96 protein-coding genes, 1 tRNA gene and 4 pseudogenes (2 of these 101 cut by a window edge) are annotated in these 115,343 nt (G+C 55.0%); 45 read left to right on the top strand and 56 right to left on the bottom strand.

All coding sequences use genetic code 11. The features are described 5' to 3' along the window. A pseudogene (thiL, locus tag G7064_RS05415) lies at positions 1-880 on the top strand (thiamine-phosphate kinase); it begins 148 nt to the left of the window's first position. A gap of 81 nt (positions 881-961) precedes the next feature. Here thiL and G7064_RS05410 read toward each other — a convergent pair. The 3 genes and pseudogenes from G7064_RS05410 to rlmD all read right to left on the bottom strand — a co-directional run bounded on the left by G7064_RS05410 (position 962) and on the right by rlmD (position 3,195). Then, positions 962-1,335, bottom strand: a pseudogene (locus tag G7064_RS05410) (hypothetical protein). Positions 1,336-1,337: 2 nt separating this feature from the next. Next, positions 1,338-1,835 (bottom strand): hypothetical protein, encoded by a 498-nt coding sequence (locus tag G7064_RS05405; RefSeq protein ID WP_166072784.1) that lies wholly within the window; start codon positions 1,833-1,835, stop codon positions 1,338-1,340. Positions 1,836-1,845: 10 nt separating this feature from the next. Continuing rightward, entirely contained in the window at positions 1,846-3,195 is a 1,350-nt protein-coding gene (gene rlmD / locus G7064_RS05400) for a 23S rRNA (uracil(1939)-C(5))-methyltransferase RlmD (RefSeq protein WP_166075051.1), read from the bottom strand. 220 nt (positions 3,196-3,415) lie between these two features. On the opposite strand from rlmD, the gene G7064_RS05395 reads away from it, so the two are divergent. Next, complete coding sequence (locus G7064_RS05395; protein ID WP_205711215.1) at positions 3,416-4,222, top strand: SDR family oxidoreductase; 807 nt, start codon at positions 3,416-3,418, stop codon at positions 4,220-4,222. Between the two features lie 63 nt (positions 4,223-4,285). Here G7064_RS05395 and G7064_RS05390 read toward each other — a convergent pair whose 3' ends face one another. Continuing rightward, positions 4,286-4,969 (bottom strand): hypothetical protein, encoded by a 684-nt coding sequence (locus tag G7064_RS05390; RefSeq protein WP_166072783.1) that lies wholly within the window; start codon positions 4,967-4,969, stop codon positions 4,286-4,288. A 110-nt stretch (positions 4,970-5,079) separates the two neighbouring features. On the opposite strand from G7064_RS05390, the gene G7064_RS05385 reads away from it, so the two are divergent. Further along, positions 5,080-5,152, top strand: a tRNA-Lys gene (locus G7064_RS05385). Between the two features lie 338 nt (positions 5,153-5,490). On the opposite strand, the gene G7064_RS05380 is transcribed toward G7064_RS05385, so the two are convergent. Next, positions 5,491-5,751, bottom strand: coding sequence for a hypothetical protein (locus G7064_RS05380; RefSeq protein WP_166072782.1), 261 nt, complete (start codon positions 5,749-5,751; stop codon positions 5,491-5,493). 537 nt (positions 5,752-6,288) lie between these two features. Here G7064_RS05380 and G7064_RS05375 point away from each other — a divergent pair. The 16 genes from G7064_RS05375 (at position 6,289) to G7064_RS05305 (ending at position 23,300) form a co-directional block, all read left to right on the top strand. Continuing rightward, complete coding sequence (locus tag G7064_RS05375; RefSeq protein ID WP_166072781.1) at positions 6,289-7,077, top strand: polysaccharide biosynthesis/export family protein; 789 nt, start codon at positions 6,289-6,291, stop codon at positions 7,075-7,077. 58 nt (positions 7,078-7,135) lie between these two features. Continuing rightward, positions 7,136-9,493, top strand: coding sequence for a GumC family protein (locus tag G7064_RS05370; RefSeq protein WP_166072780.1), 2,358 nt, complete (start codon positions 7,136-7,138; stop codon positions 9,491-9,493). Between the two features lie 110 nt (positions 9,494-9,603). After that, positions 9,604-10,896, top strand: a complete 1,293-nt coding sequence (locus G7064_RS05365; protein WP_166072779.1) for a lipopolysaccharide biosynthesis protein — start codon at positions 9,604-9,606, stop codon at positions 10,894-10,896. 40 nt (positions 10,897-10,936) lie between these two features. Further along, entirely contained in the window at positions 10,937-11,836 is a 900-nt protein-coding gene (locus tag G7064_RS05360) for a glycosyltransferase family 2 protein (protein ID WP_166072778.1), read from the top strand. Positions 11,837-11,933: 97 nt separating this feature from the next. Then, positions 11,934-12,374, top strand: coding sequence for a glycosyltransferase family 4 protein (locus tag G7064_RS05355; protein WP_166072777.1), 441 nt, complete (start codon positions 11,934-11,936; stop codon positions 12,372-12,374). Next, positions 12,302-13,042: a hypothetical protein gene (locus tag G7064_RS05350; protein ID WP_166072776.1), complete on the top strand. Its 741-nt coding sequence runs from the start codon at positions 12,302-12,304 to the stop codon at positions 13,040-13,042. The genes G7064_RS05355 and G7064_RS05350 overlap by 73 nt, the downstream gene beginning before the upstream one ends. A gap of 49 nt (positions 13,043-13,091) precedes the next feature. Beyond that, complete coding sequence (locus G7064_RS05345) at positions 13,092-14,117, top strand: glycosyltransferase family 4 protein (protein WP_205711182.1); 1,026 nt, start codon at positions 13,092-13,094, stop codon at positions 14,115-14,117. A gap of 3 nt (positions 14,118-14,120) precedes the next feature. Further along, a complete protein-coding gene (locus G7064_RS05340; protein ID WP_166072774.1) occupies positions 14,121-15,392 on the top strand; it encodes a glycosyltransferase family 4 protein in 1,272 nt (423 codons plus the stop codon). Positions 15,393-15,804: 412 nt separating this feature from the next. After that, positions 15,805-17,211: a hypothetical protein gene (locus tag G7064_RS05335; RefSeq protein ID WP_205711181.1), complete on the top strand. Its 1,407-nt coding sequence runs from the start codon at positions 15,805-15,807 to the stop codon at positions 17,209-17,211. Between the two features lie 165 nt (positions 17,212-17,376). Then, positions 17,377-18,501 carry a glycosyltransferase gene (locus G7064_RS05330; protein WP_240935765.1) on the top strand — a complete coding sequence of 375 codons (1,125 nt, stop codon included), beginning with the start codon at positions 17,377-17,379 and terminating at the stop codon, positions 18,499-18,501. After that, positions 18,498-19,541: a glycosyltransferase gene (locus tag G7064_RS05325; RefSeq protein ID WP_240935763.1), complete on the top strand. Its 1,044-nt coding sequence runs from the start codon at positions 18,498-18,500 to the stop codon at positions 19,539-19,541. The genes G7064_RS05330 and G7064_RS05325 overlap by 4 nt, the downstream gene beginning before the upstream one ends. Further along, on the top strand, positions 19,424-19,759 hold the full coding sequence (locus G7064_RS22265; protein ID WP_317172829.1) for a glycosyltransferase: 336 nt from the start codon (positions 19,424-19,426) through the stop codon (positions 19,757-19,759). Before G7064_RS05325 ends, G7064_RS22265 begins: the two co-directional genes overlap by 118 nt. A gap of 143 nt (positions 19,760-19,902) precedes the next feature. Beyond that, a complete protein-coding gene (locus tag G7064_RS05320) occupies positions 19,903-20,448 on the top strand; it encodes a DapH/DapD/GlmU-related protein (RefSeq protein WP_166072771.1) in 546 nt (181 codons plus the stop codon). Between the two features lie 66 nt (positions 20,449-20,514). After that, a complete protein-coding gene (locus tag G7064_RS05315; RefSeq protein ID WP_166072770.1) occupies positions 20,515-21,399 on the top strand; it encodes a glycosyltransferase family 2 protein in 885 nt (294 codons plus the stop codon). A gap of 98 nt (positions 21,400-21,497) precedes the next feature. Next, positions 21,498-21,923 carry a VanZ family protein gene (locus tag G7064_RS05310; RefSeq protein ID WP_166072769.1) on the top strand — a complete coding sequence of 142 codons (426 nt, stop codon included), beginning with the start codon at positions 21,498-21,500 and terminating at the stop codon, positions 21,921-21,923. A 66-nt stretch (positions 21,924-21,989) separates the two neighbouring features. After that, the gene (locus tag G7064_RS05305; protein WP_166072768.1) at positions 21,990-23,300 is read left to right on the top strand and encodes a WcaI family glycosyltransferase; all 1,311 of its coding nucleotides are present in this window, start codon (positions 21,990-21,992) and stop codon (positions 23,298-23,300) included. A gap of 92 nt (positions 23,301-23,392) precedes the next feature. Here G7064_RS05305 and G7064_RS05300 read toward each other — a convergent pair whose 3' ends face one another. From G7064_RS05300 to G7064_RS05260, 10 genes and pseudogenes are all read right to left on the bottom strand, one after another. Continuing rightward, positions 23,393-24,277 (bottom strand): class I SAM-dependent methyltransferase, encoded by an 885-nt coding sequence (locus G7064_RS05300; RefSeq protein WP_166072767.1) that lies wholly within the window; start codon positions 24,275-24,277, stop codon positions 23,393-23,395. Between the two features lie 383 nt (positions 24,278-24,660). After that, the gene (locus tag G7064_RS05295; protein ID WP_166072766.1) at positions 24,661-26,466 is read right to left on the bottom strand and encodes an InlB B-repeat-containing protein; all 1,806 of its coding nucleotides are present in this window, start codon (positions 26,464-26,466) and stop codon (positions 24,661-24,663) included. Between the two features lie 31 nt (positions 26,467-26,497). Then, positions 26,498-27,217 carry an InlB B-repeat-containing protein gene (locus G7064_RS05290; protein ID WP_205711180.1) on the bottom strand — a complete coding sequence of 240 codons (720 nt, stop codon included), beginning with the start codon at positions 27,215-27,217 and terminating at the stop codon, positions 26,498-26,500. Next, complete coding sequence (locus G7064_RS23200) at positions 27,112-27,591, bottom strand: malectin domain-containing carbohydrate-binding protein (RefSeq protein ID WP_410505547.1); 480 nt, start codon at positions 27,589-27,591, stop codon at positions 27,112-27,114. The genes G7064_RS05290 and G7064_RS23200 overlap by 106 nt, the downstream gene beginning before the upstream one ends. A 212-nt stretch (positions 27,592-27,803) precedes the next feature. Then, positions 27,804-28,775: pseudogene (locus tag G7064_RS23195) on the bottom strand (kelch repeat-containing protein); the annotation flags it as partial. 3,084 nt (positions 28,776-31,859) lie between these two features. Further along, positions 31,860-32,537: a sugar transferase gene (locus G7064_RS05280; protein WP_166072764.1), complete on the bottom strand. Its 678-nt coding sequence runs from the start codon at positions 32,535-32,537 to the stop codon at positions 31,860-31,862. Positions 32,538-32,902: 365 nt separating this feature from the next. Beyond that, positions 32,903-33,154 (bottom strand): hypothetical protein, encoded by a 252-nt coding sequence (locus G7064_RS05275; protein WP_166072763.1) that lies wholly within the window; start codon positions 33,152-33,154, stop codon positions 32,903-32,905. Between the two features lie 2 nt (positions 33,155-33,156). Next, complete coding sequence (locus tag G7064_RS05270) at positions 33,157-33,396, bottom strand: hypothetical protein (RefSeq protein WP_166072762.1); 240 nt, start codon at positions 33,394-33,396, stop codon at positions 33,157-33,159. Next, positions 33,359-33,892: an exosortase X gene (gene xrtX, locus G7064_RS05265; RefSeq protein ID WP_166072761.1), complete on the bottom strand. Its 534-nt coding sequence runs from the start codon at positions 33,890-33,892 to the stop codon at positions 33,359-33,361. The genes G7064_RS05270 and xrtX overlap by 38 nt, the downstream gene beginning before the upstream one ends. Positions 33,893-34,049: 157 nt before the next feature. Next, on the bottom strand, positions 34,050-34,376 hold the full coding sequence (locus G7064_RS05260) for a PID-CTERM protein-sorting domain-containing protein (RefSeq protein ID WP_166072760.1): 327 nt from the start codon (positions 34,374-34,376) through the stop codon (positions 34,050-34,052). 580 nt (positions 34,377-34,956) lie between these two features. Here G7064_RS05260 and G7064_RS05255 point away from each other — a divergent pair. The 4 genes from G7064_RS05255 to G7064_RS05240 all read left to right on the top strand — a co-directional run bounded on the left by G7064_RS05255 (position 34,957) and on the right by G7064_RS05240 (position 41,364). Further along, positions 34,957-35,898, top strand: a complete 942-nt coding sequence (locus tag G7064_RS05255; RefSeq protein ID WP_166072759.1) for a glycosyltransferase family 2 protein — start codon at positions 34,957-34,959, stop codon at positions 35,896-35,898. 515 nt (positions 35,899-36,413) lie between these two features. Then, on the top strand, positions 36,414-39,323 hold the full coding sequence (locus G7064_RS05250) for a chitobiase/beta-hexosaminidase C-terminal domain-containing protein (RefSeq protein WP_166072758.1): 2,910 nt from the start codon (positions 36,414-36,416) through the stop codon (positions 39,321-39,323). Beyond that, positions 39,206-41,026, top strand: a complete 1,821-nt coding sequence (locus G7064_RS05245) for an InlB B-repeat-containing protein (protein ID WP_205711179.1) — start codon at positions 39,206-39,208, stop codon at positions 41,024-41,026. The genes G7064_RS05250 and G7064_RS05245 overlap by 118 nt, the downstream gene beginning before the upstream one ends. A gap of 2 nt (positions 41,027-41,028) precedes the next feature. Next, a complete protein-coding gene (locus G7064_RS05240) occupies positions 41,029-41,364 on the top strand; it encodes a T9SS type A sorting domain-containing protein (protein ID WP_166072757.1) in 336 nt (111 codons plus the stop codon). Between the two features lie 118 nt (positions 41,365-41,482). Here the strand turns inward: G7064_RS05240 and G7064_RS22260 are convergent, their stop codons facing one another. The 3 genes from G7064_RS22260 to G7064_RS05230 are packed head-to-tail and all read right to left on the bottom strand — an operon-like array spanning position 41,483 to position 43,228. Next, positions 41,483-42,250, bottom strand: a complete 768-nt coding sequence (locus G7064_RS22260) for a DUF4113 domain-containing protein (protein ID WP_240935760.1) — start codon at positions 42,248-42,250, stop codon at positions 41,483-41,485. Then, on the bottom strand, positions 42,238-42,774 hold the full coding sequence (locus tag G7064_RS22255; protein ID WP_240935757.1) for a hypothetical protein: 537 nt from the start codon (positions 42,772-42,774) through the stop codon (positions 42,238-42,240). Before G7064_RS22255 ends, G7064_RS22260 begins: the two co-directional genes overlap by 13 nt. Continuing rightward, on the bottom strand, positions 42,758-43,228 hold the full coding sequence (locus G7064_RS05230; protein ID WP_166072756.1) for a S24 family peptidase: 471 nt from the start codon (positions 43,226-43,228) through the stop codon (positions 42,758-42,760). Before G7064_RS05230 ends, G7064_RS22255 begins: the two co-directional genes overlap by 17 nt. 236 nt (positions 43,229-43,464) lie before the next feature. Here G7064_RS05230 and G7064_RS05225 point away from each other — a divergent pair, with 236 nt between their 5' ends. Further along, positions 43,465-43,755, top strand: coding sequence for a hypothetical protein (locus G7064_RS05225; RefSeq protein ID WP_133272263.1), 291 nt, complete (start codon positions 43,465-43,467; stop codon positions 43,753-43,755). A gap of 90 nt (positions 43,756-43,845) precedes the next feature. Here G7064_RS05225 and G7064_RS05220 read toward each other — a convergent pair whose 3' ends face one another. The 4 genes from G7064_RS05220 to G7064_RS05205 all read right to left on the bottom strand — a co-directional run bounded on the left by G7064_RS05220 (position 43,846) and on the right by G7064_RS05205 (position 51,032). Next, positions 43,846-45,174 carry a gluconate:H+ symporter gene (locus tag G7064_RS05220; RefSeq protein WP_166072755.1) on the bottom strand — a complete coding sequence of 443 codons (1,329 nt, stop codon included), beginning with the start codon at positions 45,172-45,174 and terminating at the stop codon, positions 43,846-43,848. Between the two features lie 71 nt (positions 45,175-45,245). Then, positions 45,246-47,021, bottom strand: coding sequence for a cellulase family glycosylhydrolase (locus G7064_RS05215; protein ID WP_166072754.1), 1,776 nt, complete (start codon positions 47,019-47,021; stop codon positions 45,246-45,248). Between the two features lie 590 nt (positions 47,022-47,611). Further along, the gene (locus tag G7064_RS05210) at positions 47,612-50,155 is read right to left on the bottom strand and encodes an ABC transporter permease (protein ID WP_240935755.1); all 2,544 of its coding nucleotides are present in this window, start codon (positions 50,153-50,155) and stop codon (positions 47,612-47,614) included. A 181-nt stretch (positions 50,156-50,336) separates the two neighbouring features. Next, positions 50,337-51,032, bottom strand: a complete 696-nt coding sequence (locus G7064_RS05205; protein ID WP_240935754.1) for an ABC transporter ATP-binding protein — start codon at positions 51,030-51,032, stop codon at positions 50,337-50,339. 129 nt (positions 51,033-51,161) lie between these two features. Between G7064_RS05205 and G7064_RS05200 the strand changes: the two genes are divergently transcribed. Beyond that, the gene (locus G7064_RS05200; RefSeq protein ID WP_166072753.1) at positions 51,162-51,872 is read left to right on the top strand and encodes an arylesterase; all 711 of its coding nucleotides are present in this window, start codon (positions 51,162-51,164) and stop codon (positions 51,870-51,872) included. Between the two features lie 25 nt (positions 51,873-51,897). Here G7064_RS05200 and G7064_RS05195 read toward each other — a convergent pair whose 3' ends face one another. The 3 genes from G7064_RS05195 to G7064_RS05185 form a co-directional block, all read right to left on the bottom strand. Further along, the gene (locus tag G7064_RS05195) at positions 51,898-52,401 is read right to left on the bottom strand and encodes a hypothetical protein (protein WP_166072752.1); all 504 of its coding nucleotides are present in this window, start codon (positions 52,399-52,401) and stop codon (positions 51,898-51,900) included. A 95-nt stretch (positions 52,402-52,496) separates the two neighbouring features. Continuing rightward, a complete protein-coding gene (locus G7064_RS05190) occupies positions 52,497-52,772 on the bottom strand; it encodes a hypothetical protein (RefSeq protein ID WP_166072751.1) in 276 nt (91 codons plus the stop codon). A gap of 220 nt (positions 52,773-52,992) precedes the next feature. Beyond that, positions 52,993-53,697 (bottom strand): PA2169 family four-helix-bundle protein, encoded by a 705-nt coding sequence (locus G7064_RS05185; protein ID WP_166072750.1) that lies wholly within the window; start codon positions 53,695-53,697, stop codon positions 52,993-52,995. Positions 53,698-53,965: 268 nt separating this feature from the next. Between G7064_RS05185 and pxpB the strand changes: the two genes are divergently transcribed. The 4 genes and pseudogenes from pxpB to G7064_RS05165 all read left to right on the top strand — a co-directional run bounded on the left by pxpB (position 53,966) and on the right by G7064_RS05165 (position 57,833). Continuing rightward, entirely contained in the window at positions 53,966-54,709 is a 744-nt protein-coding gene (pxpB, locus tag G7064_RS05180) for a 5-oxoprolinase subunit PxpB (protein ID WP_166072749.1), read from the top strand. Continuing rightward, a pseudogene (locus tag G7064_RS05175) lies at positions 54,699-55,714 on the top strand (biotin-dependent carboxyltransferase family protein). The gene pxpB and the pseudogene G7064_RS05175 overlap by 11 nt, the downstream one beginning before the upstream one ends. Before the next feature lie 152 nt (positions 55,715-55,866). After that, positions 55,867-56,646, top strand: a complete 780-nt coding sequence (locus tag G7064_RS05170) for a LamB/YcsF family protein (RefSeq protein ID WP_166072748.1) — start codon at positions 55,867-55,869, stop codon at positions 56,644-56,646. Further along, complete coding sequence (locus G7064_RS05165) at positions 56,643-57,833, top strand: NRAMP family divalent metal transporter (RefSeq protein ID WP_166072747.1); 1,191 nt, start codon at positions 56,643-56,645, stop codon at positions 57,831-57,833. Before G7064_RS05170 ends, G7064_RS05165 begins: the two co-directional genes overlap by 4 nt. 67 nt (positions 57,834-57,900) lie before the next feature. Here G7064_RS05165 and G7064_RS05160 read toward each other — a convergent pair whose 3' ends face one another. After that, on the bottom strand, positions 57,901-58,629 hold the full coding sequence (locus tag G7064_RS05160; RefSeq protein ID WP_166072746.1) for a LytR/AlgR family response regulator transcription factor: 729 nt from the start codon (positions 58,627-58,629) through the stop codon (positions 57,901-57,903). After that, the gene (locus G7064_RS05155; protein ID WP_166072745.1) at positions 58,598-59,623 is read right to left on the bottom strand and encodes a sensor histidine kinase; all 1,026 of its coding nucleotides are present in this window, start codon (positions 59,621-59,623) and stop codon (positions 58,598-58,600) included. The genes G7064_RS05160 and G7064_RS05155 overlap by 32 nt, the downstream gene beginning before the upstream one ends. Before the next feature lie 221 nt (positions 59,624-59,844). Here G7064_RS05155 and G7064_RS05150 point away from each other — a divergent pair, with 221 nt between their 5' ends. Together G7064_RS05150 and G7064_RS05145 are read left to right on the top strand one after the other, a co-directional pair. Then, the gene (locus G7064_RS05150) at positions 59,845-60,774 is read left to right on the top strand and encodes an ABC transporter ATP-binding protein (RefSeq protein WP_166072744.1); all 930 of its coding nucleotides are present in this window, start codon (positions 59,845-59,847) and stop codon (positions 60,772-60,774) included. After that, on the top strand, positions 60,771-64,391 hold the full coding sequence (locus tag G7064_RS05145) for an ABC transporter permease/M1 family aminopeptidase (protein WP_166072743.1): 3,621 nt from the start codon (positions 60,771-60,773) through the stop codon (positions 64,389-64,391). The genes G7064_RS05150 and G7064_RS05145 overlap by 4 nt, the downstream gene beginning before the upstream one ends. A gap of 335 nt (positions 64,392-64,726) precedes the next feature. Here G7064_RS05145 and G7064_RS05140 read toward each other — a convergent pair whose 3' ends face one another. Further along, positions 64,727-65,362: a chloramphenicol acetyltransferase gene (locus G7064_RS05140; RefSeq protein ID WP_166072742.1), complete on the bottom strand. Its 636-nt coding sequence runs from the start codon at positions 65,360-65,362 to the stop codon at positions 64,727-64,729. Between the two features lie 52 nt (positions 65,363-65,414). On the opposite strand from G7064_RS05140, the gene G7064_RS05135 reads away from it, so the two are divergent. The 4 genes from G7064_RS05135 to G7064_RS22240 all read left to right on the top strand — a co-directional run bounded on the left by G7064_RS05135 (position 65,415) and on the right by G7064_RS22240 (position 69,419). Beyond that, complete coding sequence (locus G7064_RS05135; RefSeq protein ID WP_166072740.1) at positions 65,415-65,909, top strand: NUDIX hydrolase; 495 nt, start codon at positions 65,415-65,417, stop codon at positions 65,907-65,909. 13 nt (positions 65,910-65,922) lie between these two features. Then, a complete protein-coding gene (locus tag G7064_RS05130; RefSeq protein ID WP_166072739.1) occupies positions 65,923-66,618 on the top strand; it encodes an HAD family hydrolase in 696 nt (231 codons plus the stop codon). Positions 66,619-66,693: 75 nt separating this feature from the next. Beyond that, complete coding sequence (locus G7064_RS22245; protein WP_240935750.1) at positions 66,694-67,875, top strand: hypothetical protein; 1,182 nt, start codon at positions 66,694-66,696, stop codon at positions 67,873-67,875. Beyond that, positions 67,845-69,419, top strand: a complete 1,575-nt coding sequence (locus tag G7064_RS22240; protein WP_240935747.1) for a cyclic nucleotide-binding domain-containing protein — start codon at positions 67,845-67,847, stop codon at positions 69,417-69,419. The genes G7064_RS22245 and G7064_RS22240 overlap by 31 nt, the downstream gene beginning before the upstream one ends. A 60-nt stretch (positions 69,420-69,479) precedes the next feature. Here the strand turns inward: G7064_RS22240 and bglX are convergent, their stop codons facing one another. The 17 genes from bglX to G7064_RS05055 all read right to left on the bottom strand — a co-directional run bounded on the left by bglX (position 69,480) and on the right by G7064_RS05055 (position 92,388). Then, the gene (gene bglX, locus G7064_RS05120; RefSeq protein WP_166072737.1) at positions 69,480-71,795 is read right to left on the bottom strand and encodes a beta-glucosidase BglX; all 2,316 of its coding nucleotides are present in this window, start codon (positions 71,793-71,795) and stop codon (positions 69,480-69,482) included. A 227-nt stretch (positions 71,796-72,022) separates the two neighbouring features. Then, positions 72,023-72,643, bottom strand: a complete 621-nt coding sequence (locus G7064_RS22235) for a discoidin domain-containing protein (RefSeq protein ID WP_240935861.1) — start codon at positions 72,641-72,643, stop codon at positions 72,023-72,025. Beyond that, positions 72,550-73,779, bottom strand: coding sequence for a family 43 glycosylhydrolase (locus G7064_RS05115; protein ID WP_240935746.1), 1,230 nt, complete (start codon positions 73,777-73,779; stop codon positions 72,550-72,552). Before G7064_RS05115 ends, G7064_RS22235 begins: the two co-directional genes overlap by 94 nt. Before the next feature lie 121 nt (positions 73,780-73,900). After that, complete coding sequence (locus G7064_RS05110; protein ID WP_166072736.1) at positions 73,901-75,262, bottom strand: glucoamylase family protein; 1,362 nt, start codon at positions 75,260-75,262, stop codon at positions 73,901-73,903. A 217-nt stretch (positions 75,263-75,479) separates the two neighbouring features. Further along, positions 75,480-75,941 (bottom strand): RagB/SusD family nutrient uptake outer membrane protein, encoded by a 462-nt coding sequence (locus tag G7064_RS22230; protein ID WP_410505546.1) that lies wholly within the window; start codon positions 75,939-75,941, stop codon positions 75,480-75,482. Next, positions 75,920-77,038, bottom strand: a complete 1,119-nt coding sequence (locus G7064_RS05105; protein ID WP_240935744.1) for a RagB/SusD family nutrient uptake outer membrane protein — start codon at positions 77,036-77,038, stop codon at positions 75,920-75,922. Before G7064_RS05105 ends, G7064_RS22230 begins: the two co-directional genes overlap by 22 nt. Before the next feature lie 65 nt (positions 77,039-77,103). Continuing rightward, positions 77,104-80,106, bottom strand: a complete 3,003-nt coding sequence (locus tag G7064_RS05100; protein WP_166072735.1) for a SusC/RagA family TonB-linked outer membrane protein — start codon at positions 80,104-80,106, stop codon at positions 77,104-77,106. Between the two features lie 627 nt (positions 80,107-80,733). Further along, positions 80,734-82,230 (bottom strand): M28 family peptidase, encoded by a 1,497-nt coding sequence (locus G7064_RS05095; RefSeq protein ID WP_166072734.1) that lies wholly within the window; start codon positions 82,228-82,230, stop codon positions 80,734-80,736. Between the two features lie 99 nt (positions 82,231-82,329). Beyond that, positions 82,330-83,376 carry an adenylate/guanylate cyclase domain-containing protein gene (locus G7064_RS05090; RefSeq protein ID WP_166072733.1) on the bottom strand — a complete coding sequence of 349 codons (1,047 nt, stop codon included), beginning with the start codon at positions 83,374-83,376 and terminating at the stop codon, positions 82,330-82,332. After that, on the bottom strand, positions 83,373-83,756 hold the full coding sequence (locus G7064_RS05085; RefSeq protein ID WP_205711214.1) for a response regulator: 384 nt from the start codon (positions 83,754-83,756) through the stop codon (positions 83,373-83,375). Before G7064_RS05085 ends, G7064_RS05090 begins: the two co-directional genes overlap by 4 nt. Before the next feature lie 272 nt (positions 83,757-84,028). Then, positions 84,029-86,749, bottom strand: coding sequence for an efflux RND transporter permease subunit (locus G7064_RS05080; protein ID WP_262888643.1), 2,721 nt, complete (start codon positions 86,747-86,749; stop codon positions 84,029-84,031). After that, positions 86,716-87,201: an efflux RND transporter permease subunit gene (locus G7064_RS22715; protein ID WP_262888642.1), complete on the bottom strand. Its 486-nt coding sequence runs from the start codon at positions 87,199-87,201 to the stop codon at positions 86,716-86,718. Before G7064_RS22715 ends, G7064_RS05080 begins: the two co-directional genes overlap by 34 nt. 269 nt (positions 87,202-87,470) lie before the next feature. Beyond that, the gene (locus G7064_RS05075) at positions 87,471-88,631 is read right to left on the bottom strand and encodes an efflux RND transporter periplasmic adaptor subunit (protein ID WP_166072731.1); all 1,161 of its coding nucleotides are present in this window, start codon (positions 88,629-88,631) and stop codon (positions 87,471-87,473) included. Beyond that, on the bottom strand, positions 88,628-89,227 hold the full coding sequence (locus G7064_RS05070; RefSeq protein WP_166072730.1) for a hypothetical protein: 600 nt from the start codon (positions 89,225-89,227) through the stop codon (positions 88,628-88,630). The genes G7064_RS05075 and G7064_RS05070 overlap by 4 nt, the downstream gene beginning before the upstream one ends. Next, on the bottom strand, positions 89,224-90,387 hold the full coding sequence (locus tag G7064_RS05065; protein ID WP_166072729.1) for a TolC family protein: 1,164 nt from the start codon (positions 90,385-90,387) through the stop codon (positions 89,224-89,226). Before G7064_RS05065 ends, G7064_RS05070 begins: the two co-directional genes overlap by 4 nt. A gap of 242 nt (positions 90,388-90,629) precedes the next feature. After that, positions 90,630-91,697, bottom strand: coding sequence for a heavy metal-binding domain-containing protein (locus G7064_RS05060; protein WP_166072728.1), 1,068 nt, complete (start codon positions 91,695-91,697; stop codon positions 90,630-90,632). 190 nt (positions 91,698-91,887) lie between these two features. Beyond that, a complete protein-coding gene (locus G7064_RS05055; RefSeq protein ID WP_166072727.1) occupies positions 91,888-92,388 on the bottom strand; it encodes a hypothetical protein in 501 nt (166 codons plus the stop codon). A gap of 571 nt (positions 92,389-92,959) precedes the next feature. Between G7064_RS05055 and G7064_RS05050 the strand changes: the two genes are divergently transcribed. From G7064_RS05050 to G7064_RS05040, 3 genes are all read left to right on the top strand, one after another. After that, positions 92,960-95,302: a heavy metal translocating P-type ATPase gene (locus G7064_RS05050; RefSeq protein WP_166072726.1), complete on the top strand. Its 2,343-nt coding sequence runs from the start codon at positions 92,960-92,962 to the stop codon at positions 95,300-95,302. 151 nt (positions 95,303-95,453) lie between these two features. Then, entirely contained in the window at positions 95,454-95,831 is a 378-nt protein-coding gene (locus tag G7064_RS05045) for a cupredoxin domain-containing protein (RefSeq protein ID WP_166072725.1), read from the top strand. A 150-nt stretch (positions 95,832-95,981) separates the two neighbouring features. Further along, positions 95,982-96,686 (top strand): PD-(D/E)XK nuclease-like domain-containing protein, encoded by a 705-nt coding sequence (locus G7064_RS05040; RefSeq protein ID WP_166072724.1) that lies wholly within the window; start codon positions 95,982-95,984, stop codon positions 96,684-96,686. A gap of 24 nt (positions 96,687-96,710) precedes the next feature. On the opposite strand, the gene G7064_RS05035 is transcribed toward G7064_RS05040, so the two are convergent. From G7064_RS05035 to G7064_RS05020, 4 genes are all read right to left on the bottom strand, one after another. Continuing rightward, the gene (locus G7064_RS05035; protein ID WP_166072723.1) at positions 96,711-97,802 is read right to left on the bottom strand and encodes an AI-2E family transporter; all 1,092 of its coding nucleotides are present in this window, start codon (positions 97,800-97,802) and stop codon (positions 96,711-96,713) included. A 127-nt stretch (positions 97,803-97,929) separates the two neighbouring features. After that, complete coding sequence (locus G7064_RS05030) at positions 97,930-98,187, bottom strand: hypothetical protein (RefSeq protein ID WP_133272294.1); 258 nt, start codon at positions 98,185-98,187, stop codon at positions 97,930-97,932. Positions 98,188-98,276: 89 nt separating this feature from the next. Next, positions 98,277-98,798: a GreA/GreB family elongation factor gene (locus G7064_RS05025; RefSeq protein WP_166072722.1), complete on the bottom strand. Its 522-nt coding sequence runs from the start codon at positions 98,796-98,798 to the stop codon at positions 98,277-98,279. Positions 98,799-98,880: 82 nt separating this feature from the next. Then, positions 98,881-99,837 (bottom strand): helix-turn-helix transcriptional regulator, encoded by a 957-nt coding sequence (locus G7064_RS05020; RefSeq protein ID WP_166072721.1) that lies wholly within the window; start codon positions 99,835-99,837, stop codon positions 98,881-98,883. Between the two features lie 241 nt (positions 99,838-100,078). On the opposite strand from G7064_RS05020, the gene G7064_RS05015 reads away from it, so the two are divergent. Together G7064_RS05015 and G7064_RS05010 are read left to right on the top strand one after the other, a co-directional pair. Continuing rightward, positions 100,079-100,360 carry a hypothetical protein gene (locus tag G7064_RS05015; RefSeq protein ID WP_166072720.1) on the top strand — a complete coding sequence of 94 codons (282 nt, stop codon included), beginning with the start codon at positions 100,079-100,081 and terminating at the stop codon, positions 100,358-100,360. Positions 100,361-100,521: 161 nt separating this feature from the next. Beyond that, positions 100,522-101,334 carry a GNAT family N-acetyltransferase gene (locus tag G7064_RS05010; RefSeq protein ID WP_166072719.1) on the top strand — a complete coding sequence of 271 codons (813 nt, stop codon included), beginning with the start codon at positions 100,522-100,524 and terminating at the stop codon, positions 101,332-101,334. A gap of 20 nt (positions 101,335-101,354) precedes the next feature. On the opposite strand, the gene G7064_RS05005 is transcribed toward G7064_RS05010, so the two are convergent. The 3 genes from G7064_RS05005 to G7064_RS04995 all read right to left on the bottom strand — a co-directional run bounded on the left by G7064_RS05005 (position 101,355) and on the right by G7064_RS04995 (position 103,590). After that, positions 101,355-102,365 carry an SDR family oxidoreductase gene (locus G7064_RS05005; protein WP_166072718.1) on the bottom strand — a complete coding sequence of 337 codons (1,011 nt, stop codon included), beginning with the start codon at positions 102,363-102,365 and terminating at the stop codon, positions 101,355-101,357. An 83-nt stretch (positions 102,366-102,448) separates the two neighbouring features. Further along, positions 102,449-103,198: a ThuA domain-containing protein gene (locus G7064_RS05000; RefSeq protein ID WP_133272300.1), complete on the bottom strand. Its 750-nt coding sequence runs from the start codon at positions 103,196-103,198 to the stop codon at positions 102,449-102,451. Positions 103,199-103,269: 71 nt separating this feature from the next. After that, positions 103,270-103,590 (bottom strand): hypothetical protein, encoded by a 321-nt coding sequence (locus G7064_RS04995; protein WP_166072716.1) that lies wholly within the window; start codon positions 103,588-103,590, stop codon positions 103,270-103,272. Positions 103,591-103,967: 377 nt separating this feature from the next. Here G7064_RS04995 and G7064_RS04990 point away from each other — a divergent pair, with 377 nt between their 5' ends. The 4 genes from G7064_RS04990 to G7064_RS04980 all read left to right on the top strand — a co-directional run bounded on the left by G7064_RS04990 (position 103,968) and on the right by G7064_RS04980 (position 111,098). Then, positions 103,968-105,782: a peptidase gene (locus tag G7064_RS04990; RefSeq protein ID WP_166072715.1), complete on the top strand. Its 1,815-nt coding sequence runs from the start codon at positions 103,968-103,970 to the stop codon at positions 105,780-105,782. 239 nt (positions 105,783-106,021) lie between these two features. Continuing rightward, entirely contained in the window at positions 106,022-106,210 is a 189-nt protein-coding gene (locus tag G7064_RS22225) for a hypothetical protein (RefSeq protein ID WP_240935743.1), read from the top strand. Between the two features lie 41 nt (positions 106,211-106,251). After that, entirely contained in the window at positions 106,252-107,619 is a 1,368-nt protein-coding gene (locus G7064_RS04985) for a protein adenylyltransferase SelO (RefSeq protein ID WP_240935742.1), read from the top strand. An 83-nt stretch (positions 107,620-107,702) separates the two neighbouring features. Beyond that, positions 107,703-111,098 carry a DEAD/DEAH box helicase gene (locus G7064_RS04980; RefSeq protein WP_166072714.1) on the top strand — a complete coding sequence of 1,132 codons (3,396 nt, stop codon included), beginning with the start codon at positions 107,703-107,705 and terminating at the stop codon, positions 111,096-111,098. Between the two features lie 327 nt (positions 111,099-111,425). Here G7064_RS04980 and G7064_RS04975 read toward each other — a convergent pair whose 3' ends face one another. Together G7064_RS04975 and G7064_RS04970 are read right to left on the bottom strand one after the other, a co-directional pair. Continuing rightward, positions 111,426-112,700 carry a cellulase family glycosylhydrolase gene (locus G7064_RS04975; protein ID WP_166072713.1) on the bottom strand — a complete coding sequence of 425 codons (1,275 nt, stop codon included), beginning with the start codon at positions 112,698-112,700 and terminating at the stop codon, positions 111,426-111,428. A gap of 74 nt (positions 112,701-112,774) precedes the next feature. Beyond that, positions 112,775-113,071 (bottom strand): hypothetical protein, encoded by a 297-nt coding sequence (locus G7064_RS04970; protein ID WP_133272305.1) that lies wholly within the window; start codon positions 113,069-113,071, stop codon positions 112,775-112,777. Positions 113,072-113,203: 132 nt separating this feature from the next. On the opposite strand from G7064_RS04970, the gene G7064_RS04965 reads away from it, so the two are divergent. Then, positions 113,204-113,458 carry a hypothetical protein gene (locus G7064_RS04965; RefSeq protein WP_166072712.1) on the top strand — a complete coding sequence of 85 codons (255 nt, stop codon included), beginning with the start codon at positions 113,204-113,206 and terminating at the stop codon, positions 113,456-113,458. A 364-nt stretch (positions 113,459-113,822) separates the two neighbouring features. Here the strand turns inward: G7064_RS04965 and G7064_RS04960 are convergent, their stop codons facing one another. Both G7064_RS04960 and G7064_RS04955 read right to left on the bottom strand, forming a co-directional pair. Further along, positions 113,823-114,311, bottom strand: coding sequence for a hypothetical protein (locus tag G7064_RS04960; protein WP_166072711.1), 489 nt, complete (start codon positions 114,309-114,311; stop codon positions 113,823-113,825). Between the two features lie 34 nt (positions 114,312-114,345). After that, positions 114,346-115,343, bottom strand: partial view of a GH92 family glycosyl hydrolase gene (locus G7064_RS04955; RefSeq protein ID WP_166072710.1) — the 3' portion only. Its footprint extends 1,297 nt past the window's final position; only the last 998 of its 2,295 coding nucleotides appear in the window; the start codon falls outside the window, past its right edge; its stop codon occupies positions 114,346-114,348.

Raw genomic sequence — 115,343 nt, 5'->3', positions numbered from 1 at the left:
TGGTGAGCACCGACCTGCTTGTGGAAGGCGTGCACTTCGACCTTACATTTTGCCCCCTGAAGCACGTGGGCTACAAAGCCGTGGCCGTCAATGTGTCGGATATTGCCGCTATGAATGCCCTGCCCACGCAAATCGTGGTGGGCCTCGCCATCGGCAGCCGCTATTCCGTGGAGGCCATTGAGGAGCTATACGAAGGAATGCGCCTGGCCTGCGAAGCCTACAACGTGGACCTAGTAGGCGGCGACACCACTGCCAGCCGCGGCGGCCTCACCATCAGCATCACGGCCATGGGCCAGGTAGAAACCGGCCGCGCCGTGCGCCGCAGCGGGGCCCAGCCCAACGACCTCATCTGCGTGACCGGCGACCTCGGGGGGCTTTTTTGGGCCTGCAAGTGCTCGAACGCGAAAAAGCCGCCTTCCTCGCCGACCCCGAAATGCAGCCCGAGCTAGCTAACTACACCTACGTGCTCCAGCGTCAGCTTCGTCCCGAAGCCCGCCTGGACATCATCCACGAGCTGCGCGACCTGGGCCTCACACCCACCAGCATGATCGATATTTCCGACGGTCTGGCCTCCGAAATCCTGCACATCTGCACGGCCTCGGGTACGGGAGCCCGCATTTTCTCTGAGAATCTGCCCGCCGCCAACCCTATGCTGGAAGTCGCCAACGAGTTCAACCTCGACCCCATCATGTGCATGCTCAACGGTGGCGAAGATTACGAACTACTCTTCACGCTGCCCCTAGCCGACCACGCTAAAATCAAAAACCATCCCGACATCACCATCCTCGGCCACATCACCGAGAAAAGCGACGGTGTAAACCTTATCACCAAAGCCGGCCAGCCCGTCCCCATCACCGCGCAAGGGTTTCAGCATTTCTAGATCGTAGTGCCTTGTAGATTACCAAGAAAAAGCCCCCAGACTAGTCTGGGGGGCTTTTTCTTGGTGAAACTCATCTTAAACCTAATCCTCAGGATAAGGCACGTACACGAAATTCGTAAACTCCTCATCCAGCACGAATAAGCAGCAGTACTCTTCCGGATCTTTATACGTCTGCTCAAAAGCTTCAATGCCTTCCGGGCTGATAACGCGCTGCTGCACAAATACATCCAGATAGGAGGCAAACACGTGCCACTCCAGGTTTAGCTCATCGGCATTCACCAAAAGGCCCCCAGCGGCACCTCCTGCCGGGCAAACACGAAGATGGGATACTTCGAAATCTCCCGCTTCCGAATTTGGTAAGAAGCTTCTTTCAGCGTATCCGATACCGTAGCGAAGTCCTTGGTGATGGTGCCAAGATATTTACCGTTCAGTTCGGGGTCGTTAGAGTAGTCCATATTTACAACTCATTGTTTTTTAAGCGTACCAAGATCATGAGAGGATAACTGGTTTTACGTGAGGCGTCATACTCTAGCAAGCGAGAAACAGTAAACCAGCGTACTTGGTGTTTATAGTTAATGAGCTTTAATAGAAGGTTATTACCGGACTGTTTGAACTTGAAACGGTAATTCCCACTACCGTTTATTGCAGTGACAAAGTATCCATGCCCAATACATGGGAAATAAGCAGACTGACTTATGCTTGATTTTGAGGTGAATGACCAACTCAAGAATTTACAAACTTCTGCTTCTTCTAAATAATAAATTGGGTTGTTATGAAAGAATATAGAATCCCGAGAAAAGACATTACTGGTGTCACTGGTCCACCAATTCTGATGTGTGGAGTAAGGTTTCTTTCTGCTTTCTGCAAAATCTTTTTGCAACGTCTCTCTCAGTGAGCTTTGCCCAAAACTTTGATGGAAGGTTATTATGAGCCCAAATAAGATAAGTAAACGCATAGGTTAAGTTTTACCGTAACTCTAGCGCTACCACATTCTCCACATGATGCGTGTGCGGAAACATATCCACCGGCTGCACGCGCGTCACGCGATACGCGGGGTCCAGTAGCTCCAAATCCCGCGCTTGGGTGGCAGGGTTGCAGCTGACGTACACGATGCGGGGGGCGCGGATTTCGAGCAGGCGCTGAACTACGTCGGGGTGCATGCCGGCGCGGGGCGGGTCGGTGATGATGACGTCGGGGCGGCCGTGCTGGGCGGTGAAGTTGGCGGTGAGCACGTCCTTCATGTCGCCAGCGAAAAAGGCCGTGTTCGTAATATTGTTGATTTCCGAGTTCACGTAGGCATCCTGCACGGCCTGCTCCACATACTCCACCCCGATTACCTTGCTAGCCTGACGGGCCACAAAATTGGCAATGGTGCCGGCGCCTGTGTATAGGTCGTATACCAACTCATTGCCGGTTAGCTGGGCGAAATCGCGGGCTATTTTGTAGAGATTGTATGCACCCTCGGAGTTGGTCTGGTAGAAGGATTTCGGCCCCACGCGGAAGCGCAGCCCCTCCATCTCCTCATGAATGTGGGGCTCACCTTTGTAGCACACCACCTCCAGGTCGTGGAAAGTCTCGTTGCCCTTGTTGTTGAGCACGTAGTTGAGCGAGGTGATTTGGGGAAACTTCGCGTGCAGATACTCCAGTAGGGGCACCAAGGCATCGTGGTGGTAGTAGCACTGCAAAATCACCATCAGGTCGCCAGTATTGGCGGTGCGGATGATGAGGTTGCGCAAGAAGCCCTCCTGCGTCACCAGGTTATTAAAAGGCAAATCGTGCTCGTGAGCGTAGTTGCGCACAGCCAGCCGAATTTCATTCGAGGGCTCAGGCTGCAACCAGCAGTGCTGCACGTCGATGATCTTGTCGAAGCGGGCCGGGGTGTGGAAACCCAACACCCGGCGCTCAATCTCCGCGCCCGACTGAATCTGCTCGTTAGTAAGCCAGCCGTTGTGGCTGAAGGTGTATTCGAGCTTGTTGCGGTAGTACGTGCGGGCAGGCGAATGCTGAATCGGGGCCACGGGGGGCATTTCTACCTTGCCAATACGCTGCAAGGTGTCTTCTACCTGCTGCTGCTTGTAATGGAGCTGTGTATCGTAGCCTAAGTGCTGCCACTTGCAGCCGCCGCAGGTGCCAAAGTGCTGGCAAAACGGCTCCACGCGCAGGTCAGAATACTTGTGGAAACGCGTGGGTACAGCTTCTAGGAAGCTTTTCTTGGCTTTGGTAATGCGCAGATCCACCACGTCGCCGGGCGCTACGCCGGTCACGAAGATAACCAGGTTATCATGGCGTACGAGGCATTTGCCCTCGGCTACCATGGTGGTAATTTCAATTTCGCGGAGTCCTTCCGTCTTGAGTTTTTTAGCTGTCGTAGTCACGGGTGCAAAGGTAGGGCAAAGTAGCGGCCTCGCCAGCCGATGAGGCGTATTAGCAAAGCGCAAGGCTTCCGAAAAAGCCCCCCGCGGCGCTGCAAAAACCGTAGTTTTGCTTCCGGTGGGCTGCAAAGTCATGAGCCTGCTTCTGCTTGAACAACTGCATATGAAAGATAAAGTAGTGCTCATCACCGGCGGAACCTCGGGCATCGGCCGGGCCTGCGCCGTAGTATTCGGGCAAGCCGGCGCCCGCGTCGTCGTAACCGGCCGCGACGAAGCCAAACTCGCCGAAACCGCCCAGCAACTCACCCAACTCGGCATTCAGCACCGCACCGTGCGCGCCGACGTGGGCGTAGAAGCCAACTCAGCCCGCGCCGTCGAAGAAACCGTAGCCGCTTTCGGCCGCCTAGATGTGCTGATTAATAATGCCGGTATTTCTATGCGGGCTTTATTTCAGGACGCTGATCTGGAGGTTATTAAGCGCCTGATGCAAACTAACTTCTTCGGTACCGTCTTCACTACCAAGTTCGCCTTGCCGCATATTCTGGCCGCCAAAGGCTCTATCGTGGGCATCTCCAGCATCGCCGGTTACCGCGGGCTTCCCGGCCGCACGGGCTATTCCGCCTCCAAATTCGCCATGCAAGGCTTCCTGGAAGCCCTCCGCACCGAATTGCTGCCCCAAGGCGTGCACGTGCTGGTTGCCTGCCCCGGCTTTACCGCTTCCAACATCCGCCAAACAGCCCTAGCCGCCGATGGCTCCGCCCAAGGTGAGTCGCCCCGCGACGAAGGCCAGATGATGAGCAGCGAAGAAGTAGCCGGCCACCTGCTACGCGCCGTGCAGCAGCGCCGCCGCGACCTAGTGCTCACTGGCCAAGGCAAACTGACCGTTTTCCTGAATAAATGGCTACCCGCTCTCACGGATAAACTAGTGCTCAATCACTTTCGCAAAGAAGAAGGGTCTCCTATCAAGTAGGACTGCCTAGTAATCAGAAAAGCCTCCTAGCAAGGTATAATGCCTTGCTAGGGGGCTTTTTTCTTATTGCACAAGCATCAAATCGTGCCGCCGAATGTAGGCTGATTGTCCGCGCCACTGCACTTCGTACCAGATATCGCGCTGGCCTGTCACCACCAATCGGTCGCCAGCCGCGGCAGTTGTGAGCCAAGTAGCCCCAGGACTGGGAGCCCCCATTAGCGCCGCAGCAGACTTTGATACGATGCCTACCTTTTCCGGCCCAAATACATTTAGGTAAACAGCTGTCAATCCTATATACACAGCGTAAACTGCCCACCAGCCGGCTCCTATCTGGCGGTGCCGCACCAAAAGCATCGTGCCACCTATCACCGCGCCCACCAACAATGCCTGTAGAACGCGGTAATAGTAGCGCCGAATAGTGATCAGGAGTTGTTGTTGCCAGGTGTTCGTATAGCCAGTAAGGCGATAATTTTGCGCCAGTTCTGTCATTTTACGCCAAGTCGCTGCCCGAGGCTGACGCGCCTGGGCAAGGCTCAGATAGTAAAGCGCGGCTGGATAATGTTCCAGACCTTCCTGGATATAAGCCATGCGCAGCAGCAAACGTGTCGAGACCAACTGCTCTTGCCGCAATACCTGTCGATATAAAGGATAGGCCTGCTCGTACGCCTTGGCTTCAAACAGAGAATCTGCTTTAGTAAGAACTGAGCTATTCTTTTGGCCCAGAACAGGTTGACTGAAAAATGCCAAAAAAAGAAAAAAAAGATACAGCTTTTTCAACAAAACGTTTGGTGGTTAAAGGGCGGCCCTCTACTTTTGTACCCGCAATCAAGGAAGGCAATTTCTAGTTGCAAATAAACGATTCTGTAGCTCAGCTGGTAGAGCAATACACTTTTAATGTATGGGTCCTGGGTTCGAATCCCAGCGGGATCACGAAAGCCACTCTTAACGGGGTGGCTTTTTTCATGCCTGCTATTTTCAATATTAGCACGTTAAGCATGGTTTTACTCGAACCTTTCCCAAACACGATACCCAAACAAGCGGCCATAATTCGGGCTTCTCGGGTGCTTTGTTTGGCAGGGTTCGGGTAAAACGATGATCTGAGTCATTAGTAGACAATTCCTTATTATCTACCTTGAAGCACAGTATGGGTGATAGGGAAAAAACTAGATATACCGTGGTCAGCGTAGCTGTCGGCTGAGTTTAGGGCAGAGGAAGAAAATGCAGACTCGCCAACCCAGTCTGTTTGCTGCCTAATACTAGAGAAAGCCTTAACGTTTCTTATAGGCTTGATCTAATTGCTGCAGATCGTGTGCGATACTTTCCAACTGCTGAATCAGCTTTTTAGCTTGTGGACCATAAGGGGTGCGTTCCTCTGTCCAGACCAAGAACTGCTTCAGTTCTTGATTTGTGTATTTAAGCAGCAAAGCCGCATTCTTTAAGAACTCTTCTTCTGGGCTCATCTTAACGCAAAACGCAACCCGGTTATCTACAGGGTACAGGCAAAATATATAGTCAGCAAAAGCACTCATGTGCTTCATACGATCTGCTATGCTAAAAGTGTGCTAGTTCAATGAACTGAAAAATTTTTAAAAAGTTGGGAAGGCACTAGGGTTTTAGCATCTTGATTTCTAGAATTATAATGACTACCCAGGACCCAAATAGTGGCCTTTGGGCATCGGCTGCATATATACCACACACAGGTATGAGCAACAGATTTAGGGCTTCAATTAGCTGGATAATGTATCCCGGCTTAGAGGCAAAGGCAGTCAATTCGGCGCGAACAGTTCTTGTAAGTAACCGCTGTGTCTAAATACTTACATGTTTTACCTGCTTTTACTCTTCTCTATATGGGCCAAAAATTAACTCAGCTTGCTTATGGACAAGCTGTTATGGAAATCTGAGAAAAATTGTGGAATAGGAATAAAAGATGATATATTAGTAGAAATTTACCAGGTAGCACAATTAATCCTTATTGTTGTACTGAAGCTTATGGCACTACTAAGCTTATCCTAACTTCTCAGGTTCTTACACTATTGCTACACATGGTAAAAAGTATACTCGCCCCTATGATATTCAGAATTTTCTTTCGGCTTAATCTTCTTTGTCTGCTTTTATTACTGAACTCATGCAATGCCACTAGAAACCTTGTCTATTTAAGCGACCTAAAGGAGAACAAGGAGTACCGCGAAGAAATAACCAACAAAAACGACCCTCAAATTCAACCTGATGACTTGTTGAGCATTACAATCACCAGTCTCAGCCCTGAATCGAATATCCTCTTCAATAACGGGGTGATGCAGCCTGCAGGAAGTAACAGCAGTATTGTATCAACCAATAGAACTCCGGATGGCTACTTGGTGGACAAGGCTGGAAACATAAATTTTCCGGTCTTAGGCCGTGTAAAGCTGGCTGGCTTAACTAAGGAGCAGGCTACTGAGAAAATGACATCTGAAATCAAAAACCATGTAAAAAATCCCATCATCAATATCCGGTTTTTGAATTTTAAGATCACAGTTGTGGGGGAAGTGAATCGCCCAGCTACGTTCACGATTCCCACGGAGCGAATAAGCATTATTGAAGCCCTAGGTATGGCAGGCGACATGACTAGCTACGGCAAGCGGGAGAACGTTTTGATTATTAGGGAGAAGAATGGGGAGCGCCGGGCAACCCGCGTCAACTTAGCTAGCAAAGACATCCTCAACTCGCCAGACTTTTATCTCCAGCAGAACGATATCGTCTATGTAGAGCCCATTAAAGCAAAAGCGCTGCAGGGTGGGGCCAGTAGTTTTTACACGCCACTGATAACTTCAGCCATCTCTATTATTCTGAGCGTCATCATCATCCTGACGAGGTAGGGGCAATCGATATTTAGTAGTTATTTATAGAAGGTCATACTGATACCAGCTAAATACCATGGAAAATAAAGAGCTGTTTCCGTTAAGTTCTGAGCAAACTGAAGCAAAAGATATCAGAGGCCTAATTCAGCAATATGTTCGTTACTGGCCCTTGCTGTTGCTTGGTACTACCTTAGGTCTGGCCACGGCTTTCCTGTATTTACGGTACTACGCGGTGCCACAATACTGGACCGAAAGCACCTTGCTGATTAAGGATGATAAAAGCGGGCAAGGATTGGCTAATGCAGATGCATTTAGTGATTTGCCCGCGTTCAAATCGACTAGGAATATCGACAATGAAATAGAAGTTCTGAGGTCCAAAACCTTGATGGAAAGAGTGGTAAATGAGCTAGGCTTATTTACCAGCTATTATGTGGAAGGCAAAGTAAAAGACCGCGAAATATATGGTCGTGCGCTACCTATAAAGGTGCTGCTCAACGGCCTGGATTCCACTGCAGCAGGTCAATCTTTCGCCGTGTACCTGAAAGGCGGCAATTCATTCACCCTTGATGACTATAGTGGAAAGGTAACTACTCACAGCTTTGGGCAACAAATCACGAAGCCCTATGGAAAATTTACTGTAGTAGCGGCCACGGTGAAGGATCTGGGAGAGAATAAAATTATCGTCCACTTTCAGGATATAAAGCAGGTAGCGGCTCATTATAATAAAGCAATCGTAGTACAACCCGTCAGCGACGGAGCCAGCGTACTTAGCTTAAGCATTGTTGATCCTATTCCTGAAAAGGCTAGAAATATTATCAACAAGCTTATCGAAGTGTATAATAAGGAAGCCATTGAGGACAAGAATCTGATGGCTACGAATACGCTCAAATTCTTAGATGATAGGTTGAAATATATTACAGCCGAGTTATCTGGCGTAGAGAAAGGGGTGGAAAAATATAAGAGCATACATGGCCTCACGGACATCTCTACGCAGGCCTCTAACTATACGAACCAAGCCAGCGACTACAATAAGCAGCTATCGGAATGGGCTATTCAAATAGACGTGCTTGAATCTATCGAAACGTATTTGCGCAAAACCTCAGGCCAATACTCTATGGTGCCCAGCTCGCTGGGCATTCAGGATCCAACGTTGATGAGCCTGATTACCAAATTCAATGAGCTGCAGCTCGAGCGCGAACGCATACTGCGTACTACGCAGCCGAACAACCCGCTTGTTCTGAATCTTAATGAGCAGCTTGATAATCTGCGAACAAACATCCTGGAGAACCTGCGCAACATCAAGAAAGGGCTACAGATAACCAGCAATAATTTACGGGCTTCGTCCGGGCAATTTCAGTCCCAGATTAGGAAGGTGCCAGCTATGGAGCGGGAGTTGTTGGAAATAAATCGCCAACAGGCCATTAAGCAAAACATCTACGTGTACTTGCTGCAAAAGCGGGAAGAAACGGCGTTGTCTTTGGCGGCTACGGCTTCGGTCGCGCGCGTTATCGATCCTGCAATTGGGGGCGACTATCCGATCAGCCCCAATTCCCAAATAATCTATTTGATGGCGCTGATGCTGGGTTTAGGGTTGCCGATAGCAGGTATTTATGTGCGCAACCTGCTTAATAACAAGGTGCAAACGCAGCAAGACGTGACAAGTGTGGTTGGGGGAATTTCGATTGTCGGCGAAATCGCGCACAACGTCTACAATAAAAATGAAACGGTAGTAGTGTCCGCAGGCAACCGGACTCCTATCGCAGAAATGTTTCGGCTTATTCGCGCTAACCTGAACTTTGAGGCCCAGGGAAGACACCATCTAGCCATGCTCGTGACGTCGAGTATGAGTGGGGAGGGCAAGACGTTTTTCAGCATCAATTTAGGGGCGAGTTTGGCTCTCACAGGCAAACGGGTGGTGCTGCTTGATCTCGACCTCAGAGCGCCCAAGGTAGCGGCAGAACTGGAACTGACGGCCGGACTCGGCATTACGGATTATCTCGTGGCTGATGACGTGGCAATTCATGACATTATTCAGCCGTCTAAAAAGGTCCCCTACTTAGATGTGATTAGCTCCGGGCCTATTCCTCCAAACCCGACTGAGCTATTGATGAGCTCAAAATTTGCTCACCTGATGCATGAGCTTAAGGAAAGCTTTGATTATGTCATCATCGACACGCCACCCGTCGGGCAGGTGGCAGACGCACTTACGCTAAGCCCTTTTATTGATTTTACAGTTTATGTGGTGCGGTACAACTACACTTATAAAGCTCAGCTGAACATTATCAAAAATATCTATCAGAATAAGACGCTCAATCGGCCGCTGCTCGTGCTTAATGATGCTAAAGAAACGAACGGCGCAAACTATGGCTATGGCTACGGGTATGGCTACGGTAACGGCCAGAATGGTCATCAGAAGAAGAAAGCAGTCCATTAAATTCTGGTGTATTGGTACGCATCAATCGTTATTCATGATGGCCTGAATAAACAAGTCAGTGATAGGGGTGGGGGGCTTTTTTGGCCGGACTTGAGCAAACGCAGCATTTTATGAAAGTCCTCACGCAGCGACTGGCTGCTCATCCTCATTACACCAAAGCGCTGGAGTGGGGTAAACTGGTCACCATTACGGGTGGTACTCAAACGCTGGTGCAAGCCGTGAGCCTGCTCTGTGGTATTCTGGTTATTCGGCTACTGCCTACACAGGAGTATGCACTCTATACACTGGCCAATACCATGCTCGGCACCATGATTCTGTTGGCCGACGGTGGAATTACGGCTGGAGTAATGGCGCAGGGCGGCAAGGTGTGGCAGGACAAGCAAAAGCTGGGAACGGTGCTGCGTACGGGGCTGCAGCTCAGAAAACAGTTTGCCCTAGGTTGCTTGCTGCTTGGTTCGCCGGTTCTATGGTTTTTACTGAGGCACCACGGGGCCAGCTGGCTGATGTCAGCCCTCATTATTGGGTCGCTTATCCCAGCCTTTTTAACGGCGCTCTCCAGCCAACTATTAGAAATAACCCCGAAGCTGCATCAGGCTATTGCTCCCCTGCAAAAGATACAGGTTGAAGTAAGCATCGGACGATTGGTATTTCTGGGACTGACTATCTTCTTTTTCCCCATGGCATTCGTCGCGACGCTGGCTGCCGGCTTACCGCAGATTTGGGGGAACAGGCGGTTAGCTCACCTCGCCGACAACTTTACCGCGCCCAGCCCCTCAGGCACTGACCCGGTGGTACGGAAGGAGATTCTGGCTTTCGTGAAGCGCTTACTGCCGGGGGTGATGTATTACTGTGCCTCGAGCCAAATCACCCTTTGGCTGATCTCCATTTTTGGCACAACTGCCGCCGTTGCGGAGGTGGGCGCGCTGGGTCGGCTGGCCATTATTACCAGCGTATTTAGGGGGCTGCTTGCCACGCTCGTGTCGCCGCGGTTTGCCAGAATGCCCCCCAAACCGGCGCTATTGCTTAATCGTTACCTGAAAATTCAGCTGGGCCTGCTACTACTGAGTGTTGCTATCATTGGGGCGGCGGGGCTGTTTGCCAAGGAAATCCTGTGGGTGCTAGGGCCACAGTATGCTCACCTGCAAAATGAGGTGTTGCTGAGTGCCATCGGGAGCTGTTTGGCCTTGGTGGCAGGCTCGTCGTTCACGCTTTACATTCATAGAGGCTGGGCTATCAATCCGGTTATTTCCATCACTCTGGAGATAACAGCGGTGATTCTGGGTGTCTTGCTGATTGATATTTCGACGCTGAAGGGTGTATTGCTGTTGAATATATTCATCGCGAGCGTGCAGGCCCTGATGCACGTTTCCTTTAGTCTGCTCAAGATTACCGGGACGAAATAAGCCCCCCAGTTCAAGGTATTTACGGCTAACTACGCATAGAATGGAGATTTCATTGTCCGTGGCCCTTGTAACACGTAACCGACCTGACAGCCTGGACCGGACCTTGGCCAGCTTGGCCCGGCAAAGCGTGCAACCCTTCGAAACCCTTGTATCCGACGATTCGGACTCGGAAGCGATGCGCCGCGTCAACCAGGAAATAGCGCAAAGCTACGGTTGTGGTTACCTCCAAGGGCCCCAAAAAGGCCTGTATGCCAACCGTAATTTCGTGGCCAAACACTGCGCCGGCACGCACTTCCGAACTATGGATGATGACCACGAATTTCCCGATCATCATATCGCGGCCTGTCTAAGAGCAATAAAAAGGGACGAGCAGGCCATCTGGACAATTGGCGAATATTATCCGACCGAAAAAGAAAGGCCCCTGCCTCCGCCCATCCCGGGGCAGCTGCATCCGCGGGGCTTCTCCTACGTTCCCCACGATATGAGCCAGTATTGTGGCATTTCCTGTGGCGCTTCCATTTATCCTAGGGCCGTAGTCAAACGGAATATTCTCAACCTTGAGCTATACAAATTCGGCATCCTGTACTTGGAATACGGCGCGCGGCTGTTGAAAGCAGGATTCCGCGTGAAGCACTTGCCCGACACGTACGTCATACATCATTATGACGAAAACAATCGGTCGGTTTCTTCCATAGAAATCACAGACAGCGCCCGAATTTTCTCTATGCTCATGCTCTCGTTTGTGCATCAGCCTTCTGCCCGAAATAAGCTGTTGACCCTGCGCCAGATTGCGTCGGAAATATTCCGGCGCCATTATTCCATAGCGTTGGTAGTCAGGGTATCTGAGCAATTCAAAAACGAAGTAAAGAAACTTCGGACACCGGTAGACGAACACGTCCAGGCTTCTACTAAAGGCAATTTTGCCAAAGAGCCAAGCTAAGAAGCAGCTTGGCAACACAGACCCCGCTGGGGGGCTTTTTCAATCTCTGGAATGGGCAAAAATTGTCCATACTTATATCAGGCGAAGGCTACAACCAATGAACATTGTTTTCCTCTGTGGCGCACTGGAGCCTGGCCGCGATGGGGTGGGGGACTATAGCCGTAAACTAGCAGGGGCTTTGGTGGAGAAAGGCCATCAGGTGGCGCTTGCCGCCCTCAAAGACGGCCATGTACCTGCCGTCACGGAAGGTATACAGTTGAGCGATGAGGTGGAAGTGCCGGTGCTGCGGGTGCCAGCTAGCTGGCCGGCTGCCCAGCGCTTTAGTCGGGCGAAAGAATGGATTGGTAGAATCAATCCGGAGTGGGTGAGTGTGCAGTTTGTGCCCTATGCGTTCCAGGCGAAGGGTCTGCCTTATGCATTTGCGCAGGATTTGAAGTCGCTTGGGGGCTTTTTCGGTGGCATTTCATGTTTCACGAACTCTGGCTCGATGCTCCCGAGCAGCTCACTCAACACGTTGTGGCGTGGGGGCAACGGTTGATTATCTCCCGGATGCTCACTGCTATCAAGCCGGACGCAGTTTCTGTTTCGATTCCTTTCAATCAGAAGCGACTGAAAGCATTAGGAGTTCAATCGGAAGTGCTGCCGCTGTTTGGCAATATTATGCCCGGCAAGCAGGAAGCGCTTTTCTCAGCCAAACCGCCCAAGCCTTCCTCGCCGAGCATCCTGTATTTTGGATGCGCCCCCCGAGGCGCATATCTGCGTCAATTGCTACAGGGGCTGAGTGCTTACTGCCGGGCCGCGCCGGATGCGCTGAGTATCATTGTAGTGAGTGGGCAGAGCCTGAATAAAGACATCTTCATCCAAGCTCTGCAAACGGAGCTGGCTGCTCACAAGGTCGATATTGTGGACTGCGACTTTATGGAGTCGGATGCCTTAAGCGATTTGATGCGTCGGTGTACGGTTGGGGTTGCGCGCTCGGCCCCATATCTGCTTGGGAAGAGCGGCTCCGCGATTGCCATGTTAGAGCATGGATTGCCCGTATGGCTGCCCAAATGGCGAAATAACGAACCCCTGGACTACGATTTCAGACCTCACCTGATTCACCCCGACTTGAGGGCCGCTTTTCACCCCGGCCCTCGTCCTGACTACGCCTCCCGGCTGCCCGAGGTGGCCACAGAATTTATCCATCAACTCAGCGGAAAGTAGCCAGGATGCCACAGCCTGTGAAATTTGCCCCCCGCCTTACCCGTTGGCCGTGAACATACTTTTTATTACCCACCGGTTCTACCCCGATGTTGGCGGAATTGAAGTGAATTCCGAAATTCTGGCGCTGGCTTTCCATCAGGCCGGGCATGCGGTACACGTTGTTACCTGGACCCAACGCCCCGGCGACAAATCCTTTCCATATGTGGTGTTGCGAAACCCAAGCCTGCCTGCGCTCTTAAAGCAACATCAATGGGCCGATGTGGTGTACGAGAATAATCCCAGCCTCCGGTTATCGTGGCCAGCTTTACTGTTTCATAAACCATCCGTCGTGGCCATACGAACCTGGATCACGCGAACTGATAATGAGATAGCGTGGCAGGATAAGCTAAAGCAGCGGTGGCTGCAGCGCGCAGCGGCCGTCATTGCCGTGAGCGAAGCCGTGCGTAAGAAATCCTGGCCCGCGGCTACCGTTATTGGTAATCCCTACCGGGTGGCTCTTTTTCGCATCATGCCCGAGGTAGCCCGCACCCGGAGCTTTGTGTTTTTAGGTCGGCTGGTGTCAGATAAGGGAGCCGATTTGGCCATACAAGCCATTGCTCAGCTTAAAACCACGATGACACAATCATCAACGCCGCTTTTAACCATCGTCGGCGACGGCCCCGACCGCGCATTGCTGGAAGCACTCGCATTGAGCCTAGAGGTAAAAGACCAGGTCGTTTTCATGGGCGCGCTAGAGGGCGAGAAGCTAGTTGTTTGCCTGAACCAGCACCAATTTCTGTTGGTGCCCTCGCGTTGGGAAGAGCCATTCGGCAACGTCGCATTGGAGGGCATGGCCTGTGGCTGCATCCCGATAGTGTCGGATGGCGGGGGCTTGCCAGACGCAGTAGGAGAGGCCGGATTATGCTTTCCGCGGGGGAGCGTGGAGGGCCTGCTTGACTGTATGCGCTCGGTAGTGCAGAACCCCGCGCGCGCCCAGCAGCTCCGGGCGGCGGCGGCGGCTCATCTCGCAGCGCATCACCCCGCACTGGTGGGGGGCAAATATCTGCAGGTAATTGAGCAGGCCTTAAAGAAGTAATTCATGGGAATAGTTGTAGCGCATCCTACCGGCAATGCTAACGTAAGGGCCGCCGCCAGCGGGCTGAATGAAGCTGGCCTTCTCGCGGAGTTCCGAACGTGCATTGCCACCTTTCCCGATACTTGGCTGGATGCCTGCGGGGCGTGGGGGCCCTTGGCTGAGCTGCGCCGCCGCCAGTTCGATGCTGGCCTGCGCCCCAAGACTCATACCTGGCCCTGGCGGGAAGCCGGGCGTGCCTTGGCTACCAAGGCCGGTTTCACCTCCCTGACCACGCACGAAGTAGGCTGCCTTTCGGTAGATGCTGTATATCAAAGCTTTGACCGCTATGTGGCGGCTAACCTAGCCGAGGCTGCCCAACGGGGGGCAAAAGCGGTGTACGCGTATGAGGACGGTGCTCAATTCTCCTTCCAGGCCGCTAAGCAAGCTAATTTGGCGTGCCTGTATGATTTGCCTATTGGCTACTGGCGGGCGGCGCGGCAACTGCTGGAGAGTGAGCGACTCCTGAAACCCGAATGGGCCGCTACCCTCACCGGGTTTCAGGATTCAGACGCAAAGCTGGCCCGCAAGGATGATGAGCTGCACTTGGCCGATTACATATTCGTAGCCAGCCAGTTTACTGCCTCTACTCTGAAGGCTTACCCTGGCGCGCTGGCGCCCGTGCAGGTTATTCCGTACGGTTTTCCTTCGGTGCCCGCTAACCGTGAATACGCGGCTTTTGCGGGCCGTCGCCCCTTGCGCCTACTGTTTGTGGGTGGCCTTTCGCAGCGCAAAGGCATTGCTGAGCTTTTCGCCGCGGTGGCCGCGCTCGGCTCGGCTGTAGAACTCACTGTAGTGGGGCAGAAAGCCAGCCGCAATTGCCCAGCCCTAGACGCTGCTCTAAGCAAACACCGCTGGATACCTACCCTTCCGCATGCCGATATATTACGAATCATGCAGGCCCACGACGTACTCCTATTCCCCTCCCTGTTCGAAGGATTTGGGCTTGTGATTACGGAAGCCATGTCGCAGGGCACGCCGGTGATAACAACCGAACGAACCGCTGGCCCCGACCTGATAGAGCAGGACAACAACGGCTGGTTGATAGAAGCTGGCTCCGCTAACGCCTTACAAAACGCAATTGAAGCGCTGATTCGTCGCCCCACGATGATAGTGCAGGTCGGCAGAGCAGCTATGGAAACTGCCCGCGAGCGGCCCTGGGCAGTGTATGGGCAGGAGTTGGCGCAGGCAATTCAAGCGTTGCCGACCGTGACAGCTCCCAAATTTGCCCCCCGCTAATGGAGTGGCAGAGGCCGCTTTATTTTAGGAAAAATATGGGTAATAGCTTCTTGTTTTTAGCTTGAAATCCAGTGAAATAAGCCTCCCGTTGGAATTATTTATTCTCCACTATTATCGGTAAATTTAGCCTGCATCCATCGTTAGAATGCGCTATAATTCGTGACAACAATATATATTTTTCCCTTAAGGTTAATTTAAACGAATAGCGTATTCAGGGCCTCGCATTTTTTGCCATTGGGGGGCTTTTCTAGCAACTGAAAAGGCAGCTGAACAATAGCCACTTGGTTGATTCTTACTCATTATAGTGCAGGGATTTTTAGCCCGAACCAACATGAATTAGTGTAAGTGTATGGGTGTGCGGCGCACACCACTTTGCAATTTAATAGCAGCTAAAATAGAAGCCCGTAATACTATGGTAAGCGTACTTAATCCGCAGTTATCTTCTGTTTCTAACTTGGCAGCAGCAAGCGTAGATACGAAGCTGAAGCGCGGAATATGGCTGTATTTTATTCTGATAATTTTTGAGGGAGCCCTACGCAAATGGGTACTGCCTGAACTGGCTACGCCCTTGCTTATTATCCGCGACCCGGTTGCCTTGTGGTTGGTAGCAAAAGCGTGGCAACGTGGTCTGCTACCGCCGCATCCTTACCTGATTGGGATTGTTCTGATTGGGGTGGTGGGCATCTTTACCGCCATGTTGCTGGGTCATGGCAATCTGACGGTTGCCCTGTACGGTGCCCGGATTCTGCTGCTTCACTTCCCGCTTATGTTCGTCATCGGGCGCCTTTTCACGCGCGATGACGTCATCAAGCTCGGCGAAGTGACGTTATGGATTGCCATTGGCATGACGATCCTGATAACGCTTCAGTTTTATAGTCCACAATCAGCCTGGGTTAACCGGGGCGTAGGTGGCGACCTAGCTGGGGCTGGCTTCAATGGGGCGCTGGGCTACTCGCGCCCACCTGGCACGTTCTCTTTCACTACCGGAAATACCTTGTTTTTCAGCTTTGTCGCGCCCTTTGTTGTTTATTTCTGGCTTAATCCCGGCGCCATCAGCAAGTGGATACTTATTGCGGCTACGATGGGCCTCATTGCGGCTATTCCGTTGTCTATCAGTCGAAAGCTGTTTTTTTCTGTAGGCGTCACGCTCATATTTACCCTGATTGCAATTTCCCGCAAACCGAAGTACACGGGCCGTATCATTGGTGCAGCTTTCGGGCTCCTGGTGGCATTTGCAGTACTAAGTCAAACCGATTTCTTTCAGACAGCAATGGGGGCGTTCTTGTCTCGCTTGGAAGCAGCTAACGCCATTGAAGGAGGTATTGAAGGGGTAATATTAGACCGGTACGTAGGCAATAAAGTCGGCGCCATTACGGATGCCGCTGCGGGGCAGCTGCCTTTCTGGGGCTACGGCTTAGGACTAGGGACGAATGTTGGCAGTAAGCTCATGACCGGTGGTAGCGGCTTTATGATTGCGGAGGGAGAATGGGCTCGGCTTCTTGGCGAAATGGGTCCGTTACTGGGCATCATCATAATTTTTATTCGCCTGAGTTTCAGCGCAAAAATTGCCTTAGCGTGCTACCGAAAACTGGGTCAGGGGGACTTGTTGCCCTGGCTGCTCCTTAGCTTTGGATTGCTCATTCTGCCCCAGGGGCAGTGGGCGCAGCCTACTAGCTTGGGCTTCTCAACCCTAATTGGAGGAGTTATTCTGGCCTCTATGCGCGTGCCGCCATCAATGGGAAAAGACACGCGGCAAGCACGAGGCGCACATCCGGGTAGCTCTCCGTCGCTACGAGGTGAGCCCATAACGGTGGTTTAGGTTAGGGTCGCCTAGCCTCACTTATCCCGTCGTGAACTACCGCAAGCGCTAACTGGGGGCAATTTAGTCCGCAGGATACTCTGTTTTACGCCTTGCCCAGTCGCGTTCTGACCTCGTATGACTATAATTTTCTTCACTCATCCCGCTTTCCTAAGTCATCAGAGTATGCCTCGTTTTGCGCATATGCTAGCGGAAGGAATGCGGGCCCGGGGTCACCGAGTTGATATGTGGATGCCACCTGCTCGCCTGGTCGGGTTATCTGGTTTTAAGCCCCTGCGTAAGTGGCTGGGCTACCTGGATCAGTATGTGTTGTTTCCCCGCCAGGTACACCAGCAGATAAAAAAAAGCCCCCCGGATACCCTTTTTGTCTTTACAGATCAGGCCTTAGGACCCTGGGTGCCGCTGGTAGCCAATCGGCCCCACGCTATTCACTGTCATGATTTCCTGGCCCAGCGGGCGGCCCTCGGCGAAATACCCGAAAACCCCACCAGCTGGACCGGCCGGCAGTACCAGGCATATATTCGTCGGGGGTACAGCCAGGGCAAGCATTTTATTTCGGTTTCGCGCAATACCCGCGATGATCTGCACCGCTTCCTGCCGCATCGGCCTGCCATTTCTGAGGTTGTTTATAATGGTCTCAACCAGGAATTTGCCCCCCAGGATGCCTCGCGGGCCCGCTGCCTACTGAGTCAGAAAACGGGCGTTGACCTGACCGCGGGCTATCTGCTGCATGTAGGTGGCAATCAGTGGTATAAGAACCGGACTGGGGTTGTGGAAGTGTATAACGCCTGGCGGGCCACGAATAGCGCTCCACTGCCCTTATTACTAATTGGAGAAGCCCCTACAGCTACCCTAAGAGAACTCTGGCACCAGTCTCCTTTTCAAGCTGATATACATATGATTAGCGGCCTGGAAGATGAGTTTGTACGGCTGGCTTATGCTGGCGCCACAGTCTTCTTTTTTCCTTCGCTGGACGAGGGCTTTGGCTGGCCCATTGCTGAGGCCATGGCGGCGGGCTGTCCGGTTATCACCACCGGCCACGCGCCCATGACGGAAGTGGGCGCCACCGCTGCCTGGTATACACCCCGGCGACCAGCGCCGATAGACGTGCCCGAGTGGACTGCCGACAGCGCCCGGATGGTGGATCACGTGGTGAATCTTTCCTCCGAGCAGCGCCAGACGGCCATCGAAGCAGGGAAGGCCAATGCCCGGCGGTTTGACCCCGCTGCTGCGCTGGATAGAATAGAAGCCATTTATAAAGTCATCCTGCAAGCTTACCCCAGCGCATGAAGTTGCTTCATCTAGTAGCCAGCATGGACCCCCGGTTGGGTGGCGTGAGTCAGGCGGTACGAACCCTGATTGAGAGTTTAGCCGAGCGAGGTGTTGCCAATGAAGTAGCTACCCTAGACGCCCCCCAGGCTACTTGGATCCAAAAAGATTCGTTTCTACTGCACGCTCTGGGGCCAGGGCAAGGGCCCTGGAGCTATGGCCCGAGGCTTATGCCCTGGCTTCTGGCCAACCTTGCGCGTTTCGATGCTGTTCTGCTGCACGGCTTATGGCTGTATCCTGGGTATGCGGTGCGGCGGGCGCGGCGGCTCCAAGCGCATGGTTCGAAGCAATCAAAGGTGCCAAAGCTTTTCGTAATGCCTCACGGCATGCTAGACCCTTATTTTCAACGAGCATCGGGGCGGCGCCTCAAGGCCTGGCGAAACTGGCTCTACTGGAAATTGATTGAAGGCGCTGTCATTCATGATGCTCATGCGCTGCTCTTCACCTGCGAGACCGAGCGTCGCCTTGCGCACCAACCCTTTAGCCCCTACCACCCACGGCGCGAGCGGGTAGTAGGCCTGGGCGTAGCTGAGCCACCCGCTTATACACCAGCCATGCAGGCGGCCTTCCTCGCTGCCTGCCCGGCGCTGCAAAACCGCTCTTACATACTCTTTCTAGGCCGAATTGATCATAAAAAGGGCGTCGATTTGCTGGTGCAGGCGTATGCGAGCGTATTAGCCGCAGCAGTAGTGCACCCTGAGCGCGCGCACCTGAGTCTGCCCGTGAAAGGCACAACCCAAACGGAGGTAGCCCCCAATCCGGCCCTGGTCATTGTTGGTCCTGGGCTTGATACCCCATTCGGCCGACACGTACAGCAGCTCGCGGGTGAACATATGGTGGCCGGCGACATCCATTTTTCGGGTATGCTTACCGGCGATGCCAAGTGGGGGCTTTTTATGGTTGCGAGGCCTTCGTGCTGCCCAGTCACCAGGAAAACTTTGGGATTGCGGTGGTCGAGGCTCTGGCCTGCGGGAAGCCCGTGCTCATTTCCGAGCAGGTGAACATTTGGCGCGAGATCGTGGAAGCGGGTGCCGGCTTGGTAGCGCCTGATACGCAGGCCAGTACTCAGCAGCTTCTACGAAACTGGTTCCAGCTCACCGAATTAAAGAAACGCGCGATGACCGAGCGAAGCCGTCCCGCTTTTCACCACTACTTTGGCTTAGGCCCCGCCGCCGAGAGAGTAATAGAAGCGTTGCAGGAACCGGACTTGCCTTCTTAATGCGCTTATAGCAATGTGGTCTCAACTCCGGGCTTATACCTAGTAGATATACGGATGACTAGTCTGAAAAAATAAGCAGATTTAGCGGCTATGATTAGAACAAATTCTATATTTAATTGAGATATTTCCATTAAATTGGCTCTATGAGCGTGAACGTTGATACTCATCAGGGCCCTTCTTTTTCTCTGCGCAATCGGGTGGGCAGGGTAGTGTGGGATGTATGCTCCGCGCTTTTGTTTCGGTTTTCTCCTAAGCCGTTGCATAGCTGGCGATCCTTCCTGCTCCGGTGTTTCGGGGCCAAGGTGGGTCAGGGTGTGCACGTGTATCCCGGCGTAAAAATTTGGGCACCCTGGAACCTCGAGCTGGCGGACGAATGTGGGGTGGCCAGCGGCGCCAACCTTTACTGCTTAGGTAAAATTACAATTGGCCGCCGGGCGGTCATATCGCAGGGTGCTCACTTAGTGGCCGGCACCCACGACTATACAGAGCCGGGGTTTCCACTTATTACAAAACCTATCCATATTGGCAACCACGCCTGGGTGGCGGCCGACGCCTTTATTCATCCGGGAATTACCATTGGCGATGGCTGCGTGGTAGGTGCCCGGGCAGTAGTGACCCAGAATATGCCCGAGTGGATGGTTTGCGCAGGCCACCCGTGCATACCCGTCAAAATCAGAGACAGGTTCTAATCATGGTGTTGATACGTCTTAAAGTGTTAACGCACATCTACATTTCTTTATCAGGAAGGAGTATTCATGATCTCAGTAATTATTCTAACTAAAAACGAGGAGTCTGATCTACCGGCGTGCCTGACTTCGGTCAGGTGGTCGGATGATGTACATATTCTTGATTCTGGCAGCACGGATAATACCTTAGAAATTGCCAACAGCTACGGCGCAAAGGTGTGGTCCAATACTTTTGAGAGCTTCGGCAAGCAGCGCAATTTTGCCCTAGACCATATACAGACGCAGCACGACTGGATATTATTTCTGGATGCGGATGAAGTTGTAACAGAGGAATTTCAGCAGTCTTTACTTTTAGCGGTTAATACAGCTTCTGATAACATAGCTGGATTTTATTGCTGCTGGAAATTAATGTTGGAAGGCAGGTGGCTTAAATACTGCGATAATTTTCCAAAATGGCAGTTTCGGGTATTACGCAAGAAAAAAGCGCGCTTTACTGATTTTGGCCATGGGCAGAAGGAAACCCAGGTGGAGGGAGATATTGGCTACATTTCAGAGCCCTATCTGCACTACGGATTCTCTAAAGGCTGGGCCCAGTGGATAGATCGACACAATAAATACTCTGGTAAGGAAGCCGTTGCGCGACTGTATCAATGCCCTCCTTTTAAAGATGTCATTGCCCGTCATGCCAGTATCCGTAATCTGGCGCTAAAATCATGGCTCAGTAGAATTCCCGGATGGCCCCTGCTTCGATTCATGCAGGCTTATATCCTGAATCTGGGTTTTCTGGAAGGAGTTCCCGGTCTAATATACTGTATTAATAATGCTTATTATGAATTTATGATTCAAATAAAAATGCGGGAAATTAGAGCGAAAAGTCGGGTAAGTCGCCGACATGAATCTCAGAGTGAGGTGCTTACGCCAAGCTTACTGCAAAATCAGCAAGAGCGAGTATAAGTATTCTTCCCTATCCCTAGATTATTTATCATTCTTTAAAAAGAAAAAAAACATATTGTCGTAGTCTGTATTTTCCAATGATGTAATACATCTTAAAAATGAAATGGCTGAAAATACTCTCTGCCGTGAGTTATGTAGGCTTGCTTATTTACGTGGTTTTATTTGCTGGGAAAAGAAGTCTGGAGACGCGATTAATAAATTATATTCCCTTTCAATCTACCTATAATTATTATTTTACACTTGGTTTGAATAGCCGTAGAGAGGTGTATTATTTTATTGCTAATGTTCTCGGTAATGTTATTCTCTTCTTGCCTCTACCAGCTATAATCTCTCTGGTTATTACGCATAAAATAAAATATAATATTCTACTCGTTTCCCTCTGCCTGAGTGTTTTTATTGAGATAACTCAATACATATTCAAAGTAGGAGTAGCTGACATTGATGATGTTTTGCTGAACATGGTTGGGGCAGTGTTAGGGCTTCTGTTCAACAGGCGCTCGGCCGATCACCGACAGATGGGGTAGCAGGCCGAAACGCATCAGTACAAATGGCTTAGCGAATGGGGTAGAGGATAAAAATGCCGCCTTGCTATGAAAAAAAGAGTCCTGTTAATCGGATATAACTTCTCGCCCGAACCAACTGGTATCGGGAAGTACAGTGGTGAAATGATGCATTGGCTGGCCAAAAATGGCTGCGATTGCTCGGTTATTACCACCTATCCATACTACCCTTACTGGCAGGTGCAGGCACCTTATACCAATCGTAAGTTGTGGTATACCAAAGAGGTAGAGCATTTCGACTCTGGGGGGCAAATTTCAGTCTTTCGCTGCCCCATGTACGTGCCGGCCCAGCCATCTTGCCTGAAGCGGATATTGCTGGACTTGTCATTTCTGGCTTCGGCTATGGGGAAGCTATTGCATCTGTTGCCCGGCAAAAAGTTTGATATCGTGCTGGTGGTAGCTCCTTCTTTCCAGTTTGGGTTGCTTGGAGTTCTATACAAGCTGCTACGCAATGCAACTTTTGTGTATCACATTCAGGATCTGCAAATTGAAGCGGCCCGCGATTTAGGAATGATTAAATCTGCTAAAGCAATTAATCTTCTACTTAGGATTGAGAAATTCATCCTCAGCAAAGCCGACGTAGTAAGCAGCGTTTCGGAAAGCATGGTGCGGAAAATACAGGGCAAGGCCAACAAGGACGTGTTACTGCTTCCTAATTGGTCTGATCTTCAGCAGTTTTTCCCTATCTCCGATAAAGCGGCCCTAAAAGCCGAATTTGGGTTCGCGCCCACCGATAAAATAGTTTTGTACTCGGGCGCTATTGGCGCAAAACAAGGATTGGAGGCCATCCTGTATGCGGCGCAAGAGTTTGGGCACCAGCCTGACATTAAGTTTGTTATCTGCGGCTCCGGGCCTTACAAAAAGACCCTGCAGCAATTAGCTGACGCCTTGCAGCTGGCAAACGTTATTTTCTTTCCGCTGCAACCAGTTTCCAAGTTTAATGCGTTTTTGAATGTAGCTGATGTACACCTCGTCATTCAGAAAGCCAATGCCAGCGATCTGGTAATGCCCTCCAAACTTACCACCATTCTAGCTATAGGAGGCCTGGCGCTGATAACTGCGAACGAAAACTCCGGGCTACATGCTCTAGTGCAAAAGCATGAGATGGGGTTGCTGATTCCAGCTGAGAATCAAGCAGCGCTTAACCAGGGAATCCAACAGGCTTTAGAAGCTGAACACCACCGCATTACGGCTAATGCTCGCGCTTACGCCGAGAAGTATTTATCGCTGGAGAAAATTATGACAACCATTGAAGCTGCGTGGACAGTATCGCCGGCCCTGCAGCCCGTGGACGCTCCCACGATGGGGCTAGGTGAAAAGCAGATGGAGCCTTCTGTCTAGTAGTGCCATTTGTTCCATACCCTGAATACGGAGCAGTGGGGGGCTTTTTACGACTGATAAAAAGCCCCCCACTGCTCCGTCCAGATGTAGAGCTAGGCCACAGCAATCAGCTGCTTCTTGGCAACGCACATCAGCGACAGCGCGCTGGTATCGGCATCGGGGTTGCGGCCGGACAGCAGGTTGCCAATGCGGTATTTCATTTCGGCTTTCCCGGTTTTGGCCTCCAATACCTCAGCTCCCAAATCGTGGTTGTGCGGAAAAACCTGCACATCGAAACCCAACGGCTTCAGCGTGTCAGTAAATAATTGCCGGGTAACGCCGTGCCCTGGCTTGTGGTGAATTTCGCACGCCAGTCCCCACTCTTGCTGGCTATCTGTTTTGTGAAAGCCATGACCTGTGATCTTATACACGAACAGGCGACCATTCCAAAGCAATTTGGCCAGGCCTTTATACTCCCAGGCACTGAGCTGCGGGTCGTGATCGGTGATGAGTAAGCCGCCTGGCTTTACCAACCGGGCTGCTTCCTTAAGAATGGCCTCCATGTCTTCACAGTGGTGCAGCGTTGCATTCAACGTCACGATGTCGGCAAACTGTGATTGAAAAGGCAGATTTGTTGCATCGGCCAATAGGGGAAGATACCCTTGCGCCTTAGCGAATTCGAGGGATTTGGGCGCTACATCAATGCCTATTAGGAGTTTAGGGTTGCCCTTAAGCGTGGCAAAGATATTACCGGGGCCACAGCCGATATCAACCACCACTTTATCTTCCCAGCTACCAATAGCGGCCTGCCAGCGACTACGGAAGGACTCACTGCGGTGGCAGTAAATCAGATATTCCTCGGCCCACTCCGGATGATTAAAATAATACGCATTCGCCTTAATAGCTTCCGATGGCTGCATGATGGGCACCTCCAAGTACTCATCGCGCTCTTCTACACTGGCATCGGCCCGCAAGAAGGGTTTAATTGCTGATAACATACGACACTAGAGTTAAGGGTATAAATTCTCAGCTCGGCCATGTTAAAAACATGAACAAGAGCAAGTACAGAGGAGGAGGTGGGAGTGGGAAGTATAGTAACTACTAAATTAGAATAATTTCTGTAAAATCTATGCTTTAATCAATAATTATATATTTTTAATCCTATTTTAATGCTATCTCGTCAATAACCCACTATTTCATGAACAGACGACCTGTTGCATCTTACTTTGTAGAGTCTTTTTACCCTTAGTACGAACGCGTGCATCGCCAGCAACGCTGTGCCAGTGCGCTCCCCAACCATGCGTCAGGCCATTGACAGGCTCTCTATCGGTGTTAGATAAGAGAGCCTGCCAATGGCCCGACGCATGGTTGGGGACGCTATTTACTTCCGCATAAGCTTGAGTTTAGCCTGAGATTTTGCCCCCCGCAGATGTAATTGGTATTCGCCCACTGTATTCATCTGATTGGAGAAGTCAAGAGTAAGCACAGTGGTTGCCGTGGGTATATAGATTGTACCGGAGCTAACCTTGGCACCTGTTGAGGACACGAGTGTATAAGAAACGTCACCTTGGAACGGCTCGGATAACTCAACATTGAAACGTCCATCGGGTGAAGGATTCGGATATACTTTATTCAACGTAGAGGAGAAGCTTAACCCGGAATCCTTCTGGGCCGACGATACACTGGCCGTTCGCAGGGCCGACTGATTGACAACGGAGAAGGGGAGGGTGAGGGGCGTGCCAGCCGTGCCGCCGGCATTGCTGCCGGTGTAAGGGGTGGCCGTGAGCGAGTAGCTGCCCACCGGTGGCGTCCAGGAAGCGTAGTTGCCGTTGGTATCGCCAAATAGGGCGTACGGTTGGCCCGTTTCCGTCTGGGTGCGGGCCTGCGCGCCACTGAGCACAAAGCGTACGCTACCGACAGTACTCGGGCTGGTCACGGCCAATATGTTCAGGCTCGTGGTGGGCAGCGTAGCCAGGTTGAGCACCTCGCCCGCGACGAGCTCGCGGATGGGTTGATCCGTCACGGCATTGATGAGTATAAAGCTGACCACTTGCTGGCCCCCACTGGTGGCGGTAAAGGTGGCGGTGATGCTCTTGTTGGCCGACATGGTCACGGACAACGGATTCGTGGTCCCTGTGGCATCCCCACTCCAGCCACTAAATACGTAGCCGGCAGCGGGCGTGGCCGTCAACGACACGACCGTGCCGCTGGCGTAACTCCCGGCATTAGGCACACGTCCAATAGTGCCCCCAGCTGTAGGACTGGCGGTAGTCGTGAGTGTGTAGGTAGTGGGGGGCGTTTGGGTGAAGGTGGCCGTGATGTTTTTATTGGCACTCATCGTCACCGACAAGGGATTCGTGCTTCCACTCGCGTCGCCACTCCAGCCGCTGAAGGTATAGCCAGCCTCGGGCGTGGCGGTCAAACTCACGACCGTGCCACTGGCATAGCTCGCAGCGTTGGGAGTACGACTAATAGTACCACCACCCGTGGGGCTTGTAGTGGTTGTAAGCGTATAGCTCACAGGAGGGGCAACAGTGAAGGTGGCGGTGATGCTCTTGTTGGCACTCATCGTTACCGACAAGGGATTCACAGTGCCCGTCGCGTCCCCACTCCAACCACTAAACACATAGCCGGCGGCCGGGGTCGCTGTCAACGACACGACGGTGCCGCTGGCGTAACTCCCGGCATTGGGGCTGCGTCCTACTGTTCCCCCGGCCGCCGGGCTTGCCGTGGTTGTAAGTGTGTAAGTAGTGGCGGGCGCATCGACGGCGTAGACTTCGAGGGCGGCGATCTTGGCGTTGTTGAGGCCCCCGTCGGCGGTCAGGGAGCTGAAGTCGAGGTTCAGGGCATCGTCCGCTACGGTCACGGTGAAGGTCTCGGTGGTGGCCGTGTTGGCCCCCACTTTGGCGAAGATGTCGTAGTTGTCGAGCACACGCGTGCCCTCGAGCTTGACGTCAAACACGCGCTTATTGGCCTGGGTGAAGTAGATCTCGGCCAGGTGCAGCACCACCCGGTACTGCTTGCCGCTGCTGACGGGGAAGCTGTAGCCGAAGTTCTTGCCGCTGCGCTCGGTCTGGTAGATGGCCCCCCCGGCGATGGCCGCGCTGGTGCTGAAGGTGCTGGTGGTGGTGCCCGCGGCGGGGGCAAAGAAGTTGTCGGCGGCAAACGTGCCCAGCGCGTGCACCACCTGCGGGCCCCCGAGTTGATCCGATACAATACTACATCTGTGCCCCCCCGCCGGTGGCGGTAAAGGTGGCGGTGATGCTCTTGTTCGCGGACATCGTGACGGACAAGGGATTCACAGTGCCCGTCGCATCCCCGCTCCAGCCCGTGAAGGTGTAGCCGGCGGCCGGCGTGGCCGTCAACGAGACCACCGTACCGCTAGCATAGCTTGTGGCATTGGGAGTACGACTAATGCTACCGCCGACCGTGGGGCTCGCCGTGGTCGTTAAGGTAAAGGTAGTGGGGGGCATTTGGGTGAAGGTGGCCGTGATGCTCTTGTTGGCCGACATCGTCACCGAGAGTGGATTCGTGGTGCCTGTGGCATCCCCGCTCCAGCCACTAAATACGTAGCCGGCAGCGGGCGTGGCCGTCAACGACACGACCGAGCCGCTAGCATAGCTTGTGGCATTGGGGCTGCGCCCCACTGTTCCCCCGGCCCCCGGACTGGCCGTGGTTGTAAGTGTGTAGGTAACAGCAGGCGCTGGATTGACAGTCACGGTGACTTGATCCGGAGTACTAACTGCGTCTTGGTTGTCGGTGACCGTGAGGGCAAATACATAGCTGCCTTCTGCTAAGCTGCTGGCAGTAAGTGCGCTGGTGCTGGCTCCGCTCAAGACGGCCGTACCCGGTCCACTAACCTGGCTCCAGGCATAACTCTTAATCGTACCATCGACATCCGCGCCTGACCCTTGCAAAACCACGCTGTTAGTAGGCAAGGTGATGGTCTTGTCATCCCCGGCATTAGCCGTAGGAAGAGAATTGCCCCCGCATCGACGGCATAGACTTCGAGGGCGGCGATCTTGGCGTTGTTGAGGCCCCCGTCGGCGGTCAGGGAGCTGAAGTCGAGGTTCAGGGCATCGTCCGCTACGGTCACGGTGAAGGTCTCGGTGGTGGCCGTGTTGGCCCCCACTTTGGCGAAGATGTCGTAGTTGTCGAGCACACGCGTGCCCTCGAGCTTGACGTCAAACACGCGCTTATTGGCCTGGGTGAAGTAGATCTCGGCCAGGTGCAGCACCACCCGGTACTGCTTGCCGCTGCTGACGGGGAAGCTGTAGCCGAAGTTCTTGCCGCTGCGCTCGGTCTGGTAGATGGCCCCCCGGCGATGGCCGCGCTGGTGCTGAAGGTGCTGGTGGTGGTGCCCGCGGCGGGGGCAAAGAAGTTGTCGGCGGCAAACGTGCCCAGCGCGTGCACCACCTGCGGGCCCCCCGAGTTGATCCGGTAAACAGCCGTCAGCACTTCGGTGCCGCCGCCACCTTGCAGTGCCGTGGTGCTGGTGCCATTCGGGCCGGAATGCGTCACAACCAAATTGGCGGATTGAGTGCCACTGGCCGTCGGTTTGAACTTCACGGTCAGGTCTATGCTCTTGCCAGCCGGCAGAACGAAGGGTAAAGTATAGGGAGCAGTGAAAGAGAAAGTGGTTGCCCCGCTTATTGTCACCGACGAAATCAGAATGGCTTGGTTTCCGCCACTATTCGTGAGGGTAATAGTTTTAGTGCTCTCCTGATTTGCTTCTACCAGTCCAAAGTTCAGGGTGGCTGGGGCTGTAAACTGGCTTGGCGTCAGGGCAGTACCGTTAGGCGTGGTAGGGCTGCCATAGTAGAAGGCCTCTTGTGTCAAAACCAACGGTCCGCCACCTTGGTTGCCCGCACCGGCGGCAATGTAGATGCCATTGTTGCTCACGATGGCCTGGGTACCGTGCCGGCTGTTCTGCAGGTCGGCTACCCGACGCCACGTATTGGTCGTGACATTCAGAGCATGAGTTTCTTTGTGGCCAGCGGTCTGGTTGCTCTCTCCGCCAATTACAAATAACTCGTCCCCGATGAGGCCATTTCCGGCTCCGGCCCGGGGAATAGGTAGGTTGCTGGCGCTTGGAAGCGTGGACCAGGTGCCGGTCGTGAAGTTGTACACGTCGACTTCCGGAACCGTCAGGGCAAATGTCTGATCAGTGGAGGTTGATGAGCGGCGACCACCGGCGAGGTAGAGCTTGTCGCCGATGACCGTAGCTGCAAAGTGGTCACGCGAACGCGGCGCATCCGGCAGCGTCTTCCAGGTATTGGTTACGGGGTCAAACTCATCGAACCACGGCACCCAGCCGGCCCAGTGCCCGTCGGTGATGCCGGATATCAGGTAAATCTTGCCCTTGTACACTACGGCTCCCGCCGAGCCGCGCCGCCGCGCTTCCGGAATAGAGGAGCCGATGGTCCAGGTGTTCGCGGTTGGATTAAAGACGTAGACATTCGGGATGGGAACCTCATGAGGGAAGGGTTTATTCATAGCGCCCGCCACGTAGATGAGCCCATCCAGCGCGACGGCCTGGAAGTGGTTCATCTCGATGGGCGGCGCGGCTTTGTTTGTCCAGGTCTTCGTAGCTGGGTTATACTCCTGCACCGGGTTTATGCCCCTGCCTCCCAGTAGGTAAAATTTGTCGCCAACGGCCTCGAAGGCATTCTCTTCGCGGCCAGTAAACGCTCCGGAAGTAGGCGTCTGGATTTGCCAGGCCCCAGCGGTAGTTACTGCATCGGCCTTGATATGGATGAAATCATAGGTAGCCGTGAAGGGCGTGGCACCACGGGAAGTAGCCGTGACACCCACCGCAAACGCATTGCCATCCTGCAAGGCAGTGAAAAGGAGTCCGGTCGTTTGCAGTGGCGAACCCAGATTAGTTACCGCGCCTCCGTTGGCTGCATACTTGGGCTGCACTAGCCCAGTGGTAGGGTTGACAGCAAAATAGAAGTCGAGGGTTGAGCTGGGAATGCCGTTTGGCAATGGGAAATTGGTGGTAGTAGCTACGCCTGCCTTTTCGTGGACTACCTCCAGCCCGCCCGCGCCGCCATTGGCAGTCAGGGCTATTTTTATGTAGTTATCCTGGTCGCCATTCCCCAGATAAATCCCCTGCGACTGGAAGTTCTGAGGGGTTTGGTTGTCAAAAAAAGGACCTAGAATCCGGCCTTGGATTAGGAAGGGAACCGTCGGTGCTTTCACCCCGAACTGGAAAGCATTTTCCTGGGTATTCAGTGCGCCTAGCGCGTCGCCTATGCTTACTTCCACAACCGAGAATGCCCCGACAGCGCCGCCCGCAATTAAGTTCTCCTCAAAGAACAACTCGCTATAGTCGGTGACGCCGTTGCTTTGCAGACCCGTAAAGCCCACGCCGAACAGGCCGGTGCCAGGTGAATTGTTGAACAGGTCGTACTGAATGGGCAGTAAGGTGGTAAGGCCATTGTCGGCATCCAGCGAGAAGAAGTCGTGCGTGTCAGCCACGCTATCATTATCGTCGTCTAGGTCGTTCAGGTCCGAAACGAAGTCATGATCCACATCGGGGGGCAAACTGGAGGCTGAGCAGGGCTGGCTGCCGTTGTCAATCTCATCAGAGTTGGTGTAGCCGTCCTGGTCGTCGTCGTTGCTATCGTACTTGCCCGTACAAACGAGGAAGTCCTGGGGCTCAAAGATGGTGATAGCATCTGCTCCATAGGTTGCCGTCCAGACTGAGCCCGGAAACACATCATTATCGCCCTGGGCGATAATATCCAGAGGCGTAGATCCGAAACCAGAGGCAAACGGCAGGTCCTCATTTAGTTTGTTCGTCGAATTGCGCGGATTAGTAACGTCCGTACCGTCGGGCGTTAGCGTCATCTTGTAGATGTTGCCGTCGAAACTGGCCGCGAGAAGCGTGCCTTGCAGAGAACCCCCAAAGTTGGAGGCAGTATATTCTATGATGCCGTTGGTGGAGGTGGAAAAGGTGAGCAGATCACTGCCGTAAATACTGCCGGGCTTCTGCCAGTCACTTTCTACAGGATGGGCCGTGGTGACGGGAGGCCAGTCGGCGGGCAGCGGTTTTGGGCCCGTTTTGGTGGTGCGAAAAGTGCCCGTGGTGCCATCGTGCGTGTACAGCCCTGCTCCTTGGGGGTTGGCCCTGGTAGGAGCGGGATGTCCGCCGTAGTAGCTGTTGGGAACATAGGTATCGACGTTGCCGATATAATTCAGATTATCCAGGTTATTTACCCGGCCGTCGATGCCCGAAGAGGTAGATGAGCCAGGTTCGCCGGGTACGTAGTTATTCGTGACGTTCGGAGTGTTTTCATTCTCGGGGTAGCCGCCCCAGCCTTGGTTGGCGCCGTTGTCGATCGTGTACATTCTCCTGGCCTTGGTGATGACCAGGTCGTAGGGGTTACGGAACCCCGGAGAGTAGATCTGTACGGGACCGCCGGGCACAATCTTCGCCTGATTCAGACCGTCGTTGCCGCCAAATGGATCGAAAGGGTCCGAACCGTCGGCGTTATTCACCCGATCCGGATCATCCAGCGTTGGCAAGTCGTATTTATAGGCCGTGTTGCCACTGCCTTTGGTAGTCATCAAATTGATGACATCCAGATCAATAGATAGAATGGCCGCCGATAGCGCATACTCGGGCGTGTAGGCAAAGTTGGTGGATGGCGAGCCGGCATTGGTGTGGCCTCCCACAGCCAAATACATCATGTTCGTCACGTCATCGATGACCATACCATTGACGGAGTGATTCTCCTCCGAGCGCGGTAGTCCACGCACCAGGTCTACCTTTGTCCAGGTCGATCCGTTTCGCGTGAGCTGAGAGATAACACCGGAATTGGTGTCCAGATTTTTGTCCCCATCGGGCCCGCCAATGCGGCTGTCGCTCGATGATACGTACAGGATGGGCTGAGCAGCGGTACCTTTAACCAGAATACCAGTTACCTGCCGAGTCGTTACGGTTGGGCTTAATGAGCCATTATCATTGTGATTCGGAATCTGATTAATCAGGCTAATGGTTTCTGTAGCAGTAACTGTATAATTATTCGCCGCGGTGCGGGTAATAGTTAACGCTAGAATAACCCCATTCTGCTGCGATACATATAAGCGCCGGTCGGGGCCGAACTGCAGGGAGGTCGGGTTGTTGATAGAAACCCCTTTTAAACCACTGGGCGAGAAATTATACTGCGCATTCGCCAGCATAGCCCCCGTTATATCTACCGGCGGCAGCTTCGCCTTCTTCTTCTTTTCTTTCTGCGGTCCTTTCTCCGTCTGGGCCAGCACTGTAGCAGGGGTTGCCAGCACCAGAAACATATTTAATAAACTCAACCATGCAAGGCATCTCATCCCGAGATACCGCTTTCTACTGTAGAATTGCTGATTCATTGCGGATAATGATGGGTAAGTAATTCGTAGCTCACTGCAGGCCAAGCGCCTGGAAGAATATGCGTTAGCCGATGAATTGCTTATTCATCGGAGCCGGGTACTTTCAGCAAAGTATTCGCGGCGGCGCGCTGCGAAATGGGCAGATGAGGGAAGCCAAGCGTGGTCTGCCCATTATAGAAAAAGCCCCCAGCGGGCATTGAGATATAGTTAGTAAGCGTTGGGCTGAGGACCCAGCCACATGCCGAGCGTACGGCACACAATGCGCACATCAAGCTCCAGCGACCAATTGTGCAGATACCACATATCGGCCTCCACGCGCTTTTCCATGGCCGAGAGCTCAGTAGTTTCGCCCCGATAGCCATTTATCTGCGCCCAGCCCGTAATGCCGGGGCACACGCAATGACGTGCCATGAAGTGGTCGATGGCTTGCGCGTAAACTTCCGTATGAAGTAGCATATGAGGCCTAGGGCCCACCACCGACATCTCTCCGCGCAATACATTAATAAACTGAGGCAGCTCATCGAGGTTATTGCGGCGCATGAAGGCCCCTATTCGGGTAACGCGCGGGTCGCCGGCGGTAGCCTGCCGCGTATCCGAGTCGTTGTTGAGGCGCATGCTGCGGAACTTCAGGCAATAGAACGGACGGCCATTACAGCCCGTGCGCAACTGTTTGAAGAACACAGGTCCACGGGACTCCAGCCGGATGAGCAGCGCCAATAGCGGGGTCAGCCAGCTGAGCACAAAGATGACCGCCATAAGTGCCACGCCGAAATCGAACACGCGCTTTAGGTTTACATCAACGCGTACAGAGGTGTGTGGTGCAGGAAGGGAGGTGAGGGGGGACTCAACAACACTATGCTGCTGTGAGGTAAAGAGGTGTATCATCTGTTACTCTTTTTTTAAGTATCCCATAACTAGCCTAATTAATGCGACTCAGTTCAGCTTTGTAGTGCAGCTAGTCGCTTTGACCTATAATCTGTATTAATCTACTATTCGCTATGAATTTAACTATAAATCCTGGGCGTGTAGCTTTTTTTAATTAAAATTTTTCTTAAAATATGAATAGTGCAACTAACTCCGAAAAGTTGTTTTTAAGGTAAGTAGCGGCGTTATCGCTAACAACTCTGAAAGTCTAATTCGGGTACTGAGGGACTTTTTAGGAGAATCTTACCTGACTAATTGTTGAGTTCGGCTTTGTTGGTGCTACAATGCAAAGTCAGATAAGGCAGAGAATCGAGGACAGAGTAGGGCTAATTGCTTTCTGACACAGGATTATCTTGCTGGTGCGGTGCCGCGAAGTGCAGTGCGCAAAACAGCAGGATCAGTAGCATCGGGGAGTTAATCAGGGTCATGATGCGGTAGGCAGTTACTCGGAACGGGCTGAAATCGAAAGTTTTACCTGCTTCGTTGATGACCACCGTAACCAGCAGCAAGCCCGCATAAACGCCCAAGGCAAGTGCGGTGGTCTTGAGGCTACGGAAGTACACTTGAATAATGAGCACACTTAGCCCACAATAGAGCAGCCCGTAAAGGAGCAGTGGAACGCGGCCGGTAGCAGGGTCGTAAGCGCTGGTCTGGGGGCTTTTTGCAGCGAAGGCACCAGCCGCTGTTGCCAATAGGCTAGCTGCTCCCGGAAAAAGTCTTCCTTATAGCCCACTGCCAACCAGCAGCCCAGCAGCACTAGCAACAGTACCCACCGCCACAGACTAGGCGTTGGTCGGGCCAAGGATAGGCTTAGAGACATAATTGGCCGAAGTAGGAGCGTAGCGTTTCACCCAAAGCATCCACATACCGAAGATGGCGGCATACACGATGATGGTGAAGGTGTATTTATGATTGAAGTCGACTGAGCTGGCATTGTAGAGTACATTCAGCGCCAAGCCTGCCACCCGCAGCACGTTGAGCAGGTAAATGAGCACGATTCCACCGCTAATGAAGAACGCTTTTTTAGCCGCTGGCCCCGGGAAAGCCAGAATAAAGCCCGCAAATAAGGCCATGAGTACCATGCCATTACAAGCGGGCATCATATACACTAACACCTCATCTTGGAGCATCAGCTGACCGTTTTGCGTATGCACCGCGTAGCCAGCTGAGTGGAGTAGTGCCGTGCTGGTTTCTACCGTTCGTAACGACAGCCACGTGTCTACGGCATTCAGCCAGATATCATATAAGACAAACCATCCCAGGCAAAGACCCAACGCCTTGAGAAGGAACCCAATTACCTTTTTATGTTCCTGCATGGTGTGACTGCGGTTTGTGATCTAAGGACCGGATTTAGCGTTGGTTGCGGCAACTGCCCGTTTGATTCGTGGTGGACCCCCCTGATGCAAGCCAAGGAAATGCTAGTAAAAAAGCCCCCCGAATGTGCTTGCAGGTGGTATGCGAGGGCCTAGATACTTAAGCCTTGACGTGGCGGCTGTCATTCAGCCTTTTTAAGCCATAAGCCGCGCCAGCCGCTAGCAAAAGCGTGGTTCCTCCATCCAACGGAACACCGCGGCCCTCCTTCTCCTTTTTGTCGTTTTTGCCACTATTACCACGGCCTGGGTTGCCATTATTGCCACTATTACCACGGCCGGAGTTACCATTGTCTTTATTGTTGCCGCGACCCTGGGCAAATCCGTCTGAAGCGCTGAGTAAAAGCGCCAAACCAAAGAGGAGCATAGCTTTTAATCCTAACTGTTTCATAATGCATTGTTTAAACTGATGAACTGTGGTTAAAGCCAAAGAATATGTAGGACAAGGGTTCTTTTTTTCCCTGTAGCTCAGACTCGTAGAATCCTGCAGAGCACTTAGATAGCAAAGTAGGTAGCTTAATTGAAGTTTTCACTTTTTTATATAATTATATTTATATAAAATTAAACTAAGATGATGAATAACAAAAAATAAGAATGAATACATGCAAAAAAAAGATTTTCCTTCGTATTAGCAAGTCCTCCTCTTTATTTGTACTTATATTATTAGAAATATAAAAATATATTGGTAATATTCAATAAAAACACGGATATCAGGCTTCTTAGAATGATTGATACATAAGGAGTTGTTGTAAAAAAAGTCTACGGATCAGCTTATGGAGCAAAACCAGAGCAATTGTATCTTCTACAAAAAAATGAGTGTGCTCAAATTATGTGGCCCCACAACGGCAGCCATATTAGCTAATCAAGTTATCGTTGTAATATAATTGAGATTAATTATCAGTATATTGCGATTATAGGGCGCTGAACTTGTCCTGACTGCTAGAGACCGGTGAGAGTATGCTAACTACCGACCAGTTTGTGTATTGAGTTATTATCGCATAACGCTTCCCATGACTGTGCTTCTGTCCGTTATTCTACCGGTTTACAACCAGGAAAAATATGTAGCTCAGACAATTGAGAGCATACTTGCCCAAACCTATTCGGAGTTTGAGCTTCTGATTCATGATGATGGCTCAACCGATGACTCAGCCAGCATTATCCGTCGCTATGCAGCCCAGGATACGCGGATACGGGCCAGCTACGGGGCCAACGCTGGTAAATGCGATTCCACTAACTTATTAGTTAAACAGGCGCAGGGCCATTGGTGTGCTTTTCTGGACGCCGACGACGAGATGCTGCCGGAGCGGCTAGCACAGCAGCTGGCTTATCATCAGGCGCACCCCGAGGTGGACGCCACCAGCTGCCAGTGCTACTATATCAATAAGCAAGGCCAGCACCTGGGTACCCAGCACTTTGGCGGTTTACGGACCGTAGAAGAGGGCCGCGAGGTGGTAGCAGCCGGCCGGTTTGCGCGCTGCTCCTTCACGGGGCTGATGACCAGTCGCCGTGCATTCGAGCAAAGTGGGGGCCTACGCAGCCAGTTCTGGCCCTGTGAGGATTTAGAATTCTGTAACCGTTTGCTAGAGCAAGGATTTGCGCTCATCATTTTGCCGCAGGTACTTATGCGCTACCGTCTGCACGACACGGCTATTACAATGAGCAAGCCCCTGCATACGTATGACAAGATCGGCTACGTGATGGAATGCATAACCCGGCGGCGCGCCGGACAACCTGAACGCTCCTTCCCTGATTTTCTGGCTGCCCGTCAGAGCAACCCGTGGTGGGTGAAAGCTGATCGGAAACGCTACAACTACGCCCAGATCTTCTTCCGCAACGCTGGCTTTGCGCTGATGTCCAAGGAATACCTGCGCTTTAGCTGGCAAATCGTCGTTTCTTCTTTACTCTCTCCCAACCATTTGTTCGCCAAGGCCAAGTCTGTGCTTCGCCGATAAAGTGCAGCCTTAGTCAGGCACCAAAGAGCCTGCACTTGTCACCAATCTCCACTGGGTGGCAAAATTATTGGCCGCTCTAGCCCCTTGGCTTGTGAGCCACGGTAGCACACTCGGGCATATCTGACCAATAATCCGGCAGTAATAGGGGTATCCGCGCACCAAATCCTCTCTGCCCTCTTGCGCCTTAGCCAAACGCCATTCTGAGCGTGCCGGTAGATGAGCAGAACACAGGCTACGTATTTAGGCAATGACCTATCATTAATTTCTCCTTACGAGTAGTAAGAAGATCGTAAGGTATTGTTATATAGTATGTTAAAAACACAAGAGCTATACTTTATTTTTTAGGTTTAATAATCTTTATACTTCAATTTTATAAAAATATTGAAAGTTTTTATTGAAATTATGTTATTACATTCGGTGCTTACTACGCCCCCCTTGCAATCACTCGCACATATCCCTGAATAAGCCCAGCCGATGCTGGGTAGTGCTTATTATTCACTAAACAGCCGACTGTGATGAAAAGAAATCTTTACGTCTTACTGCTTTTCCTATTGGCCTTATTTCCCTTCGCCGGGTTAGGTCAAAGCGTTACTTTCTCCGCTACTAGGGGCTTTTATGAAAGCCCATTTCAGCTAATGCTAAGTACGAGTTTGCAGGGAGGTGCTATTCGCTATACCACCGATGGCTCTGCACCCACGGCCACTTCCGGCTTGGTGTATTCGGGAGCAATTCCTATCAATACCACTAGTGTAATCCGGGCAATCGGGTATAGTGGGGCCAGCACGACACCCGTAACAACCCATTCGTATCTGTTTTTGAACGACGTCATCCGTCAGCCCGCTACCATTTCGGGGTGGCCAAACAATGACTACGCACTGGGCGCAGGGGGAACGGCCACTCACGATTACGAAATGGACCCTGATGTGGTAAACAATGCGGCGTATAGTTCCATCATCAAAACAGGACTTACTTCCATTCCCACCATGTCGGTGGTGCTAAACAGGGCTAACTTTTGGGACCTCTACGATGGGGAAACCAAGTACCCCGCCTCCGTAGAGATTCTGTATCCGGATGGGACCAAGGAGCAATTCGACTGCGATTTTGAGGGCCATAGCCATATTCGTCTGAAACGCTCTCTAAAGCTTGCTATCAAAGCAACAATCAATACGAATTTATTGAAGAGCGCACCCTTTAATGGTGGAGTGGCTCCCACCACGTTTACGGATACAAAAATCGTTTTGCGGGCCGGTAACAACCGCTCGTGGGCCCGAAACTGGAATGCGAATCGTACCTGCTACACCCGCGACGAGTGGTATCGGGTTTCGCAGCAGGTAATCTCCGGCGTGGGTGGCCGGGGCACGTTCGTACATCTGTACATCAACGGCCTATACTGGGGGCTTTACAACCCCGTGGAGCGGACCGATGCGGGTATGCTGGCCAAAACCTATGGCGGTGACCCAACCGACTGGATGGCGCTGGACCCTGATGGCATCCGAAGCGGTGATGCTACCCGCTTTAACAACCTGAAGGATAATCTGATTAATCAGGATATGACTGTCGCGGCGAATTATGCGCAGCTGAAGGAACACCTGGATGTCACCAAGTTTTGCGATTACCTGATTCTGACCTGGATGACGGGCATGACCGATTGGCCCGGAAATAACTACCAAGGCGGCAACCGCAACACGCCCACACCGGGTCCGTTCTGGTACAATGCCTGGGATTGTGAATGGTCCTGGGATTCGTCGAATGGCTCTAACCAAGGGGCATGGGTGCACCCAGAGTTCAGAAATAACACAACCGGCTCGGCCACCATTGCCAAGATCTGGCACTCGGCGCGCCGAAACAACGAGTTTATGCAGCTCTTCGCCGACCGGGTTTATCGGCACTGCTACAATAATGGTGGACTGACCGATGCCGCCTCGCGCGCCCGCTGGGCCCAGATCAATGACTTCGTCAAAACGGCTATCATTGGCGAATCGGCCCGCTGGGGTGATGCTTTAGAAGATGGCGTAACCCGCACCCGCGATAATCACTGGACTCCGGAAATCAACCGGCTGGATGGCCTGATGAACGGCAACGTCGCACGCTTTATCAACGCCTTGGTGGCCCAGGGCTACTTTCCAGCCATTACGGCTCCTTCCTTCAGCCAGGAAGGGGGCAGCGTTGCCGCGGGCTATCAGCTCACGATTACCAATCCCAATGCGGCCGGCATCATCTATTATACCACCAACGGCGCCGATCCAAAGACGGCCGGAACAGCTTACACGGGCCCTATAGCGATAAACGGTAGCACTACAGTGAAGGCAATCGTGCAGAATGGCAGCACCTGGAGCCCTGTGCACGAAGCGTCTTTCACGGTTTCGGGGCTTATTACTGGGCTCTATATAAACGAGTTCCTAGCCAGCAATACCAAGAAGACCGACGAAAACGGCGAGTTTGATGACTGGATCGAAATTTATAACTCCACTTCCCAGCCAATTAACATTGGTGGGCTGTACGTGACCGATGTCTTAACCAATCTTACGCAGTGGCAGATTCCGGCCACGAATGCCGCACAGACGACTATTCCACCCAAGGGCTTCCTGGTGTTGTGGGCCGATGGACAACCCGACCAGGGCCCCCTGCACGTCATGCCAAAACTCAGTAAAGGGGGAGAGGCAATTGCGTTATCCCAGATGATCGGCTCAACAGCTACCGCTCTGGATTCGTATACGTTTGGCGCGCAGGCTGATGATGTGTCTACGGGCCGGCTGCCAGATGGTACTAGCACCTTTAAGCAGTTCTTCACCCCCACACCGGGCAGCACCAATGTCATTGCGTTCAAATCCAACCTCTATATCAATGAGTTTCTGGTTTCCAACCAAGGCTCCATCACGGATGAGAACGGCGAGCACGACAGCTGGATTGAGATTTATAACAACAATACCGAGCCCGTTGACATAGGTGGTTTGTATCTGACAAATAACCTCGCCAACAACGCTTTATACCGAATACCGACTACCAACGCTGCTCAAACAACTATCCCGGCCAAAGGCTTCCTGGTGTTGTGGGCAGACAACCAACCCGCTCAGGGAATACTACATCTTGGCTTCACGCTGAATGCGGCGGGGGGCGAAATTGGCTTGTCCGACATCATCGGGCCCGATGCTTCCCTGATAGATTCTGCCCCTACGGCAGCCAGACGACAGATGTATCACGAGGGAGATATCCGGATGGCAGTGCGCAGTTCAAATCGTATAGCGCCCCCACGCCGGGAGCGACGAACACCGTGCCGGCCATTGCCAATCTCTTCATTAATGAATTTATGGCCAGCAACACCAAGCTGCCCGATGAGAATGGGGAGTTTGACGACTGGATCGAGATTTACAACGCCGGTACTCAAGCGGTTGACATTGGGGGGCTTTTTATCACCGATGATCTGAACAACAAGACCAAGTATCAGATTCCGACCACGAATGCTGCGCAGACAACTATTCCGGCCAAAGGCTTTCTGTTGCTGTGGGCCGATGAACAGCCTGTGCAAGGGGCATTGCACGTAGGCATCAAATTAGGGGCCGGTGGAGAGCAAATCGGCTTACACCAAGTCAATGGCACTGCTATCAACGCTCTGGACTTTCTGACTTTCGAGGCACAAACTGCCGACATATCCAGTGGCAGAGAGCAAGATGGCGCAGCAACGTTTGTAAGCTTTACCACACCAACTCCGAAAGCCAGCAACAATAGCACCGCACCTACCACCTACACGCTCACAACCACGGCCAGTCCGGGGGCCGGGGGAACAGTGGGGCGCAGCCCGAACGCCACAAGCTATGCCAGCGGCACAGTCGTGAGCTTGACGGCCACGCCCGCTGCGGGCTACACCTTCACGGGCTGGAGTGGGGATGCGACGGGCACTGTGAATCCCTTGTCCGTCACGATGTCGGCCAACAAAAGCATCACGGCCACCTTCACGCCTACCGGCGGGGGCCAGCAAGTGGTCAGCTTTATGCTCATCAATGCCGCCACCGATCAGCCCATCCGCGAGCTCGTCGCGGGCGAGGTGCTCAACCTGGCTACACTAGGCACGAGTCTGAATGTGCAGGCTATCACCAGTCCCGGCACGGTGGGGAGCGTACGCTTCGTGCTCAGTGGTGCCCAAAGTGCTACGAAAACCGAGACCGGACAGCCTTATGCGTTGTTTGGGGACAACAACGGCAACTACGCTTCCTGGACGCCACCGGTGGGCAGCTACTCGCTCACGGCCACCCCTTACACCGGCAGCAATGCCGGCGGCACGGCCGGCACGCCCCTCACCCTGGCCTTCTCCGTCGTCAATCAGAGTACTCCGCCTACTACCTACACGCTCACGACCACGGCCAGTCCGGGGGCTGGGGGAACAGTGGGGCGCAGCCCCAATGCCACAAGCTATGCCAGCGGCTCGGTCGTGAGCTTGACGGCCACGCCCGCTGCGGGCTACACCTTCACGGGCTGGAGCGGGGATGCCACAGGGACCACGAATCCCTTGTCCGTCACGATGTCCGCCAACAAGAGCATCACGGCTACCTTCACCCAAACGCCCCCCACTACCTACACGCTCACGACCACGGCGAGCCCCACGGTCGGCGGCAGTATTGGGCGCAGCCCCAATGCCACAAGCTATGCCAGTGGTACGGTGGTCTCGTTAACGGCGACCCCGGCCGCCGGCTACACCTTCACGGGCTGGAGCGGGGACGCGACGGGCACGACCAACCCGCTCGCCGTGACCATGTCGGCCAACAAAAGCATCACCGCCACCTTTACCGCCACCGGCGGGGGCCAGCAAGTGGTCAGCTTTATACTCATCAATGCCGCCACCGATCAGCCTATTCGCCAACTTGTGAACGGTGAGACGCTTAACCTGGCTACGCTGGGCACGAGCCTGAACGTGCAGGCTCTGACCAACCCAGCCACCGTGGGCAGCGTGCGCTTCGTACTCACAGGGCCCCAAACGCAGAGCGTGACCAAGACCGAAACAGGTGCTCCCTATGCCTTGTTCGGCGATACCAACGGCAACTATGCCTCCTGGAACCCGCCACTGGGCAACTACTCGCTTACAGGCACGCCCTATACCAAGGGAAACGCGGGGGGACAGCGGGCACACCCTTGACCTTGGCTTTCTCCGTCGTCAATCAATCGGCCCTGCGGACGGCCAGCATGCCGGCGGCTCAGAAAGACTCCGGACTCAATAGTAGGATGAGTCTCTATCCTAACCCATTCGCCGAGACAGCCACCGTGGAATTTGCCCTGCCGCAAAAGCAGTCCTACACGCTACAGGTAGTTGATGTGAATGGTCGGGTAGTGGCGCGCGTCGCAGCCGGGGTTGCAGAGGCCGGTAAGAAGTATCGCTACGAAGTGACCGGCAACCTGCCTGATGGTCTGTACGTGGTGCGCCTGACTACTGATAAAGCCACGCAAACCCAACGCCTGCTTAAAATCAAGCAATAGCCAGACGGTGTAGGTAGTAGCAAAAAGGCGGGCAACCATAGTTGCCCGCCTTTTTGCTACCCACTTCTGCACAGAAGTCCAGAGGTGATTTGGGTCTGCCAAGCCCTGATTCAGCGTCTTACAAAGCCCACAACTCTTCCCAGCTGGTAGTGTAGGCTCCACTTTTAAAATCAGCATTGCCAAGCCAAGGCACTGACTGCTTGCCTCTGGGAATGGAGGCCGTAGCAAACCGTACCGTACCAGTGCCGAAGCGCTGGTTGAGCTGGTCAAGATCCTGTAGGAGCCGGGTGCGGGCCTCGCCTTTATTGGTTGTCGAGAACAAGCTGAGCTGCTGCTGACCTGCTCCCTCCAGGCCATCGAGGATCACGCCGGCTTTGATATAAGTAGTATGGGGCTGCCAAATACGCTTCAGCGCAATACGGGCATGGCGCAGCAGGTCGCTGGTATCATTGGTGGCTACGGGTAAGGATATAACAGTAGAAAAGGTGTAGGGTGGAGGCTCGTTGCTATACTTGTTTTTGCTAATAAATACCGTCATCGTGTTGACGGCAGAGCCTTGCTGCCGTAGCTTCTCAGCAGCCCGCGACGCGAAGGCGCCAACTGCGCCCAGTAAATCAGCGAAGGTGGAGAGGGGCTTCCCAAACGTGCGGGTGCAGGCGATGCTTTGCCGGACGGTTGTGCTACCATCTGACGGCTGGAAGGCATGACAGGAGATGCCCTGTAGCTCGCGCACCAGCCGGGCGCCAACCACGCCACCTAGGTACTTGCGCACCCACGACTCGGAGCACTGAGCCAGGGCAGCAGCAGTCCGGATGCCGGCATCATGCAGCTTCTGGGCGTACTGCCGCCCAATGCCCCACACGTCTTCTACGGCTACTTGCTCCAAGGCCCACTGCCGTTTCGCTTCGGTATCAAGGTAAAAAATGCCCCCAGCGCCGGTTTTTTCTTCGTTATGCGGTTGGCGAGCTTAGCCAACGTTTTGGTGGGTCCGATGCCAACGCAAGTCGGAATGTGGGTGCGGCGGTATACTTCCTGTCTGATGTCGGCGGCATACGTAGTGAGGCAGCCGTGGTAGCGCTCCATGCCGCGCAGATCCAGAAAGGCCTCGTCGATGGAGTAAATCTCAACGTCGGGCACTACGGAGCTGAGGTAGTGCATCACGCGGCGGCTCATGTCGCCATAGAGGACGTAGTTGCTGGAAAATACCCGCACCCCGTGTTGTGCCAGCAGGGGCTTCACTTTAAAATACGGCTCGCCCATCTTGATTCCCAAGTCTTTGGCTTCTTGGGAGCGCGAAATAATGCAGCCGTCATTATTGCTAAGCACCACCACGGGAACGCCCTTGAGCCTATTTTGAAAAGCCCGTTCACAGCTCACGTAAAAGTTGTTGCAATCAACGAGCGCGAACATGCTGGCCAAGTTTGCCGGGACGGGTTTCGTTCACAATATGCGTGACCACGCCCCAGACGGTGAACACGTCCGGCGACTCAATGGGAACGGCTGTATAGGTGGGGTTGTCCGGCACAAGCCACCACGACTGGTCGGGGCGCTGAATGAGGCGCTTCAGCGTGTAATCCATGCCGTCGAGGGAGGCAATAACGACGTCATTTGATTGGGGCTTGAGCGTGCAGTCAACGGCCAGCAGTGAGCCGCTGCGGATGCCGTCCTCGCCACCCATCATACTGTCGCCGAAACAGCGGATGAGGTAGGTGGCATCGGGGTGGGGCAGCAGCAAGGCGTTTAGGTCGAGCGCAGCAGACTCATGGTCGAGGGCCGGGGAGGGAAAGCCCGCTGGCACTAGGCTTTCGATGAAAGGCAGCCACACGGGCTGATGTAGAACAGAGACAACAACAAATTCACGCATAGTAGGGCAGCAACAGGTTTGTTGCAAGTATACGTTATGCTAATTAAATTAGTATATGTTTTGACAATATTTTTAGTAAAATGGATGTAAAGTGCCACACGGAATACTACGTGAACTGAATTTTGCCTTGGAAAGCAAAAAAGATGCGGCGGGCTAACTGTTCAGCTTAAAGCCTACTCTCGCTAAAATAAAGCTGCTACCTTACAAACATTATCCACCCTTACTGCAATACACCTATGATGTTCAAACCCTTACGAAATGGCGCAGATTTGCCCATTACCATAAACTTGGATCAGGTCGTTGCATTTCGCCAGACAGAGACTGCCCCCGGCCTCATCGATGTATCCATCATTATGACGCGCCCTGAGGCCGACATTACGATGAAAGCAATTCCCCAGGAAAAGGTGGAAGATCTAATCCGAGATATTCTGACCCGAGACGGGGAAATTAAGCCCAAACCCAAGCACATAAACTCCACCTTCTACAAAGCTGATGAGCGATGGGAGCCAGGTGAGCAGTATAATTAGGAGCCAACCTGATGGCCTCCTGAACCTAAATAAAAGCCCCCAGATTAATTCTGGGGGGCTTTTTTGCGGGAGTATTCTACAGCTGTGCAGTCAGTGGGAAGCCAGAAGCAGGACCCAATCGAGTAGCAGTACGCCCAGCAATCCCACCACCGAAACGATGGTTTCCATCGCCGACCAAGAGCGAAATGTATCGCGCACCGATAGGTTAAAATATTCCTTAAACAGCCAGAAGCCGCTGTCGTTGACGTGCGAAAGCAGCAGGCTGCCCGCGCCGATGGCCAGCACCATCAGGTTTGGATTCACGGCGACCTGATTCATAGTAGGTAACATAACTCCGGCTGCCGTCAGGCCCGCTACCGTAGCCGAACCCAGGCAGACCCGGATAAAACCCGCAATCAGCCAGCCCAGCAGCAAGGGCGGCAAACCGGTGCCCTGCAAGCCAGCAGCAATTGCGGAACTAGCACCGCTGGCAATTAATACTTCCTTTAATGCCCCTGCGCCGCCAATAATAAGCAGCAGCAAGGCCACGTCGCGAATAGCAGAGCCGTAAGTTTCCATTATCTCAGGCATGCTTTTGCTCTGCCCACGACCTAGGCTAAACGTGGCTACCAGCACCGAAAGCAGCATTACCACGCCCGGATCGGCGACAAATGCCAGGATTGGAGCCAGTGGTCCGTTGGGGGGCAAAATTGCCTGCAAACTGAACACGAGCGAGAGCACCAGCACCGGCAGCAACGAAGACAGAAAGCTGTTCAGTCGGCCGGGTAATTGGTTGGTGGGGAGGGGCTCGCTCACAAACCCGGTCAGGGGCTGCGAGATGATGCCGCGCAGCGTGCGACTGTAAAAGATACCGGCAACTAGCACAGCCGGCACTGCCACCAGCAGCCCATACCCAAACGTCAGGCCTACATCAGCCTTGAATAGCACAACCAGCGCCGTGGGGGCGGGGTGAGGCGGCAAAAAGCCGTGCAGCACGGAAAGCGAAGCAAGTAGAGGCAGCCCCACGAACAGTGTCGGGAGGCGGTATTGGTAGGCTACCGAGAAGATAAGCGGGATGACCAGCAGAAAACCCACATTATAAAACAGCGGAATACCGATGATAAAGCCCGTAGCCATCATGGTCCACTGAATGTTTTTGTACCCCAACTGACCGACCAGCACAGCGGCAATTTGCTGGGCGGCGCCACTTTCGGCCACTAGTTTGCCCAGCATGGCGCCCAGCACCACCACCAGCACCACCGAGCCCAGCGTGTCGCCCAGGCCTTTTTGAACCGCAGCCAGCACCTGCTCCGGCGCTAGACCTAGCGCTAGTCCCGCGGGAATGGTAACCAGCAAAAAGGCCAGAAAGGCATTCACCTTACCCCAGTTGATGAGGGCGATGAGAGCCAGCACCGTCAGCAGGATGATGAGTAAAGTCATGGGGGGCAAAATGAGGTATCTAGTGTAGGTGCAGTAGGGCACCTATCACCGTAAAAGCCAGCGGGCAATGGCTACTGGCTGTTGGCTTTTTTTCCTTTGGCAACGGGCGCAAAGCGCAGCTCGCTTACTTGACCAACGGGCGCTTCTACCAGCAGGCGCAAGATATGGGAGCCCGGCCGTAAGATGGGGGTAGTAAGCGAAACATTGGTCCAATTGGTGCCGGCCGGGACGGTAACCGTGCCTAGTGGCTGCGTGTCTAGCTCCAGCCGGAGGCGGCCAGGCGTAGTGCCCGGTTGTAGGCGTACCTCGGCGGTATAAGGTCCGCCCGCGGCTACCGTCACGGTATAGGCGAGCCACTCGCCTGCGGCCAAGTGGCTCACGGCAAAGCCATTGGCAGCGTCGGGGCTGGCACTGATATCTACGCCGTCGTTGCGGTAGGCCTTGCCTTGGTTGTGCGGCGTATGGTCGCGGTAATCAATGCGGGCGGAGAAGCTGTCGTGGTAGGCTACGCCGTCGCGGCCCAGGTCGTAATCGGTGGCGGGAATAGTGCCGGGAATCGTGTGGGGGGCAAAAGGTGCGCGCGTGCCGGCTGGCTGAGTGAGGGCCGCCAGCACATCCCGGTTTACCTGACAATTGGCAAACTGCACGTTGCGCAGCAGCGCCGTCCGGCCTTGGGGCGTGAGCAGGCTCCCGTAGGGCGCTACGCGCAGCAAGCCCGCCCTAGAATCTACGCGCTTGATATTCCAGTGACACCAGCCAATATTCTGAGCGTTAAGCCCCTGCACGGCGGCGGCAAACCACTCATTGGAGTTCTCGCCGGTTTCGCCCACCCACACCGGTACCTGCCACCGCTCGCGGAACGCCACTAGGTTACGGATCAGGTTAACTTGGTTCGGGTTCGGGTCGGTGGCCTCGGGTGCGTTGGAGCACCAGTAGCGGTGGGCGTTATACACGAGGTTGGTACGGTCGCTGACGCCCAGCTTATCAGGTGTGAGGTTAGTATACTCGTTGCCGTAGCCGTTGCCTTCCAGCATGATTAGGTGCTGGTCGCCCTGGGCGCGCACGGCCGTAATCAGGCGAGCGTATAGAGCCCGTAGCTCCTGGTTATCGGCTGATAAGCCATTGGCAGCGTTCAGGTTGTGCGGCTCGTTGATGAGGTCGTACATGGCAATGCGCGCGTCCTGCTTATACCGAGCCGCCAGCTTCTCCCATAGGCGCACGGTCACATCCTGGTACACGAGCCGACCCTTTTTGTCGCGCCGCTTCCACAGGTCGAGCGGCCGGAAATTATCGTTGATATTGCTATCGGTGCCCTGGCCGCCGGGGGCCGCGTGCAAGTCCAGAATGACGTACATCTTGTTGGCCGCGCACCAATTCACGACGTCATCAATGAAGCGAAACCCTTCCAAATTCTCATCGGTGAAGAGCTGATTCTGGTCGTGCCAGGTGCTGAGCTGCTCCACGTAGGCGGATAACTGCGCCTCGCTACGTGGGTTGCGGATAACGGCTGTGCGAGCGCGGCGCTGGGTCGGCGTCAGGAACAAATCGTAGTGAAAAGGCAGCCGGACGGCGTTGAACCCCTGCTTACCCAGAAAATCAATGTCGGCCTTGGTGATGAAGTTCTTCCGGTACTGCCGATAGAACTCCTCGACTTCCGCCTCGGGCATGGTGCGCAGCAACCCTTGCTGAATACGCCACTGACTATTGAGCGTATCGGTGCCGAGAATATAGCTTTCCTGGAGCAGCCAGCCGCCTACATTGTAGCCCCGCAGCACCACTTCGCGGCCGGCCGCATCGACCACGCGCGGCCCCGATGCGTGGAGGGGCTCAGCGTTTGGGACAAGCAAAAAAGCCCCCCACCAAACAAGTAACAGATAAGTAGGCCCAGGTAACGGCCAAAAAGGAGAAGCAGGCGGGGAGTTTGGGGTAAGCGAGTCGTCATGCTGCGGGACTTAAGACGCTTCCCTACTTCGGCCAAACCACCGCCTGCGGCAGACGCTGATCAAACCGTTTTAGGAAGGAAGTGGAGAGGAAAAGCAGCGCTTTTGTGAGCCGCCGCTTCTGGATCGGCCCAATAAGGTAGAAGGCTTTTGCGAAAGAAAAGCGCGCTCGTTTCAACCAAAAAAGCCCCCCAGTCGCTTGCCTGACGCTTAAGGCACACGTTCACTCAGCTCGCCGTATGCTCATCTGTAGCGCTTGGGCGCGCTTATTGGTTAGTGCACTCCATCATCTTTGGCGCTTAAAAAACAATTGCGTTCCGGAAAAAATGTGCCCTTGTATAGGTCTGGATTCGTGGGCGCGCCCTTGCCTTTGAGGAAATTTATGGGCTTAGTCGTCGCTATATAGGTATGGCCTACATAGCAAAAGCCCCCCGTGAGGAGAGCTTTTGCTATTTCATGAAAAAGGCACGTAGCTGCAACGGGGATATCCGCACGGTCTAACTGACTTCGCCGCGCAGCACCTCCAGCGGCGGGCGCGTCAGTACGTCGCGGCTATTGAGCAAACCGATAAGCGCGGTGAGAGCCGTGGTGAGCAAGGCCAGCAGGAGCAGCGGACTGATCTGGGGGGCAAAAGGCACCTCAAAAACGAACACGCCCAAAGCCCAAGCTGCCATTACGGCTAATCCGAGTCCGGCCACTGCTGAGAGCAAGCCCAGCAGCGCGTATTCGACCAATGTAATGCGCAGAATCTGGGCCCGGCTGGCGCCGAGAGTGCGCAATAGCACGCTTTCCCGCACCCGCTGGTAGCGGCTTACCACTACCGAACTCACCAGTACCAGCAAGCCCGTAGCCATACTAAACAAGGCCATAAAGCGAATGACGAAGGAGATTTTGGTAAGAATCTCGTCCAGCGTTTGCAGAATCAAGCCCAAGTCAATGGCCGATACATTAGGGTAAGTGGCGACTAGCTCGCGCTGCACCGCGGCTAGGGTAGCATTGTCGGGCACGCGGGTGAGCAGTACGTGAAACTGCGGGGCCGGCTCCAATACACCCTTCGGAAAGACCACTAAAAAGTTGGTTTGCACCCGGCTCCAATCGACGGTGCGGGTGCCGCCCACGATGGTCACGAGCGGAGCACCTTGCACATTGAAGGTCAGCGTATCGCCAATTTTAATCTTTAGTCGATCCGTAAATCCGTCATCGAAGGAAACGCGCGGAATGCCGTCAGGGCCGACGAAAGGGGCCTTGCCAGCAGCCAGTGTTTCAGAACTAATCAGAGAATCGCGGTAAGTGACGCGATACTCCCGCCCCAAAGCCCCTTTGGAAACACCGCTGGTAGTGTCTTTTTTCAGCTCCGCCGCCGAGCGCCCATTAATGGCCGACAAACGCATTGTCACGACGGGCACCTGCTGTAATACGGGCAACTTATTGCGCTTTACGAGCTGGGTGACGCCTTCTCGTTGGGCCGATTGAATATCGAACAGCACCAAATTGGGCTGCCCGTTGGTGGACGATATTTCAACTTGGCTCAGGAGCAAGCCCTGTAACAAATACAGCGTCGCTAATAGAAAAACGCCTAAGCCAATAGAAACGGTAAGCAGTAGTGTCTGATTGTTAGGTCGATACAAGTTGGCTAAGCCCTGCCGCCACACGTAGCTCCAGGAACTAGGAAAGTACCTTCTGACCGCGCGACGCAGGCCTTCACCTAGCCCAGCCAATACCGCAAACGTGAGCAATAAGCCCCCCGCGAAGCCTAGCGCCAGCTTCCAGTCGCGGGTTTGGAGGTAGGCGAAGCCGGTAATAAACAGGATAATCAGTCCGTACACCAAGCCCCGTAGCGGGTCGGGGCTCGCCGTGTCTTCTTCCAGCGAAGCCCGCAACGTGCGCAGCGGCGACACGCGCCGAATGCTCAGCAAGGGCAGAAGCGCAAACAACACCGCCACAAATACGCCCGTGAGAATACCTTCGGCCACTGCCGACCACGAAATGCCCACGCTCACCGTGACGGGCAGAAAACCTTCTACCACCTTCGGCAGCAGCAACTGCACGCCGGTGCCCAAGGCTGCGCCCAAAATGGCCCCCAGCAGACCCATTAGCGCCGTTTGGAGCAAATAAATCAACACGGCCTGCCAGCCGCTGGCGCCCAAGCAGCGTAACACCGCCACGGCGGCCACTTTCTCGCGCACATACAAACTCACGGCGCTAGCCACGCCCACGCAGCCCAGCAACAGCGCCACGAAAGCCACCAGATTCAGAAAGCGAGTGACATTGGTAAAAGAACGACCCGTCTGGCGCTTGCGCTCAGCCACAGTGTCGCTGGCGATGTTAGCTTGGTCGAGGCGGGCCTCTAGGGGCTTGATGGTTTGGTCGACGTTGGTACCGGGCGCGAACTGGTAATAAGTGCGGTACTGCACCCGACTGCCGCGCTGCAAGAGGCCAGTTTGCTCCACAAACTCACGGGGAATGAATACCGTGGGTGCAACGGAGGCGCTAAAACCTGATTGGCCCGGCGTCTTGCGTACTCGGCCCGCAATGCGAAAAGTCAGCTCCCCAACCTTAATAGAATCACCAGGACGAGCGGCAAATTGCGCAAGCAACGCGTCATCTACCAAGGCCACGCGCTGATTGGTGGTGCCTGCTTCCCGAAACGCAGCTACAGCTGTGGTTGGCTCCGTGAGCCACTCGCCATAATATGGAAAGCCCCCCGTGAGCGCGCGCACCTGAGCCAAGCGCACGCCCTGGCCTTTGGGAAACTGGACCAAAGAGGCAAAAGCGACTTCGTCGCTGCGGCGTTGGCCGAGCTGGCGCAGGGTTGTTTGGAGGGTGGAGTCAAACGGTTGGTTGGCGGAGAGCACCAAATCGGCCCCCACTAGCTCACGCGCCTGCTCATCGATGCTGCGGGCCAGGTTGTCGCCGAAGCCGTTGATGCCCACCAGCGCCGCAATGCCCAGCACAATAGCCGAGGTAAATAGCAGCAAGCGGGAACGACTGCGGCGGCTGTCGCGCCACGCCATGCGCCAAAGCCAGGGAAGATTAGACATGAGATAAAAAGCTCAGATTAGCGTTAAGAATGAAATAGGCAGCGAAATACAAGGCCGGTCAGACCGAGTACCGCGAAGCATCTTGCTCGCAGTAGTGGGGTTAGTAACCAGCCATCAGCACGCGAGATGCTTCGGCTCCGCCTCTGCATGACCGGCTGTAGGGATTGGTGATTGTGGGGGCCTATATTCCCACCTGTACTCTTTCCTGATTAACCGTATCCGAAACTACGGCGCCGCCTTTGATGCGCACAATGCGCTGGGTGCGGGCGGCTAACTCTAAGTCGTGGGTGACGAGCACCAGCGTGGTGCCGGCTTCCCGGTTAAGCTCAAAGAGTAGTTCCACTACGGTAGCGCTGGTGTCGGCGTCGAGGTTGCCGGTGGGCTCGTCGGCAAAGAGGATTTTGGGCCGATTAGCAAAGGCACGCGCCAAGGACACGCGCTGCTGCTCGCCACCCGAAAGCTGAGTAGGGTAGTGGTGGCCGCGCCCACCCAGACCTACGCGTTCCAGCAGCTCCAGAGCCGTTTTTGTGCCTCCGCGCACGCCGCGCAATTCCAACGGAACCAACACGTTTTCGAGGGCGGTAAGGGAAGGCAAGAGCTGGAAATTCTGGAAAACGAAGCCTACATGCTCGTTGCGCACGGCGGCGCGCTGGTCTTCGCTGAGGTTGTCGAGCTGAATACCATTGAGCCAGACGCTGCCTGCGCTGGCCCGGTCGAGGCCGGCGCACAACCCTAGCAACGTGGTTTTGCCGCTGCCCGAGGGCCCTACAATAGCAAACGTGTCTTGAGGCTGTAATTCAAAGCTGACGGCCTCTAGTACGGTGAGCTCTCGGCCGCCACTGGCGTATGATTTGGTGAGATTTTCTACTTTAAGCACGAACGATGGGCGTATGGATTGTTAAGAGAAAGAGGCGATAAGCAGGAGGTTAGCTGCATTCTAAACGACGTTTTAATCTTTATAATACTTTCTATCGTTAGGCATATACCTCAAAAAGGCCCCCCACGCATGAAAACCCTATTGTCTGTATTTAGTTGCTGCTTGCTGCTCACGCTGGCTAGCTGCGGCTCCGATTCACAAACCGCTACGTCGGTCGCTACCCCGCCGACGGCTGATAAAAAGCCCCCCACAGCGGGCTCACGCACTATTCTGTTCTTTGGAAATAGCCTGACGGCGGGCCTCGGCGTAGAGCCGGAAGAAGCTTTTCCGGCGTTGGTAGGCCAAAAGATTGATTCGGCTGGCCTGGGCTACACGGTGATAAATGCTGGTTTGAGCGGCGAGACAACCGCTGGCGGCCGCAGCCGCGTGGGTTGGGTGCTGCGTCAGCCCGTGGATGTATTTGTGCTGGAACTGGGGGGCAATGATGGCCTGCGCGGCCTGCCGCTTACCGACACGCGCCGCAACTTGCAAGCCATCATTGACACTGTGCGCCGCATCAGCCCACAAACCCAAATTGTGCTGGCCGGCATGCAGATTCCGCCCAACCTAGGCGCCGATTATGCCACCCAGTTCAAGCAGACGTACATCGATCTGGCCCGCGAAAACAAGCTGGTGCTCATTCCTTTCCTGCTCGAAGGCGTAGGCGGCGTAGCCAAGCTCAACCAGCCCGACGGGATTCATCCCACGCCCGCTGGCCACCGCCTCATTGCCCGTACCGTGTGGGATATTTTGCAGCCACTACTTAAGCAGCCCGTAGCGGCCGATGCAGCGGTGAGGTAACTATCATAAGTTAGGTTGCGCTCTATTAAGACTTCTTGCCTAAAACAGCTTGCTGTTGCACTAATTTCTCGGCGCGAAATAAGTCGTCGCTGGCTTGCAGAATCTTCGCCCGCAGTTTCGGATTATACGTGGGATTTTTGGTGATAAATGCGCGAACAGTGCGAGCTGCGGTTGGGGATTGATAAGCGCCAAATGTGGCCTGTAGCCAGGAATAAGGGAAGAAAATATCACCCGTCTGCTGAATTTCGGCCAACAGATTCAAACTCTCTGGCAAATACTTTCCAGATGATTCGGCGCGCAATGGATGATGTAAGTAGGCCAGCGCAGCTACTACCCAAGCTTCTTTGCTGCGGTTCTTTTCTTCTTTTAACGAAGTAAAAAAAGCGTCCCGGATTTTCACGTCTGCCGACAAGGCTGGAATCAAAAATTCCATGCGCTTTTTGCGGTCTTCGTTCTTAATTCGGACTAATTGCTTCCGCAGAATTTCGCTATCGGAGCCATAGTCGCGCACGGCTAGCGCTAGGGCCAACGTGGTGTATTCATCTTCCGTTAATTTGACGCCATCCAGAGCCTTTTCCGTCGCCCAAACATCGTATAATTTGGCTTGCGCGGCGGGAGTTAATGCTACCGATTGGTAGGCTTTGGGTGGTCAATAATAACAGGCTTTTTATTGACAATAAGGCGCTTGAGATGGTCCGTATTTTCTTTAAAATCGAGTTGTAGGGGGCTTTTATTTTCACTTAGAACAAATGAGACAGATTCAGTTGCCAGAATAGGCTGTTCTTTGACCGCTGGAATAGTGAAATGTAAGGTGTAGGCCAATTCGGACACGACTTGGCTTCTGTAGGCAGCTAACTCTTGCGAAACGCCCTTCTCTATTGCTATAGTTGTTGTTTTCACTGCTTTGCTACAACAGATTAGGACCGCTGCCGCAAAGAGTAATACACCAAACTGTAGGTACTTATTGAACCTGATTTTTATAGGAAAGCAACGAGTGAATGACTAAGATACTTCTATCATTCTTCGCTGGTCAAACTTTCGTTTGAAGCAAAACGAAAGGTCCTGTTGGGATGACAATCTTTGTCATCCCAACAGGACCTAAACTAACTTAATCGTGCGATTAGCTTTGCTTTTCGGCCAAGCGCTTCAACTTGTCATACGTTGCCTGCGACTGCGTATGCTGACGCTCTACTTCCTGGCGCAACTGACCGGTTAGGCTACTGTCGCTGAGGGCTTCTTTGTAAGCTTTCAGCGCCCACATTTCACCGTGAATGTTGGTAGCCAGAATCGTTTTTTCGCTGTGACCGGTCACGGCAGACGTGGCTTCCATGAAGCGACGGTAGATTTTGCCTTTCACCGTAGTGCCGTCTTCCCGCTCGCCGCCCTGCTGGCGTAGGTGGTTGTTGAGCTCGTTGGCGAAGCGCTGACTCTGACTTACCAGCTGCTTGTAGTAGCCGGTAAGCTCCGTGTCTTGACTTTCATCAGCGGCCTTTTTGTAGCCCTCAATCCGGTCGTTTACGAAGAGCAGTAGCTCCTGCAGTGTATTGGCTTTTTTGTTGCCCTTACTCTTTTTGCGATTGGTGAACAACAAGCCCACGCCCAATGCTATGGCAGCGCCACCAACTACTTTTTGAGTAGTGCTGAGCTTGTTGTAGCCGGTAGTTGCTTTCGTGCCCAAGTCCTTTACTGAATTGGGTAACTGGCCAAGCAGGTCGGATACGTTACCTTGGTTGACCCATTTTTTGGCCTGGTCGAGCAGCTGGCCTGCGCCTTGCGACTGCGTCGATGTGCTATTTTGCGGAGATGATTGCTGTGATTGGTCCATGATGCAATAAGTTATTATAGTACTGGTATGGCTTACGGCAGTGTGGGGCAAGTAGTTAAGTTGAACTTGCTTAACCCATGAGCTACTTCAGGGCTAAGCCCGATATTTTTGTCGATTTTCACCTGCACTTTCAAGCCTCCTCCAATTCCATATATGCTTGTTAGCTAGCACAGTCGGCCGCCCTGCGGTTGAAAACGGGCGAGTTAAGCACAAGCTCTGGTGGGACGCTCTGCCAGTGAAAAGAGAACAGAATTTATTTAATCAGCCGATGCAAAACCGACGTGGGGGGCAAATTCAATGGTCACAACCCCAAATTTATCCTTTGGGCGATTCGGGTATCGTGCTGCAGTTCAGCCGCGTCTACAATACGGAAGTCCAGCAGCGTATTCAGGCCTGCTGCGCCTATCTCGACCAGCTACAAGTGCCGGGGCTGCTAGAATATGTGCCGGCCTACACGACGCTCACCCTGTACTATAACCCGTGGCTGATGAGCGAACAAGGCCGCCTCGACCCCTACGTTCGCATGACCGAAATAGCGCAGGCAATGCTGGCGCAGGCGCAAACTCCCCAACCGAAAATCGCCCCTACGCTGGTAGAAATACCGGTGTGCTACGGCGGAAAGCTGGGCCCCGATCTGGAAGAAGTGGCTCGCTACGCCGGCTTGTCGGAGGCCGAAGTAATACAGATCCATTGCGAGCCAGAGTATGTGGTGGCTATGGTTGGATTCGCTCCCGGATTTCCCTATTTAGCCGGTCTGAATGAGCAAATAGCCACTCCCCGCAAGTCCCAGCCCCGAACTTTGGTGCCGGCCGGGTCGGTGGGAATTGCGGGTCAGCAAACAGGCGTATATTCCATCCCCACGCCGGGCGGCTGGCAATTAATTGGCCGCACGCCCCGGCGACTTTTTCGCCCGCGTCAGGAGAACCCAAGCTTGCTGCGGGCAGGTAATCAGGTGCGTTTTGTGCCCATTACAGCCGCCGAGTTTGAGCAGCAAAACAAGCATGAGTCTTAGCATCCTCAGCCCCGGCCTCCTGACCACGATTCAGGATTTAGGTAGAATCGGCTACCAGAAAGAAGGCATTATCGTGAGTGGGGCGATGGACGCGCTGGCGCTGCGCGTGGCCAATCTGCTGGTAGGAAATCAGGAAAATGAAGCGGGCCTGGAAGTCACGTTGCTCGGGCCCAAAATCCGGTTCGACGAAGATCAACTTATGGCACTTACCGGCGCCAATCTGGCTCCTGCAATCAATGGGCAGCCCATAAAAATGAACCGGCCCATCTTTGTGCGCCAGGGCAGCGTGCTGCAATTTGCCCCCAAGGCTCTGGTTGCCGCACCTACATGGCCCTTGCCGGCGGCCTCACGGTGCCCACGGTGCTAGGGTCTCGTTCCACGTATCTGCAGGCGGGCATCGGCGGCCGGCAGGGGCGGGCCTTAAAAACCGGCGACGTAATACCCTGCCCCGGACCATCAGCATTAGCGAAGCAATTCTGGCTAAAAAGGTTTGTTACCAGTCCGGCCAAAGCTTGGGTGCAAGCTGCCTGGACGCCCAGCCCCGAGCTGTATCAGGGGCCGCAGCCCGACCCCCGTATTCGGGCGGTGGCGGGGCCGGAGTATAGCTTGTTCTCCACTGCTGGTCAGCAGGATTTCTGGGCACAGGAGTACACCGTGACGCTGGCTTCCAACCGCATGGGCTACCGCCTACGCGGCGATGGCGCAGCTCTGACCCTAATGCAGCCCGAAGAAATGCTCTCAAGTGCCGTTACCTTCGGCACGGTGCAAGTACCTCCCGAAGGCAACCCCATCGTCTTGCTGGCCGACCACCAAACCACAGGCGGCTATCCGCGCATCGCGCAGGTAGTTACGGCCGACTACTCGCTGCTGGCGCAAGTACCACCGGGGGGCAAAATTCGCTTTCAGGAGGTGTCGCTGGCCGAAGCTCAGCGCTTGTATTGCCAGCAGGAACTTAATATCCGGCAGCTGCAGCAGTCTTTACAGCATAAGCTAACTACTAACTAATTGAAGCAGAGTTGTACGATTCATAAGAACGTCATGCAGAGCACAGCGAAGCATCTCGCGTGTTTGCTTGCAATGGTAATTCAACGAAGCGAGCGAGATGCTTCGCTGTGCTCTGCATGACGTTTTGGAGTTAGTATCATAAAAATGAATACATGAACCAACCGTTTACTGTTGACTTGAATTGTGACATGGGGGAAAGCTTCGGCGCTTATAATCTGGGCAACGACGCGGCTATTCTTCCTTATATCACCTCCGCCAATATTGCCTGCGGCTTTCATGCCGGCGACCCAGCCGTGATGCGCAAAACCGTGCGCCTCGCCCTCCAGCACCAAGTCGCCATCGGTGCCCACCCCGGCCTGCCGGATTTGGTCGGGTTCGGTCGCCGCGAAATGGCAGTTTCCCCCGAAGAAGCCTTCGATATGGTGGTGTACCAAATAGGGGCACTGGGGGGCTTTTTGGCGGCCGAAGGAGGCAAGCTCCACCACGTAAAGCCCCACGGCGCCTTATACAATATGGCGGCCGCTAGTGCGCCGCTGGCCGAAGCTATTGCCGAAGCCGTGTACCGCATCAATCCGGAAATGGTGCTCTATGGCCTGGCCGGCAGCGAGCTTACTAAAGCCGGCACCAAGCTGGGTTTGCAGGTGGCCCATGAGGTTTTCGCCGACCGCACCTACCAGCCCGACGGTACCCTGACCTCCCGCCGCTTGCCCAACGCCCTGCTCACCACGCCCGAAGAAGCCGCCCAGCAAGTAGTGCGCATGGTAAAAGAAGGCACAGTGCGCGCCCAGCAGGGCCTCGACGTAGCCATTCAGGCTGATACCATCTGCATCCACGGCGACGGTGCCCACGCCCTCGAATTTGCCCGCCACATCCGGCAAGCCCTGCAAAACGAAGGAGTAAGCTTGCAAGCGTTTAGAAAAGCTGCCCGATGAAGCAAGCCCGAAACTGGAGCGTATTGTTAGGAGCGGGTTTTCTGATGGCGACGTCGGCGGTTGGGCCCGGTTTTCTTACCCAAACAACTGTTTTTACCCAAGCCTTGGGAGCCAGCTTTGGCTTCGTTATCCTGGCTTCTATCCTCATTGATCTGGGCGTACAGCTCACCATTTGGCGCGTCATTGCGGTGTCCGAAATGCGTGCCCAAGATATAGCCAATGCAGTGTTGCCGGGTCTGGGGGGCTTTATTTCCTTCCTGATTGTGCTGGGTGGCTTAGCCTTCAACATTGGCAACGTGGGCGGCGCCGGGCTTGGTTTGCAAGTGCTGTTTGGGATTCCGGTAGAGGTTGGGGCTGCCATATCTGCGGCTCTCACCATAGCTATTTTCCTGGTGAAGGAGGCCGGCAAGGCCATGGACCGGTTTGCTCAATTCATGGGCCTGCTCATGATTCTGATTATCGTGTACGTGGTCTTTACATCGGAGCCGCCGGTGGGGGAGGCGTTGGTTAGAACTTTCGCCCCCACGAAACTGGATGTCATGGCCATCGTGACGCTGGTGGGCGGCACGGTGGGCGGCTACATCACTTTTGCCGGCGGCCACCGCCTGCTTGATGCCGGCGTGAAAAGCCCCGCCGCCCTGCCTCAGGTAATGACCAGCGCAGTTTCTGGAATCACGGTGGCTTCCATTATTCGGGTGCTGTTGTTTCTGGCGTCATTGGGCGTTGTTAGCCAGGGCCTGACCATCGCCGCCGACAATCCGCCGGCTTCCGTATTTCAGTTGGCGGCCGGCAATTTTGGCTACAAGCTATTCGGCGTGGTGATGTTTGCAGCAGCCGTCACCTCGGTGATAGGGTCGGCCTACACTTCTGTTTCCTTTATGAAATCGTTTCATCCCAGCATCAGCCGGCACGAAAACCGCCTCATCATTGCTTTCATCTCAATCTCAACGCTCATCTTTATTACCATCGGCAAACCAGTTAGCCTGCTCATCTTGGCCGGGGCCCTGAATGGGTTTATTCTGCCTATCACGCTGGCTACTATGCTGGTAGCCGCCTACCGCAAAAAGGTAGTGGGCGAGTATCGGCACCCGCTGTGGCTGGCCGTTGTGGGCGTGCTGGTGGTGCTGGTAATGACGTGGATGAGCGCGCAGGTATTTGTGCAGCAACTGAGTAGCTTGTTTAGTTAACTCTGAAACCAGCAGAGCTTATCGACGCATTGCTCCTGCTTCAGGACCGCCGTAGTACTAACCCATCCTATTGAAACCCCTTTAGCATTTTATAAAAAGCCTCGGCATAGGTATCACTGATGGGAATGAGTTGGTCGGCAATGCGAATCCGGTTTTTCTCGATATGGTCAATTTTGTCAAGTGCGACCAGAAAGGATCGGTGCACGCGGGCAAAATCCTGGGCGGGCAGCAGTTCTTCTAGTTTGGCAAAGTTCAACAGGGTCATAATCTTCTCCTCCGTGGTATGAATCCGTAAATAGTCTTTCATACCCTCCACAAAGAGAATATTGCGGGTAGCCACTTTCTGAATGCGGTGGCCCACCTTGAGAAAAATATACTCCTGCTCCGGCTTTGCCTCCGCTTTTTCTTCCTTCTTCGCCAAGGAGCTTGGGGGGCTTTTTTCCTGATACAGACGCAACACGCCTTTGTAAAACCGTTCAAACGTGAAGGGTTTCAACAGGTAGTCCTTCACCTCTAAGTCATAAGCCTTCAGCGCATACTGATCGTAGGCGGTAGTCAGGATAATCATGGGTTTGGGGTTCAGCATCGGGATGAAGCTGAGCCCATCCAGGTCCGGCATGTTGATGTCTAGAAACAGCAGGTCGGGTTTGTCTTCCGCCAAATGACCGGCGGCCTCCAGGGGGCTCACGAATGACCCTTTCAGCTCCAGAAACGGGACTTTCCGGATGTATTCTTCCAGTATTTCCTGGGCCAGGTACTCATCCTCAATGATGTAGCAGGTGAGCTTTTCTTTCATGCGCCGGTAAATGAAGGCCTTGAATGGTAAGGGCGACCGTGAAGGTTTCGCCGGTGTTCTGAATAGTCAGTGTATGCTGATCAGGATACAACAAAGCCAGCCTTTTTCGAACATTGGGTAAGCCGATGCCGCCCGGTTCTTCGAGCGCGTTGGTCGATTTTTTCCCTATTGTGTTCTGCACGCTGAAGGCAAGGATATCGTCCTGTATTTCCACCCTTACCTTCAGGTCGCCGGGCTCCAGCCGGGCGGGGCTGTGCTTGTAGGCATTTTCCAGCAGGTGAATGAACAGCAACGGGGCAATGTAGCAGGATTCGGTTTCCCCCTCTATCTGTAGGTCTACTACTGGGCTGTGCTTGTAGCGGAGCTGCTGCAAACTCACGTAGTCTCGCAAATAATCCATCTCCCTGGTCAGCGGAACCGTGGCCGCATTGGACTCATAAATCATGTAGCGCATCAACGAGGCCAGGTGCATGACCGCCTCCGGAGCGGCCGGCGCCTGTTTATACACCAGCGTGTGGATGTTGTTGAGGGTGTTGAACAGGAAATGCGGGTTAATCTGTGATTTCAAATTAACCAATTCGGCCTCCACGGCTTGCTTCTCCAGCTGTTCTTTCCGGATGGTGTTAAGCACCAAGTTCTCGGTGACCCGGGCCAGCCAGCTCAGGAAGAGAAAGATGGGGACTGTGGTGATTAAGTGCATTGAATAATACCCAAAATCAAACGGCTGCTGGTGGAAAAGCAAAAAGCACAAAGGCGCGGTCAGCGCGATGCCTGCCAGTCGGAGCCAATAGTCTCTTCCCTTTCTCTTGCCGGTAGTAAGGGTTAATAGGTAAAAATGACCGTAAAAAACATACAGACAGGTGGTTATAAAACCTGCCGTGGTGCTACGCCAGTGGGCGTCGGTATCACTCTTAAGTTGTAAGACTATCGCCAAGGTGAATAAGACCCAGACAGATAGGTGAATTAGCCGGAAGATTCTTTTGACGCGCTCCATAGCACAAAGGTGGGTTTTTCGGCGCTGGTCCGGGCCAGCGTTTCGACCAGCTACGAAGGCTAATCTACGGGAGAGGCAAAGGAGCCTGCCAGTGCGTTGGCAGAAGCAAAGTCCAACTTGGTCGAGTACTTCACCGCATCAGCATATCACATTTCGCTATTCGATTCGGTAACGATTGCTTCGTTCTGAAATAGAAAGGTAACTGAAGCAAATCCGATAAAATGGGAACTCACCCCTTAGGCCTGATCATCCGCAATGTCTCGAAAAGGTATGCGAATGGCGTGCAGGCATTGCATAATATATCGCTGGATATTCCGCTGGGCATGTATGGGCTGCTGGGCCCCAACGGCGCCGGTAAATCAACCCTGATGCGTACCATCGCCACGTTGCAGGAGCCGGATGGGGGGCAAATATTTTTAGGCGACATCGACGTGGTGAACCAAAAGGAAGCGGTGCGCCAAACCTTGGGCTACTTACCCCAGGAATTCGGCGTGTACCCCAAAGCCAGCGCGGAAGAGCTGCTCGACTACTTCGCCGTACTGAAAGGCATTACCAACCGGGCGGTGCGCCGTGAAACCACCGAGGCCCTGCTCAAGCAAACCAATCTGTGGGATAAGCGCAAGCAGAAGCTGGGGGGCTTTTCTGGCGGCATGAAGCAGCGCTTTGGCGTGGCGGTGGCCTTGCTGGGCAACCCGCGGCTGCTCATCGTCGACGAGCCCACGGCGGGCCTCGACCCGGCCGAGCGGGTCCGCTTTCTAAATCTATTGAGTGAGCTGGGCGAGAACAGCGTCGTGATTCTCTCCACCCACATCGTGGAAGACGTGTCGGAGCTGTGCACCAACATGGCCATCATCAACCAAGGCCAAATCCTGCTGGAGGCCGAGCCTTTGGAAGCTGTGGCCTCGCTCAGGGGCCGCATCTGGCGCAAGCTGACTGATAAACGGGCCCTGCCGGTGCTAAACCAGGAACACCAGGTTATTTCCGCCAAGCTACTCAGCGGGCGCACCATGGTACACGTGTACAGCCCGGATCGGCCCGACAACGGGTTTGAGCCAGTAGAGCCGGACCTGGAAGATGTCTACTTCAGTGCCATGACGGGCTGCTTCGGTACGGTTAATCAGCAACCGAAAGCAGAGGGGGTAGCACTATGAAATTCCAACGGATTTTTGCGCTGGAGTTCACCTACCAGCTGCGCAGGGCCGCTACCTGGCTCTACTTCGGGGTCATCTTGGTCATCACGTTTCTGGTGGTCATTGCCAACTATGCCTCTGATGCGCGGGACGGGTACATTTTGCTGAATGCGCCCATCGTCATGGCCGCCGTCACGGTTATCTGCTGCGTGTTTTGGCTGGTGATAGGCGCTTCCGTGGCGGGCGAAGCGGCGGCCCGCGACGTGCAGACCCGCATGCATTTGCTCACCTATGCGGCCCCCGCCAGCAAAGCCGCCTACCTGGGCGGGCGGTACCTGGCCGCGTTGGCCCTCAGTGCCTTCCAGCTGCTCGCCATCCCGGTGGGCATGCTGCTGGCCATGCACTTTGCTGGGGTAGAAGCTGAGATTCTGGGCCCGTTCCGGGTGGCGCCCTACCTGACTACTTTTTTCTTTATCGCGCTGCCCAACGCCTTTTTCGCGACGGCCATGCAGTTTTCGGCGGCGGCGCTCAGCCGCAAGGCCCTGGCTAGTTATCTGGTCGGCGGGGCCCTGTTCGCGGCCTCCTACACCATATGGCCGCTGCTTGAAAAAGGGGGCGCATGGGGCAATCTGGCCGACCCGATGAGTTTTGGCCCGGTGCTGAGCCATCTGTCCATTGACTGGAGCCCGCAGGAGAAAAACACGCGTTTTTTGCTACTGGAGGGCTCCTTTCTCGCCAACCGCCTCCTATGGTTCGGCGTTTCGCTGGGCCTGCTCGCATTTACCTACTTCCGGTTTCAATTTGTGCTGCCCGGAACCGGCCAAAAACCGCCGTCGGGCAAACCGCTACCCGCCGCGGTGCCGGACTGGGAGAAGCTGAACTGGGGCACCGGGCAGGCGCTGCCACAGGCCAGGGGAACGTATGGCTGGGTCACTCAACTGCACCAGTTGCGCCTCATCACCTGGGAATCTTTTCTGCAACTGGCCAAAAGCAAAGCCGGGCTGCCGCTGCTGGCCGTCTTCGCCCTGCTGGTGGGGGCCACCATATCCGGCAACCTGAAGGGCCGCGGCGTGCCCTTGCTGCCCCGCACCGATTTTGTCCTGGAGTACCTGACCGCACCTTTGGCAGGCCCGGCAGCCTTCTGGGTCCTTGTTGTGTTACTCATCATTTTCTATGCCGGCGAGCTGGTGTGGCGGGAACGGGAAACCGGGCTGAGTGAGGTGGCCAACGCGGCGCCAGTGCCCGAATGGGTGCTGTTCCTAAGCCGGTTTCTGGCGCTAAGCCTGGTGCTGGTGGTGTGGCTGGCCTTCTTAATGACGGCCGGAATGGCAGCGCAGGTGGCCATCGGTGGTGCTACTCCTGAAATCGGACTGTACGTGCGGGCACTATTCGGGCTGCAGCTACTTGACTGCCTGCTTTTCGCTCTGCTGGCCCTCACCGTGCATGTACTGGTGAATCAGAAGTTTGTGGCGCATCTGGTGGCGCTGCTGATCTACGGGTTCATGTCCTTTGCGCCTACGCTGGGCATCGAGCACAAGCTGCTCATTTTTGGCGCCAGTCCGCAATGGACCTATACCAACATGGCCGGCTTTGGCACGTCGTTGGCGCCCTGGCTGTGGTTCAAAGGCTACTGGGTGGCCTGGACGCTGTTGCTGGCAGTGGTGGGGCGGCTATTCTGGGTGCGGGGCCGGGAGGGCGGTGTTGCGGCGCGACTGCAGCTTGCCCGCCGGCGCTTCACGCGTTCCAGCATGCTGGTTTCAACAGTGGCTGTGGGGGGCATTTTTACTCTGGGTGGGTTCATCTTTTACAATACCAACGTGTTGAATGGTTATCTGAGCTCGTCAGCAGCCACCGCGCAGCGTGCCGCCTACGAGCAGCGCTACCGCCGGTACCATAACGCCCCCCAACCCCTGCTAACCGGCGTGAACCTGCAGGTGGAAATCTACCCGCAGCAGCGGGCGGTGACGATACAGGGAACGTACCTGCTCGTGAACAACAGCCCGGCACCCATTGACTCCATTCATCTGGCAACTGGGGCCGGTGTGGAAACCGTTGCGGTAAACTTCGACCAGCCCTTCAAACAGGTTCACCGAGACGAGGAGCACGGCTACCGCATGTACGCCCTGGCCCGGCCCCTGCAACCCGGCGACTCGCTGCGCCTGCGCTTTCAGGTGAAGCACCAAGCGCAGGCCTTCTCCAACAACGGCGCCGACGCGCAGGTGCTGGCCAACGGCACCAGCTTTCGGAATCTGGAGTGGCTGCCGGTGCTAGGCTACCAGCCCTACCGCGAGCTGGACGAGGCCGGCGACCGCAAAGCCTATGGCCTGGCCCCCCGGCCCGCCACCTACTCGCTCTACGACGTGGCAGCCCGCCGGTACGCCCCGTTCCCCGAGCAAATCCGCTTCGAGGCCGTCGTGGGCACAGATGCCGGCCAGACCGTAGTGGCCCCGGGCACCTTACGCCGAACATGGACCAAAGCGGGCCGCCGCTACTTTCATTACGCCACCGATGCGCCCATTCGCAATGAGTACGCCTTTTTCTCGGCCAACTACGCCGTGCAGGAAGGCAAATGGCGCAACCCCTTGGCCAGCCCGGAGCAAGATGTTGCCATCCAGGTTTACTATCCTCCGGGAATGACCGAGAACCCGGCGCGCATGGTCCGCAGCGCCCAGGCGTCGCTAGATTATTATACCAAGCAGTTTGGGCCCTACCCGCACCGGCAGCTCCGTTTCGTGGCCCATCCCAGCTACGCCTTCGGCAACCACGCTTCGCCCATCGACATTACGGCGGAGGAAGGCTTTTTCCTCATGAACCCAAAGGAGGACGAGCGGGACTTTGACTTGGTGACGGCCGTGGTGGCCCATGAGGTGGCGCACCAATGGTGGGGCAACCAGCTCAAGCAGGCCTACGTGGAGGGCGCCGGCCTGATTACCGAAAGCCTCGCGTGGTACTCGGCTATGGGCGTACTGGAAGACAAATACGGCTCGGAGCACCTGCAGGCGCTGCTGCGCTTCCTGCGGGAAGAAAACGAAACCCCGCGCACCCGCGCCGCCAAACCCCTGCTGCAGGCCGATGACTTCTACCAGAACTACCGCAAAGGGCCCTTCGCGCTGTACGCCCTAAGCCAGTACATCGGTCAGGACCGGGTAAACGGCGCGCTCCGGCAGCTGCTGGCGAAGCACCGACCTGGGACCATTCCCCGGCCCACGTCGCTGGACCTCTACCAGGAGCTGCAAACGGCCACGCCGGACTCGCTCCAACCGCTGCTGCACGACCTGTTCGAAGTCAACACCTTCTGGGAGCTGGCGACGGAAACCGCTACCGCTAAACAACTCAAAGCAGGCGGCTGGCAGGTGACGCTCACCCTACAAGCGAATAAGCTGGTAGTGGATAGCGCCGGTACAGAGACGAAATTACCAATGAAGGATTGGGTAGAAATCGGAGTTTTTGCGCCCGCTGAATCGGGAAAGGGGATAGGCAAGCAGCTCTACCTGCAAAAACATCTTATAAAATCCGGCAAGCAGACGATTGTGTTAATGATACCAGACAAACCCGCTAAAGTGAGTTTTGATCCTAGCCATTTGTTAATTGATTGGGAGCTGGTAGATAATGACAAAGTGGTAGAGCCAAAAAAATAAGGGTGCTGCACGAGGAGCATCCGGACGGCATTGTCCTGCACGAAAGGAGGAACAACCCGGCTGCCGAGATGGCCTGATGTAATTTCTCGGCGCATTGTAACTAGAAGCCCATAAGTAACGAATGCGACTAGGTGCGAACAACTATCTCTCCAGCGCGGAGCGAAGCGGCTGAGATGCTGCGGCAAGCTTAGGATGACCATTTGATAACAAGCAAAGAACATCATTCTCGATTGCCAACCACCCCTAACCCACGCCGCTTGATGCGCGGAATTCAGCTGAGGAGGGGCTAGGGTCTTCTAGCTCTCTAGTGATCTAGTGTTTTAGTAACTGAATGGCTAGCTACCAGAATTCAGCCGGCGCTGGAAAGCTTCTAGAAACTGCCCTACGTGGTATCCATCGGCTAAGCCGTGGTGCACATGCACCGATACAGGCAGCAGGCGGGTGGCACCTTCCAGATACACCTGCCCATACGAAAGCTTGGGGCAGCTATCTGCGTGGCGAAAGCTGCGGGCGTGCGACAACGCGGTGAAGCGTACCCACGGCACGGCCGAGCAGTGCAGCACGTCGGGGCGGCCAGTGGCGTCGGAGAGGCGCAGGCCGGTGCTTTGCTGGACGGCTTCTATTTCGCGGTTGGCAGCAGCCACGAAATCGGGTAGCGAGTCGTGTAGCTCGATGAAGGAAAAGCCGAACGTATGATCAGGGCGGCCGATGGTAGCTGAGGCGTGCACCCGGTCGTAACAAACTACCTGCTCGCCCTCAATGCGGTAACGGAATTCCTCCACTTCCTGCGCTGCCTGCAACGAATGAAACAGGTAATACAGAAAGAAAGGTACTCCTTGTAGCTTGGCTTCGGTGTAGGCCTGGGTGCAGTCCACGGTAGCCGTCAGTCCGAAGAAAGGCTCATCAAAAGTTGAGAAAAACGCGAAATGCTCCCGGCGGGGCCACTGAACGAGGTCAATCAGCTGTTTCATGAGCCGCAAGTTCGGTAACTTTGCTTAACTCAGTGCCACAAATTCCGCCCGCATGACCGTAGCTCCCGGATTGAAGAAAGCAGCTGTACTCTGTGTGTTGTGCCACGCCGACGCCTTCTTGTTGCTTCAGCGGCTGAAGCCACCCCACCAGGGATTGTTTACGCCCGTGGGGGGCAAATTAGACCCATACGAAAGCCCCCAACAAGCAGCTTTCCGGGAAGTACAAGAGGAAACCGGCTTGCAGGCGCTGGAAATGGTCTGGCGGGGGATGCTGGTCGAAACCGCACCTGTCGACTACAACTGGATCAGCTTCGTATTTGAAGCCCACATCGAGCGGGTGCCCCCACCGGCCTGTTCGGAAGGCACGCTGGTTTGGGTGGAAAAGGCTGAGATGGCCGTGGTGCCCACCCCGCTCACCGATCATTTTATTTACGAGTACTTACTGGCCAATCGGCCATTTCACTTCGACGTGACCTACGACGCAGCGCTGCGCCCCTTGGTCATGCGCGAGGAACTGCAAGGCCTTAGCTTGCCCCTTATTTCCTAGCCAACTCAAGATAATGCCCGTCTCTCAACTTATTGCTTTCGACGCTGACGACACGCTATGGGCCAATCAGCCTCATTTCGACCACGTGGAGGCGCAATTATTCGCCATCCTTACCCGCTGCGGCGACCCGGTCGTCATCGGCCCGCACCTGTACGAGGTACAACGGCGTAATATGCAGTTGTTTGGCTACGGAGCCAAGTCGTTTATGCTGTCGATGATTGAAACGGCCATTCAACTCACCGAAGGAAACGTTGCCGGCCACGAAATCCAGCAAATCATTGATTTGGGTAAGCGCCTCCTCGACTATCCCATTGAGCCGCTGCCGGGGGTAGAGCAAGTGCTGTGCACGCTTAAAGAGCGCGGTCAGCCCCTGATGGTGCTTACCAAAGGCGACTTGTTTGACCAGGAAAGCAAGTTGGCCCGCTCCGGTCTAGGCGACTTCTTCGACCACGTGGAAATAGTAAGCGAGAAAAACGAGGCCACGTATCGGCGCATTTTAGCTCACTACGGAGTGCCCATCTCTGAATTCACCATGATTGGCAACTCGCTGAAATCAGATGTGTTACCGGTGGCGCAGCTCGGTGCAAGGGCCGTGCACGTGCCCTATCACACTAACTGGATACACGAAGAGGTGCCCGCCGAGCAGTTAGAAGGTGTGGCATTCTACGAGGCCGCCTCCATGACTGATGTGCTGAGCTACCTGAATTAAGAGCAGCCAACGTTTACTTTCGGTTCAACTTCTCACCGAACGCCTACCTTGCTACTTCTTTCTTAACGCTTATCCATGCTTGCTTCCAAGTGGTACGATTTGATCGGCGTGCGCACGACCGAGGTCAAAACGGTAGGGCTCTTCTTTCTCCATAACTTCTTGCTGGGCATCGGCACCGTTCTGGTGTACGTGTCGGCCAACGTTATCCTGCTCGAAAATAACCCCGAGCGCAACCTGCCGCTGGCCTACGGCTTGGCCGCGCTGGCCATGATGGCAGCGGGCAAGGCCTATACCTATTTTGAGCACCATTTGCCCCTACAGCGCCTCGCCGTACGGGTGCTGTTGGCCGTGGTGGCGTTTACGGGTGTTATAAGTGTGCTGGTGGCCGTAGGGCACTCGGTGGCAGCGGCCGTGACCATTATGGCAGGTTATCGGGTGATTTATCTGCTGACCAATCTGGAGTTTTGGGGCGTATCGGCGGTAGTGTTCGATGTGCGCCAGAGCAAGCGCCTCTTCGGCCTGATCGGGTCGGGCGATATGCCTGCCAAGGCGCTGGGGGCCATTTTAGCGCTGCTGGTGCACGCCCACACCGATTTGCTATTTCTACTGTTGCTGGCCTTGGGCGCCTATTTGGGGGCATTGTACACCTTACGTGCTACCCTTAGCTCGCACTCAGTAGAAGCGCGGCCTACATCCCGCCCGCAGCGCCTGACCAGTCTGGCGCCGGGCCTGCAACGCTGGTTCGGCGACAGCCAACTTGTCCTATCTACGTGCCTGAGTATCACGGCCATTGCGGCAGTTACGGCGGGCGTGGAGTACTCTTTCTTTGTTAATGTTAAGCACAAGTTCCACGACCAAGCCACGGTGATGCGCTACGTGAGTAGCGTGCTGGTAGTCACGTATTTGCTGGCGATGGTTTTCAAAATGCTACTCACCCAGAAAGCCCTGGAGCAGGTTGGTATTCGTCGGATGCTGGTGACCTTGCCCGTGGCTTTGTTAATTGGACTGCTGGTATTCAGCGGTTTATGGCAGGTTGGCGCCAATGATTCGGTGCTGCTGCTTTACTTCTGTGGCTTATATCTGGGGCTGGAAGTACTGCGCCGCGCCGTGTTCGACCCAGTGTTTCTGGTGCTGTTTCAGCCGCTTTCCCCGCCCGAGCGGCTGCGGGCACATACACGGGCCAAAGGCTTTTACGAGCCGCTGGGAATGGCACTGGGGGCTTTTTATTGTTCGCCCTGCACGATTTGCCCGGCCTGAATGAGTGGGCGCCGTTTGTCTGGATGAGCCTGTTTGCTGCGGGCGCGTTGTTCTTTCTGCACCGCACCTATGGCCATTATATGGCTGAGCTTCAACATGCCTTAGGTCGCCGTTTTGGCGGTTCGGCAGACGCGTTAGTTCTAACGAGCGAATTCTTGGCCGAAGAGCAGCTGCCAGCTAGCCCAGCCGAAGTACAAGCTCTGATTGACGCGTTGGAGGACAAAACCCAGCGCCGGGCAGCTACAGCCCAACTCTTACAACTGGATTCCAGCGTCTTACCTGAGCTGATTCAAACGCTGGAATCACCCACGGCGAGTGATGCTCTGGTACGGCGGGTGGCGCAACTGTGCGCCCGTCAGCCAGTGCCAGCCAGCCGTCAAGCATTGGTCGCACTGGCTCGTCGCGCCAACCTGCACCAGCGCGAAACAGCCCTGCGCGCCCTGCGCCCTATGGAGCAAGTGGAAACCGATGCGCCAATCTTTCAGGCATTGGTGCAGGAGGAAATGCGGCTGGCGCATCAGCTGTTGCAGGGCATTGCTGCCTTTAGCCACGACGAGCTGCGCCGCTGCCTCTATTATGAATTGGCTAAAGTGCAGCAGCGCATTTTTGGTCTGCTTTTCCAGCTTTATCCCCCGCATATCATTGCTGATGCCCAGCGCGGCGTCGATCACGCGGCCCGCGAACGCCAAGCCAACGCCCTCGAAATTCTGGATAATATTATTCCGCGTTCCCTCTATCAGGGTCTGCAAGCCTTGCTCGATGTAGCGCCGGTAGCGGAGAAAGTGCGTGTATTTGATCGGCTGCTCGGGCCGCTCAGCCAGCCTGCGCGCGTAGTCCCGTTTATTGTTGAGCAGGGGGAAGTGGCCTTTTCCGACTGGACCATCAGTGTAGCCCTGCGCCATTGGCACGCCGAACCCCCCACAATCCGACTGTTATTACCGTATATACATAGTTCCAACTACCTTATTCGGGAAAGTGCCTTCTTTGTGCTGAAAAAGCTGTCGGAGCGTCAACCTGAACTCTATGAACAGCTTACGGATGCCGAGCCAGCCTTACCTGCCCTGCTTATGAGCCACACCCACGCTACCACTGCTACCATCTCGGCCCGCGACCGGGTGCATATACTTCAGCAAACCGCTTTGTTTGCCGAGACGCCCGAAAACGTGCTGAGCAGCATCGTGCCCATCATGCGGGAAGTAAGCTTCCGCGATGGGCAACAGATTTTTGCCAAAGGCGACCTAGGCACCTCGCTCTTTATCGTGTACGGAGGCGAAGTAGGTATTTTCAACGGAACCCAACACCTCACAACTTTCCGCAAAGGTGACTTTTTTGGCGAGCTGGCATTGCTCGATGCCGAGCCTCGCTCAGCCTCCGCCGTTGCCCAAGGTGAGGTTGTTGCTTTCCGCCTCGATCAGGAGGACTTCTATGACGTGATGGAGGAGCGCAGCGAGGTATTGCGTAACATCATGAAGGTGCTCTGCCAACGCCTGCGCCGGCAGAATGAGAAGATGCAAACCCAAGCCCCACTCAGCAATCCAGCCTGATGCTGGGGGGTAAATTTGCCCCCAGCATCAGGCTGGCTGTATTCATTCAGTCTAAAACGGTTATTGCAGCTTAAACGCGGCTTCTTGTACATCGCGGGAATTGCCACCAACAAACACCTGAAAATCGCCGGGCTCCGACAAGAATTTCAGGTCGTTGTTATAGAACTTTAGATCGTCAGGGGTGAGGCGGAAGGTGAGGATTTTGCTTTCGCCTTTTTTCAAGGTCACCTTCTGGAATCCTTTTAATTCTTTTACCGGTCGGGTAATAGAGCCAACCATGTCGCGGATGTAGAGCTGGGCGGTTTCTTCACCGTCGTAGTTGCCGGTGTTGCGCACGGTTACGCGCACTTCCAGCGGCTCGTTTTGCTTGATAGAGGTTTTGCTGAGTTCCGGCTTGCTGTAGCTGAATGTGGTGTAGCTCAGCCCATAGCCGAAAGGATACAGCGGGTCATTGCTCACGTCCAAGTAGCGCGACTTGTACTTGTCGAGCTTGTCGGTGCCGTTGAAGGGGCGGCCGGTGCTTTTGTGGTTGTAGTAGAGCGGCACCTGACCCACAACCTGCGGAAACGTAGCCGTAATTTTGCCCGATGGATTGTAGTCGCCGAACAGTATATCGGCAATAGCGTTGCCGCCCTGCGTGCCCGAAAACCAGGTTTCCAGAATTGCATCGGCGTTCTGGTTTTCCCAGCTCAGCGCCATGGGCCGGCCGTTCATCAGCACCAATACCAGCGGCTTACCTGTCTTTTTCAGGGCTTTCAACAATTCCATCTGCGGAGCCGGAATGCTGATATCGGCGCGGCTGGCTGCCTCGCCCGTCATGCCCTGCGATTCGCCTACAGCGGCTACTATCACATCGGCACTCTGGGCCGCTTGCACCGCCTCCTGAATCATGGCTTCGGGCGTGCGCTTGTCAATGTTCAGGTCGCCACCGTGGGCATTGAGGCGCTCAATCATCTGCGCATCATCGGTGATGTTGGCACCTTGGGCGTACACTATCTTCACGCTGCTAGCTACGTTTTTGATGCCTTGCTCCAAGGAAACGGCTTGTTTCCAGTCGCCGGCGCCGCTCCAAGAGCCAATCATATCGCGTTGGCGGTTGGCCAGCGGACCTATCAGCGCAATTGTACCAGTCTTTTTGAGCGGCAGCGTGTTCTTGTCGTTTTTGAGCAACACCATACTCTTGCGACTGATGCTGCGCGCATCGGCGATGAACTCTTTCTTCATCATAGTTGCCTTGGCGCGCTTTTCCGTCACGCCGCGGTAGGGGTCTTGGAATAGACCGAGCTTGTATTTGGCCTCCAACACCCGACGGCAGGCTAGGTCAATCTGCTCTTGCTTGACGGTGCCGTCTTTCAAGTTTTTCGCCAGGTTTTTCAGGAAAATCTCACCCACCATGTCCTGATCCGTACCTGCGCTCAGCGCCAGGGCCGACACTTGCGCGTCGTTGCCCATGCCGTGGGCCACCATCTCGTTGATGGCGGTATAGTCGGTAGCCACGAAGCCATTGAAGCCCCACTGCGTGCGCAGCAAGTCGGTCATTAGCCATTTATTGCCCGTGGCGGGAACACCGTTGATATCGTTGAATGACGTCATTACCGAACCCACTCCGGCTTCGATAGCAGCTTTGTAGGGGGGCAGATATTCGTTGTACATGCGCACTAGGCTCATGTCGGTGGTATTGTAATCGCGGCCAGCTTCGGCGGCACCGTAGAGGGCAAAGTGCTTGAGGCAAGCCATCACGTTGGTGGGCTTGCTCATATCGTTGTCGGTGCCTTGGTAACCGCGCACCATCGCGCGGGCGATCTGGGCGCCGAGGTAGGGGTCTTCGCCGGCCCCTTCGGCAATGCGGCCCCAGCGCGGGTCGCGGGCAATATCCACCATGGGCGAGTACACCCAGTTAATACCATCAGCAGCGGCTTCTTCAGCCGCAATTCGGGCGCTGCGCTCCATGGCGGCTAGGTCCCAACTGGCAGCCATACCCAGTGGAATGGGGAAGATGGTGCGGTGACCATGAATAACGTCGTAGCCCAGAATCAGTGGAATCTTGAGACGCGACTCTTTCACGGCTAGCTCTTGCAGCTTGCGCGCCGCCACCGGCGTGTACGTATTGAGTACCGCGCCCACATTTCCTTTCCGGATGTTGGCGTCTACGTCTTTGCTGACCACCGGCCCCGTTACGTCAAATCCCACCGACACCAGATTCAGCTGGCCGATTTTCTCGTCCAGCGTCATCTTTTTCATCAGCGCCTCCACAAACTGATTCATCTTCTGGGTATTGACACTGGAAGGCGGAGCAACAGCGGTCTGGGCTTGCAGCGTCGGGCTCAGCAAAAGCCCCAAAGACAGAAGCAAAGCGGTGCGGAACGTTCTTTTCATGTGAGAAAGGATAGGATGGGTTTGGAGCGCAAAAGGGAGGTGAAAAAGCTCCCCAGAAGTAGTATGAATGCTCAGCTTAGGCGGCTGTTTAGGACGTTTGTCATGCAGAGCAGAGCGAAGCATCTCGCATGTTTGGTTGTTTAGCTTGGCAACATCAGCACGCGAGATGCTTCGCTCTGCTCTGCATGACGTTCTATTGTTGATGTGTGACAGCGTTATTCATTTTCCTACTTAGCCGTCACGACTGGTATTCTGGTTGAAATGCCGTTTTCGTTGATGGCTTCGATGGTGAAATAATAGGGGAGTTCTTTGTCCATGCCTTTGAAGTAAAACTCAGGGGAGCCGTGCACCATGATACAATTGTAGAGCTTATCGGGGCTGATGCCAACGTGGATATTGTAGGCGTGAGCGTTGTCGACGGCTTTCCATTTGAGCCAGGCGCTACGCTTGTCTTTTTCAGTCCGCAGCACGATGAAATTCTTCACGGCTTCAGGTGCTGAGCCGTTGCCTTTGCCGAATACGCGCAGGCCGCTGATGGCAAATTTGCCGGTGGGCATGTGGATGTTTTCGAGCTTGAGGTAGCGCGTTTTTATTGGCTCGGCTAGTTCGATGTAGTCGTGCGGGACGTCGGTTTTGTTCTGGCTTTTATCCACCAGCATCTTCCACTTTTTGCCGTCCTGGGAGTGCCAGAGCTTGTACTGGTGGTATGTACCTTGTTGCTTACCTAGAAATTCTGCGTCTTGGTCGGCGTAGTTTATCTGGATGGCATGCACCGTGCTGAGGTTGCCCAAATCGGTCTGGAGGTATTCGCCTTTGTTGCCGGTGGCGGCGCTCCAGTAGGTTTTGATGCTTTCATCAACGGCGAAGTTGGCAGAAAAGCCCCCAGCTTCGAAGATACCTGCACCGGCTTCTGGTAGTTAAGCAGCATCCAGCCTGTGAAGCGACTTTTGAGATGGTCAGCGGGGCCGTTAGGTAAGTAGTGCGGATAGTCGCCAAACCTGGTGTTGCTGTACAGCACGCCGTCTTTATCGAAGCCCGCGGGCCAAAGCCCCAGGCGCCGCTCAAAGTTGTTTTTCACCGATACCACCATCGTGGAGAGGTGCCACCAGTTGCCGTACGTATCCTGGAAAGTGTTGCCGTGGCCGGCGCCGCGGGCAAAGCCGCCGGGCTTGTAAGCAAACGGGTTGTGGGGCTGCGGGGTGAACGGTCCCAAGGGCTTGTCGCTCACCTGCACCCCGTCGGCGTAGCCGCTAAATTCGGTGCCAGGCGCGCCGTATTGGAGGTAGTATTTACCCTGGTACTTATTCATCCAGGCGCCTTCCATAAATGGGTCGAGGAAGGTGTTATCGAGGTATTCGCCGAACCGTTGCCAGCCAAACCGCTCGTCATTCAGGCCAAACATTTCCTTGGGCTGCCCAATAGGCTGAAAAGTCTTGCGGTTGATCTGCTGGCCGTAGAGTGGAAACTCGTTGCTACTGCCCCAGTACAGATACAGCTTGCCATCATCGTCCAGGAAAAAAGCAGGGTCCCAAGCGCCGATTTGGAAGGGCTCCACGGCTTCTTTCCACTCGTTGGCCTTAGGGTTGGTACTCATCCAAATAGGGAAGTTTTTCTCGTGCGTCGAGCCAAATACCAGCAGCGTATCGCCCATTACAAACACGGCCGGCGCGCACAAGTCGTCATAGACTTTATGGTGAGGCTTGAGAAAGGACCGCGAAACGAACTCCCAGCTATACAGGTCTTTGCTGTGCCAGTAGCCCCATTGGTTGGTTGAAAAAAGGTAATAGTCACCTTTAAACAAAGTGATAACTGGGTCGGCCGTAGCGCGGTGCTTACCCGAAACTGCAAAGTCAGGAATGGGCGTGTAGCCGTAATCCAGGTTTAGTGGGTTGCAATACGTCCGCTGGCCAGGACTGGCCGTTGGTTGAGCTTGAGTAACCAAACTCAGCAACGCAGCAAAGCACAAGAGCAGGGTTCTGAGCATGGGCATTAATGAAAACTAAATCGTCTGTCATGCTGAGCTTGCCGAAGCATCTCTACTGGGTAGTAATCTCAACGACAGCGAGCGAGATGCTTCGCTGCGCTCTGCATGACGTTCAGAGGAATTATTTCTTAATCTGAGGGCTTTCAAAGCCGAGTTTGGTAAGGCCGCGCTGCACATCGGGGCTGCTCATGAATAGCTTCCACAGGAGACCGGTGCGGTGGTTTTCAATCATGACGATGATAGGGCCTTGGTCGATGGCGAGGTGCGATTTGGCGTACCAATTATGGTGCTCGCTGAAGCCATCTACAAAGCCGTATTCGCTCCATATTTTGTCCCCCAGATCGTTGTAGAAGTGCTTCAAGGCCGCCATCGACTCGGCCGGCGCGTAAGGCATAGCCGATAGGGCGGCAGTGGGCGAAATCACGCCCAAATCTTCAGACGGGGAGTGGGCCGCGTAACCTTTGTGGCTGTCTGAGGCAGTAAGGCCCCAACTGTTGGGTCCGTAGCCTTTATACTTCTTTGGGTTGTCGACGCAGTAGGCGTAGTTGATGCGGGTGTGGGCCTGGTTTTGCTGCATGTAGTCGGCGTACTGATCTTTAAGCCCACGCGGATCGATGCCCAGAAAAGAGTAGTGCGAGAAAAACAGCGGTCCGCCGTAGTCGAAGCCCAAGGGCAGCTTGATTTTGTAGAACTCCTTACCATTCTTGAAGTAGTCGCCGGTGGCCCAACCTTGGTCGTACACCTTTTTGTCGATGGGAAACTTAGGTGAGGAGGCCGCCATGACATAAGTAATCAGGCACTCATTCCAGCCATGAATCTGGTGGTTCATGCTCCAGCCGTTGTTGGGGCTCCAGTGCCAGTAAAGTACATTTTGCCCCCCTTGCTGGTGCCAGTTCCATTCTACGCCTTCCCACATCCACAGAATGCGGTTGCGCAGTTCCTGCTCCGTTTTGTTTTCTTGGGTGAAGTATTGGCGGGCACAAATCAGCCCCTGAAACAGGAAGGAAGTTTCCACTAAGTCGCCACCGTCGTCCTTTTGGCTAAAGCGGATAACCTTGCCGGTTTCCCCATTCAGCCAGTGCGGAAACACGCCGTGAAATGAATCCGACTTCCCCAGAAACTTCACGATTTTCAGGATTCGCGCCGCCGCTTCGTCCCGCGTAATCCACTTCCGATCGGCGGCCACAATGATGGCCATAATGCCGAAGCCCGTGCCGCCGGTGGTTACTACTTCGCCGCCATACTCGTAGGCCACGTTGCTCCGCTCGCGCGCCATACCCGATACCGGGTGCCCAAAGTCCCAGAAGTACCGAAACGTCTGACGCTGAACCAAGTCCAGTAGCTGCTCGTCCGAGAGATTACGGGGCCGTTGGCGCGGGTCGAATTTGGTGGTCTGGGGGGCTTTTTTGGGCGCTGGTTTTTGCTGGGCAACTAAAAATCCAGGTAGCAGCAGATACAGAAGTAGGAGAAGTTTTGCTTTCATAAGTCAGCTTAGGCGACGTATAAATAGGGCTAGGAAGCTAGAAAGCTAGTTCCCCTCCTCGGTTGAGGAGGGGCTAGGGATGGTTGATGACGCTAGAACAAGAACTATATATAGTCTTAGAAAATGGGTAACGATTGTCAACCACCCCTAACCCTTCCTCAACTGAGGAGGGGAACTAGCTTTCTAGCCCTAGTCTAGTAGTGTTTGTCAAGTTTCATTAATACCCGGGGTTCTGCGTCAGCTGGCCGCCGCTTAAGTCAATCTGGGCCTGCGGAATGGGAAATAGCTCATGCTTGCCTTTCACGAAGGTTTTGCCTTGGGCCGCGAAAATGGGAACGATGCGGCCAGGAATCACACTTTCCTGACGAACCAGGTCGAAAAACCGGTCGTGCTCAAGAGCAAGCTCCACGCGGCGCTCCCACCAGATTTGCTCGAGGGTAGGAGCCGGAATGGGTGCTAAGCCAGCGCGGCGACGCACCAAGTTCAAGCTCGTAGCCGCAGCGGTAGTGTTGCCAATTTGCCGGGCAGCCTCAGCATTGATGAGCAGGATCTCGCCATAGCGTAACACCCGAATATTCTTAGGCAAGAAGTCGTTGTTACCGCAATTAGCTTCGCGGGTGCGGCTATGGTATGCTTTGTAGCTGTAGCGGAAGCCTTCTACCGAGTCTTTGCTCGGAATGCGAAAGCCGTCCCACAGTACAGTGCCGGTGGAGCGCTGGCCCGCGGGGCCGTTGGCTGAATGAAGATAATACTGGCTGCTCGCCGTACGTCGTTCAACTCATAGGCACTGGCCAGCGACGTGGTAGGCGTATTGAAACCGAAGCCTAAGTCGGCCCAGCCGCCCCGGCCACCCGAGCGCGGACCTTGCGATACGGTGTATAGCTCCACTGCGGAGTTGTTGCAGGAAGCACTAACACCCGCCTGCACCTCAAAGATAGATTCGGGCCCATTAGCACCCGCCGTACGCCAAATATCCGCGTAGTTTTCCTGCAATGCATACGTTCCCGAGCGACCCTGAATGATCTCGTTAGTCAGATTGTAGGCCTGCTGATAGTTTTTGCGATACAGGTACACCTTAGCTAGCATGCCTTGCGCAGCCGCTTTCGTAACCCGCCCCGTCTGGGTGGCACCTTTTAACGGTAAGTTATCAGCGGCAAATTGTAGGTCGCTGATGACGAAATCATAAACGGCATCGGCGGTAGCACGCTGCTGAAACTCTGGGCTGTTAATCTCCGAGGTTTGAGGTACGCGGTCAAGCAAGGGCACTCCTCCGAAAAGGCGCACTAAGTTGAAGTAGAAGTAAGCGCGCAGAAAGCGAACCTCGCTGATCAAACGGTTTTTATCTGCTTCAGGCGCAGGGCTCAATGGAATTTTGTCCAAGGCCTGATTGGCGCGCCCTATGCCCTGGAAGTACCCATTCCAAACGTTATTGGGGGTGCCATTGCTGGAGGTTAGCGTAAAATTGTCGATGGTAAGCGCATCGCCATAGTCACTCGGAGTACTGCCTTTATCAGAGTCGTCGGAGGCAATATCGGTCATGATAACATACTGCAAACCATGAACATCGGGGCCAAATCCCCCTAGGTACATGACGTTGTATACCCCATCGACCAGCTTTTGAGCTGCGGCTGGATCATTGCGAATTGCATCTTCACTCAACTGACCTTGGGGAGCTACATCAAGGAAATCTTTGCAGCCGCTGACCATCACTAGGGCCAGGGCTAAGGCAGCCGTACCGGCACGGCGCGGGAGAGAGGTGGGAATAGAGAAATACATCGGCGTAGCTTATTTGAAGTTGACGTTCAGCCCCAGCGTGATGGTGCGGCTAATAGGGTAGCTATTTAACTCGATACCTGAGTCGAGGGGCCACCGGACAGTTCTGGCGTGAAGCCGCTGTAGTTGGTTACCGTAAACACGTTCTGGGCAGCAGCAAATACGCGGAGCGAAGTCATGCGAAAACGCTCGAGGGCAGCTACTGGTATCGAATAGCCTACTACCACGTTGGTGAGGCGCAAAAACGAACCCGATTCCAGGAAGTAGGTCGAGTTGGGCATGCTGCTCATCAGGGACCGAGGATCGGAGTTGGAAGGGTTAGCGGCCGTCCATCGATCATCGGCGAAACTGGCTTCGACGTTATCGGTGCTGGCGTTACGTGCTTGCTTTTTGGCATTATATACCTTGTTATTCAGGTTGCCCGAAAACACGAAGGAGAAGTCCACATTCCGGAAATTTAGCCCCCCATTTACACCATAGTAAACAGGAGGCTGATAAGAGCCGAAATAAGAGCGGTCAAGCAAGTCAACGGTGCCATCGCCGTTGGTGTCGGCATACTTCAGGTCGCCTACCTGAGGGTTGAAAGTGGAGCGGGGGCCGCTGGCAATTTCATCAGCAGATTGGTACACGCCAATAGCATCGAGCAGGTAGAAGCTGCCCGCCGCCACGCCGTTGTCGGAGCGCGTCACGTTGTTCGCACCGGCAAACAATGCTTGCCCGCCGTTTAGCTCGGCAATGCGGTTTTTGTTGAAGGTAGCATTCACCCCAATGTTGTAGCTCCAGTCGGCACTTTCGCCAATGTTGGTGCGCCAGTTAAGCGAGGTTTCCACGCCTTTATTGGTGATATCAGCGGCGTTGGTGATAAACTGGTTGTTGGGGTCACCTAAGATGCCAGGAATGTTAATCGGAATTAGAGCGTCGGAGGTGGTCTTGTCGTAGTAGGTTACTTCGCCCGTCAGGCGGTTGTCAAGCAAACCGAACTCTACCGCGAAGTCATACTCTGTGGTGGTTTCCCAGCGCACATCCTGGTCTTTAATTTCCGTAATCGTGGCTCCCAATACTGGCTGACCATTAAAAACGTAGGGAATATTCGAGTTAGCCGTCACGATGTAGGTATCGGCCGGAATCTGGTCGTTGCCAAGCTGGCCGTAGCTGGCACGCAGCTTCAGGAAGTTCAGTATGGTATTACCTTTCAAAAAGGCTTCATCCGACACTACCCAGCCCAAGCCCACTGAGGGGAAAAAGCCGTTGCGCTGGTCGCGGTTAAACCGCGAAGTAGCATCGTGGCGGAGGTTAGTGGTGAAGAGGTAACGGTCGAGGAAGGCGTAGTTAATGCGCCCGAGGTACGATAGCCGGCTATCCTTCGAGGCTGCCGAACCGTTCACCGAAGAGTTTGGGTCGCCCGCGTTTAAGTACCACTGGTTTGGGTCGACGGGCACATCGCGGCGGGCGGCCGAAAACTGATTATCAAAGCCTTTCTCTACCACAGTACCGACAAGCACAGTCAGGTCGTGCTTATCGAGGAAGCGCTGCTGATACGTGGCAGTATTTTCCCAGAGATAGCGGGAGTTATTGTTCTGCGTCACGTTCAGGTTGCTACGGTCTGAGCGCTGGTTGCCACCGGCCGTCAGGAACGTGACCTCATCGTTGCGATACTGGTAGTCGTAGACGCGACGGTTATTGTAGTTGAGGTCGAGGTTGATGGCCGAGCGGAGGGTAAGCGCAGTAATGGGCTTTACATCTACGGCCACGGTACTCTGCAAGCGGTTTTCCAACGACTTATTGTTGTTCTTCTCGATATCCAGCAATGGGTTGCCTACGTTGCCGAAGGCGGAGGTGTTCCCGTATCGGTCGCCTACTTTGGACTGAATAATGGGGGCCGCGCGGTAGGCGTTGCCATAAGCGGCTCCTATGTTGACGTCGCGCGTATTGGCGTGGCTAAAGGATGCCTGCGAGCTGATCGTTACCTTATCCGAAAGGTCGAAGGCGGTGTTAGAACGTACCGTCAGGCGCTGAAACTTGTTATTGATGACGATACCGTCATCCTGAAGCAAATTGCCAGAGAAGTAGTAGCGCACGTTCTCACTCGCACCCGACACGGCTATGTTGTGATTCTGGAAGGTGCTGCGGCGCAGGATCTCGTCGTACCAGTTGGTAGTGCCCGTGAAATTCGGAATGTTGGTGCTAGGCGAAACATCACCCAGGTAGTTCACATACTGGTCGGCGCTGGCCATATCTACCAAGCGAGCTGCTTGCTTAAAGCCCCCCGTAGCGCTGTAGCTGAGCACCGGTTTGCCTTCTTTGCCCTGCTTGGTGGTGATGATAATAACACCATTTGCCCCCCGCACACCATAAATAGCTGCCGCCGACGCATCTTTCAAAACATCAATGGTTGCAATGTCGGCGTTGCTCAGGTTGCGGATATCAGTGGTTTGCACGCCGTCTACCACATACAACGGGTTAGCGCCAGCCAGCAGGGTACCCGTTCCTCGGATACGCACGACGGGTTGGGAGTTAGGAGCACCGTTGTTCGTGATTTGTACCCCAGAGATTTTGCCTTGCAATGCTTGGGTAGCAGTCTGCACAGGCTGATTGACAATCTCAGTGCCTTCCACGCGGGCCACGGCGCCGGTGAGGTCGCGCTTGCTTTGCGTACCGTAGCCCGTAACGACCACCTCGCCCAGTGCCTGCGTATTAGGCGCAAGATTGATATCAATGGTGGTACGGCCGCCGATGGCTACTTCCTGCGGGTTGTAGCCCACAAAGGAGAAAACCAGCGTGCCGTTGTCCGGGGCGGTGATAGTATAGCGACCCTCAGGATCGGTAGCCGTACCGTTGCTGGTGCCTTTCACCACTACATTTACACCGGGCAGGCCCCCACCCGTTTCGTCAATTACGCGGCCGGTTACGGTAATGTCGGCCGGCGTTTGGGCCAGGTTGGTAATAGGCGAGGATTCAGCGGTGGCGTAGGCTGGGGCGCTGCCGGCGCACAAAACGGCCCCGAGCGCCGCCAGGGCCGTAAGCTGCTTAACACACCTAGGAAGCCCAGGGAAGTGTAGAAGAGGGTGCATATAAAGGAAGGGTTTGGAGTGGGAAATAGAAATCAGAGAGTACTTCAGATGCCGGAATGCGCCCCTAATTGGAGACTACAGGCATTACTCGTCAGTTGTATAACTGCAACCAAATCAGGAGGAAAGCGCAATCGTTTGCGGGTCAATTCCAAGTCTTGGGTTTACTAGATGACACGTAGCACTGGAAAAGGTGAAGAAGCTTGTTGGCTCTGCATATGAGGCAGCAGCGATGTTAATCGGGCCTCCTACGCACGGAGGGTACTCAAACGACAGGCAGCGAATCGAAAAAACACGCAACCATTTGCTCATCATGTAGGAGGGCCGCGTCGGGCTGGGCAGGGGGCTTTTCGAATAGCCTGGGTCTCTGTCTTTCCTAATCCAGCAGATCGGTACTAGCTATCGGCTGTTTATTTTGTTTAGAGCGAACGAAGCAAATAACTGCAGCCGTACAAGCAGTACTGTTCTAGACTGCGTAAGGTTGTGTCCGGGCAGTATTAAATGGCTATCTGAGCGGGCACAAAAAAGGTTGACGAGTTCATCGTCAACCTCTATGCTTTCTGCCGCAGCAAATTTGCCTATTGATAATCAGGATTTAAGGCCAAAAAAGCCCCCCAGCGTGATTTTTGGCTATCGTTCCAGCTTAAAATCTTTGTCTACAGCGGGGCGCTCCTTTTGGTTGGCTACGGCCCAGCCCGTCAGGTAAATCCAGCGGGTGACGCCGGCTAGTTTCTGAATATTAATGCGCTCTGGCTCGTCTTCGGGCGTATGGTAATCCTTGTGCAGCAGCGTGGTGTAGCAGATGGATGGGATATTGAGGCGGGCATAGGAAAGGTGGTCGGAGCGGAAGTACCAGCCTTCGGGGTGAGTGGGCTTGTCCCAGAGCGTGTCGAGTTTAAATTGGGCGCTGGCTTGGTTGGCTGCCAGAGCCGTATTGACCAAACCAAGGGAGTTGCGATGGGGCGGTTGCGAGCCCAGCAGCGCCGCGCTATCCGGAGCATTGCGCCCCAGCATTTCCGCATTCAGCACCGCCACAATTGATTCACGCGGCACGGTAGGATGGGCAGCGTAGTAGCGCGAACCAAGCAACCCGCGCTCTTCGGCGCCGTGAAACACAAACAAAGCAGTGCGCTTGGCTGGTTTTTGCTTGAAAGCGCGCATCGTAGCGAGCAATGCCGCGCAGCCCGTCGCGTTGTCGTCGGCGCCATTCCAGATGGAGTCGCCGGCCACGATTTTGCGCACGCCGTCGTGGTCTTGGTGGGTGCTGAACAGTACGTTTTCCTTTTTCAGCTGCGCGTCGGTGCCGGGCACTGTCGCCACAATATTTACCGATGGATACGCGAAGGTTTCCACTTTCAGGGTAGCCGTCAGCTGCTGGCCCGGCTGGCGGACCCAAGCTAACGCTTCGGCGGGCAGCCAAACGGTGGGCGCCTGCTCAACTACTTTGGTAGCAACCTCGCCGGGCAAGCTGTAGCGGCCGCGCTCGTAGCTGGTGGTCCAGTTTTCATATAAGTTCTGGGCTCGCGCATCTGACACGAACACAACAGCCACGGCACCTGCTTTCACTAGTTCCACAGATTTGTCGCGCATGGTTTGCCCCACAAACCGGCGGTAGCTTAAGTCAGCTGATGGCGTGCCCGAAAACAGGATAGCCACGGCTTTGCCTTTCACGTCGATGTTGGCCATTTCAGCCGCCGTACCGGTGCCCACAAATATCAGGGGGGCATTTATAGTAGCCACACCGGGGGCCAAAATCATGGCATCCTTGCCGTGGGTGAGCTGGTGCGTACCAATGTTCAGGCGGCTGTCTTTGGTGAGGCGGGTGCGCTGAATGTGAAAGAACTGAAAATATGTGCCATCGTCGCCGGCGGGCTGGAGGCCTATTGCCCGGGCCTGCTCGGCTATCCAAACGGAGGCTTTTAGCTCATCTAACGTGCCGCCCTCACGGCCCCGAAAATGGTCGCCACCAATGGCAAATAAGTCACGCTTTAAATCTTCTTCCTTGATGGCTGAGCGTTTGTCGCCGGCGAAAGGGCTACGCTGGGCTGTGGCCGCGCCGCTATTTAGGAGCAACAGCCCTAGCAAACTTCCGGACAGAAGGAAACGAGAAAGTATAGCGTGTTTCATGGAGGTAGGAGGAGAACGCTTTGACAAAGACTTTACGAAAGAACGTCATGCAGAGCGGCCGCTCTGCATGACGTTCTAGTATTTGATGAGGACTTAATTCTAGGCTACGACCTCATAAGTCATGATGGGTTTTGACTTGTTCTTCAGGCTGACCTCACCCACCTGACGGCACTGAAACGACTCTTTTATCCTGTTGTAGGTCGCTTCGGTAACGATAATCTGGCCGGGCTGAGCGGCGCCTTGCAGCCGCTGGCTTACGTTTACCGTGTCGCCAATTACGGTGTAATCCAAGCGCTTAAGCGAGGCAGAACCGATGTTGCCGGACACCATTTCGCCCGTATTGATGCCGATGGAAACCTGTGGTTGGTAGGGTGAGCCATCGGTGAGGGTGCCCGGGCTGGCGGCTATCAGGCTGCGCACCGAGAGGGCCGCGTCGATGGCGCGGTCAAGGTGGTACTCGCCCCGGAATACGGCCATCACTGCGTCGCCCATGAACTTATCGATGTAGCCACTGTGTGCGATAATCTCGCGCACCATCTTATCGAAATAAGAATTGAGCATGTTCACCACATCGCCGGGGGGCAAAACTTCCGACAAGGAGGTAAAGCCACAGATATCAATGAAAACGACCGTGGCGTCAACCGTTTCGCTAGCCAATAGCTTGTTCTCAAAATCGGGGCGGGCCATAAAATTGAGCACCGTCTCGTCCACGTACATCTTCAGGATGTTGTTTTCCTGAATTGCCTGAAGCGTTTCGCGCAGCTGCTTTACCTGCACGATGGTTTTCTCGATAGTGAGCTCTAAGTCATTAAAATCGACGGGCTTGCACACAAAGTCGAAGGCGCCGCGGTTCATGGCCGTGCGGATATTCTGCATGTCGCCGTAGGCCGAAACCATTACGGTTTTGATGGCCGTATGTGCCTCGTGCAGCTTGGTAAGCATAGTGAGCCCATCCATGACGGGCATATTGATATCGGAGAGAATAATATCCGTATCGGGATTTTCGGCCACGCGGGAAAGCGCCTCCTGCCCGTTGCTGGCAAACAGAAACTCGTACTGATTCTCCCGGATTTTGCGCCTGAATTTCTGCTTAATCAGCAGCTCTAAATCAGCTTCGTCGTCTACAACTAAAATCTTTGTTTTCATGCCTTTTCCATGGAAATCAACTTTTCCTTCAGGGCTGAGAAGTCTACTGGTTTGGTGAGGAAGTCATTGGCTCCCAATTGCATCGCTTGTCGGTGGCTTTCCTGGTCGGCGTAGGCCGTAATCATCATCACCGTGGGCGGGGGCGGCGTAGGGTGCTCCTGCTTGATGCGCCGCAGCAGCTCCAGCCCACTCATGCCGGGCATATTGATATCGGATAAGATCAGGACAACCTCCGAGAAGTGATCATGCAGGTACTCAAGGGCTTCCTCGCCCGAATAAGCAAAGGTGAAGGAGAACACGCCATTGCGGATTTCTCGCCGAAAACGCTGCTCAAATAGTTGGCGCACGTCTGGCTCATCATCAACTACTAATATTTTCATCATGGCGAAGGTAGTACTACTGGAAGATGATTTTGTCTTTAAATCGGTAAATAAGTAATCGGCTACAACAAGAGGCCGCACTTTTGAAAAGCAGCCTTCCTGTTAGACCCATTATGCGCGAGTGAACAGGCCAAATAGGGCAGAAGATAATGACTTCAACCATACGGGCATGTTGCTTCAGACTTGAGCGCTAGCGCCACAAGCTGCACAGCATACGCTCAGCTTTGCTATACGATTTGAATATAGCTTAAGTAATGCTGTAAGATGGAAAATTAGTGGATTATGGGAGCCGGATTTTGATCGGTGAGCGGCGTGAAAGGGGGCGCGTCCAAGGAGGCGGTAAGGGCGGGGGCGGAGTGGTTCTGGCGGTATTGCTCCAAGGCTTTGCGACCCAGCAACCGAAACACGACCGGCGTGACGATGATATCGAGCAACGTGGAGGACAAAAGGCCCCCCAGAATGACCACGGCCACCGGATACAGAATTTCCTTGCCAGGCGCATCCTTGGCTAGGGTCAGTGGCACGAGGGCCAGGGCTGCGACGAGCGCCGTCATCAGCACGGGCACGAGGCGCTCCAAGGAGCCGCGCAGTATCATCTGGTCGGAGAACGATTCGCCCTCTTTTTCCACCAGATGGATGTAGTGGGAAATCATCATGATGCCGTTGCGCGAAGCAATACCAGTGAGCGTGATAAAACCGACCAGCGAGGCGATGCTGAGCGTGCCGCCCGTGAGCAGCACAGCCGCCACCGAGCCGATAAGGGCCAGCGGAATATTGAGCATAATCTGGGCGACGAGCAGCCAGGATTTGAAGTGGGCGTACAACACCAGAAAAATGCCCCCCAGCGAGAACAAACTCAGCCACAGAATCCGGCTGCTGGCCGCCTGCTGACTTTCGAATTGCCCCCCATAGGTGAGGTAGTAGCCTGTGGGCAGCTTCACCTGCTCGCGAATGCGCCGCTGCATTTCCTGCACGGCGCTGCCCAGGTCACGGCCGGCGACGTTGGCCGAAATGGTGATGCGGCGCTGGGTGTTTTCGTGGTTGATGGTGTTGGGACCGGGCTCGTAGCTCACGTCGGCCACGGCACTTACGGGTACGAAGCCGCCGCTGGGCGTTTCAAGGCGGGTTTGGGCAATTTGGTTGAGGTCGGCGCGCAGAGAATCTGGCAGCTTTACAATGAGCTCGAAGCTTTGCTGCCCCTGCAAAATGCGCGATACGACGGCGCCCTGAAACAGCGTTTCCAGGTCCTGCACTACCTCGCCGCGGGGCAAGCCCAGCGCCCGAATGGCATCTTCGCGGGGGCGGATGAGCAGCTGAGGCACCTGCACCTGCTTTTCGACCTGCAAATCGACCACGCCCGGCACCGTGGCGGCCACGTCGCGAACTTCGTTGGCGTAGCGGCGCAATTCGAGTAAGTCGTTGCCAAAAACCTTGATGGCGACCTGGGCCCGCACGCCCGACAACAGGTGGTCGAGGCGATGGGAAATGGGCTGCCCCACGTTCACGCTGACGCCCTGCAGCAAACTCAGGCGCTGGCGCAGATCGGTTAGGATGACGTCTTTTTCACGGCGCTCCAAGCCGGCTTTCTCCAACTCCGCGTCGGTTTTGAAGGCTACTTCTATTTCAGAGTTATTCACCGATTCGGCGTGCTCGTCCAGCTCGGCGCGACCGGTGCGGCGGGCCGTATAGGCTACTTCCGGCACTTGTAACATCTGCTTTTCGGCAATGGTACCTAAGCGGTTCGACTCCGCCAGAGAAGTGCCGGCGGGGGCGGAAAAGTTAACCGTGAGCGAGCCTTCGTTAAAGGGCGGCAAAAACTCTGTGCCGAAGAAAGGTACCGTGGCCGCCGCCAGCACAAACAGCAGCCCCGTGGTGCCTAGAATCAGCTTGGGATGCCGAAAACCGAAGCTCAGCAGGCGCGTGTCCTTCGCCTTCAGCCAGCGCACCAAGCGACTGTCCTGCTCGGCGTGCATCTTCATTTTGGGCAGCAAATAGTAGCACAGCACCGGTGTCACAGTCAAAGAAACAAACAGCGACGCGATGATGCTGGTGATGTAAGCCACGCCCAGGGGGGCAAAAATTCGCCCTTCCATACCCGACAGCGCAAACAAGGGCAAGAACACAAGCACCACAATAATGGTGGCGTACACAATGGAGTTGCGTACCTCGCTGGAAGCCTCATAAATCACCTGCAAAGCCGGGCGTGGCTGGGCCAGCTGCCGGTTTTCGCGCAAGCGCCGGAAGACATTTTCCACGTCCACGATGGCGTCATCCACCAGCTCACCGATGGCAATTGCCAGGCCGCCGAGCGTAAGGGTGTTGATAGAAATGCCCCCTAGCTTGAAAACCAGCGCCGTAACGAGCAAGGATAACGGAATGGCCGTGAGCGAAATAACGGTGGTACGCACGTTCAGCAGGAAAGCGAACAGCACAATCACTACCAGAATGGCCCCGTCGCGCAGGGCTTCTTCCACGTTGGTGAGCGAGGCGTTGATAAACTCGGCCTGCTGGAACAAACGGGTGTTGAAACGAACGTCGGCCGGCAGGGAAGGCTGTAAGTCGGCAAGGGCGGCTTCTATCTGCCGAGTGAGCTCGGGGGTGCTAGCGCCGGGCTGCTTTTCGATGCTGAGAATAACGGCGGGCTGACCGTTTACGCTGCCGTCGCCGCGCTTAAAACGCCCCCCAAACTGCACCGTAGCCACTTGTTTCACCGTCACGGGCGAGCCATCGCGGTAGCTCACGATAATGTTCTCGATATCCTCCACCGAGCGCAAGCGGCCTAAGTTGCGAATGAGTACTTCGGAGCCGTTGCGGTCGAAAAAGTTGCCGGTAGTATTCAGGTTCGACTGGCGCAGGGCTTCTTCCAGCTGATTGATAGTTAAGCCCGTAGCATTAAGCCGGGGCAAATCAACGAGCACCTGATACTGGCGCTGCTCACCGCCAATAGGGATAACCTGGGCTACGCCCGCAATGCTGAGCAGGCGCTGGCGCACGGTGTAGTCGGCAAGGGTGCGCAGGTCAGCGGCGTTGGTGTGTTGTTCGGGCTTTGGCTGGTTCTGGGGGAAATTGTGTCTTTGGTGGCCGGCGGGGTGTGGCCGCTGGTCAGACCGACGAGCATTATCTGGCCCATAACGGAGGAAATAGGGCCTAGCACCGGCGAGATTCCCTCGGGCAATTGCTCCTGTACGGTTTGCAGCTTCTCGCTCACGATTTGTCGGGCCGTGAAGATGTCGGTGCCGTAGTTGAATTCGATGAACACCATGCCCAGTCCCACAGCCGAGTTGGAACGCACCGCCTCCACGCCGGTAGCGCCGTTTAGTGCCGTTTCTACGGGCCGCGTCACGAGGGCTTCTACCTCTTCCGGGGCCATACCGGGTGCCTCCAAGAATACCGTTACGCGGGGACGGTCCAGGTCGGGCAGCACATCGACGGGCAGGCCACGCAACGTAGCAAAGCCCCCACGAGCAGCGCCAGGGCGAAGGCCAGCGTGAGCAGGCGGTTTTCAAGGGAAAAGCGAATGATTCGGTCGAGCATGGCTGGAGCGAGCGTTGTTCTGGCAGCGCGGAGTTGACAGGGGAGCTTTATTCAAAAAGAACGTCATGCCGAGCGCAGCGAAGCATCTCGCGTGCTGACGATTGGGTTACCGTGGCAACGTCAGCACGCGAGATGCTTCGCTGCGCTCGGCATGACCACCTGTTTAGGTTATAAATGCAATTACTGATTCAAATACACGGACTTCAGCTGGTAGGTATTCTGCGTCACTACCCGCTCGTTTTCGCTTAAACCTTCGGTGATGGTGGTTTGCTGGTCATCGGCGGCGCCGGGGCGGATGTAGCGAAGTTTGAACACCTCCGGGGCCGTGTGCACGAAGACTGCCGGGCGGCCCCCGACGTCGGTAACGGCGCTGGTGGGCACGGTAAGTTGGGCCTCGGCGCCGCGGGTTTGCACGCGCACATTCACGCTTTGGCCGGTCCGGAGCGTAGTGTTACCCTGCACGGACAGCACCAGCTCGCGGGCCTGATTCACGGGGTTCACCACGTTACTGAACGACACTAAGCGAGCCGGTACCGAGGTGCCATCTTGCAGACCTTCAATTACAAACCGGCCGGCTTCATTCACCTGACTCATATCGGCGGCAAACACCTGCGCCTGCACATACAGCTGGCCAGGGTTGATAACGCGCAGCAGCTCATCGCCTTGATTTACCTGCTGCCCCACGGCCAGCCCGAACACATCGACGGTGCCTGTAATGGGCGCCCGCAGCTCGACGCGGCGCTGACTGCCTTGGTTGTTTAGAATGCCAGCGTTTTGGCGGGCCTGGCGCAGGCGCAGCTCAGCGGCAACCACGTCTTTGCGGGCGGCTATATCCTCGATACTTTTGAGGCGGGCGTAGTCTTGCTGGGCGGCGCGTAGCTCGGCCTGGGCGTTGGCACGGTCGGTGGCTAGTCCAATCTGCTCGGTGGCAGCTAGGGTTTGATCGAGCACCGCCAGTACTTGACCGGCCCGCACGTTCTGCCCTACGCGCACATTCAGCGTTACTAAACGGCCGGTTTGGGGCGCAACGACGCGGCCTTCCCCGCCGGGCGCCGCCGTCACTTGGCCCAGTAAGGTGCGGCGCGTGAGCAGGGTATCAGAAGTCGCTAGCTGGGTGCGAATCTCAAATAGAAACTGGCTTTCCTTGGGCATAACTACCTCATCTGGGGCGCCGGAGGTAACGCCGGAAGCGGTGGCCGTTGCGCCGTGGTCTTCGCCGCCGTGGGCTGCCAACGGACGGGGCGGGGGCAGGAAAACCGCGAACAGGCCACAAAGCAGAGTTGTCAGCAGGAGGCTGGCTGCTTTCCAATGGTGGAAGGATGATTTTGGGGACGTTTTCATGAGTGTACCAAGGGCGGTTGGGCGTTGGTGACGCGGGTGCGGCGGCGGAGAAGCAAAGCGGTAAGGGCGACGCCCGCCAAAAAGCCCCCCAGCAGCAGTAATCCCATTTTCCAAGTCAGAAAAGATTCTGTAGTTGGTGCTGCCGCCGCAACGGGCAGCTCCTTGCCCACCACTATGCCTTTAAGGAGCATCAAATCGGCCCGCTTGCCGGCTATAATGTTCACCGTGAAGCTGTACGCTTGGTTGGCGGGAAACTGGCCTTCCACCAAATACTCGCCGGGTCCTTGGGGCGTGGCCGCGAATTGGAGCTTGTCGTTTTCGGGCACCGTGAAGGTGAGGCGCGCACCGGAGATGGGCGCGTTGGTGGCAAAGTCTGATACAAACAGGCGCAAGTGAGCGGGCTCGCCGGCCTTGATTGGCTCGTAGCGCAGCAGGAGCTCAAACTGCGTTGACTGGTTTGTAACGGAGAAATACTGGGCGCCCGCCGCCGTGGCTGTGGCGGTTTCGCCGTGGTCTTCGCCGCCGTGGGCCATGGCTGGTGGCGCCCCAAAACCCAAGGTGCCAAGAAGCAGAATGAGAATCAGATAGGTTTTCATTGGCCGCGTAAAAAGTTGAGTTGAATAAGCGCTTGCTGGTAGCCGCGCACCGCATCTAGGTAGTCGGTGCGGATTTGGAAGGCCTGATTAACGCTTTGCACGAACAGGTAGTAGCTCACTTCCCCGGCCTTAAAGAGCCGTTGAGCCGTGCGCACGATGGTGGTAGCCTGGGGCAAACCAGTTTGCTGGAAATAGCGCACACTTGCTTCAAACTTAGCTGCGTCGGCCAGCGCCTGCTGGTATTCGCGACTGACTTCCAGCGTAGTAGCTGCCCTTTGCGCCAACGAAGCCTGCAAGCGGGCGTCGGCCGCTCGCACCTGTGAGCGGTAGGTCCAGAAATAAAGCGGCAGCGACAAGCCCGCTTGAAAACGGTTCTTGATGGGCGAATCCCGCTCCCCTTGGTTTTGATAACCGAGTATTACCCCCGGCAAGGCTCGCGCCCGCGCCAAACGCAGATTCAAGCGGCTCACCTCGATGTTTTGCAAGGCAAACGCCAGCTGCGGATTGGCTTGGAGTTGCGCGCTATCCGTTGGGGTCACGACTGGGCTGGGGGGCAAAATCACTGTGCCTGAGGCCACTAAATCGGCGCCGGTGGTCAGCTCGTTGGTAGGCTGACCCAGGAGCAGCGCCAGCCGGGCCTGGGCAGCGCGGCGGTCAGCGGCGGCTTGCTGAAGGCGGTTGGTTGCCTGCCGCGACTCGGCCTCGGTGCTTACCCGTTGCAAATAATCGACTTCGCCGGCGGCGTAGAGGCGCTCGGATGCAGCAGCGAGGGTGCGGAGGAGGCTGTCTTGGCTAGCCAGTTGGCGCTGTTGGGTTTCGGCTATTTGCAGAGCTAAGTAACTCAGGCGTACCTCGCGCTGCACCGTATTGCGACTAATCTGTTGGTTGCGCTGAGCCAACGTCACTTGCGCCCGGCCAACCTGGGCCTGGCGAGTGTACACGGTCGGAAATTCGAAGGTCTGCTGAGCGCCCAGCGTGTAGAATTCCCCCGTGGGGCTTTCCACAATAATGCCCGGATTTATCAGCGAAAAAGCCCCCCGCCGCAATGCTTCCTGCTCGCGCTGCTCCGCCCCCGCCTGCCGCAGCGCCGGGCTCACCCGCAAGGCGCCCGCCAGGGCACTATCCAGGCTAAGCACTTGCTGGGCGCGCGCCGGAAGCACAAGCAATAACATCCCAAGCGCTGCCAGTAGCCTCAGCTTGAAGTGTTTACATGAATATGCAAGGAGTTTATTCACTGAGAATTGACTCTATTGTTACTTCTTGATTCTCGTTTTTGGTCTCACCCGGTTTTCATGCAGAGGCGACGCCGAAGCATCTCGGCAGCGGTAGTAGGATTACCAACCTAATATCAGCACGCGAGATGCTTCGCTGCCGCTCTGCATGACGGTCTCATTGGATGGCTTTAGCTTTTCTTTACTAAGTCCATGTTGCACACGGGGCACTTGCCGGGCTGGGTGCTGGCGCTGCCCTCGCACTTCATGGGGCACTCATAGGTGGCGGCTGCCGTGGCGCCGGCGGCTGGGGCTACGTTCACGGTGAAGTCGGCGGTGTGAATTTGCCCCCCATGATTAAACTGCAGGAAAACGCGGTATATACCGGCCTGCTCGAAGCCTGTTTGGAAGCCGATGCTAGGGCCACGGTTGGCGCCCGCGTCGCCGGGGTGCACGTGTAAATACTGCTTGGTGTCCTCGCTGATGACCACCATATGACCCAGCGCGCCGAGGTAGTTGTCGAGGTTGGTGACGGGCTGACCATTGCGGCTCACGTTCACTTGTAAGGCCAAAGGCTGACCTACTTGCACAGTCTTATCGAAGGACAATACAGCCTCGTAGCCGTTTTTCTGCCAGCGCATCTGGTCATCCGTAAACTTTACCGACTCTTTCTTCGGACCGGCAACCGCCACTTCCTGGCGACCCAGCTGGTGGGCGCCGCCCTCCGGCTGATAGTCTTGGTAGAGCACGTAGTCGCCGCCGGTTTTGAAGGTGAAAGGCACATTATACTTGCCATCGGCCGTGAACTCGGGGTGCTCGTGGTAGAACTCCGACAAGTCTTTGCTCACAATGATGAGGTGCATTTTCTTCTCGTGTAGTACAGCCAGCGGCACAGGCACTTTTTCCTGACCTTCAATCTGAGGTAGGAAAGACAAGGTGACGGGCTTACCAGCGGCAAGCTGAGCGGGCGCTGAAGTAAACGCCATACGGTAGGTTTTGCCATCATTATTGGCGCCGTCGGTGTGTTCCAGGGTCATGCCGCACTTGGGGCATTTGCCGGGCTCGTTGCTCACCACTTCGGGGTGCATTGGGCAGGTATAAATATGCTCGCCGGCGTGGGTAGCGCTTGCTTCCGTGCCGTGCTCGTGGTCATGGCCATCGGCGGCGGTTTGCGAGCTGTTTGAAGCGTTATCAGAGCAACTGGTGGTTGAGAGGGAGAGGCCAGCTAGGAGCAGGCCCACAGATAGTAGGTTTTTCATAAAAAGGAACAGGTGATAAATGCGAAATGAAGCCCTGGGGGGCTTTTTGTGTGAAGTCAGGAATGGTGGGAGGAGGGGAGGTCGAAGGCTTGCAGTGCGACGCAGCCCAAAGCCCGACCAGACACGCGAAAAGGTCCGCGCCAGCCCACGGACAAGCCGGGGCAGCGCGGACCTTTTCAGACGCGAAACCTTAAATAGTCAGGGAACCGATAAATACCCGGATATCGGGAATCTTGGGTTTCAGATGGGCGGGTGGCACCAGCAACACAGGTTGCGAACGGTCCCATGCCTCAAAATGAGTTAATGCAAAGCTGCTGGCTGGAGGCAGCGCCAGGTGCAGGGGCATTGCCTTGTCGAAGCTAACCTTGGGCGGATGCGTGAGCGACGCGAAAAAAGTCGAGGTTTTGTCGCGGCAGCATTCGTCTTTCTGCCCTTGCTTATCGTCCGAAGCGTGGTCCTGATCGTGATGATGAGAAACTGCTTTGTGCTCGTGCGGAGTGCTCGTGGCGTGGCTATGAGCTGGCGTGCCAGCGGCGTGGCTGTGCTGCTCCGTGCCCGCCACATGCTGGGGCAAACTGCGGGACTGCACGCCAAAGCACAAGCACAGAAACTGCACTGCGAACACGCTCAGAAAGACCCCCAGCAAGCTGGCGGCCACTCGGCGACGAACAGGAGCAGTGAGTTTGTACATGGCGAATTCTTAACGACAAACTTACGTCAGTTGTTCACTCGCAAGCAAATGCGCTCTACTTGTGAGGTAATATTGAATTGCTAGTGTTGAAAGTCAGCATGCTTACAATTGCCCGCCGGAAGTACATATTCAACGTTAACAAAGCGCTGTGGGCTGCTGATGTTTCCGTGTTGGGCCACAGTTCTGTAATCCTAGAGCCTAATTATGAACCCTCTGGCCAACGCAGCAAGGACCGTTAAAGCGCGCGCATCATGCCGTGTTCCGTCATGCAGAGCGGAGCGAAGCATCTCGCTCGCGCCGTTAGGGTACTAATCAGACGTCAGCACGCGAGATGCTTCGCTCCGCTCTGCATGACCCCTTGGCGTAAGACTGAGTTAGCCCGAGAGGCTTCGCGCTGTGCTGCTTGACAACTTAAAGATCAGACAAAGCAAACAGATGCGCCGCAAGGGCAAAACTCTATACCTCCTAGCGCGAATTGCGCACCTCCATCTGGGGCTGGCAGACGTTACTTTGTATAGCGTTTTGGACGTTTTCAGTCCCGGCTTTTGTTACCAATGAAATTCCCTGTTTTATGAATACTACGTCAGCACCATCGCCTTCGCAAGTGCCGACTCCCGGCGAGCCGGCAAATTTGCCCCCCAACGTTACTACTGAAACCACAACGCTCAATATAGAGGGCATGACCTGTGCTTCCTGCTCCAATTTTGTGGAGCGGGCCTTGAGTCGTACGCCCGGTGTGCAGCGCGCTACCGTTAATCTGGCCAGCGAAAAAGCGACTGTCGAGTTTCTGCCTACTCAAATAGATCGAGCTGGTCTGCGGGCGGCGGTGGAGCAGGCCGGATACGCCGTGCACGAGCCCGTAACGCCGGTGGCGGCTGGGGTGCTAGGCTCCGATGAGGAGCTAGCTCAGCGCAAAGCGGCTGCTTATCGCAAACTGCTGCGCCGGTTTTGGGTAGCAGTTGCGCTGGCGGCCATCATCATGCCGCTATCGATGATGATGCTGTGGCCGGCGCTGATGCAGCGCGTGTCGATGCCGGTGCTCAACTATGTACAATTACTGCTCACGCTGCCCGTGCTCTTGTATAGCGGGCGCGAGTTCTACGTGTCGGCCTGGAATGGGCTGCGCCACCGCACCGCCAGCATGGATACGCTCATTGCCGTGGGCACCGGCGCGGCTTTTCTGTATAGCCTCGCCGCCACGCTGGTGCCGGGCTGGTTTATGCGTCAGGGCCTGATGCCGGAGGTGTATTACGACACCACGGCCACCATCATTGCCCTGATTCTGCTGGGTAAAGTGCTGGAAAGCCGGGCTAAGCAACGTACGTCGGCCGCCATTCGGGCGCTGATGGATCTGCAAGCCAAAACGGCCCGCGTCGTGCGCCACGGTCAGGAAGTGGATATTCCAATAGAAGAAGTTCGGCTGAATGACATCGTACTTGTGCGGCCCGGCGAAAAAGTAGCCACCGACGGCGTTATCACAGAAGGTCGCTCGGCGCTGGATGAGGCTATGCTGACGGGCGAAAGCCTGCCGGTAGAAAAGAAGACCGGTGACCCGGTATTTGGGGCTACGCTGAATAAAACCGGCTCCTTCCGCTTCCAAGTGACCAAAGTAGGCCACGAAACCATGCTGGCGCAAATTGTGAAGCTGGTGGAAGAAGCCCAAGGCAGCCGCGCACCCATTCAGCGCCTCGCTGATAAGGTGAGCGCCGCGTTTGTGCCGGTCGTGGTTATGATTGCCATTGCGACCTTCGTAGTCTGGTTTCTGGCCGCTCCGGAGGCTACTCGTTTGCCGCTGGCTTTGGTCAATTTTGTGGCGGTGCTCATCATTGCCTGTCCCTGTGCGCTGGGGTTGGCTACGCCCACGGCCATCATGGTCGGTACGGGCAAAGGGGCTGAACATGGTGTGCTGATCCGCAACGCGGAGGCACTGGAAAAAGCCTATCAGGTAAACACGGTGCTGCTCGACAAAACAGGTACTATCACCCGCGGCGAGCCCGCCGTGACGGACTTTATCCCCCTGAATTTGCCCCCCAGCACGGATCAGGCATCCGTGTTAGCTACGCTAGCAGCACTGGAGCGGCAGTCGGAACATCCGTTGGCTGAGGCTGTGGTACGCTACGCGGATGCGCAGGGCGTGGCATCATTGCTTGCTGCTGATTTCCAGGCTTATGAAGGGCGCGGGGCGGCAGCTACTGTGCAAGGCCAGCGGGTACTTATTGGCAACCGTCGGCTGCTAGAGGAACATAACATACTACTAACTCCCGCCTCTTTTGAAGCCGCTGACCGATTACTGGATGAGGCCAAAACGGTGCTCTATGCGGCCATTGGGGGGCAAATTGTCGCCTTATTTGGCGTGGCCGATACCGTGCGCGAAACATCGGCGGCGGCTATTCGGGAACTGCAACGGCAGGGTTTGGAAGTGGTCATGATGACTGGTGACAATCAGCAAACCGCCGCCAAAGTAGCACAGCAGGTCGGCATCACGCGCTTTTTCGCCGAAGTACTGCCTCAGGATAAAGCCAGTAAAGTAAAGGCGCTGCAAGCCGAAGGCCGCATCGTAGCGATGGTGGGCGACGGCATCAACGACGCGCCCGCGCTGGCGCAGGCCGACTTAGGCTTAGCGATGGGCGGCGGCACCGATGTGGCCATGGAAGCTGCCGGCATCACGCTCATGCGCTCCGACCTCAACGGGGTAGTCACGGCCCTGCTTCTCTCTCGCCAAACTATGCGCACCATCCGCCAGAACCTATTTTTCGCCTTCGTTTACAACACGCTCGGTATTCCTATTGCCGCGGGCCTGCTGTATCCCTTCACCGGCTGGCTGCTCTCGCCCATGCTAGCTGCCGCAGCTATGGCTCTCAGCTCTGTGTCGGTGCTCACCAACTCGCTACGGCTACGCGCCGCTAAGGTGTAGTCGTTGATTTTTCGTTTGTCATGCAGAGCGGAGCGAAGCATCTCGCGTGCTGATATTAGGTTGGTAATCCTACTACCGCTGCCGAGATGCTTCGCTCCGCTCTGCATGACGGACGGAATTTTGGCAGGTTGTAGTAAACTGTTTGAAAAACATGGACACAACTGAAATCATTGTTTTGCTTGGGGGCATGGCCTCCATTGGCTTCGTCGGCTGGTTCTTCTTTATGGCCCCGCACCAAGTAGCCACGGCTGTATCCTCGAGCAGCGGGGTGCAGCAGGTCGATATTATGGTGAAGGGCGGCTATTCGCCGAATGTAATTGAGGTAGAAAAGGATAAGCCCGTGCAGCTCAACTTTTACCGCGACGAAGACAACAGCTGCTCCGAGGAACTGCTGCTGCCCGATTTTCAGATTCGCCGTGAGCTGGCGCCTTTCCAAACGACGGCCGTGGAACTGCTGCCCCGGCAGGCGGGCACATTCGAGTTTACCTGCGGGATGCACATGCTGCTCGGCCAACTCGTTGTGAAGTAATGGGTTATTAAATCAGGATTGTCTGATACCCGACTTTGGGGTTTTTCGGTTGAGGTTATTTGCGAAGCTGGGGGGCTTTTTTTCGACCTTCGGGCGCATAATTAAGTAACTACGCTGGAGCTATCCTGCGTATGCTGCTGTTACAACGCCATGACCGAAACCGACCCCTTCCGCCGCCCCGATCTGCTGCGCCTGCCCTACGATGATTACCGTGCACTGCCAGCCATTGCCAACTCCGATCTCTCGCGGCTGCGCGATGCCCTGAACGGCCGCTACCAGAAGCCGGCTTCTATGTCGGGCGCTTTAGGGTTGGGTACCGCATTTCATACGGCCTTGCTGGAGCCTACTTTGTACGAGCCCGGCCTGCCCGGCATCAACGATACGCTGGTGTGGTGGATGGTAGAAGGCGTGCAGCTTAACCCCGAAGTAAAGGAACTGCTAGCCACTGGCGTGCCTGAGCCGAGCTGCATTTTCACCGAGCCGTCTACTCAAACCGTCTGTAAGCTGCGCGCCGACCTTGTAGTGCCCGAAACCGACCGTGGCTACACCATCATCGACTTTAAAACCACCAACGCCCGCGACTACGACCACTTCCTGTGGCAATGCTCCGGCTACGACTACGACCGCCAAGCCGCCTTCTACCTCGATGCCCTCCACGCCGACCGGTTTCTGCTGGTAGGGGTGCAAAAAGTGGAGCCATTCAAGATTTTCACCGTGGAAGTATCGCGGACGATGCTGGGGGATGGCCGGGCCAAATACCTGCGCCTGTTGCGTTTGCTCCAGCCCAAAGCCGAGGTGCCCGCCCATTTGTCGGAAGCTGTGCGCGAGATAACCGAGGGGCTGAATGGAGAATAAAGCTGCGCTGAACGAACCTGTCTATTAGGTTTTATTCCGGCTGAAAGCGTGCTTCAATTTCTGAAGCCACTGCGGCTCTTCCACCTCGTCTTCCAGCAGAAACGCGTACGGGTGCAGGGCAGGCACGTGAGAACAAATAATGCGGATGATGGCGAAGAGGGGCTCGAACAGAATCATGCCCGGTACGCCCCAAATCAGTTCGCCGAGCACCACGGCAACGATAGTAAAGATGGGGCTCAGGTTCAAATTGGCCCCCATCACCAGTGGCTCAATGATATTATTGTCGATGACCTGCGCGGCCACCATAATACCGACCGTTGGCAACACCTGACCGGACGAGCCACTAACTAAGGCCATTATCAACGGAAAAAGCCCCCCAATGAACGCGCCCACGTACGGAATGATGGTGGGAAAAGCCGCAATGAGGCCCAGCAGCACGGCATTCTGCAAACCGATGATGGAAAAACCGATGGCGTAGAACACCGCCAGAAAAATAACGGAAATCATACGGCCCACTAGGTACTGGCCCGACACTTGGCGGATCTGGTGTAGCATCCGGGCATATTCGGAGCGGTTTTCGACGGGCGCCAGTCGCAGCAAAAACTCCCGGAACTTACTGCGCTGCCACAGTAGGAAAAACAAGTACAACAGCACCAGCACAAAGCCCCCCAGCAACACAAAAATGCCTTTGAGGGAAGTAGTTAGGTAACGGTTAGCCGACTGCGCAATCTTGCTGATCTGCTCCTGTACAAACTGAATCTGAGCTTTTGGCGTGACGCCAAACTCGCGTTGAATCAACTGCTGACCCTGACCTAAAAGCTCCTGTAGCTTAGCCTGAATTTGGGGTAGCTGCTCGGAAATATTGGCGGCCTGCTCGCCAATGGCCCAGCCCATGGCCCCAATAACCAGCAACAGCAGCACAAGGCAAACGAAAGAAGCAAGTCCGCGCCCCAGCCCCCAGCTTTCCAGCCGCCTACTAACCGGCGCCAGCAGCATGGCCAGCACAATGCCAAATGCCACCGGAATCAGGAATAATCGGCCGTAATAAAGCAGGGCCAACGCCAGCAAGGCAAGTAGTAGCAAACCATTGACACGGACCAGAGAAATGCTTCGCATGCAATAGGAATTAGTGGCAGGGAGAGGACGCCCGCAGGGAGCAGCACGCCCTCAATACGTTGCCCGGCTGGCAGCGTTTTATCGGAGTCAACTGGTTGAATTTGCCCCCCAGCAGCGCCTGTGCATGCTAGCCCGTTTGGGCCGTGATGTTCTGCACCGAAATGCCGGCCTTTAGCAATGCTTCGCGAATATCATCCTGGCCGGGCGAATCGGGGTGGGTGACGGCAACTTCCACTTCGCCGGGCTCTATCCGGTCTACGAGCAGCTTGAGGCCGGTGAGCAGCTGGCGCACCTGCCCAATGCTTTCGGTGTCCCGCATGGCATCAATTTGCAGAATATAGCGGACCAGCTGGTTCGGATTGACGTTGGGTGTAGGAATAGCCATAGCATTGATTTAAAAGGGGAAAGACAAACTAATATGCTTACTGCATCTACGGTCTACGCGTTATGCCGAGCTTCGCTTGGGGCTAATAATCAGACTTCGTACGTAATGGCAGCTACTTCCACTACTTCCTCTTTCGGCCCGAGGTGCAGCGTGACGCGTTGGCCCAGCTTTGCCCCCTGTACGGCCTTGGCAATAGGCGCCACAAAGGCGATTTTGCCTTCCGCGATAGAGGCTTCATCTACTCCAACCAGCGTAAACTTTCGCATAAAGCCGGATTTGCCGCCGCTCACGGTTCGCAGCGCAACGGTCCCGCCAAAGCGCACTTCATCAGCGGGCTGCTGGCGAGGGTCTACCACTTTGGCGCTGGCAATACGGGCGCTGAGGTCGCTGAGGCGGCCATTGAACAGGCTAAGCAGGCGGGTGCGGTCGGCGTCGTTGTCGCGGTTGGCCTCGGCTTGGGCGCGTTCCGCTTCCAACTTTGTCAGCTCGACGCGGAGTAGCTCCAAGCCGTGGGGCGTCACATAGTTGGGCGTATCGGGTGGCAGGGCGGCGCGGGGCGGAATTATAGGCGGCTGCTGGGCGTCGTCTTCTTTGGTAAATGCTCGGCTCATGCTAGTTGCTAACGCAGCCCCGGAGTGGGAGTTGCGAAACCTGAGCTGGGGGGCAAATACCAGGCTTTGTAGTACTTAAACCCTATGCGCAAAAATGTTGGTGCGCCTCTTCGGCCAGCTCCCGCATTCGCTGCTTCAGCTCCGGCGGCGACACAATTGTGACATGCGTTGTAAACACGAGTAGCCAGCGGGCCAGATTGTCCAAACACTCCACCAGAAACGTCATTTCCCGCCAGCCATCCGCCTGGAGCTGCTCGTGGGTCCAGTAGAAATAATGTTTGTTTTCTTGTACGTAACCCATGGCTTCCGGCGCAAAGCGCACGACCATCGCCTGGGCCTGCCGCCGTTGCGCCTGCTCCTGCCAGTACGATTGCAACGTATCGGGGCGGGGGGCAAAATGCTCGTCGCACAGGTGCAGGGCGGCAATGCGGTCGAGGCGAAAATTCCGGAACTCTTGGCGCAATCGGCAGAATGCTACCACGTGCCAGTATTGCCCAAAGTACAAGCCTATGGGCTCCACATCGCGCTGCGTAGCCACGCCGTTGTACCCGGCGCGGTAGTCGAGGCGCACCACCAGCTGTTGGGCAATGCTGGTGAGCAAAAGCTGATGCGTGTTCGTTGTGGGGGGCAAAATTGGGGTTCGCGCCGCGCGGGGCTGGAGCACCGTAATGCGCGGACTAAGCGCCTCCAGGTAGTCACGGTCGGGGCGACGCAGCACGGCTCGCAGCTTGTCCATGGCCGCGTGGCTGAGCTGGGCAGTGTGCGCGTCGGTAAGCTGCGACACCAGTTTTTCAGCCGTGCTCAGGGCCGTAGCTTCCTCTCGCGTAAACATGACCGGAGGTAGTCGGTAGCCCTCGGCCAGTGAATAGCCCACTCCGGGCTCCCCGCAGAGTGGTACGCCTGCTTCTTCGAGGGTGCGCAAGTCGCGGTACACGGTGCGCAAACTCACGTCAAACCGCTCCGCCAAATCTTGGCCTTTCACACTGCGCTTAGCTTGCAGCTGAATCAAAATGGCCGTGATGCGGTCGAAGCGGTTCATGAGTCGAAAAGCAAAGCAGTTGGGCCTAAAATCTCACCACTTAAGGGCAGCTCACTATGCACAGCTGCGCTCCTAACATATGCCCTGCAATAACTAAAAAATTTAGCTAAAAGGAAAGAAATAGCTAAATATCTCTATGCCTACTGACATAGGGCTGTCACTTGCTGCGTCGTTCTTTACACCATCAAAACAAGGGGTTATCATTATGGAAGTCGCCTTTTTCACTGTTAACGCTACGCCAATGCAAAAAATGTTAGCATGCTCCGTCCGCCAGCTTTTTGTCGACTCATGTCCGCTGCCATCGGTAGAGGTTTTTCAAACCAACGTCAGCTCTCCTCTCTTGGCTAACACTATTATCCGGGCGCTCCACACTCGGTTTATAAGCCTCAAAGCCACCTTCGATCTGGACGACTGCGACCGGGTGCTACGGGTGCAAAGCCCATATGGTGAGCCGGCATTGTGGGAGCAAGTTGCCGCGATAGTGCGCGGGTTTGGAGTGCAGATTGAGGTGCTGCCCGAGTGAACGATTGTAGATAAAGGGGGGCTTTTTGGTAAATACAATATGAGAATCGTGTCCAAATTGTCTTGCTAATCAATTAGAAGGCAAGAACTTAAACCCAAGCGCAAACTTGATATTAAGCATTAGCTTTAGGCAAGCATTTTTAGTGAATTCAATAAACAGCTATGCTTTTCTCAGACCGCCAGTTGGCGCAACGGCTAGAACGGACCGAGGCTAGCGCCAATGCTCAATTCGTGGAAGCCCGCGCCCGATTATTTCCCGAGAGTCAGGCGCAATGGATAGAGGTAGCCGGCGCCTATGCTATGTACGATGGCGCGGAGTCCTTTCTAACCCAAACGTTCGGGTTAGGCTTGTTTGGAGAAGTTGAGGATGCTGATCTGAGTGCTTTAGAAGCATTTTTCAAGCAGCGCAATGCGCCTGTATACCATGAGGTTAGTCCTCTGGCCGACGCTGGCTTACTGCCTTTGCTCACTCGGCGCGGGTACCAGCCTCTGGAGTTTACAAGCGTATTATATCAACCGCTTGCGCTTACCGATAGAGAAACTGCCCCTCCAAACTCGCGCCTCACAACTCGCTTGGTAGAGGCTGAGGAGAAGGATTTGTGGGCCCGCACCTCGGCTCGTGGGTGGCACACGGAGCATCCCGACATGGCAGATTTCCTTCTGGAGTTCGGCCAGATTAGCGCGCAAACCCCGGGCGCCAGCCCTTTCCTCGCGGAGCTGGATGGCCACCCAATTGCGGCTGGCGGTTTATTTCTTCACGATGGCGTAGCCTTGTTAGCGGGTGCCAGTACCGTACCCGAAGGTCGGCGCCAAGGGGCCCAGCAGGCATTGTTGGATGCGCGTTTGAGCTACGCTGCTGAGCAGGGTTGCAGCCTCGCCATGATGGGCGCATTGCCAGGTAGTCAGTCGCAACGCAATGCCGAAAAGCAAGGGTTTCGTATTGCGTATACCCGCATCAAATGGCAGTTGGCGTAAGTCCCAATCTGTCGTCTTCCTTAGTCACTTTCTTCTCTTTCCCCGCTGTGCGTGCGGCGCTGCCAGGCATAAATACAAGCCGCCACGCCTGCTACAAGTGCCGCACCCAACCAGGCTTTGCTGCCAGATGAGTTCGAGTAGCCACGGTGCCCGCCCGTAATTTCGGTGCCGCGTGGAGCCGGCTGGGGGGCAAATATGCTGCCTTCGCTAACTGGCGCCGGATCGGCACGGCGCTGCGCAATCTTGAAAAAGCGCAGCATAGACCACTGCGTGACGCCCGGCGCCACCGCCCGGAACACCCGCATTACCCGGCCCGACCAGCCCACCATCACGTTGGGCCGGGGCCGCTGAGCTAGAGCCACCAGCGTATCGGCGACCAACTGGGGGGCAAATATGGGCGACACAGGTTTTACCACTTTCCCCGAATAATTGGCGCCGTGCTGAAAGCCGGGCGTATCCACAAACGCCGGATACACGCTGCAAACATGGATATCAGGCGAGTCGAGCAGCTCGGTGCGGAGCGCTTCGGCCATGCCGCGCAGCCCAAACTTACTAGTGATATAAGCCACCGTGTACGGCATGGGCACCCAGCCTCCCAAGGAGTTCATAAAGATGAGCACTCCATGCTGCTGCCGCCGAAAGTAAGGCAACACGGCATACGCCCCGTACAGATTCCCCAGCAAGTTGACACGCAACACTTGCTCGTGTGCCTCTAGCGGGGTTTTGTCGAATTCGCCGACCGCGCCTGTTCCCACGTTGTTTATCCAGACGTCAATTTGCCCCCCAAAGGCGGCAGCGGCTTCCGCCAGCTGAGCTACGGCTTGCGCATCGGTCACATCCGTGGGTACGGGGAGGGCCGCGCCTCCAAGTCGTTCGCATTCGGCGGCTACTTCAGCCAGCACCTCAGCGCGCCGGGCCGCCAGCACGAGCTTAGCGCCGTGGCGGGCAAATGTGAGGGCCGCAGCCCGGCCAATACCGCTGGAGGCGCCCGTGATAACCACCGTGGCGCCGCGTAGATTACGCTTGCTCATAACTTGATACGATAGGAGGGAAGTATGCTAAATCTAACGGCCCGCTTAAGCAGTAGTTATAGTTCAGGTTGTTGCCCCGAGGCCTACTTTCGCTTGCCTATGGCATACTGAATGCCCCCCAGAAGATGGCGCAGAAACAGCGGCTCTTGGTAACTCTCATTGGTGTGGCCGCCAGCCGTATAAAAAGCCCGGCCACCGTCGAATTCATGGTGCCAAGCTATGGGGTGCGTGGCTCCGTTGGTGCCGCCGGAGTAGCTGCTCTCATCCAGCGTCGCTAGCACCGTAATGGTGGGCTGAATGTTCTTGAAGTTATACCACTCATCGGTGCGCGGCCAGGCATCGGGCAGGAAAGACGTGGCGCTATGCGTCTTGTTGGTTACCCGAATAATAGCTGGCTGAATGGCCGGATGACTGCTAAAATAGGCCCCCACTAGTCGGTTGTACCAAGGCCAGCCATACTCGGTATCAGTAGCAGCATGAATGCCCACAAAGCCTTTGCCGGAGCGGATATATTGTTCAAAGGCCGCCTGCTGTGCATCGTTGAGCACGTCTTGCGTGGTACTCAGAAACACCACGGCGTCGTACTGCTTTAGATTGTCAACGGTGAAGGCGCTAGCGTTTACCGTCGTATCTACTTTTATCCCGTTTTCCTGCCCCAATTTCTGAATGGCCGCCCGCCCCACGGGAATAGATTCGTGCTTGAAGCCAGCGGTTTTATAAAACACCAAAATAGCGGGCGTCGGCGTGGCCAATGGCGTAGAATTGGTGGCTGAAGCAGAGCAGCCCAATAAGCTTCCACAAACCAGGAATAGTAGGAGCTGTAGGCTTTTCATAGGATGGAAGTAGAGAGGAAAAGAATTGAAAGTGCAGCAAGCCATTAATTGTGTCAAACCGACTAGAGAAACTACTTTGATGTAAAGTATTTAGCCGTCAATTGTCCCCTAATCAACGCTGGAAGAGGCTGGCCTGTCTGCCAACTTAGCAGCAGCTTCTGTTCACGTTTTTGGCTGTACTGAATGAGGTTGTAAATACTACCCCCGGCAAATCCACCGCCTGCGCTAGTCACCGCCGTCGTTGCCAGACTGGGTAGCGTGCTGTCCGTTTTGAGCATTACTGGAAACCAAAACGCTGTAAAACCCACGCCAAACACGGCGGCAAGTCGGGAGTGCTGTCGTTGTTCCTGAAAAAGCCGACGAACGGCTTGTACGGTGTCGGCCTGCGCCATTTGGGGCTGGGTAACGATTGCTCCAATAACTGGCGTAGGAATCGTTGTTTGTGCGACGGAGGGAAGCGCCGCAAATGATAGTGAAACTATGATTGCCCCACTACATAAAGTCCGTTTCATAAATAGCTTTCTATTAGGGTATATAGGTATTTATAAGGCTGAACGCTAGTATTCTACAAAAAGGTATAGGGCTCGATATTCTATTTTAAATAAGGTTAAAACAGCCTAGCAGAAACTAATTTATGGAAGTTGTTAGGCAGCTAGTACGCACTTTTCTTAGTTAAAGAGTAGGGTGCGTCTCTCTTACGCAAAACCGCGTCAATAGCTTTCTCGCTACCTTCGTTTGGTTCGTTTCCTTTTCTTATTCCACCCCTAGCATGCATTCATTCTTTCGCACTGCCGCCCTGGCGGCCTTGCTGGCCACAATCGCTCCCGCCCTTCAGGCCCAAACCGTTAAAGAACTGACGTATACCGTCACGATGGACCCGGCGGCCAACAGCAACGAGTTTCAGGTGAAGCTTCAGCTGCCCAAGCTCAAGAAGTCGCAGGATATCTACCAGTTTGCGGCCACCGCGCCCGGCACCTACCAGGTGATGGATATGGGGCGCTTTGTGAGCAAGTTTGAGGCATTCGATGCCAAGGGCAAACCACTGGGGACCAAAAAGCTTTCTACCAATCAGTGGCAGCTCGACAACCCTAAAAAAACGCGCGAAATCCGCTACACCATTGCCGAGACCTGGGATACGAAGGTGGAGGAGCACCCGATCTATCTCATGTGCGGCTCGTCATTGGAGGCTGACCACGCCCTGCTCAACGGCCAGACCATTTTGGGCTACCCCGAGGATATGCAAGGCAAGCCTTTGCGCCTCAAGCTAGAGCATCCGAAGGAATGGAAAGTAGGCACCGTGCTCGTGCCCGACGCCCAAGGCTACTACCGCCTCGATGACTACGACCATGCCGTTGATTCGCCCATTTTACTGGGTCGCCTCACCGAAGCCAGCACCAAGCTCGGCGACGCCGACGTGGCGCTGTACTGCTACTCCGCCACCGATCAGGTGCAGGCCCAACCGCTACTCGGCTACATGCAAAAGATGCTGAATGCCGCCCAAGCCTTTCTGGGGGGCAATTTGCCAGTGAAGCGCTATGCGTTTCTCTATCATTTCGCCGATAAATCGGCCGGTGCCTGGGAGCATTCTTACAGCTCAGAGTACGTGCTGCGCGAAACGCCGCTCAATGCTGAAAGTGCTCAAAACGTAGTGGATATAGCTGCCCACGAGTTCTTCCACATCGTGACGCCGCTGAACATTCACTCCGAAATTATCGAGCAGTTCAACTTCGTAAATCCGACTGGCTCGGAGCATCTGTGGCTGTATGAAGGCGTTACGGAGTGGGCTTCTCACACCATGCAGCTGCGCGGCGGCCTCGTCTCGCTCGATGACTACCTAGAAACCCTCCACGACAAAGTCGCCTACAACCAAACCCGCGCCGATACGACTTACAGCCTCAGCAAACTGGGTCTGAACTCGTTCGGTGATGAGGGCCAGAAGCAGTACGGCAACATTTATCAGCGCGGTGCGCTTACTGCCACCTTGCTCGATTTGCGCCTGTTGGAGTTGAGCGGCGGCAAGCGTGGCTTGCGTGAAGTGCTGCTGGAATTGGCCAAGAAATACGGCCCCAACAAGCCCATCAGCGAGAAGAACTTCTTCCAGGATTTCACCCAACTCACCTATCCCGAAATCGGCGACTTCTTTGCCCGCTACATTCAGAAGGCCGAGCCGCTGCCGTTGCAGGAATACTTCGCCAAAGTGGGCATTCGCTACGACCGCGCCCTGCGCTCCGGCCGCCAGATCGCCACTATCGGGCAAGCATCCTATCAAGTTCAGGGAGATGATGTTTATGTAACCGCGCCTAGTGCTCCGATGAAAGTGGCTGGCATTCGGGAAGGCGACCAGATCGGGGGCCTCGACGGCACGTTCGTAGATCGGCGCAACTTCGCCTCGGTCATCAGTAAGGTGCGCGAGCGGACTCCCAATACCGAGTTGCCTCTTACCATTCGCCGGGACGGCAAAGAGCAGATTGTGCGCGTGCGCCTCGCAGCTACGGACGAAGTGAAAAGCTACGCTTTTGTGCCCAACCCCGCTGCCACGCCCGCTCAGCTAGCGTTGCGCGAGGCCTGGATGAAGAATTTGTAAGACTTCTTTTTGGTCGGGCATAAGGAAAAAAAGCTCCAGCTACCTCAGCAGCTGGAGCTTTTTGCTGTTTTAAACGCTTATCATCTAACAAACAGTACGCTACATCAGGTGAACGACTAAACACAGTAATAATGCGCATTGGGCTGAATGAGTAGCGTATCCTGTGTGTTCATCGTATTCAGTACATCAGCAATAGGTGAAAGGCGGCATGCTTCGGCTGACCGTTATAACGAATAGATATGTCCTTAAATACGCAGCAATTAGATCAAGCCGATTTTCAGAACTCCTTTGTGGAGGAGCTGCGCGGTGAAGCATCTCGCAATAAAAACCCGCGCCAAGTACCTGGCTACCATTACTCGCGCATTGAGCCCACACCCGTCCGCGACCCGCATCTGTTGGCTTGGTCCGATGATCTGGGGGCTTTTTAGGCATCGCCCGCCCAGCTGAGCGCGGCCCTGCCGTAGATGCCTTGGCCGGCAACCTCGTCACGGATAGCATGAAGCCATTTGCGGCCCGTTACGGCGGACACCAGTTTGGCCACTGGGCGGGTCAGCTCGGCGACGGGCGGGCCATTTCCTTAGGCGAGCTTAAGGCTACCAATGATTCGACGTGGGAAATTCAGCTGAAAGGCGCTGGCCCTACGCCGTACTCTCGCCGCGCCGATGGTCGCGCTGTGCTGCGCTCTTCGCTGCGGGAGTTCTTGTGCTCCGAAGCCATGTATTATCTCGGCGTGCCCACCACGCGGGCACTCAGCTTGGTAGGAACCGGCGATACGGTGGTGCGCGATATGTTCTACAACGGCAATCCGCAGGATGAGCCGGGCGCTGTGGTAGCGCGAGTGGCGCCTACGTTTATTCGCTTCGGCAACTTCCAAATGATGGCCGTGGCGGGCGAGATGGACAACCTGCGCGCCCTCGCCGATTATGTAATTCAACATTTCTATCCCGAGCTAGGTGCCCCTTCGCCGGAAGTGTACATGCGCTGGTTTGAGGAAGTATGTCGACGCACGGCCGTCATGATTGCGCACTGGATGTCGGTGGGCTTTGTGCACGGAGTGATGAACACCGATAATATGTCCATTCTCGGCCTCACCATCGACTACGGCCCCTACGGCTGGTTGGAGCCGTATGACCTTGATTGGACGCCGAACACCACCGATTTCAGTAGCCGCCGCTATGCCTTCGGCCAGCAGCCCCAGGTGGCGCTTTGGAATCTGTACCAACTGGCGCGGGCCATTGTGCCGCTGGTAAAAGAGCCGGAAGCGCTGCGTGAAAGCCTCGATCAGTACACCAAAACTTTGGCCGAAACCCGCCACGCCATGATGATGCGCAAGCTGGGTCTTAGGACTCAAGCGTCAGATGATCAGGCCTTAATTGAAGCGCTGCTCGAAGCCCTCGCCGAGTCGCAAGTGGACATGACGATATTCTTCCGCCGCCTTTCGCAAGCTGCACCGGCTTTGATTTCAAGCCCAGAAAACCAGGATGCGTTATTCCAGGAGCTACTTCAAGCTGCATCATACGGCACGTCGCCCGAAGGCGAGCAGCTGTTGACTCAATGGCTGCAGCGTTATACCGACCGGCTCCGTCAAGAGCCTGCCGATCCAGCGTCTATTCGCGAAAGCATGCTCAGTGCCAACCCGAAGTACGTATTGCGCAATTACCTAGCGCAGCAAGCCATCGAAGCCGCCGAAACCGGTGATTTATCGGTGCTAAACCGGCTGATGGAAGTACTTAAAACACCGTTTGCCGAGCAGCCGGAGCACGATGAACTAGCCGCCAAACGCCCCGACTGGGCACGGACCAAGGCTGGGTGTGCAACGTTGTCGTGTAGCTCTTAGGAAATGGTCAAGATCAAAAGCGCGCTGATGGAAGTTACCTTTGCTAGGTAGCCTCCGTCAGCGCGCTTTGTGCTGCTTACTGCATGTTAAAATCTGAGGAATCGCATTTGCTATCGGCGGCCGGACCGCATCCGCACAAGTATGTGCTGCCGGCTATAACTGTAACCGAGCTGACGAGTACAATTGTCGGGCTGCATTGCGTGGGGCTGCCGCCTGTGGACAGCCGCATGTTGGCAGCTATTCAGCCCGAAACGCTGGTGCTGGATAGTGGCACTTTTACTAGCGTAGCGCATGCAGCCAGCGAGTTGCGGTTTCCAACGGTAGTAGTGCAGCAAAACGGACCAGACTTGGTAGTGTCTTGCGCCTGTACTATTCCAAAAACAAGCTTGTGCGAGCATCAAGCGCTAGTGATGCTCAGCATTGTGCAGCGCAAAGAGCTTCGCCTGTTTTTTGATAAACCGGCGCGCTATGCCTTCCTGCGCACCCTGGCCCGCGACTATGGCTTAGAGCAGGCGGATGATCTAGATGCTCATTTTGAGTTGATTTACAGCCGTCCATCATCAGTTGTCGCAGTACCTCGGCGACCTGATCTATATGCCGTTACGGCTGCTACCAAGCAGGAATTAATAACACAGCTGCTCCCTGCGAAACGAGGGCCAGCGGCAGATTTGCCCCCCAGCCAACAGTTGCTTGTTCTGAGCAAGCACCGCTTCTACGGACACCTGACTATTTACTTGGCGGAGGCGGCAATGACTACCACGGGCAAGGTCAAAAACCCGGTGAATGTCATAAACCCGCTGGATGGAATCTGGCAGCTTCAGCACCCCGACGAAGTCAAGTTTTACACCGCTATTTCTCACTTTCAGCGCAACTACGAAGACACCCGCACAAGTGCCGCTATCAGTGCCTTGCGAGCGGTGGTGCAGAACCCCGCTGGCCTGCCGGTGTATGCGCACAACACCAGTGTTTCTGACAATATCACGGCCCAGTCTGTTACGCCGGTGAAACTGCGGCACACCAAACTGGACTTGCGCATACTGGTGGAGCAGCAGGGCGATTATTATCGGGTCAGTGGTAAGCTGTGGCTTCACGATCAGCCCTTCGATCTGAAAGGCCTATCTATTCAGTACGAGTATTTTGTAGCCGTGCATGGGGCTTTGTACTTGCTCGACGATTTGGATGTATGGCGGGTGGTGGAGTTTTTTCAAAAGCGCAATAATACCCTGCTCATTCACCAATCGAAGTTCGGCGAGTTTCAGCGCGACGTGCTGGCTAACTTGGAAAACCGTCTGCACATCACCTACGGCTATATGCGGCCCGCTACGCCGAAGCAGTTGGTGGAAAGCGGCTTTAATGAGGCGCCAGAGCTACTGCTGTACCTCTCCGATGCTGGTGGGTACGTGGAGCTGCTGCCCGTGATGCGCTACGGACCCACGGAGGTATCAATCCTGTCGCGGCGGCAGTTGCATGCTACCGATGAGCTGGGCCGAGCCTTTGTCCTAGCGCGGGATGCGGCGGCGGAAAATAGCTTCTTGGCGGCTCTGCTGCGCCATTATCCCGACTTTCAGGAGCAGGTCAATCATGAGAGCCTGTACGTGCCGAAAAGCCAGTTTTTGCAGGAAGAATGGTTTCTGGATGCTTTTGAGGACTGGCGCAACTTAGGCATCACCATTCTGGGTTTTAATCAGCTTAAGAGCAACACATACAATCCCAACAAAGCCCATGTAACGGTGCGCGTGACGGGCGAAAATAACTGGTTTGATACCGTGCTGCGGGTGCGCTTTGGTAAGCAAGAGGCGTCTATGCGCAATCTGCACAAAGCCATTCGCAACAAGAGCCGCTACGTGCAGCTTGACGATGGCACCCGCGGCATTTTGCCCCAGGAATGGGTCGAGAAGTTTGCGAGCTATTTCGCGGCGGGCGAGATGGTCGAGGACCGGATTCGGATGCCCAGCATCAGCTTTGCTACCCTTGAGGAACTGTATGAACCAGAGGTGCTGCTGCCCAATGCCCAAAACCAATTAGCGCGCTACAAAGCCGCCGTGGCTGACTTTGCTGGCATCAAGGCTGTCGATTTGCCCCCCGACTTGCACGCTACCCTGCGCGACTATCAGCACCAGGGCCTTAACTGGCTGAACTTCCTCGATACCTTCAACTTCGGCGGCTGCCTAGCCGATGATATGGGCCTCGGCAAAACCCTGCAAGTGCTGGCCTTTATCCTGCTGCAACGCGAAAAAAGCGCCCCAGGTGCTAATTTGGTCGTGGTGCCGACCTCGCTGGTGTTCAACTGGCTGGCGGAGGTAGAAAAGTTTGCGCCCTCACTACGTGTCCACATCCTGCACGGCGCCGACCGTGGCCTGCACACCCGCGAGTTTGATGCCTGTGACATCGTGCTGACGACCTACAATACCGTTGTGTCGGATATTCGGTGGCTGAAGGAATATCGTTTCAACTACGTATTTCTGGATGAAGCTCAGGCCATCAAAAATCCGGATTCGCAGCGCTACCGAGCTGCTTGTTTGCTACAATCACGCAACCGCGTGGTCCTGACCGGCACGCCCGTTGAGAACAACACTTACGACCTGTACGGGCAGCTTTCCTTCGCTTGCCCCGGCCTGCTGGGCAGTCGGCAGCACTTCCAAGACTTGTATGCCGCGCCCATCGACAAGTTCAAAGACGCAAAACGGGCGCGAGCGCTCCAACGCAAAATAAACCCCTTCGTGCTGCGCCGCACCAAGGCCCAAGTAGCCGCCGAGCTGCCCGACAAAACGGAAATGGTGCTTTACTGCGAGATGGGCGCTGAGCAGCGGCGGGTGTATGAGGCCTGCAAGCAAGAGTATCGGGCGAAGCTGATGGGGCTGCACGAAGAAACACCCGGCAAAAGCAGCCTGCATATTTTGCAGGGCCTCACCAAATTGCGCCAGATTTGTAATGCGCCGGCCTTGCTGCGCGAACAGGAATACTACGGCTCGGCGTCGGCTAAGCTGGAGGTGTTGGTGGAGGAAATCAACACAAAAGCCCCCCAGCACAAAATCCTGATCTTCTCGCAGTTTGTAGGCATGCTCAACCTGATTCGGCAGGAACTCGACCAGCGCAACATTACCTACCAATACCTCACCGGCCAAACCCGTAACCGCGCCGCCGCCGTCACCTCGTTTCAGGAAGACGAAACCGTGCGCGTCTTCCTCATCAGCCTAAAAGCTGGCGGCACCGGCCTGAATCTGACCGAAGCTGACTACGTCTACCTCGTTGACCCCTGGTGGAACCCGGCCGTAGAAAACCAAGCCATCGACCGCAGCCACCGCATCGGCCAAACCAAAAAAGTGGTGGCCGTGCGCCTCATCTGCCCCGATACCATCGAGGAGAAAATCATGAAGCTGCAAGAGGCTAAGCGCGAGCTGGCCTACGAGCTAATCAAAACCGACACAGCGTTAGTTAAATCTCTAACAAAACAGGAACTGCTGGAGCTATTTAGTTGAGGTACTTTCTAACCTTAAGACCGTCATGCAGAGCACCAGCGAAGCCTCTCGTGTGCGGTCGTTTGCTTTCCCAAGTAGTCGTTGCCTTCCTAATCTGTCATCCTGAGCTTGCGAAGGACCTTATGCCAATTGAACGATTTGTTCTCGTGTGAGAAGGTCCTTCGCAAGCTCAGGATGACAAATGAGATTTGACTAGTTTTAATCAGTAGTTTCTAAAGCAAGTAGGTTAGTAATTTTCGCACATCAGCACGCGAGATGCTTCGGCTACGCCTCTGCATGACGGTCTTAAGATTGAATAGTACTTGTTTCCGTGGCTTGTAAACAACTCTACTTCCCCTTCACATAAAACGGAATGTTCGCCGTGGCTACGTTATCGTGGCCATCATCGGCGTACACAAATAAGCGGTAAGCGCCTTCCTTGGTGGGGGCAGTGAGCTTGGTTTGGGCTTTTGCGTCAGTCGGAATCAGGCCGGGAATGGCAACAGGTCGGCTCTCCCGGTCGCCGCCGGATTTAAGGTCGGTGCTTTCGGGGAGCAGCTCGTAGCGGTAGGTGAGTGGGTCTTTGTTAGGGTCGGTGACGGTAGCCACGACGGGGTAGCTTTGGCCGGCTTGCAGGTAGATGTTGTCGGTAGACTTCTTGCCATCCAGCAAAAAGCCCCCCAGGTGCGGCGCCCGATTCTGGGGCCACTTCCCGCTCCACAGATACTGCATCACATCTACCACTTCCGATTCCTTGCCGTCCTCGGTGAAGATACCGTACCAAGTAGGCGTGCGCTCCTGCTTCTGGCCCCACAAAAACACGTAAGTGCCCAGGCACTGGGTTTTATCCTTGGCTACGGAGGCTTCGTAGCGGCTTTGGTACACGGCGGCTTTCTGGCTGCTGGTTTCTTCTACCGAAGCTTTCCAGGGCGTAACCGGGCTTTCCCAGTGACCGGTTGGTCCCCACTCGGCTACCACGTAGGGGCCGGTCCAGCCGGTGGTGCGCACCTGCTGCGGAATAGCGGCCAGCCCAGCGTAAGTGTTGATGCTGAGAATATCCACAGCCGGGCACTTGGCTTTAATGTAATCGACTTCCTTCTGATTGTGGCCGGCTAGCACGGTGCTGGTGGGGTGGTTGGGGTCTACTTCGTGAATCATCTGGGCAATCTGCTGCACGGCATCCCAGACCTTTGGGTTGGTGTACTCCAGGTTAAGTTCGTTGCCGATGCCCCAGAATAACACGGCCGGGTTGTCCTTGTATTTCACTACCTCAGCGCGCAGCTTCTGGAGCTGCTCTGCCACGGCCTGGGGGTTGTTGTAATCGAAGCCGTGCCGTTCGCGGGCCACATCGAGCCCCAGCATAACGGTGAGGCCATTTTTGTTGGCCTCGGCCAGTACTTTATCGGCGTTGTTGGTGCTCCAGGTGCGAATAGAATTGCCCCCGTACGCCTTGATGCGCTCCGGAAATTGCCCCCCACCGGCCCCATTGATAAAGTACGGCTTCCCCCCGCGCAGCAGCTCATAGCGGCCATTGGCTTGTTTGACTTCCACTTTCACTGGCTCAGTTTGGGCATAGACCGACGCGGTGAAGGTGAGGAGAAAAAGGCAGGAGAGGAGCTTCATAGGTTCTGGGGGGCTTTTTGTTTGGTTAAAACTAGCTAGATCCGGCCACTATACATCCGATTATGCAGAAGCTTCTACAGCGGCTCGTCGTTGCTGGTGTTGCTGGCGCTGGGGTCAGAGTCACCGCCCATGTCAGACTGGGTACCCGCCGCCGTGGGGTCGGTAGGAGTGTCCGTCGCGGATTCGCTTTCTGAAGCGGACGTCGTATCCTCAGCATCTGCCGTTGCCGGTGGGGCGTCAGTGGGGGCGCTATCGGGGCGTGGCTGATTGGTGACGGTTTGAGTGTCGGCGCTCTGCGTATCGGAGGTGCCCTTGGTGGGTAGCGTGTTATCAGCCGGATTAGGCTGCTTGGGGGGCGTTTTTGGGTCCATAATGCGGGTGTCTGAAAGGTGAGAAGGGGCGGAATTTGCTAGGCAGTTATACGGCGTGGCTCAACCGTTGGCCACGTCAACCCTGTCGGCTCAATCTGCGTTATATACCCTACACCATTTCCCTTGTCAATCATGAGCATATTTGGTTCTAGCCGCTCAAGCGGCACACTAGGCGGCCTAATTTCAGGCCTGTTTGGCGGTGGTAGAGGGGGCGTAAACCCTGCTACTGGCACATATGGTAACGTCGGCCGTTCTGGAGGCGTTGGGCGCAAACTGGCCACCGGAGCATTGCTGGCAGCCGGCGCCGCGTACCTCTATAATCGCAATAAGAACAAGGGCACAAATGCGTCTAATACCAACGTGTCCAACTTCAACCCGAATCTGTAGGCGCTCCGCCGCATGTTTCACAAAAGCCCCACTTCTGGCCTTTTATGGTCGGGGGTGGGGCTTTTTGTAAGGTTTGATTGGGTCAGGTTTCGCGGATCCTGGCCATTGAAGAGAAACGGTAAAAATTAGGTTGTGTCATGCTGAGCTTGCCGAAGCATCTCTACCGCTTCGTTGAGGTTACTAACCAGTAGAGATGCTTCGGCAAGCTCAGCATGACACGCAAAATAAAAGCTGAGTCCTGTGTGCTAAGTAAGGCGTAGTGCTACTTGCCGCTTGGCGGCAGTGGAGGTGCAACCTCCACTTAATGACTGATCACGAGTTACGCTTCTCTAAACTCGCGCCAGTAGGGGAGGCAGTCAAATATCTATAGATTTAGTTGCTTTGAAATAAGCTTCTCAAACTCCACAAACTTTGCAAAAGGAAATATACTATCTCTCTCTTTAGCAAAACTTCTCACTTTGAGCAATAAGAACGTTTTTCTTAGCTGTAAGTAGGCTATAGTTAAAAGAGCATTGACGTTGATTTCAAAGCTTACTAGCTCTTCGAGGTTCTTTATTTCATCGCCAAAACTTTCGCTGAACCCTTGAATCCTAACGAATGCTTTGTGCTTTTCCGAACTCAGCCTTACTATTTCGATTTGGTTGCCTCCTGGCTCATCATACCAGAAAAAACTTACACTATTCTGTCCAGTCATTAGGAGTTCTAATGCATGTATGAAATCGTAATAAGGATCACCGAAAACATGGGTGATATATAGCTCATACACTTTCCCCTGTACAAAAACGAGACAAGTACTCCACCCGTGGGGGTTAAGGGTTAGCATAAAATCAATGTCGTCTGTCGGAACCTGCATTAATAAATCCGTGATTTTTTGCTAGAACTTGACTTTACGGCCGCGCGGCCATCACGAACGTCAGCTCGCCGCCATTCATAATATCCTGATGCGGTAGAAACGGCCGCGTAAGCTTTTGCCCGTTTAGCCGCGCTTCCTTCACGTATACATTCTTGTCGCTCTGGTTTTTAACGCTGATGGTGAAGGTCTTACCGTTTTCTAAGTTGATGGTCGCGCCATGTATGGCCGGGCTGCCCAGGGCGTAGTCGGGGGAGGCGGGCGCGACGGGGTAGAAGCCCAGGGCGCTGAAGATGTACCAGGCGCTCATCTGTCCGCAGTCGTCGTTGCCGCCGAGGCCGTCGGGGGTGGGGCGGTACATTTTGGGCAGAATCATTCGCACACGAGCTTGGGTTTTCCAGGGCTGATCGGTCCAGTTGTAGAGGTAGGCGGCGTGGTGGGCGGGCTCGTTGCCGTGCACGTAGTTACCGATGATACCCTCACGGGTGATGTCTTCGGTTTCGGCAAAGAATTTATCCGGCAAGTCCATCGTGAATAGCGAATCAAGGTGGGGTACGAAGCGAGAATTGCCCCCCATAAGCTGAATTAGCGCCGCCGGATCCTGGGGTACATAAAGACTATAGTTCCAAGCGTTGCCCTCAATAAAGCCTTGGTTGTGGGTGCTGAGCACGTCGAACTCTTTGCGGAAGCTGCCGTCGCTGAGACGGGGGCGCATGAAGCCGATGCGCTTGTCATACACGTTCTGCCAGTTTTGGGCCCGCTTGCTGAACTCTTGGTAGATATCCTGACGACCCAGCTTCTGCGCGGCTTGGGCAATGCACCAATCGTCGTAGGCGTATTCCAGGGTTTTTGAGACGGAAGAGCCACGCTTGTCTTCCGGCACGTAGCCCAGGCGCAGGTAGTCACCAATCCCGTCATACCACTGCTGGCGGGCGGTGGTTACGCAGGCATCGAGGGCTTTATTGGCATCAAAGGGCGCATTGCCCTTCACGATAGCATCGGCAATCACGGGCACGCTGTGGTAGCCGATCATGC

This window comes from Hymenobacter sp. HDW8 (assembly GCF_011305775.1).
Lineage (GTDB): Bacteria > Bacteroidota > Bacteroidia > Cytophagales > Hymenobacteraceae > Hymenobacter > Hymenobacter radiodurans.
The sequence above is the reverse complement of the archived record's forward strand: the minus strand, read 5'-3'. Positions and strand labels throughout refer to the sequence as shown.

What these genes read in the sequence shown, in the direction of transcription:
- G7064_RS05405 (WP_166072784.1), bottom strand. Translation starts at nt 1,835, where the DNA reads ATGCGTTTACTTATCTTATTTGGGCTCATAATAACCTTCCATCAAAGT.
- rlmD (WP_166075051.1), bottom strand. Translation starts at nt 3,195, where the DNA reads ATGGTAGCCGAGGGCAAATGCCTCGTACGCCATGATAACCTGGTTATC.
- G7064_RS05395 (WP_205711215.1), top strand. Translation starts at nt 3,416, where the DNA reads ATGAAAGATAAAGTAGTGCTCATCACCGGCGGAACCTCGGGCATCGGC.
- G7064_RS05380 (WP_166072782.1), bottom strand. Translation starts at nt 5,751, where the DNA reads ATGAGTGCTTTTGCTGACTATATATTTTGCCTGTACCCTGTAGATAAC.
- G7064_RS05375 (WP_166072781.1), top strand. Translation starts at nt 6,289, where the DNA reads ATGATATTCAGAATTTTCTTTCGGCTTAATCTTCTTTGTCTGCTTTTA.
- G7064_RS05370 (WP_166072780.1), top strand. Translation starts at nt 7,136, where the DNA reads ATGGAAAATAAAGAGCTGTTTCCGTTAAGTTCTGAGCAAACTGAAGCA.
- G7064_RS05365 (WP_166072779.1), top strand. Translation starts at nt 9,604, where the DNA reads ATGAAAGTCCTCACGCAGCGACTGGCTGCTCATCCTCATTACACCAAA.
- G7064_RS05360 (WP_166072778.1), top strand. Translation starts at nt 10,937, where the DNA reads ATGGAGATTTCATTGTCCGTGGCCCTTGTAACACGTAACCGACCTGAC.
- G7064_RS05355 (WP_166072777.1), top strand. Translation starts at nt 11,934, where the DNA reads ATGAACATTGTTTTCCTCTGTGGCGCACTGGAGCCTGGCCGCGATGGG.
- G7064_RS05350 (WP_166072776.1), top strand. Translation starts at nt 12,302, where the DNA reads ATGTTTCACGAACTCTGGCTCGATGCTCCCGAGCAGCTCACTCAACAC.
- G7064_RS05340 (WP_166072774.1), top strand. Translation starts at nt 14,121, where the DNA reads ATGGGAATAGTTGTAGCGCATCCTACCGGCAATGCTAACGTAAGGGCC.
- G7064_RS05335 (WP_205711181.1), top strand. Translation starts at nt 15,805, where the DNA reads ATGGTAAGCGTACTTAATCCGCAGTTATCTTCTGTTTCTAACTTGGCA.
- G7064_RS05330 (WP_240935765.1), top strand. Translation starts at nt 17,377, where the DNA reads ATGCCTCGTTTTGCGCATATGCTAGCGGAAGGAATGCGGGCCCGGGGT.
- G7064_RS05325 (WP_240935763.1), top strand. Translation starts at nt 18,498, where the DNA reads ATGAAGTTGCTTCATCTAGTAGCCAGCATGGACCCCCGGTTGGGTGGC.
- G7064_RS05320 (WP_166072771.1), top strand. Translation starts at nt 19,903, where the DNA reads ATGAGCGTGAACGTTGATACTCATCAGGGCCCTTCTTTTTCTCTGCGC.
- G7064_RS05315 (WP_166072770.1), top strand. Translation starts at nt 20,515, where the DNA reads ATGATCTCAGTAATTATTCTAACTAAAAACGAGGAGTCTGATCTACCG.
- G7064_RS05310 (WP_166072769.1), top strand. Translation starts at nt 21,498, where the DNA reads ATGAAATGGCTGAAAATACTCTCTGCCGTGAGTTATGTAGGCTTGCTT.
- G7064_RS05305 (WP_166072768.1), top strand. Translation starts at nt 21,990, where the DNA reads ATGAAAAAAAGAGTCCTGTTAATCGGATATAACTTCTCGCCCGAACCA.
- G7064_RS05300 (WP_166072767.1), bottom strand. Translation starts at nt 24,277, where the DNA reads ATGTTATCAGCAATTAAACCCTTCTTGCGGGCCGATGCCAGTGTAGAA.
- G7064_RS05280 (WP_166072764.1), bottom strand. Translation starts at nt 32,537, where the DNA reads ATGATACACCTCTTTACCTCACAGCAGCATAGTGTTGTTGAGTCCCCC.
- G7064_RS05270 (WP_166072762.1), bottom strand. Translation starts at nt 33,396, where the DNA reads ATGTCTCTAAGCCTATCCTTGGCCCGACCAACGCCTAGTCTGTGGCGG.
- xrtX (WP_166072761.1), bottom strand. Translation starts at nt 33,892, where the DNA reads ATGCAGGAACATAAAAAGGTAATTGGGTTCCTTCTCAAGGCGTTGGGT.
- G7064_RS05255 (WP_166072759.1), top strand. Translation starts at nt 34,957, where the DNA reads ATGACTGTGCTTCTGTCCGTTATTCTACCGGTTTACAACCAGGAAAAA.
- G7064_RS05250 (WP_166072758.1), top strand. Translation starts at nt 36,414, where the DNA reads ATGAAAAGAAATCTTTACGTCTTACTGCTTTTCCTATTGGCCTTATTT.
- G7064_RS05245 (WP_205711179.1), top strand. Translation starts at nt 39,206, where the DNA reads ATGGCCAGCAACACCAAGCTGCCCGATGAGAATGGGGAGTTTGACGAC.
- G7064_RS22255 (WP_240935757.1), bottom strand. Translation starts at nt 42,774, where the DNA reads ATGTTCGCGCTCGTTGATTGCAACAACTTTTACGTGAGCTGTGAACGG.
- G7064_RS05230 (WP_166072756.1), bottom strand. Translation starts at nt 43,228, where the DNA reads ATGCGTGAATTTGTTGTTGTCTCTGTTCTACATCAGCCCGTGTGGCTG.
- G7064_RS05225 (WP_133272263.1), top strand. Translation starts at nt 43,465, where the DNA reads ATGATGTTCAAACCCTTACGAAATGGCGCAGATTTGCCCATTACCATA.
- G7064_RS05220 (WP_166072755.1), bottom strand. Translation starts at nt 45,174, where the DNA reads ATGACTTTACTCATCATCCTGCTGACGGTGCTGGCTCTCATCGCCCTC.
- G7064_RS05210 (WP_240935755.1), bottom strand. Translation starts at nt 50,155, where the DNA reads ATGTCTAATCTTCCCTGGCTTTGGCGCATGGCGTGGCGCGACAGCCGC.
- G7064_RS05200 (WP_166072753.1), top strand. Translation starts at nt 51,162, where the DNA reads ATGAAAACCCTATTGTCTGTATTTAGTTGCTGCTTGCTGCTCACGCTG.
- G7064_RS05185 (WP_166072750.1), bottom strand. Translation starts at nt 53,697, where the DNA reads ATGGACCAATCACAGCAATCATCTCCGCAAAATAGCACATCGACGCAG.
- pxpB (WP_166072749.1), top strand. Translation starts at nt 53,966, where the DNA reads ATGCAAAACCGACGTGGGGGGCAAATTCAATGGTCACAACCCCAAATT.
- G7064_RS05170 (WP_166072748.1), top strand. Translation starts at nt 55,867, where the DNA reads ATGAACCAACCGTTTACTGTTGACTTGAATTGTGACATGGGGGAAAGC.
- G7064_RS05165 (WP_166072747.1), top strand. Translation starts at nt 56,643, where the DNA reads ATGAAGCAAGCCCGAAACTGGAGCGTATTGTTAGGAGCGGGTTTTCTG.
- G7064_RS05160 (WP_166072746.1), bottom strand. Translation starts at nt 58,629, where the DNA reads ATGAAAGAAAAGCTCACCTGCTACATCATTGAGGATGAGTACCTGGCC.
- G7064_RS05155 (WP_166072745.1), bottom strand. Translation starts at nt 59,623, where the DNA reads ATGGAGCGCGTCAAAAGAATCTTCCGGCTAATTCACCTATCTGTCTGG.
- G7064_RS05150 (WP_166072744.1), top strand. Translation starts at nt 59,845, where the DNA reads ATGGGAACTCACCCCTTAGGCCTGATCATCCGCAATGTCTCGAAAAGG.
- G7064_RS05145 (WP_166072743.1), top strand. Translation starts at nt 60,771, where the DNA reads ATGAAATTCCAACGGATTTTTGCGCTGGAGTTCACCTACCAGCTGCGC.
- G7064_RS05140 (WP_166072742.1), bottom strand. Translation starts at nt 65,362, where the DNA reads ATGAAACAGCTGATTGACCTCGTTCAGTGGCCCCGCCGGGAGCATTTC.
- G7064_RS05135 (WP_166072740.1), top strand. Translation starts at nt 65,415, where the DNA reads ATGACCGTAGCTCCCGGATTGAAGAAAGCAGCTGTACTCTGTGTGTTG.
- G7064_RS05130 (WP_166072739.1), top strand. Translation starts at nt 65,923, where the DNA reads ATGCCCGTCTCTCAACTTATTGCTTTCGACGCTGACGACACGCTATGG.
- G7064_RS22245 (WP_240935750.1), top strand. Translation starts at nt 66,694, where the DNA reads ATGCTTGCTTCCAAGTGGTACGATTTGATCGGCGTGCGCACGACCGAG.
- bglX (WP_166072737.1), bottom strand. Translation starts at nt 71,795, where the DNA reads ATGAAAAGAACGTTCCGCACCGCTTTGCTTCTGTCTTTGGGGCTTTTG.
- G7064_RS05115 (WP_240935746.1), bottom strand. Translation starts at nt 73,779, where the DNA reads ATGCTCAGAACCCTGCTCTTGTGCTTTGCTGCGTTGCTGAGTTTGGTT.
- G7064_RS05110 (WP_166072736.1), bottom strand. Translation starts at nt 75,262, where the DNA reads ATGAAAGCAAAACTTCTCCTACTTCTGTATCTGCTGCTACCTGGATTT.
- G7064_RS05105 (WP_240935744.1), bottom strand. Translation starts at nt 77,038, where the DNA reads ATGTATTTCTCTATTCCCACCTCTCTCCCGCGCCGTGCCGGTACGGCT.
- G7064_RS05100 (WP_166072735.1), bottom strand. Translation starts at nt 80,106, where the DNA reads ATGCACCCTCTTCTACACTTCCCTGGGCTTCCTAGGTGTGTTAAGCAG.
- G7064_RS05095 (WP_166072734.1), bottom strand. Translation starts at nt 82,230, where the DNA reads ATGAAACACGCTATACTTTCTCGTTTCCTTCTGTCCGGAAGTTTGCTA.
- G7064_RS05090 (WP_166072733.1), bottom strand. Translation starts at nt 83,376, where the DNA reads ATGAAAACAAAGATTTTAGTTGTAGACGACGAAGCTGATTTAGAGCTG.
- G7064_RS05085 (WP_205711214.1), bottom strand. Translation starts at nt 83,756, where the DNA reads ATGAAAATATTAGTAGTTGATGATGAGCCAGACGTGCGCCAACTATTT.
- G7064_RS05075 (WP_166072731.1), bottom strand. Translation starts at nt 88,631, where the DNA reads ATGAAAACGTCCCCAAAATCATCCTTCCACCATTGGAAAGCAGCCAGC.
- G7064_RS05070 (WP_166072730.1), bottom strand. Translation starts at nt 89,227, where the DNA reads ATGAAAACCTATCTGATTCTCATTCTGCTTCTTGGCACCTTGGGTTTT.
- G7064_RS05060 (WP_166072728.1), bottom strand. Translation starts at nt 91,697, where the DNA reads ATGAAAAACCTACTATCTGTGGGCCTGCTCCTAGCTGGCCTCTCCCTC.
- G7064_RS05055 (WP_166072727.1), bottom strand. Translation starts at nt 92,388, where the DNA reads ATGTACAAACTCACTGCTCCTGTTCGTCGCCGAGTGGCCGCCAGCTTG.
- G7064_RS05050 (WP_166072726.1), top strand. Translation starts at nt 92,960, where the DNA reads ATGAATACTACGTCAGCACCATCGCCTTCGCAAGTGCCGACTCCCGGC.
- G7064_RS05045 (WP_166072725.1), top strand. Translation starts at nt 95,454, where the DNA reads ATGGACACAACTGAAATCATTGTTTTGCTTGGGGGCATGGCCTCCATT.
- G7064_RS05040 (WP_166072724.1), top strand. Translation starts at nt 95,982, where the DNA reads ATGACCGAAACCGACCCCTTCCGCCGCCCCGATCTGCTGCGCCTGCCC.
- G7064_RS05035 (WP_166072723.1), bottom strand. Translation starts at nt 97,802, where the DNA reads ATGCGAAGCATTTCTCTGGTCCGTGTCAATGGTTTGCTACTACTTGCC.
- G7064_RS05030 (WP_133272294.1), bottom strand. Translation starts at nt 98,187, where the DNA reads ATGGCTATTCCTACACCCAACGTCAATCCGAACCAGCTGGTCCGCTAT.
- G7064_RS05025 (WP_166072722.1), bottom strand. Translation starts at nt 98,798, where the DNA reads ATGAGCCGAGCATTTACCAAAGAAGACGACGCCCAGCAGCCGCCTATA.
- G7064_RS05020 (WP_166072721.1), bottom strand. Translation starts at nt 99,837, where the DNA reads ATGAACCGCTTCGACCGCATCACGGCCATTTTGATTCAGCTGCAAGCT.
- G7064_RS05015 (WP_166072720.1), top strand. Translation starts at nt 100,079, where the DNA reads ATGCAAAAAATGTTAGCATGCTCCGTCCGCCAGCTTTTTGTCGACTCA.
- G7064_RS05010 (WP_166072719.1), top strand. Translation starts at nt 100,522, where the DNA reads ATGCTTTTCTCAGACCGCCAGTTGGCGCAACGGCTAGAACGGACCGAG.
- G7064_RS05005 (WP_166072718.1), bottom strand. Translation starts at nt 102,365, where the DNA reads ATGAGCAAGCGTAATCTACGCGGCGCCACGGTGGTTATCACGGGCGCC.
- G7064_RS05000 (WP_133272300.1), bottom strand. Translation starts at nt 103,198, where the DNA reads ATGAAAAGCCTACAGCTCCTACTATTCCTGGTTTGTGGAAGCTTATTG.
- G7064_RS04995 (WP_166072716.1), bottom strand. Translation starts at nt 103,590, where the DNA reads ATGGCGCAGGCCGACACCGTACAAGCCGTTCGTCGGCTTTTTCAGGAA.
- G7064_RS04990 (WP_166072715.1), top strand. Translation starts at nt 103,968, where the DNA reads ATGCATTCATTCTTTCGCACTGCCGCCCTGGCGGCCTTGCTGGCCACA.
- G7064_RS22225 (WP_240935743.1), top strand. Translation starts at nt 106,022, where the DNA reads ATGTCCTTAAATACGCAGCAATTAGATCAAGCCGATTTTCAGAACTCC.
- G7064_RS04980 (WP_166072714.1), top strand. Translation starts at nt 107,703, where the DNA reads ATGTTAAAATCTGAGGAATCGCATTTGCTATCGGCGGCCGGACCGCAT.
- G7064_RS04975 (WP_166072713.1), bottom strand. Translation starts at nt 112,700, where the DNA reads ATGAAGCTCCTCTCCTGCCTTTTTCTCCTCACCTTCACCGCGTCGGTC.
- G7064_RS04970 (WP_133272305.1), bottom strand. Translation starts at nt 113,071, where the DNA reads ATGGACCCAAAAACGCCCCCCAAGCAGCCTAATCCGGCTGATAACACG.
- G7064_RS04965 (WP_166072712.1), top strand. Translation starts at nt 113,204, where the DNA reads ATGAGCATATTTGGTTCTAGCCGCTCAAGCGGCACACTAGGCGGCCTA.
- G7064_RS04960 (WP_166072711.1), bottom strand. Translation starts at nt 114,311, where the DNA reads ATGCAGGTTCCGACAGACGACATTGATTTTATGCTAACCCTTAACCCC.